At 42.1% G+C, this 115,343-nt stretch carries 111 protein-coding genes, 3 tRNA genes and 2 pseudogenes (1 of these 116 only partly in view); 51 read left to right on the forward strand and 65 right to left on the reverse strand.

The features are described 5' to 3' along the window. Window positions 1-117: 117 nt before the first annotated feature. Window positions 118-1,833, forward strand: a complete 1,716-nt coding sequence (locus ACZ8ZH_RS15270; RefSeq protein WP_086209968.1) for a cation:proton antiporter — start codon at window positions 118-120, stop codon at window positions 1,831-1,833. 58 nt (window positions 1,834-1,891) lie between these two features. Here the strand turns inward: ACZ8ZH_RS15270 and ACZ8ZH_RS15275 are convergent, their stop codons facing one another. The 13 genes from ACZ8ZH_RS15275 to ACZ8ZH_RS15335 form a co-directional block, all read right to left on the reverse strand. Continuing rightward, complete coding sequence (locus ACZ8ZH_RS15275; protein WP_086209969.1) at window positions 1,892-2,170, reverse strand: hypothetical protein; 279 nt, start codon at window positions 2,168-2,170, stop codon at window positions 1,892-1,894. Between the two features lie 105 nt (window positions 2,171-2,275). Further along, window positions 2,276-2,779 (reverse strand): DUF6586 family protein, encoded by a 504-nt coding sequence (locus tag ACZ8ZH_RS15280; protein WP_086209970.1) that lies wholly within the window; start codon window positions 2,777-2,779, stop codon window positions 2,276-2,278. 75 nt (window positions 2,780-2,854) lie between these two features. After that, window positions 2,855-3,217, reverse strand: coding sequence for an ASCH domain-containing protein (locus tag ACZ8ZH_RS15285; protein ID WP_086209971.1), 363 nt, complete (start codon window positions 3,215-3,217; stop codon window positions 2,855-2,857). A 42-nt stretch (window positions 3,218-3,259) separates the two neighbouring features. After that, a complete protein-coding gene (locus tag ACZ8ZH_RS15290; RefSeq protein WP_086209972.1) occupies window positions 3,260-3,520 on the reverse strand; it encodes an RNA recognition motif domain-containing protein in 261 nt (86 codons plus the stop codon). A gap of 98 nt (window positions 3,521-3,618) precedes the next feature. After that, window positions 3,619-5,607: an ATP-dependent helicase gene (locus ACZ8ZH_RS15295; RefSeq protein ID WP_119064611.1), complete on the reverse strand. Its 1,989-nt coding sequence runs from the start codon at window positions 5,605-5,607 to the stop codon at window positions 3,619-3,621. Window positions 5,608-5,761: 154 nt separating this feature from the next. Beyond that, complete coding sequence (locus ACZ8ZH_RS15300) at window positions 5,762-6,913, reverse strand: glycerate kinase (RefSeq protein ID WP_086209974.1); 1,152 nt, start codon at window positions 6,911-6,913, stop codon at window positions 5,762-5,764. A gap of 109 nt (window positions 6,914-7,022) precedes the next feature. Next, window positions 7,023-7,595, reverse strand: coding sequence for an HdeD family acid-resistance protein (locus ACZ8ZH_RS15305; RefSeq protein ID WP_086209975.1), 573 nt, complete (start codon window positions 7,593-7,595; stop codon window positions 7,023-7,025). Between the two features lie 118 nt (window positions 7,596-7,713). Beyond that, window positions 7,714-8,472 (reverse strand): hypothetical protein, encoded by a 759-nt coding sequence (locus ACZ8ZH_RS15310; protein ID WP_086209976.1) that lies wholly within the window; start codon window positions 8,470-8,472, stop codon window positions 7,714-7,716. Window positions 8,473-8,519: 47 nt separating this feature from the next. Further along, window positions 8,520-8,966 (reverse strand): NUDIX hydrolase, encoded by a 447-nt coding sequence (locus ACZ8ZH_RS15315; protein WP_086209977.1) that lies wholly within the window; start codon window positions 8,964-8,966, stop codon window positions 8,520-8,522. A gap of 95 nt (window positions 8,967-9,061) precedes the next feature. After that, a complete protein-coding gene (gene topA / locus ACZ8ZH_RS15320) occupies window positions 9,062-11,704 on the reverse strand; it encodes a type I DNA topoisomerase (protein ID WP_086209978.1) in 2,643 nt (880 codons plus the stop codon). A gap of 36 nt (window positions 11,705-11,740) precedes the next feature. Beyond that, on the reverse strand, window positions 11,741-12,190 hold the full coding sequence (locus ACZ8ZH_RS15325; protein WP_086209979.1) for an ammonium transporter: 450 nt from the start codon (window positions 12,188-12,190) through the stop codon (window positions 11,741-11,743). 70 nt (window positions 12,191-12,260) lie between these two features. Then, window positions 12,261-13,250 carry a hypothetical protein gene (locus tag ACZ8ZH_RS15330; protein WP_086209980.1) on the reverse strand — a complete coding sequence of 330 codons (990 nt, stop codon included), beginning with the start codon at window positions 13,248-13,250 and terminating at the stop codon, window positions 12,261-12,263. A 64-nt stretch (window positions 13,251-13,314) separates the two neighbouring features. After that, the gene (locus tag ACZ8ZH_RS15335) at window positions 13,315-13,572 is read right to left on the reverse strand and encodes a hypothetical protein (protein ID WP_470247776.1); all 258 of its coding nucleotides are present in this window, start codon (window positions 13,570-13,572) and stop codon (window positions 13,315-13,317) included. A 185-nt stretch (window positions 13,573-13,757) separates the two neighbouring features. On the opposite strand from ACZ8ZH_RS15335, the gene ACZ8ZH_RS15340 reads away from it, so the two are divergent. After that, window positions 13,758-14,786 (forward strand): IS701 family transposase, encoded by a 1,029-nt coding sequence (locus tag ACZ8ZH_RS15340; RefSeq protein ID WP_086197162.1) that lies wholly within the window; start codon window positions 13,758-13,760, stop codon window positions 14,784-14,786. Here ACZ8ZH_RS15340 and ACZ8ZH_RS15345 read toward each other — a convergent pair. Further along, the gene (locus tag ACZ8ZH_RS15345) at window positions 14,763-15,236 is read right to left on the reverse strand and encodes a hypothetical protein (RefSeq protein ID WP_470247777.1); all 474 of its coding nucleotides are present in this window, start codon (window positions 15,234-15,236) and stop codon (window positions 14,763-14,765) included. The genes ACZ8ZH_RS15340 and ACZ8ZH_RS15345 overlap by 24 nt on opposite strands. A gap of 12 nt (window positions 15,237-15,248) precedes the next feature. Further along, a complete protein-coding gene (locus ACZ8ZH_RS15350; RefSeq protein ID WP_004692513.1) occupies window positions 15,249-15,494 on the reverse strand; it encodes a SlyX family protein in 246 nt (81 codons plus the stop codon). A gap of 35 nt (window positions 15,495-15,529) precedes the next feature. On the opposite strand from ACZ8ZH_RS15350, the pseudogene ACZ8ZH_RS15355 reads away from it, so the two are divergent. The 4 genes and pseudogenes from ACZ8ZH_RS15355 (at window position 15,530) to ACZ8ZH_RS15370 (ending at window position 19,813) form a co-directional block, all read left to right on the forward strand. Next, window positions 15,530-17,432: pseudogene (locus tag ACZ8ZH_RS15355) on the forward strand (ATP-binding cassette domain-containing protein). A gap of 164 nt (window positions 17,433-17,596) precedes the next feature. Continuing rightward, window positions 17,597-18,109, forward strand: coding sequence for an aromatic acid exporter family protein (locus ACZ8ZH_RS15360; protein WP_086209983.1), 513 nt, complete (start codon window positions 17,597-17,599; stop codon window positions 18,107-18,109). Window positions 18,110-18,317: 208 nt separating this feature from the next. After that, on the forward strand, window positions 18,318-18,545 hold the full coding sequence (locus ACZ8ZH_RS15365; RefSeq protein WP_228147004.1) for a hypothetical protein: 228 nt from the start codon (window positions 18,318-18,320) through the stop codon (window positions 18,543-18,545). A gap of 320 nt (window positions 18,546-18,865) precedes the next feature. Further along, a complete protein-coding gene (locus ACZ8ZH_RS15370) occupies window positions 18,866-19,813 on the forward strand; it encodes an LpxL/LpxP family acyltransferase (protein ID WP_119064613.1) in 948 nt (315 codons plus the stop codon). Between the two features lie 278 nt (window positions 19,814-20,091). Here ACZ8ZH_RS15370 and ACZ8ZH_RS15375 read toward each other — a convergent pair whose 3' ends face one another. Beyond that, entirely contained in the window at window positions 20,092-21,201 is a 1,110-nt protein-coding gene (locus tag ACZ8ZH_RS15375; RefSeq protein WP_119064615.1) for an endonuclease/exonuclease/phosphatase family protein, read from the reverse strand. 185 nt (window positions 21,202-21,386) lie between these two features. Between ACZ8ZH_RS15375 and asd the strand changes: the two genes are divergently transcribed. The 5 genes from asd (at window position 21,387) to truA (ending at window position 27,265) form a co-directional block, all read left to right on the forward strand. Continuing rightward, a complete protein-coding gene (asd, locus tag ACZ8ZH_RS15380; protein ID WP_086209987.1) occupies window positions 21,387-22,505 on the forward strand; it encodes an aspartate-semialdehyde dehydrogenase in 1,119 nt (372 codons plus the stop codon). Between the two features lie 140 nt (window positions 22,506-22,645). Next, window positions 22,646-24,070 carry a type IV pilus assembly protein FimV gene (locus tag ACZ8ZH_RS15385; RefSeq protein WP_119064616.1) on the forward strand — a complete coding sequence of 475 codons (1,425 nt, stop codon included), beginning with the start codon at window positions 22,646-22,648 and terminating at the stop codon, window positions 24,068-24,070. A 65-nt stretch (window positions 24,071-24,135) separates the two neighbouring features. Beyond that, entirely contained in the window at window positions 24,136-25,437 is a 1,302-nt protein-coding gene (locus ACZ8ZH_RS15390; RefSeq protein WP_119064618.1) for a hypothetical protein, read from the forward strand. A gap of 49 nt (window positions 25,438-25,486) precedes the next feature. Beyond that, window positions 25,487-26,455: an asparaginase domain-containing protein gene (locus tag ACZ8ZH_RS15395; protein ID WP_119064620.1), complete on the forward strand. Its 969-nt coding sequence runs from the start codon at window positions 25,487-25,489 to the stop codon at window positions 26,453-26,455. 12 nt (window positions 26,456-26,467) lie between these two features. Continuing rightward, a complete protein-coding gene (truA, locus tag ACZ8ZH_RS15400; protein ID WP_005400860.1) occupies window positions 26,468-27,265 on the forward strand; it encodes a tRNA pseudouridine(38-40) synthase TruA in 798 nt (265 codons plus the stop codon). Between the two features lie 86 nt (window positions 27,266-27,351). Here the strand turns inward: truA and ACZ8ZH_RS15405 are convergent, their stop codons facing one another. After that, complete coding sequence (locus ACZ8ZH_RS15405) at window positions 27,352-28,359, reverse strand: AraC family transcriptional regulator (protein WP_086209992.1); 1,008 nt, start codon at window positions 28,357-28,359, stop codon at window positions 27,352-27,354. A gap of 230 nt (window positions 28,360-28,589) precedes the next feature. Between ACZ8ZH_RS15405 and infA the strand changes: the two genes are divergently transcribed. The 3 genes from infA (at window position 28,590) to ACZ8ZH_RS15420 (ending at window position 29,888) form a co-directional block, all read left to right on the forward strand. Further along, window positions 28,590-28,811, forward strand: coding sequence for a translation initiation factor IF-1 (gene infA / locus ACZ8ZH_RS15410; RefSeq protein WP_004692529.1), 222 nt, complete (start codon window positions 28,590-28,592; stop codon window positions 28,809-28,811). 156 nt (window positions 28,812-28,967) lie between these two features. Next, window positions 28,968-29,342 (forward strand): hypothetical protein, encoded by a 375-nt coding sequence (locus ACZ8ZH_RS15415; RefSeq protein WP_228147005.1) that lies wholly within the window; start codon window positions 28,968-28,970, stop codon window positions 29,340-29,342. 117 nt (window positions 29,343-29,459) lie between these two features. Next, entirely contained in the window at window positions 29,460-29,888 is a 429-nt protein-coding gene (locus ACZ8ZH_RS15420; RefSeq protein ID WP_119064622.1) for a hypothetical protein, read from the forward strand. A gap of 51 nt (window positions 29,889-29,939) precedes the next feature. On the opposite strand, the gene leuB is transcribed toward ACZ8ZH_RS15420, so the two are convergent. The 4 genes from leuB to leuC all read right to left on the reverse strand — a co-directional run bounded on the left by leuB (window position 29,940) and on the right by leuC (window position 33,838). Beyond that, window positions 29,940-31,019: a 3-isopropylmalate dehydrogenase gene (gene leuB, locus ACZ8ZH_RS15425; protein ID WP_119064624.1), complete on the reverse strand. Its 1,080-nt coding sequence runs from the start codon at window positions 31,017-31,019 to the stop codon at window positions 29,940-29,942. A gap of 37 nt (window positions 31,020-31,056) precedes the next feature. Further along, complete coding sequence (locus tag ACZ8ZH_RS15430) at window positions 31,057-31,617, reverse strand: hypothetical protein (RefSeq protein ID WP_086209996.1); 561 nt, start codon at window positions 31,615-31,617, stop codon at window positions 31,057-31,059. A gap of 100 nt (window positions 31,618-31,717) precedes the next feature. Continuing rightward, on the reverse strand, window positions 31,718-32,368 hold the full coding sequence (gene leuD / locus ACZ8ZH_RS15435; protein WP_119064625.1) for a 3-isopropylmalate dehydratase small subunit: 651 nt from the start codon (window positions 32,366-32,368) through the stop codon (window positions 31,718-31,720). 21 nt (window positions 32,369-32,389) lie between these two features. Next, window positions 32,390-33,838, reverse strand: coding sequence for a 3-isopropylmalate dehydratase large subunit (gene leuC / locus ACZ8ZH_RS15440; protein WP_119064627.1), 1,449 nt, complete (start codon window positions 33,836-33,838; stop codon window positions 32,390-32,392). Between the two features lie 614 nt (window positions 33,839-34,452). Here leuC and ACZ8ZH_RS15445 point away from each other — a divergent pair. Next, window positions 34,453-34,689, forward strand: a complete 237-nt coding sequence (locus ACZ8ZH_RS15445; protein WP_119064629.1) for a DUF2061 domain-containing protein — start codon at window positions 34,453-34,455, stop codon at window positions 34,687-34,689. A gap of 153 nt (window positions 34,690-34,842) precedes the next feature. Beyond that, on the forward strand, window positions 34,843-35,700 hold the full coding sequence (locus ACZ8ZH_RS15450) for a LysR family transcriptional regulator (protein ID WP_086210000.1): 858 nt from the start codon (window positions 34,843-34,845) through the stop codon (window positions 35,698-35,700). 63 nt (window positions 35,701-35,763) lie between these two features. Here the strand turns inward: ACZ8ZH_RS15450 and ACZ8ZH_RS15455 are convergent, their stop codons facing one another. Beyond that, window positions 35,764-36,270, reverse strand: coding sequence for a DUF2628 domain-containing protein (locus tag ACZ8ZH_RS15455; protein ID WP_119064631.1), 507 nt, complete (start codon window positions 36,268-36,270; stop codon window positions 35,764-35,766). Between the two features lie 122 nt (window positions 36,271-36,392). Between ACZ8ZH_RS15455 and ACZ8ZH_RS15460 the strand changes: the two genes are divergently transcribed. Beyond that, entirely contained in the window at window positions 36,393-37,340 is a 948-nt protein-coding gene (locus ACZ8ZH_RS15460) for an IS30 family transposase (protein WP_119065102.1), read from the forward strand. A gap of 54 nt (window positions 37,341-37,394) precedes the next feature. Here the strand turns inward: ACZ8ZH_RS15460 and ACZ8ZH_RS15465 are convergent, their stop codons facing one another. Continuing rightward, complete coding sequence (locus tag ACZ8ZH_RS15465) at window positions 37,395-37,640, reverse strand: DUF2789 family protein (RefSeq protein ID WP_086210002.1); 246 nt, start codon at window positions 37,638-37,640, stop codon at window positions 37,395-37,397. Between the two features lie 215 nt (window positions 37,641-37,855). Then, window positions 37,856-38,506 (reverse strand): HAD family hydrolase, encoded by a 651-nt coding sequence (locus tag ACZ8ZH_RS15470; protein ID WP_119064063.1) that lies wholly within the window; start codon window positions 38,504-38,506, stop codon window positions 37,856-37,858. A gap of 182 nt (window positions 38,507-38,688) precedes the next feature. Here ACZ8ZH_RS15470 and ACZ8ZH_RS15475 point away from each other — a divergent pair, with 182 nt between their 5' ends. Then, on the forward strand, window positions 38,689-39,171 hold the full coding sequence (locus ACZ8ZH_RS15475) for an RNA pyrophosphohydrolase (RefSeq protein WP_004692547.1): 483 nt from the start codon (window positions 38,689-38,691) through the stop codon (window positions 39,169-39,171). An 80-nt stretch (window positions 39,172-39,251) separates the two neighbouring features. Beyond that, window positions 39,252-41,549: a phosphoenolpyruvate--protein phosphotransferase gene (ptsP, locus tag ACZ8ZH_RS15480; RefSeq protein WP_086210004.1), complete on the forward strand. Its 2,298-nt coding sequence runs from the start codon at window positions 39,252-39,254 to the stop codon at window positions 41,547-41,549. Window positions 41,550-41,555: 6 nt separating this feature from the next. Here the strand turns inward: ptsP and ACZ8ZH_RS15485 are convergent, their stop codons facing one another. Together ACZ8ZH_RS15485 and ACZ8ZH_RS15490 are read right to left on the reverse strand one after the other, a co-directional pair. Continuing rightward, complete coding sequence (locus tag ACZ8ZH_RS15485) at window positions 41,556-41,744, reverse strand: DUF7230 family protein (RefSeq protein WP_086210005.1); 189 nt, start codon at window positions 41,742-41,744, stop codon at window positions 41,556-41,558. Window positions 41,745-41,920: 176 nt separating this feature from the next. Beyond that, complete coding sequence (locus ACZ8ZH_RS15490; protein ID WP_086210006.1) at window positions 41,921-42,535, reverse strand: LysE family translocator; 615 nt, start codon at window positions 42,533-42,535, stop codon at window positions 41,921-41,923. A gap of 151 nt (window positions 42,536-42,686) precedes the next feature. Between ACZ8ZH_RS15490 and ACZ8ZH_RS15495 the strand changes: the two genes are divergently transcribed. Beyond that, complete coding sequence (locus tag ACZ8ZH_RS15495) at window positions 42,687-43,139, forward strand: Lrp/AsnC family transcriptional regulator (RefSeq protein WP_086210007.1); 453 nt, start codon at window positions 42,687-42,689, stop codon at window positions 43,137-43,139. A 281-nt stretch (window positions 43,140-43,420) separates the two neighbouring features. After that, window positions 43,421-44,557: a DUF389 domain-containing protein gene (locus tag ACZ8ZH_RS15500; protein ID WP_119064065.1), complete on the forward strand. Its 1,137-nt coding sequence runs from the start codon at window positions 43,421-43,423 to the stop codon at window positions 44,555-44,557. A gap of 6 nt (window positions 44,558-44,563) precedes the next feature. On the opposite strand, the gene ACZ8ZH_RS15505 is transcribed toward ACZ8ZH_RS15500, so the two are convergent. After that, the gene (locus ACZ8ZH_RS15505; protein WP_119064067.1) at window positions 44,564-46,216 is read right to left on the reverse strand and encodes an acyl-CoA dehydrogenase family protein; all 1,653 of its coding nucleotides are present in this window, start codon (window positions 46,214-46,216) and stop codon (window positions 44,564-44,566) included. Window positions 46,217-46,294: 78 nt separating this feature from the next. On the opposite strand from ACZ8ZH_RS15505, the gene ACZ8ZH_RS15510 reads away from it, so the two are divergent. Then, complete coding sequence (locus ACZ8ZH_RS15510; protein WP_110975020.1) at window positions 46,295-46,930, forward strand: TetR/AcrR family transcriptional regulator; 636 nt, start codon at window positions 46,295-46,297, stop codon at window positions 46,928-46,930. Window positions 46,931-47,183: 253 nt separating this feature from the next. Then, on the forward strand, window positions 47,184-47,615 hold the full coding sequence (locus ACZ8ZH_RS15515; RefSeq protein WP_119064069.1) for a hypothetical protein: 432 nt from the start codon (window positions 47,184-47,186) through the stop codon (window positions 47,613-47,615). Window positions 47,616-47,766: 151 nt separating this feature from the next. On the opposite strand, the gene ACZ8ZH_RS15520 is transcribed toward ACZ8ZH_RS15515, so the two are convergent. The 10 genes from ACZ8ZH_RS15520 to hcaE all read right to left on the reverse strand — a co-directional run bounded on the left by ACZ8ZH_RS15520 (window position 47,767) and on the right by hcaE (window position 58,694). After that, window positions 47,767-48,039 (reverse strand): hypothetical protein, encoded by a 273-nt coding sequence (locus tag ACZ8ZH_RS15520; RefSeq protein ID WP_119064071.1) that lies wholly within the window; start codon window positions 48,037-48,039, stop codon window positions 47,767-47,769. A 174-nt stretch (window positions 48,040-48,213) separates the two neighbouring features. Further along, window positions 48,214-50,406 carry a catalase/peroxidase HPI gene (katG, locus tag ACZ8ZH_RS15525; RefSeq protein WP_119064073.1) on the reverse strand — a complete coding sequence of 731 codons (2,193 nt, stop codon included), beginning with the start codon at window positions 50,404-50,406 and terminating at the stop codon, window positions 48,214-48,216. Between the two features lie 435 nt (window positions 50,407-50,841). Then, window positions 50,842-51,897, reverse strand: a complete 1,056-nt coding sequence (locus ACZ8ZH_RS15530) for an MBL fold metallo-hydrolase (RefSeq protein ID WP_119064075.1) — start codon at window positions 51,895-51,897, stop codon at window positions 50,842-50,844. Window positions 51,898-51,967: 70 nt separating this feature from the next. Next, window positions 51,968-52,906 (reverse strand): cation diffusion facilitator family transporter, encoded by a 939-nt coding sequence (locus ACZ8ZH_RS15535; RefSeq protein ID WP_119064207.1) that lies wholly within the window; start codon window positions 52,904-52,906, stop codon window positions 51,968-51,970. A 156-nt stretch (window positions 52,907-53,062) separates the two neighbouring features. After that, window positions 53,063-54,289 (reverse strand): 3-phenylpropionate/cinnamic acid dioxygenase ferredoxin--NAD(+) reductase subunit, encoded by a 1,227-nt coding sequence (gene hcaD / locus ACZ8ZH_RS15540; protein ID WP_119064077.1) that lies wholly within the window; start codon window positions 54,287-54,289, stop codon window positions 53,063-53,065. 5 nt (window positions 54,290-54,294) lie between these two features. Beyond that, the gene (locus ACZ8ZH_RS15545; RefSeq protein WP_119064078.1) at window positions 54,295-55,260 is read right to left on the reverse strand and encodes a 3-carboxyethylcatechol 2,3-dioxygenase; all 966 of its coding nucleotides are present in this window, start codon (window positions 55,258-55,260) and stop codon (window positions 54,295-54,297) included. 407 nt (window positions 55,261-55,667) lie between these two features. Continuing rightward, on the reverse strand, window positions 55,668-56,483 hold the full coding sequence (gene hcaB, locus ACZ8ZH_RS15550; protein ID WP_119064080.1) for a 3-phenylpropionate-dihydrodiol/cinnamic acid-dihydrodiol dehydrogenase: 816 nt from the start codon (window positions 56,481-56,483) through the stop codon (window positions 55,668-55,670). Between the two features lie 2 nt (window positions 56,484-56,485). Further along, window positions 56,486-56,812 (reverse strand): 3-phenylpropionate/cinnamic acid dioxygenase ferredoxin subunit, encoded by a 327-nt coding sequence (gene hcaC, locus ACZ8ZH_RS15555; RefSeq protein ID WP_086209615.1) that lies wholly within the window; start codon window positions 56,810-56,812, stop codon window positions 56,486-56,488. Then, window positions 56,812-57,330, reverse strand: a complete 519-nt coding sequence (gene hcaF / locus ACZ8ZH_RS15560) for a 3-phenylpropionate/cinnamic acid dioxygenase subunit beta (RefSeq protein WP_086209616.1) — start codon at window positions 57,328-57,330, stop codon at window positions 56,812-56,814. The genes hcaC and hcaF overlap by 1 nt, the downstream gene beginning before the upstream one ends. After that, window positions 57,327-58,694 (reverse strand): 3-phenylpropionate/cinnamic acid dioxygenase subunit alpha, encoded by a 1,368-nt coding sequence (gene hcaE / locus ACZ8ZH_RS15565; RefSeq protein WP_119064082.1) that lies wholly within the window; start codon window positions 58,692-58,694, stop codon window positions 57,327-57,329. Before hcaE ends, hcaF begins: the two co-directional genes overlap by 4 nt. Before the next feature lie 282 nt (window positions 58,695-58,976). Here hcaE and hcaR point away from each other — a divergent pair, with 282 nt between their 5' ends. After that, the gene (hcaR, locus tag ACZ8ZH_RS15570; RefSeq protein WP_086209618.1) at window positions 58,977-59,876 is read left to right on the forward strand and encodes a DNA-binding transcriptional regulator HcaR; all 900 of its coding nucleotides are present in this window, start codon (window positions 58,977-58,979) and stop codon (window positions 59,874-59,876) included. A gap of 303 nt (window positions 59,877-60,179) precedes the next feature. Further along, window positions 60,180-60,857 carry a DUF1345 domain-containing protein gene (locus ACZ8ZH_RS15575; protein ID WP_110975901.1) on the forward strand — a complete coding sequence of 226 codons (678 nt, stop codon included), beginning with the start codon at window positions 60,180-60,182 and terminating at the stop codon, window positions 60,855-60,857. Between the two features lie 73 nt (window positions 60,858-60,930). Here the strand turns inward: ACZ8ZH_RS15575 and ACZ8ZH_RS15580 are convergent, their stop codons facing one another. The 9 genes from ACZ8ZH_RS15580 to ACZ8ZH_RS15620 all read right to left on the reverse strand — a co-directional run bounded on the left by ACZ8ZH_RS15580 (window position 60,931) and on the right by ACZ8ZH_RS15620 (window position 70,388). Further along, window positions 60,931-61,791: an alpha/beta fold hydrolase gene (locus tag ACZ8ZH_RS15580; RefSeq protein WP_119064084.1), complete on the reverse strand. Its 861-nt coding sequence runs from the start codon at window positions 61,789-61,791 to the stop codon at window positions 60,931-60,933. A 267-nt stretch (window positions 61,792-62,058) separates the two neighbouring features. Beyond that, window positions 62,059-63,297, reverse strand: a complete 1,239-nt coding sequence (locus ACZ8ZH_RS15585; RefSeq protein ID WP_119064086.1) for an OprD family outer membrane porin — start codon at window positions 63,295-63,297, stop codon at window positions 62,059-62,061. A gap of 599 nt (window positions 63,298-63,896) precedes the next feature. Then, on the reverse strand, window positions 63,897-64,916 hold the full coding sequence (gene dmpG, locus ACZ8ZH_RS15590; RefSeq protein WP_068909697.1) for a 4-hydroxy-2-oxovalerate aldolase: 1,020 nt from the start codon (window positions 64,914-64,916) through the stop codon (window positions 63,897-63,899). 10 nt (window positions 64,917-64,926) lie between these two features. Then, window positions 64,927-65,823: an acetaldehyde dehydrogenase (acetylating) gene (locus ACZ8ZH_RS15595; RefSeq protein ID WP_086209622.1), complete on the reverse strand. Its 897-nt coding sequence runs from the start codon at window positions 65,821-65,823 to the stop codon at window positions 64,927-64,929. Between the two features lie 25 nt (window positions 65,824-65,848). After that, entirely contained in the window at window positions 65,849-66,646 is a 798-nt protein-coding gene (locus ACZ8ZH_RS15600; RefSeq protein ID WP_086209623.1) for a 2-keto-4-pentenoate hydratase, read from the reverse strand. Window positions 66,647-67,068: 422 nt separating this feature from the next. Then, a complete protein-coding gene (locus ACZ8ZH_RS15605; RefSeq protein ID WP_119064088.1) occupies window positions 67,069-67,674 on the reverse strand; it encodes a glutathione S-transferase family protein in 606 nt (201 codons plus the stop codon). A 48-nt stretch (window positions 67,675-67,722) separates the two neighbouring features. Further along, window positions 67,723-68,436, reverse strand: coding sequence for a helix-turn-helix transcriptional regulator (locus tag ACZ8ZH_RS15610; RefSeq protein WP_086209625.1), 714 nt, complete (start codon window positions 68,434-68,436; stop codon window positions 67,723-67,725). Between the two features lie 73 nt (window positions 68,437-68,509). Continuing rightward, window positions 68,510-69,178 (reverse strand): HAD-IA family hydrolase, encoded by a 669-nt coding sequence (locus ACZ8ZH_RS15615; RefSeq protein ID WP_086209626.1) that lies wholly within the window; start codon window positions 69,176-69,178, stop codon window positions 68,510-68,512. Window positions 69,179-69,449: 271 nt separating this feature from the next. Then, entirely contained in the window at window positions 69,450-70,388 is a 939-nt protein-coding gene (locus ACZ8ZH_RS15620) for an RluA family pseudouridine synthase (protein WP_086209627.1), read from the reverse strand. A 757-nt stretch (window positions 70,389-71,145) separates the two neighbouring features. Between ACZ8ZH_RS15620 and ACZ8ZH_RS15625 the strand changes: the two are divergent. From ACZ8ZH_RS15625 to ACZ8ZH_RS15645, 5 genes and pseudogenes are all read left to right on the forward strand, one after another. After that, window positions 71,146-74,597 (forward strand): annotated as a pseudogene (locus ACZ8ZH_RS15625) (Rne/Rng family ribonuclease). Window positions 74,598-74,767: 170 nt separating this feature from the next. Beyond that, window positions 74,768-76,609, forward strand: a complete 1,842-nt coding sequence (locus ACZ8ZH_RS15630) for a long-chain-acyl-CoA synthetase (RefSeq protein ID WP_119064092.1) — start codon at window positions 74,768-74,770, stop codon at window positions 76,607-76,609. Between the two features lie 130 nt (window positions 76,610-76,739). After that, a tRNA-Lys gene (locus ACZ8ZH_RS15635) sits at window positions 76,740-76,815 on the forward strand. Between the two features lie 19 nt (window positions 76,816-76,834). Next, window positions 76,835-76,910 (forward strand) — tRNA-Lys (locus tag ACZ8ZH_RS15640). 99 nt (window positions 76,911-77,009) lie between these two features. Further along, window positions 77,010-77,085 (forward strand) — tRNA-Lys (locus tag ACZ8ZH_RS15645). 145 nt (window positions 77,086-77,230) lie between these two features. On the opposite strand, the gene ACZ8ZH_RS15650 is transcribed toward ACZ8ZH_RS15645, so the two are convergent. Further along, complete coding sequence (locus tag ACZ8ZH_RS15650; RefSeq protein WP_086209630.1) at window positions 77,231-77,881, reverse strand: hypothetical protein; 651 nt, start codon at window positions 77,879-77,881, stop codon at window positions 77,231-77,233. 273 nt (window positions 77,882-78,154) lie between these two features. Here ACZ8ZH_RS15650 and ACZ8ZH_RS15655 point away from each other — a divergent pair, with 273 nt between their 5' ends. Next, entirely contained in the window at window positions 78,155-78,430 is a 276-nt protein-coding gene (locus ACZ8ZH_RS15655; RefSeq protein ID WP_086209631.1) for a PspC domain-containing protein, read from the forward strand. Window positions 78,431-78,524: 94 nt separating this feature from the next. Here ACZ8ZH_RS15655 and ACZ8ZH_RS15660 read toward each other — a convergent pair whose 3' ends face one another. Then, window positions 78,525-79,625 carry an HPP family protein gene (locus ACZ8ZH_RS15660; RefSeq protein ID WP_086209808.1) on the reverse strand — a complete coding sequence of 367 codons (1,101 nt, stop codon included), beginning with the start codon at window positions 79,623-79,625 and terminating at the stop codon, window positions 78,525-78,527. A 375-nt stretch (window positions 79,626-80,000) separates the two neighbouring features. Between ACZ8ZH_RS15660 and ACZ8ZH_RS15665 the strand changes: the two genes are divergently transcribed. The 8 genes from ACZ8ZH_RS15665 to ACZ8ZH_RS15700 all read left to right on the forward strand — a co-directional run bounded on the left by ACZ8ZH_RS15665 (window position 80,001) and on the right by ACZ8ZH_RS15700 (window position 88,423). After that, on the forward strand, window positions 80,001-80,486 hold the full coding sequence (locus ACZ8ZH_RS15665; protein ID WP_086209632.1) for a hypothetical protein: 486 nt from the start codon (window positions 80,001-80,003) through the stop codon (window positions 80,484-80,486). A 97-nt stretch (window positions 80,487-80,583) separates the two neighbouring features. After that, a complete protein-coding gene (glyQ, locus tag ACZ8ZH_RS15670) occupies window positions 80,584-81,573 on the forward strand; it encodes a glycine--tRNA ligase subunit alpha (protein WP_086209633.1) in 990 nt (329 codons plus the stop codon). Continuing rightward, window positions 81,573-83,642, forward strand: a complete 2,070-nt coding sequence (gene glyS, locus ACZ8ZH_RS15675; RefSeq protein WP_119064094.1) for a glycine--tRNA ligase subunit beta — start codon at window positions 81,573-81,575, stop codon at window positions 83,640-83,642. The genes glyQ and glyS overlap by 1 nt, the downstream gene beginning before the upstream one ends. 105 nt (window positions 83,643-83,747) lie before the next feature. Further along, on the forward strand, window positions 83,748-84,902 hold the full coding sequence (locus ACZ8ZH_RS15680; protein ID WP_470247778.1) for a DUF4062 domain-containing protein: 1,155 nt from the start codon (window positions 83,748-83,750) through the stop codon (window positions 84,900-84,902). A gap of 12 nt (window positions 84,903-84,914) precedes the next feature. Next, window positions 84,915-85,940: an IS30-like element ISAba125 family transposase gene (locus ACZ8ZH_RS15685; RefSeq protein WP_001988464.1), complete on the forward strand. Its 1,026-nt coding sequence runs from the start codon at window positions 84,915-84,917 to the stop codon at window positions 85,938-85,940. Between the two features lie 541 nt (window positions 85,941-86,481). After that, window positions 86,482-86,871, forward strand: coding sequence for a hypothetical protein (locus ACZ8ZH_RS15690; RefSeq protein WP_004978867.1), 390 nt, complete (start codon window positions 86,482-86,484; stop codon window positions 86,869-86,871). 299 nt (window positions 86,872-87,170) lie between these two features. Beyond that, window positions 87,171-87,692: a hypothetical protein gene (locus ACZ8ZH_RS15695; RefSeq protein WP_119064098.1), complete on the forward strand. Its 522-nt coding sequence runs from the start codon at window positions 87,171-87,173 to the stop codon at window positions 87,690-87,692. Between the two features lie 167 nt (window positions 87,693-87,859). Beyond that, window positions 87,860-88,423, forward strand: coding sequence for a hypothetical protein (locus ACZ8ZH_RS15700; protein ID WP_119064100.1), 564 nt, complete (start codon window positions 87,860-87,862; stop codon window positions 88,421-88,423). Between the two features lie 51 nt (window positions 88,424-88,474). Here the strand turns inward: ACZ8ZH_RS15700 and ACZ8ZH_RS15705 are convergent, their stop codons facing one another. The 3 genes from ACZ8ZH_RS15705 to ACZ8ZH_RS15715 form a co-directional block, all read right to left on the reverse strand. After that, the gene (locus ACZ8ZH_RS15705) at window positions 88,475-89,431 is read right to left on the reverse strand and encodes a 2-hydroxyacid dehydrogenase (protein WP_119064102.1); all 957 of its coding nucleotides are present in this window, start codon (window positions 89,429-89,431) and stop codon (window positions 88,475-88,477) included. A 123-nt stretch (window positions 89,432-89,554) separates the two neighbouring features. Then, complete coding sequence (locus ACZ8ZH_RS15710) at window positions 89,555-89,749, reverse strand: hypothetical protein (RefSeq protein ID WP_004692607.1); 195 nt, start codon at window positions 89,747-89,749, stop codon at window positions 89,555-89,557. Between the two features lie 133 nt (window positions 89,750-89,882). Then, window positions 89,883-91,169: a hypothetical protein gene (locus tag ACZ8ZH_RS15715; protein WP_162900290.1), complete on the reverse strand. Its 1,287-nt coding sequence runs from the start codon at window positions 91,167-91,169 to the stop codon at window positions 89,883-89,885. Window positions 91,170-91,291: 122 nt separating this feature from the next. Between ACZ8ZH_RS15715 and ACZ8ZH_RS15720 the strand changes: the two genes are divergently transcribed. Together ACZ8ZH_RS15720 and ACZ8ZH_RS15725 are read left to right on the forward strand one after the other, a co-directional pair. Continuing rightward, on the forward strand, window positions 91,292-92,071 hold the full coding sequence (locus tag ACZ8ZH_RS15720) for a class I SAM-dependent methyltransferase (RefSeq protein WP_119064105.1): 780 nt from the start codon (window positions 91,292-91,294) through the stop codon (window positions 92,069-92,071). Between the two features lie 12 nt (window positions 92,072-92,083). Next, the gene (locus tag ACZ8ZH_RS15725; RefSeq protein WP_119064107.1) at window positions 92,084-92,644 is read left to right on the forward strand and encodes a hypothetical protein; all 561 of its coding nucleotides are present in this window, start codon (window positions 92,084-92,086) and stop codon (window positions 92,642-92,644) included. A 46-nt stretch (window positions 92,645-92,690) separates the two neighbouring features. Here the strand turns inward: ACZ8ZH_RS15725 and ACZ8ZH_RS15730 are convergent, their stop codons facing one another. The 3 genes from ACZ8ZH_RS15730 to ACZ8ZH_RS15740 are packed head-to-tail and all read right to left on the reverse strand — an operon-like array spanning window position 92,691 to window position 95,034. Next, window positions 92,691-93,101, reverse strand: coding sequence for a GFA family protein (locus tag ACZ8ZH_RS15730; protein ID WP_086209645.1), 411 nt, complete (start codon window positions 93,099-93,101; stop codon window positions 92,691-92,693). 58 nt (window positions 93,102-93,159) lie between these two features. Then, window positions 93,160-94,371 carry a TIGR03862 family flavoprotein gene (locus ACZ8ZH_RS15735; RefSeq protein WP_119064109.1) on the reverse strand — a complete coding sequence of 404 codons (1,212 nt, stop codon included), beginning with the start codon at window positions 94,369-94,371 and terminating at the stop codon, window positions 93,160-93,162. A 3-nt stretch (window positions 94,372-94,374) separates the two neighbouring features. Further along, window positions 94,375-95,034 (reverse strand): class I SAM-dependent methyltransferase, encoded by a 660-nt coding sequence (locus ACZ8ZH_RS15740; protein WP_171405804.1) that lies wholly within the window; start codon window positions 95,032-95,034, stop codon window positions 94,375-94,377. Between the two features lie 85 nt (window positions 95,035-95,119). Between ACZ8ZH_RS15740 and ACZ8ZH_RS15745 the strand changes: the two genes are divergently transcribed. Continuing rightward, window positions 95,120-95,293 (forward strand): DNA gyrase inhibitor YacG, encoded by a 174-nt coding sequence (locus tag ACZ8ZH_RS15745; RefSeq protein WP_086209648.1) that lies wholly within the window; start codon window positions 95,120-95,122, stop codon window positions 95,291-95,293. A 167-nt stretch (window positions 95,294-95,460) separates the two neighbouring features. Continuing rightward, window positions 95,461-95,640, forward strand: a complete 180-nt coding sequence (locus tag ACZ8ZH_RS15750) for a hypothetical protein (protein ID WP_110974278.1) — start codon at window positions 95,461-95,463, stop codon at window positions 95,638-95,640. Window positions 95,641-95,690: 50 nt separating this feature from the next. Here ACZ8ZH_RS15750 and ACZ8ZH_RS15755 read toward each other — a convergent pair whose 3' ends face one another. The 5 genes from ACZ8ZH_RS15755 to ACZ8ZH_RS15775 form a co-directional block, all read right to left on the reverse strand. Further along, window positions 95,691-96,335 (reverse strand): MBL fold metallo-hydrolase, encoded by a 645-nt coding sequence (locus ACZ8ZH_RS15755; protein ID WP_086209650.1) that lies wholly within the window; start codon window positions 96,333-96,335, stop codon window positions 95,691-95,693. 12 nt (window positions 96,336-96,347) lie between these two features. Next, on the reverse strand, window positions 96,348-97,370 hold the full coding sequence (gene hemH / locus ACZ8ZH_RS15760; RefSeq protein WP_119064113.1) for a ferrochelatase: 1,023 nt from the start codon (window positions 97,368-97,370) through the stop codon (window positions 96,348-96,350). 69 nt (window positions 97,371-97,439) lie between these two features. Then, window positions 97,440-98,465 carry a DUF4062 domain-containing protein gene (locus ACZ8ZH_RS15765; protein WP_086209652.1) on the reverse strand — a complete coding sequence of 342 codons (1,026 nt, stop codon included), beginning with the start codon at window positions 98,463-98,465 and terminating at the stop codon, window positions 97,440-97,442. Window positions 98,466-98,597: 132 nt separating this feature from the next. Further along, window positions 98,598-99,467 (reverse strand): glutamate racemase, encoded by an 870-nt coding sequence (gene murI / locus ACZ8ZH_RS15770; RefSeq protein ID WP_086209653.1) that lies wholly within the window; start codon window positions 99,465-99,467, stop codon window positions 98,598-98,600. A 47-nt stretch (window positions 99,468-99,514) separates the two neighbouring features. Next, on the reverse strand, window positions 99,515-100,126 hold the full coding sequence (locus ACZ8ZH_RS15775; protein ID WP_119064115.1) for a DUF1285 domain-containing protein: 612 nt from the start codon (window positions 100,124-100,126) through the stop codon (window positions 99,515-99,517). A gap of 190 nt (window positions 100,127-100,316) precedes the next feature. On the opposite strand from ACZ8ZH_RS15775, the gene ACZ8ZH_RS15780 reads away from it, so the two are divergent. Then, window positions 100,317-102,029, forward strand: a complete 1,713-nt coding sequence (locus ACZ8ZH_RS15780; RefSeq protein WP_119064117.1) for an electron transfer flavoprotein-ubiquinone oxidoreductase — start codon at window positions 100,317-100,319, stop codon at window positions 102,027-102,029. 152 nt (window positions 102,030-102,181) lie between these two features. Here ACZ8ZH_RS15780 and ACZ8ZH_RS15785 read toward each other — a convergent pair whose 3' ends face one another. Next, a complete protein-coding gene (locus ACZ8ZH_RS15785; protein WP_119064119.1) occupies window positions 102,182-102,709 on the reverse strand; it encodes a hypothetical protein in 528 nt (175 codons plus the stop codon). A gap of 72 nt (window positions 102,710-102,781) precedes the next feature. Further along, the gene (tusA, locus tag ACZ8ZH_RS15790; RefSeq protein WP_086209657.1) at window positions 102,782-103,039 is read right to left on the reverse strand and encodes a sulfurtransferase TusA; all 258 of its coding nucleotides are present in this window, start codon (window positions 103,037-103,039) and stop codon (window positions 102,782-102,784) included. A gap of 213 nt (window positions 103,040-103,252) precedes the next feature. On the opposite strand from tusA, the gene ACZ8ZH_RS15795 reads away from it, so the two are divergent. Together ACZ8ZH_RS15795 and lnt are read left to right on the forward strand one after the other, a co-directional pair. Further along, window positions 103,253-104,092 (forward strand): HlyC/CorC family transporter, encoded by an 840-nt coding sequence (locus ACZ8ZH_RS15795; RefSeq protein ID WP_086209658.1) that lies wholly within the window; start codon window positions 103,253-103,255, stop codon window positions 104,090-104,092. Further along, window positions 104,089-105,648: an apolipoprotein N-acyltransferase gene (gene lnt, locus ACZ8ZH_RS15800; protein ID WP_110974271.1), complete on the forward strand. Its 1,560-nt coding sequence runs from the start codon at window positions 104,089-104,091 to the stop codon at window positions 105,646-105,648. Before ACZ8ZH_RS15795 ends, lnt begins: the two co-directional genes overlap by 4 nt. A 65-nt stretch (window positions 105,649-105,713) precedes the next feature. Here lnt and ACZ8ZH_RS15805 read toward each other — a convergent pair whose 3' ends face one another. The 4 genes from ACZ8ZH_RS15805 to gspF all read right to left on the reverse strand — a co-directional run bounded on the left by ACZ8ZH_RS15805 (window position 105,714) and on the right by gspF (window position 108,508). Then, entirely contained in the window at window positions 105,714-106,052 is a 339-nt protein-coding gene (locus tag ACZ8ZH_RS15805) for a tRNA-binding protein (RefSeq protein WP_119064121.1), read from the reverse strand. Between the two features lie 161 nt (window positions 106,053-106,213). After that, complete coding sequence (locus tag ACZ8ZH_RS15810; protein WP_086209661.1) at window positions 106,214-106,549, reverse strand: hypothetical protein; 336 nt, start codon at window positions 106,547-106,549, stop codon at window positions 106,214-106,216. Between the two features lie 282 nt (window positions 106,550-106,831). Then, complete coding sequence (gspG, locus tag ACZ8ZH_RS15815; protein WP_086209809.1) at window positions 106,832-107,269, reverse strand: type II secretion system major pseudopilin GspG; 438 nt, start codon at window positions 107,267-107,269, stop codon at window positions 106,832-106,834. Window positions 107,270-107,302: 33 nt separating this feature from the next. Further along, a complete protein-coding gene (gspF, locus tag ACZ8ZH_RS15820; protein ID WP_004692652.1) occupies window positions 107,303-108,508 on the reverse strand; it encodes a type II secretion system inner membrane protein GspF in 1,206 nt (401 codons plus the stop codon). A 152-nt stretch (window positions 108,509-108,660) separates the two neighbouring features. Between gspF and ACZ8ZH_RS15825 the strand changes: the two genes are divergently transcribed. The 5 genes from ACZ8ZH_RS15825 to ACZ8ZH_RS15845 all read left to right on the forward strand — a co-directional run. Then, complete coding sequence (locus ACZ8ZH_RS15825; RefSeq protein ID WP_119064123.1) at window positions 108,661-110,883, forward strand: primosomal protein N'; 2,223 nt, start codon at window positions 108,661-108,663, stop codon at window positions 110,881-110,883. Window positions 110,884-110,965: 82 nt separating this feature from the next. Then, on the forward strand, window positions 110,966-112,807 hold the full coding sequence (locus ACZ8ZH_RS15830; protein WP_086209663.1) for a monovalent cation:proton antiporter-2 (CPA2) family protein: 1,842 nt from the start codon (window positions 110,966-110,968) through the stop codon (window positions 112,805-112,807). Between the two features lie 50 nt (window positions 112,808-112,857). Next, window positions 112,858-113,733 carry an Hsp33 family molecular chaperone HslO gene (gene hslO, locus ACZ8ZH_RS15835; protein ID WP_086209664.1) on the forward strand — a complete coding sequence of 292 codons (876 nt, stop codon included), beginning with the start codon at window positions 112,858-112,860 and terminating at the stop codon, window positions 113,731-113,733. A 136-nt stretch (window positions 113,734-113,869) separates the two neighbouring features. Further along, entirely contained in the window at window positions 113,870-115,021 is a 1,152-nt protein-coding gene (locus tag ACZ8ZH_RS15840) for an IS4-like element ISAbe18 family transposase (protein WP_058971770.1), read from the forward strand. Between the two features lie 194 nt (window positions 115,022-115,215). Continuing rightward, window positions 115,216-115,343, forward strand: the start of a protein-coding gene (locus tag ACZ8ZH_RS15845; RefSeq protein WP_086209665.1) for a DUF2147 domain-containing protein. 325 nt of this gene lie beyond the right edge of the window; only the first 128 of its 453 coding nucleotides appear in the window; its start codon is at window positions 115,216-115,218; its stop codon lies off the right edge, out of view.

A 115,343-nucleotide genomic window follows, 5' to 3' on the forward strand; every position in this document is an offset into this window, starting at 1 on the left:
ATCAGGTCGTTTTTTTTTGCTTTTTTTCATTCGACTTGTTAAACTTTTAATCTCTTTTGGCACCGTTTGTGCTTTGCTTATTTTTCACCCTTAACTTTTTTGCTTAAGGAGTTTTTAGTGCCTCATGACGTAGATCTCATTATATTACTTGCTGTTGGCTTTGGGCTTGCGCTCATTTTCGGCTATCTTGCCGTACGCTTACGCCTCCCTCCACTCATTGGCTATCTGATTGCCGGTATTATCATCAGCCCCAACACCCCTGGTATTGTCGCAGACATGCATCTAGCAAACCAGTTGGCTGAACTTGGAGTCATGTTCCTCATGTTCGGTGTGGGCATGCACTTCTCTCTGAATGACCTATTACAAGTTCGACGCATTGCCTTACCTGGTGCAATTTTACAAATTGCTGTGGCAACTCTACTTGGTATAGGTGTCAGCATGCTCTGGGGGTGGAGCTTTGGTTCTGCACTGGTTTTTGGTCTCAGTTTATCCTGCGCAAGCACAGTGGTATTACTCAAAGCCCTAGGAGATCGCGGTCTACTCAATTCAGTTAACGGTAAAATCGCTGTTGGCTGGCTTTTGGTTGAAGATCTAGTCATGGTCTTGGTGCTGGTTTTATTACCTGCAACAGCGGTCTTACTCGGTGGCGAAGCTTTTGCAGGCAGTGAAAATACCAACATTTGGCTTACCCTCGGCACCACCCTACTTAAAGTGGCTGGTTTTATCGCTTTTATGCTGATCATCGGGAAACGTCTGGTTCCAATGATCATGCAGTTCGTCGCTCGCCTTGGTTCACGTGAGCTCTTTACTTTAACCGTAGTGGCTGCCGCGGTATCCATTGCTTTCGGTGCTTATAAAATTTTTGGTGTTTCCATGGCGCTGGGCGCTTTCTTTGCAGGGATGGTCGTCAAAGAATCTGACTTTAGCCATCGTGCAGAAGAGGAAACTCTCCCTCTACGTGAAATTTTTGCCATTTTGTTCTTTGTTGCAGTGGGCATGTTATTTGACCCACGCATCTTAGTAGAACAACCTGTGCATGTGCTTGCTGTCGTTGCCATTATCATGATTGGCAAAACCATTGCAGCTATGGCACTGGTGCTCTTCTTCCGCTATCCCATCAATACAGCTCTCACTGTAGGGGCTTCACTGGCACAGATCGGAGAATTTTCCTTCATCTTGGCAACGCTTGGGGTTTCACTCAAACTTCTGTCTTTAGAAGGACAAAACCTGATATTGGCAGGCGCTTTGATCTCCATCACTTTAAACAGTTTTGTGTTCTCTGCCATTGAACCTGTACAACGTTGGATTCGTGAACGCTCTCATTTAGCCCGCTTACTGGAACGTAGTGGGGATCCACTAGCAATGTTGCCTGATGAAGTCTCACAGGACTACTTACGTGACCAAGTGGTGATTGTTGGGCATGGTGAAGTGGGACGTCGTATTACCAAACAGTTAATGGCCGAAGACATTAAAGTGGTGATTGCGGAAGAAAACCGTGAAATTGTAGAGAACCTCCGTGAGAAAGGCATTGCGGCTGTTTCTGGTATAGCAACCGATCCTGGAGTACTGATTCAAGCCCATATTCAACATGCGCGCCTGTTGGTACTTTCTCCAATGGATATTTTAGATATTCATAAGATCGTAGATATTGCCAAAACTCTCAATCCTGAGATTCAGGTCTTGGTGTGTGCAGAAAGTAAAGAAGAAGCCGAAGTAATTCGTCGTGACAACATTGGTGAAGTGTATTTTGCCAAAGAAGAAATGGCAAAAAATATGAGCAATCATATTTTAAATCAAATTCAGATTGCGCATCATCAGGCACCCACCCACTAAAGAACAAACACGAGATACAAAAAAAACGCACTGTTCAGTGCGTTTTTTCTTATTCAGTTTAGCTCAAGAACTGTGGTTTTTCGTCTACAACTTCAGCTTGCCACTCACCCACTTGCTTTTCAAGTAAGGCGTATAAAGCCGCTTGCACCATATGCTGTGCAACCACAGTTGCTTGATCACCCAATAGGGCTTTAACTTCATCATTAAATTGTATCGTGACTAAAGGCGCACTTTCAGAACCTGCGTTACGTAGTGCCAATTCGCCACCTTCAAGTTGAACCAATTCCAAAATGGCCTCTTGATTTCCAAATAATTCTTTCAACTGTTCTATAGACATATTTCCTCCATGTTCAACATGGTGGCAAAGGCAGTTGCACTTTGCTTCGCTTAGACTTATTGATATAAGGACAAATTTTCAAACTTCAAGCGCTGGTCATCGCTTTTAGAACTCGACCATCTCATTCCGGAAGCCATCAATCAAAGCCGTCAAGTCGCGGTGCCACTCTCTTAGAATTTTGGTATCAGGTAACCATGCTTGCGGTGTTTGCGTCACTTTAATGATCAAGTTCGATGATGTTTCAGACTCTGGTTCAGGACTCGTTGGTTCTGGCGCATACTGGCATAAACGATAAGCACGCTTTAACTCTGCGATAAACCCTTCTTTTGATAACTGCTGCAACACCGTTACCTCAGGTGAAACTTGTCCTTTAACTGCCATTTGTTCCTCAATAGATTTCAAGGTCGGGTTAAAGTCATTTAAGCGGTAGTATCTTACCAATTCCTGTAAAAAGGCCAGTACAGCACCGTGTAAATGAAAGACGGCTGCTTCACGGTGCGCCTGCGCTTGCTGCACATGATCGTTCTGCTCAGCTTGTTGACAGGCAAGGCGAGCAAAATAGAGTTTTTGATTGGTACGATCTGCATGATAGCGGGCAACACGGGTCATGAATGGTGTTCCTAATGTTTGGCGTTTTTTACAAAGCCAAGATTAAACTTTATGCACAGCAGTGCATAATGAAAATTATGCATGATCTATTTCAATAAAATAAATCTTTCTTTTGGCCATAGCGGGAGTCTGGACAAGCATTGGACGTACATTACTTAATACCCAAGCCCAATATCCTTCGTCCCAATATGATGCCTTAGCCACTTCAAGCTCATCCTCTTTCCACGGATGAATCGCCTCAACATCGACCATAGCCACAGCATATCCTAACTCTTCATCACCCTCTTGTGTCAAATAATGCTGATTTTCAACAATCAATAAATCTTTCAACGGCAAATGTGTAGGGCGCCAAGAACGTATTTCTAAAGTCTTTTTTCCTTGTGCAATGTATTGCCCCATCGGAGCAACAATAGATAATGCTGGGTAGATTTTTTTCATGCTTGACTCAATAAAAAAGGAGCATCAATTGCTCCTTCATACTTATGCTTCTGGCTTCTCAGGCTTATCTTCCGCCTGTTTCACACGAATACCGCTACCATGCAAACGCAATGTGTTTAAGCCTTTAATAGCTTTAATCGCCTCACGTGCATGTGGCATGTCCACAAAAGCGAAACCTTTCGATTTACCTGTAGCCGCATCCAGCACTAAAGTACATGATGCAACTGTGCCGTATTGTTTAAACAACTCAAGTAATTCTGCTTCTGTTACTGTACGTTCTAAACTACGAACTAAAATTTTCATTCAACAACCTTCAAAAATAGGCAAAATCATCAAAAAGCAATCGCCTACGCTACTTTCTGAACATTGCACAACAAATACCACAATGTAATCAGTTTAGTTTAATCGAGATTAATCCCAAAATCTAAATTAATCGACTGTCGTTCAATCAGTGCACTTTTAACGGTTTGCTGACGGGGCTTATGATGGGTTTCCATCGTACATAAATTCCGAGTCAAATCGTTCAAAAAATAACTTTCGACTTTCCGTCCTTGCTCATCAATCATATCTCGCGCCCACAGACTTAAATTTTGCTTGGTCAAAATCAGCTCATTCTGGGCACGGGTCAGTGCCACATACAAGACCCGACGCTCTTCTTCAACATCATTAAAATCACCTTGGGCACGAGCATGCGGATATTGCCCTGGCGTGACATTAACGACATAACATACTTTTTGCTCTGTACCTTTGGCCGAGTGAATGGTAATTAATGTGACGACATCCGTATCCGACTGTCGTTCGATTTCAGAAATAGACACTGGATCAAGTACATATTCCTCAAGAAATTCACTCAACTGGGTATGTTTAGATGCCAATTGCTTCACTAACTCAAAGTCACCTTGGCGACGGTTCCAGTCTTTTTTATAATTTTCTGCCAATTGCGCTTCAATCGCCTGAATACCCAAACTGACGCAAGCCTGCACTTCCTGTTTTAGTACCGTCATTTGCTTCATGATCAACACGCTTTCAGCTGGAATTCGCCCAAATTTCTCTAATTTATCAAAGATCAAATCAAACTCAGGCTCCAGTAAAAGTTGCTGAGCGAGACGACTTGCCCCCACATCCCCCACCCCATTCCACAGGGTGAGAAAACGCATCCACGCAATATCATCTAGAGGATTAGCAATCACACGCAACAAGCTCAGTAGATCTTTCACATGCGCGGTTTCAAGCAGTTTCATGCCCCCAATAAAACGATAGGGAACATTGGCCGCAAGACACGCTGCCTCAATATGCCGTGCTGCAAAGCTGGAACGCACCAAGACCATGTGATCCGACCAGCGCTGTCCTTGTAAATAATGGCGCTCTTTAATGTCAATTGCAATCCATTTTGCTTCATCAAACTCATTTGGGAAAATATGCATGCGGGGCTTTACGCCCTCACCCCGATGAGCATCTAAGCGTTTATTATATTGAATTTCGGATTGATCGAGCAGCCAATTAGAAAGGTCTAAAATTTCTTGGGTAGAGCGATAGTTTTGCTCCAATTTAAACACCTGAGCATTCGGCACCCGCTCTTTAAAATGGTGAATATTTTCAAAATCTGCCCCACGGAAACCATAGATTGACTGCGCATCATCCCCCACACAAAACAGGCTCACTTTGTCTTTAAGCGGTTCAAGCAAGGCCCACTGCAAAGGATTGGTGTCCTGCATTTCATCGACCAACATGTGTTTGCAGAGCGATGCTACATAGTCGGCTAAACCTTCGGACTGGGCGAGCGCTGAAGCCACGATCGCAAGAATATCGTCATAATCTAAAAAGCTACGGGCACGCTTGCGTGTCTCGTACTCTTTCATGATTTCCGCAATTTGATCTTTAAAAGCCAAATGCTCAGGATGCTGTTTTTCTAAGGCATCGCTCAATTTTTGACGTGTATTTCGGGCAAAAGAATACAGATCACACAGTTCTTGCGGTTTAGGCAACTGATTGGGATTTTTCTTATCATCTTTCCCACGAATCAGGCGGAACATCATCAGCTGATCATCACGATCAATAATTGAAAACTGCTCCAAACCAAAGGCTTTTGGTACGCGGCGTAGCAGATACATACAAAAAGTATGAAAAGTAGATGCGCGCAGCCCTTTTGCCTGCTCACCTAAAGCTAACTCCACTCGCGCCACAATCTCGCTGGCTGAACGACGGGTAAAGGTTAGAATTTGAATTTGGTTAGCAGGGATCCCTTGATCAACCAGGTATGCAGCACGTGCCACAATGGTTTTCGTCTTGCCACAGCCAGCCCCTGCGAGCACCAGACTGTGTTGCGACTCAGTCGTGGCAGCTTGTTTTTGTTGCGGGTTTAATTCATCAATTAGGCTGGCTAAACTCATAATCACTCATCAATTCGTGGATGCTACTAGTTTAACAAATCTATGATGTCAATATGAGCCTACAACAACGATTATCCATTTCTGTCTGGAATACATCTTCAAATTTAGGCCAAGGCCTTATGCTCGAATCAATTACCGACTCAAATATTTTAAATCAAGCTTGCTCAACATGATTTAAAAGCAAAAGTCGAGTGATGTCCTCACAGCTGTTTTGCAAATGCTGTTCTGCATTTTTCAATGCTGTGGCTAAATCACAGTCGGATTCATTGATCGAAACAATTTGACTAAACCCTTCATCAAATAATGACTCAATATCCTCTCCAACACGTCCAGCAAAGGCAATCACTGGTTTATTCAACTGTTTGGCTAACTGAGCCACCGCCCACGGCGTTTTGCCAAACTTGGTTTGGAAGTCGATACTGCCCTCACCAGTGAAGACATAATCAGCTTGCTTTATTTTCTCAGCCAGTTGGGTTTGCTCAATCACCCACGTCGCACCTGACTGAAGCTTAGCACCTGTGAATGCCATTAAGCCAAAGCCTAGTCCACCTGCGGCCCCTGCCCCTGCAACATTACGTATCTGCATATTCAGCTGTGTTTCCACCACATCTGCAAAGTGACTCAAGTTTTGATCTAACTGCTCAACCATCTCTGCACTCGCCCCTTTTTGCGGGCCAAACACATACGACGCACCCTGTGCTCCACACAGCGGATTAGTGACATCGGAGGCAATCAAAACTTGAACCTTTTGCAAGCGAGGGTCTAAAGCCTGCATATCCATCCGTTCAATCTCTTGTAAATGACCACCACCAACGGCCAGTTCAGCCCCTTGTACATCTAAAAACCTGATTCCAAGCGCTTGAGCCATGCCACTGCCTGCATCATTGGTGACACTGCCTCCGAGTGCCAAAATAATTTTTGACACACCTGCGTCCAAGGCATGCCGAATCATTTGCCCCGTTCCCAAAGTTGTGGTTAGGAGTGGATTCCGCTGCGCAGATTCAAGCAGATGAATCCCATTGGCTTTGGCCATTTCAATAACAGCCGTTTGCCCACCATCAAATAAACCCCAATACGTTTTAATTCGTTGTGATGGCAATGGCCCTGTTACCTCACATTCGACTTTTTGACCCGCTAATGATGTGAGTAAGGCATCAACCGTACCTTCACCACCATCTGCCATGGGTACATGTATACATACAGCATCAGGAATTATTTTTTGAATCCCACGTTGCATAGCTGTACAGGCCTGCTCCGCAGTCATGCTTTCTTTAAATGAATCGGGCGCAAGTACAAAAGTTTTCATCGTGTGAAATATTCCATAAATTATATTTGCCAGCTCTCAAACTTAAATAAAAAGAGTGTTGAAATATAAAAAGAGTGCTAAAGCACTCTTTTTTGTTCAGATTGATCATTTAGGCATCTGCTGAACTTTTCGGGACTTCTCTTTTGATATAAGAAGCTAAAGAAAGATAGTTAATCCCTTGGAATAAAATATCGAATGCTAAAAATAATCCCAACACCCAAAATGGAGCATCTGGGGTAGTTAAAATCATAATCCCAGCGATTAGGGTTAAAATACCTGAAAAAAGTGTCCACCCCCAACCTTGGAATGTACGAAATAGTATCGCATTAAAAATACGAATCACGCCTGCAATGACCAGGAATACGGCCAAAATACTGGTCAATACAACGGCTGTTTTGACTGGTGTTGTGAAAGCATAATAACCCGCAACCCAGTACAGCACACCAAACAGCGCCCATAACCAGCGAAAACCGCCCTCAAAAATCTTAAAAGCCGCAATCAAATGCAAAACACCGCCTAACATCATCAATACACCAAAGATAAAGACTGCAGATAAAGTCGCGAGAGGTAGCGATGCAAAAAGGATTAAACCAAACAAGACCAATAAAATCCCTAAGCCCAGATACCACTTACGGTTTTCATGCAGTTGATGGCGAACTAAATCATTACCTACTGTTTTCATATTCTTCTCAAGTCTGATTTCGTTCATTTAGTTTTAACATGTTTTTCAACAGACTTGTAGGCATGAATTTATCCACATAAGCACACTGGATTGTGGATAAATTCGACATTATCCACAGTTACTTTTTCCAGCCAATTTCTATCGCGGTGATCTCATTCACCAAGGTATCATCAATCGTTTCTGGCATTTTACTTTGTGTTTGCGAAGTTGGTATGTGTCCAGCCATAAGCTCAGCTTTGGCTTGTGGGAACAAGGGCTGCTGATTTGGATATGCATAACCTACGGGATACATCGGTTGCCCAGTAGCTAAGTCATATTTATCACTGGCACCAAAGGCATGTAAAAGCTCATGTGCAAGCACCACTTTGTTTTGCTCTGTTTGCTTGGTCGATGCAAATAAATTCACTGAACCAATACGCCCTTTTTGCAAAGCTGTTGAGTGTTTCAGTTCTTTGGTCAGTGCAGGGTCATAATAGTTCAAATACAAAGTAACAGCTGGTGCGCCATCTGAACCTTGATGATTTTTCCACGCATAATAACGGAACTTTAAACTCCACATTACAGTATCCAACAAGCTCGCCTGCTCGGGTACTTTAGGTGGTAACTGCTTGAGCTCGCGTCCAAGTTGGAAATAAATTGAAATCGGCTGGCCACGATATTGTGCTGACATCTGCTCTAAATAGCCTTGTACCCCTTGTAAGTTTCCAAGGTTCAGTTGCTGAATATATTGCTGAGTTGTAGCCTGTCCATCTGCATTAACTGGATGGAGTAATACAATAATGGGCTTGCTCCAATCTTGATTCTGATCCCGATAAGCATTCACAGCAACCACCAATAGAATCAGCAGTAAGATTAAAATACGAAGTTTTTTCCACATCTTTGATCCCCAATTTTTAATAATTTTTTATCACAATGATCAGCACATTACGTAATTTCTAAATGTATTACAGGTTGTTGTAATACAAAGTTTTCCCAAATAAAGTCGTATAATTTTCTTTGATTTGAAAATACAGCCAAAGTTCTAGCTTCAGATAAGCTGCACCATCGATATTCAGTATGCTCATGATTCAATAGAACAGGTTGGTTTTCAGCACAAAAACCAACAAATGCGGGAATCATTTCAATCACATTCAAGCTTGGCTCATAAAACTGCTCGATGTAATCTGCACTAAATAAACGTTGAGGCTGAATGGCGGTTTCTTCTTTGATTTCGCGAAGTATCGCTTGGCTGGCGGTCTCATTTTCTTCAACCTTTCCCGCGACATGACACCAATAATCACCTTTAACACGCTTCATCAATAACAGTTTAATTTCACCCTCAATTTTTGACAATAAAACAGCGGATACAACAATAGAGCGAATAGGAATCATACATTAACCAGAATTTTTTTATTTATCGCTATGCATCATATAAAAAATGCCCACCAAAGTGAGCATTTTATTGAATATTTCTAAGCAATTAAAACTTAGGCTTCAACCCATTTTCCATCATTGAACACCAATGACCACTTGGTTTGCTTACCTTCAGGCGTTTCAGAGCCAATATATTGCGCTTGATTCTTACGACTAAACTTCACAAGTGTTGGATTGCCTTCTGGATCAACATCAGGTGCTTGCAAAATAAACTGATACTTTGGATCAAGCTGATCAGCCACCGTACGCAATTCAGCAACCTTCGGAGCACGTGTTTCACGTACTTTCGGGAACTTACTTGCAGCTAAGAACAGACCCGCCGCACCATCACGCAGGACAAAAAAGTCATCATGCTTGGTTGAACGTAGATGTTCCATTTTAATCGGGTCGACACGCGGAGGTGCAGGTTGACCACTTTTCAGTACTTTACGCGTGTTGTCACAGCTGTTACAAGCAAAGTAAGGGCCAAAACGCCCTGTCTTTAACTGCATTTCGCCATCACACTTATCACATGGAATGGTTGGGCCATCATAGCCTTTGATTTTGAACTCACCTTCTTCAAGCTCAAAACCAGCACAATCAGGGTTATTACCACAGATATGTAATTTACGACCACCATCAATCACATAGCTGTCCATTGCGGTTTCACAAATCGGACAACGCTTTTTCGACATCAAGTCTGCTGTTTCTGCTGCATCATCGTCCGAGAGTGCTGCAAGTGATTCAACTGGTGTTAAGTTCAACGTGCCTTTACAACGCTCTTTCGGTGGCAAGTTATAACCTGAACACCCTAAGAACACACCTGTAGTTCCTGTACGAATCTGCATAGGACGGTCACATTCTTTACAGTGAACGGCTTCGACTTCAACAGGTTGGTTACGGCGCATACCGCCCTCACCTTGAGCATTGGTCAGTCGGTTTTTGAAATCACCATAAAAACTGTCAAGCAACTCTTTCCAATTACGCTCACCATCTGCCACTTTATCCAACTGACCTTCTAGATCCGCGGTAAAGTCATAATTCATGAGGTTATTGAAACTTTCATCCAAACGATCTGTAACAATCTCACCCATTTTTTCTGCATATAGACGGCGGTTTTCTAGTTTGACATAACCACGATCTTGAATGGTTGAGATAATCGCCGCATACGTTGATGGACGGCCAATCCCTTTCTTCTCAAGCTCTTTCACCAGTGACGCTTCGGTAAAGCGTGCAGGTGGCTTGGTAAAGTGTTGCGATGGATCGAGTTTTTCAAGTTTGAGGATTTCACCCACTTTGACCGCTGGCAATAACACATCGTCATCTGACTTGTTTTGACCGCGGACTTTGGTGAAACCATCAAATACCAGTGTGCGACCTTTAGCTTTGAGCTCAACACCGTTTGCATCGACTAAAATAGTTGATGACAGGTATTCTGCTGGGGTCATTTGACACGCGACGAATTGACGCCAGATCAGGTCATACAACCGCTGAGCATCACGCTCCACACCCACTAAACTGTCACCTTTTAAAGCCACATTTGATGGACGAATCGCTTCATGGGCTTCTTGTGCACCCGCTTTGTTACCATAGCGGTTCGGCTTAGCAGGCAGATACTTTGCCCCAAACTCTGTCTCAATATGATGACGCACCATATTCACCGCATCGTCGCTCAAAAAGGTCGAGTCGGTACGCATGTAGGTAATAAAACCCGCCTCATACAAACGCTGCGCCAACATCATGGTTTTCTTCACTGAGAAACCCAGACGTGTACTCGCGGCTTGTTGTAAAGTCGAGGTGATATACGGCGCACTCGGATTCACCTTGGTCGGTTTATCCTCACGTGCTGACACTTTGTAATCTGCGTCTTGAATGAGCTTCAGTAAAGCATCGGTATCGGCTTTATTGCGTAATTTTAGGGTTTTACCCGCTTGCTTGACCGCCTCTAAACGAATGTCATCCGTCTGTGATTTGGTATCTGCAAAAACTTGCCAATATTCTTCTGGGACGAACGCACGAATTTCACGTTCACGTTCAACCACCAGTTTCACGGCAACAGACTGAACACGACCAGCAGACAAACCGCGGGCAATTTTTTCCCAAAGTAAAGGGGAAATCATAAAGCCAACAACGCGGTCTAAGAAACGACGGGCCTGTTGCGCATTGACTTTATCAATATCAAGACGTGCTGGATGTTTAAAAGCTTCTTGAATGGCGTTTTTGGTAATTTCATTAAAAACGACACGTTGATAACGAGAGTCCGCACCACCAATGACCTCTTTAAGATGCCATGCAATGGCCTCTCCCTCACGGTCCAAGTCCGTTGCGAGATAAACCTCGTCAACCTGCGAAGCAAGCTTTTTCAGTTCAGCAACCACATGCTCTTTGCCTGGAAGCACTTCATAATGAGCTTTCCAGTCATGTTCAGGGTCAACCCCCATACGATTGACCAAGGCATTCTGTGCTTTTTCAGCTTTCTGAGCATCGGTCAGTTTGGTTCGTGTCGCTGGCTTTTTTTCTGCAGTCTTACTTGAGCCACCCGTCGGTAAATCACGAACGTGACCAACGGAAGACTTCACAATGTAATTCGAGCCTAAATATTTATTGATTGTTTTCGCTTTTGCAGGCGACTCCACAATTACTAAAGCACGTTTTTTCCCAGCCTCAGGAGAATCTGCTGTAGTACTTTTGGATGTGGAGCGAGGAGCTTTCGCCATATTAACCGTTAATCCTGTTTCAATGGGTCTGTAAAATTAAAGTTCAGCCAAAGACTGTAAATATGCTTTCATGGCATCTAACTGGGTTGCTCTTAAGTCAGAATGTTCATCCCAATAGATTCCCACGCAGTTTGCTTGCATATCAATAGCATAAATACCCTTTAATTCAATGGGTAAATGTTTAAACTTGTCATCACCTGTAATGAGCTCAAGCTGCTGATCAACAACACGAGCACGCATTAAAGGTAGGCGTGCATCTGGAATCAGGACACTGTAGTACGCCACCATACTGGCACGGTTCTCCGATGCCATCGGTATTTTCGTCCATTCAGGTGCCGCAACTAAACGTGGGTGCAAGCCCATCTTGCGGGCTTTTTCTCGCATCTCCCCCAAAGCTTTTTCTCTTGGACTCACACGAAGTCCAAAAATCGAGCCGAGAACGAACAAGATAATAAATCCAGCAACCCAAATTCCAATATTTTCCATAGCACAACCTTTTTATTCCTTTATTAGAGTTGCATAAGCACAATATAAAACGCAAGTTTGAACGATAAAATTAATTTAAGAACATTTCATGACTATATAAAACTTCATGTCCATTCCAATAAATATAGCCTTTATCAAGCAACTCTTTCAGTAACATACGTACATCTGACTTCGGAAACATTTGCTCAAGCAAATCACGGAGTGCATAAATATCTTTAGGTTTATTGGTTTTGAGCTCACGCAATTTGCGTGCGACCTCAAGCTGTACGGGGTCAATTTGAGCAAAATTTTTAAACAACGCTTGTTGTGCTGACAAAGTTTCCACAACAGGTTCAACAGTATCGCTCTCATCATCTTTTTTTAATTGCTGCAATACCTGTTGTAACGTTTTCGGTTCAGTAGCCGAGTCTTGTTTTTCGATATTCAATGCCAACCATTGTTTCAATACTTTTTTACGGAAACTGATTTGCTCATCATAACGCTTCACAATTTTTAGGTTGATCAGCATACCGACCACTCGTTGGGTCTTTTCAGGTACGAGTTGCAAAATATTACTGATTGAGTTTTTTAAACCATCCAGTGTGGTTGGTTTACCTGACATTTTGCCCAAAGCATCACAATATTTTTTGACCATTTTCAAGTAGGGCTGGTTTTGAATAGTCTCTAAACTTGGAATCAGTCCTTTTACCGTTTGCAAGTCTGTCTGAATTTGGATCAAATGACAACTGATCTGAGAAGAATGCATCAATGCCAACAATAGCTCGGCTGTACTGACAGCAGAAATAAGTTCAACATGCGTCTCAGGTTCAAGTAAAGCCATTAACTGCCCCACAACAACCGCATATTCATATTCTTTTTGTTCGGCTTTTGGCGTTTCTAATACCACCACTTGACCGCTACTGATCCAACTTGCCAATTCAGTTAAATCGGACAATGCATATTCAAATTGACCTTGGCAATTAAACAAATACACAGTTGGATAGTGCTCCATTATTTCGCGCAAAAGCTTTGCCGTAGGAACATTATTTTCAAGATCAAGAAGTACAACTTTTGAAGTCATAGGGCCATTTTTATGGGATACACCAGAAAGCACGTATTAGAGTCGGAACTGCATCAAAGGTCAATTATTTTGGCTCAATTTTTATAACAATGTTATTGCTGTAAATTACAGCCTTATTAAAATTGTCTGTTTCTTTAGAGATAACTAGATAACCTTCTCTTGTTTTAAAAAGTAAAATACTTGGAACAGGCTTGATCTTTTCATCTCCCATTTTTAGATAAACCCAATGTCTAGCATCTGCTTTTTTGAGATTTTCAATATATTTTTCAGCAGTTGTGCCAAATAAAACAATCCACTTTAACCAAACAATTAGCAAACCCAAAGCGACCACTATCCAAAAACTACCCTTTTCATAATGTTTATACCCTTCTTCTATTTGGTATGTATTTTTAATCTGATTTTGCTCCGTTTTCGAGTGTCGATCCAAATATTTGAAAAGTTTAGTAACTATTAGGACTTACGCATTGACGGATTCAAAAAAGTATTAAAATACTTTATAAAGTATCTGTGATCAGACGAATTAAACATGCTTCTACAGCAACTTGTACATTACCCATTTATATGGGCTTTCTCATGACAGAACCGAACTCTATTAGCTGCACACAACTTGCCGAGACTTATAATATCTCGCATGATAGTGTAAATCGCTTTCTAGAGCGTGAAGACTACACACCTCACGACCTATATCAAGAATCAATTCAACATATTGATAATAATAAACTTATAGTCAGTATTGATGATACTGTTTTAGATAAACCATATAGTCAACATATGGACTTGGTTAGCTATTTTTGGTCAGGCAAACACCACCGATCCGTCAAGGGTATTAATCTCATTACCTTGTATGCGACAGATCGAAATGGTCAAAATATTCCAATTAATTTCCGAATTTATGACAAATCTGAAAGTAAAACCAAGAATGATTACTTTATGGATATGTTAAGTGAAGTACTCAGTTGGGGTGCAAAGATTCAATTTATTACAGGTGATAGTTGGTATTCATCGACTGGAAATCTAAAAACCATAAGAAAATATGGTATTCGATTTATGTTTGGTATCGACTGTAACCGTAAGGTTTCCCCAGAAAAAGGACAATGGTTTCAACTGCGCTTATTGCCAGATTTCCATCAGGGTCAAGTGATCTGGCTCAAAGATTTTGGCTTTGTACAATTATTTAAGACTCAGTTAAAAGAACAGCAGAGGTTTTATATTGTGCATCAAGATGAAGATGATTTATTGTCCTTTGAAGGTTTTCATGAATTACATTCAAGTCATTGGAAAATAGAGCAATATCACCGGGTGATTAAACAGGTTTGTCATATTGAAAAGTTTCAAGTAAGACGATCTAAACTGATTTTGAATCATATTTTTTCAGCCTTGATGGCCTACGTTGAGATACAAAAGAATCAGTTTGAGCGGATCTTTGAAAATATATATCGTTGGCAGAAGAAATTATTTAGACCAATTATCAAAAACTTCATTGATGACTTTATTCTCGATAAAAATCATCTGCTACCACAGAGAATCTATAAGTAATAGTGCGTAAGTCCTAACTATATCTAAAAACCAAATACATGATTTATAAAGCCAATCATTTAACATCCAATTTACAACAACTAAAATTGCTACAATTGGCATTAATAATGATTGCAAAAGCAACAATACCAAACCTTTAAAAAACTTTAGTAAAATTAAATATAAAAAATGAAAAATGCCCAAAATAAAATTAAATGCTTTTGGAAAAAACTCAAAAAAAATAAAGAGTATTATAAAAACACTTACACTATACCCTATGAGACCAGAGTGATTTACAATTAAAAATTGTACTAATAAGCTATAAAAATCAATATCTAAAATAGATATATTGTATTTTAGGCCTTTAGTGAAAGAATCAAAAAATATTAGGCCACTCAACGTTATAGAAACGATAAGAAATGTTGCAAAACAAGTAATGTGACCAATTGCTTCACTAAACTTTTTCAGCATATCTCATCCTTTCTAGTAATGTGGCGGACGATCGGCCATCGGGTCAAATGTCGCAATTCCATCAGACAAATCTGAAGATTCAACACGTTGATACAAAATTTGCATTTGTTTTTTTAAATCAGCAATTTCCAGCCCTTGAATCACCAATTGTTCATTGAGTTGTTCAACTAAATCATCTAAAAATGCAATTCGGACTTGCAAATCTTCAATGGGTGCGGACAATGGCGCTTGATTATCAATATTTTGTTGTTTAGACACTTCAAGTCCTCATTTGAGATTTTTCAGGAAACATTATGGCCTATATTACTTTAAGGGATGTCCAACTTGCGTTTGGTGGACCTGCCTTGCTCGACGGCGCGAACTTTTCATTGGAACGCGGTGAACGAGTGTGTTTAATTGGTCGTAATGGTGAGGGTAAGTCTACTTTACTTAAACTGATCGAGGGAAGTTTATTAGCCGACTCTGGCGAAGTTTCTCTACAAAACGGCATCACCATTTCCATGTTGGCGCAAGACGTACCGATGGATTCGGGCAAAGTGGCGGATATCGTGGCAGACGGCGCAGGTGAAGCCGCGGATGTACTCAGAGCATATCATGAAGCCAGTGATGCTTGTGTGCTCGGAGACATGGAAGCGTGTGATCGCATGGGTAACCTACAACACAAACTAGATCAGTTGGATGGCTGGGCTTTAGAAACCAAAGTCAATTCTATTTTAAGTAAAATGGGCCTAGACCCAGATGCTGATTTGGCCGATTTATCGGGTGGTCGTAAGCGTCGTGTGCTGCTTGCTCGTGCACTCCTTACCCAACCCGATGTGCTATTACTAGACGAACCAACCAACCATTTGGACGTTGAAAGTATTGAATGGCTCGAAAAGTTTTTACTCGATCAAAATAATTTAACTTTACTGTTCATCTCGCATGACCGTTCATTTGTGGACAGCATTGCCACTCGAATTGTTGAACTCGACCGCGGCACTCTGCGCAGCTATGAAGGTAACTACTCACGTTACCTCGAACTGAAAGCACAGCAAATGGAAGCAGAAGAAAAGCAGAATGCACTGTTTGATAAACGCTTAGCTGAAGAAGAAGTTTGGATTCGCCAAGGCATTAAAGCCCGTCGATGCGCGTAACGAAGGCCGTGTTCGTGCCTTAAAAGCACTGCGTGAAGAGTCGAAAGCCCGTCGCTTCCAGCAAGGCAAAGTCAGCATGGCGACCCAAGAAGCCAATCGCTCAGGCAAAGTCGTCTTTGAAATTGAGAATTTAAGCGTTCGCTTTGGCAATGATGCACCTATCATCAACGACTTCTCAGCATTGGTGTTACGTGGTGATCGGATTGGTCTGGTAGGTGACAATGGTGTCGGTAAAACCACCCTCATTAAAGCCATTTTAGGTGAGCAACAACACACGGGTACTGTGAAAACCGGTACGCAATTGGAAGTGGCTTACTTCGACCAATTACGTAATGCTCTCGACCTTGAAAAATCAGTCAAAGATAACGTATCAGAAGGCTCTGACCATGTCGATGTGAATGGAAACCGTCGTCATATCTACAGCTATTTACAAGATTTCTTGTTCTCTCCAGAGCGTGCACGTACACCGGTGAAGGCCCTTTCAGGTGGTGAGCGTAACCGTATTCTTTTAGCAAAATTACTACTTAAACCCTCTAACTTAATTGTGATGGACGAACCAACCAATGACTTGGATATGGTGACACTTGAGCTGTTAGAGGAAATGTTGTCCGACTACAAAGGCACCTTACTGCTTATTTCACATGACCGCGCATTTATGGACAATGTCGTGACATCAACGTGGGTGTTTGATGGTAAAGGCAATATTGACGAATACATTGGCGGTTACCAAGACTATTTACAGCAACGCCCAGACCAAACTGTAGTAGATCAGAAAAGTGCGGTGAAAAAGGCTGTGGCAAAAGCCGAAGCTGAGGCAGAGCCTGCAGCACCAAAGAAAGTAAAACTTAGCTATAAAGATCAACGCGCACTCGAACAACTGCCTGCTGAAATGGAAGCATTGGAAAAAGAACAAGTGGAAATTAATGCTGTATTGGCAGATGGTTCGCTCTTTATCTCCGATGCAGACAAAGCACTTAAACTGTCTAATCGTTTGAGCGAAATTGATGACTTATTGCTTGAAAAACTTGAACGTTGGGAAGAGCTAGACAACCTAACGAAGTAATTTATTTTTTTCTTCAAAAACGCTGCTGAACGCAGCGTTTTTTTATCGAAAAATATATCTACAAATAAAGATCAGATACGAAAATTTAAGTTAGACCCAAGAATTCGCCTTATAATTCAGCACAGTTCTTCAACTTTATTTATCTATCTGGTTTTTGCATGATAATGAACCGAAACCACCTGAGCAATGCACTCTATCTTTTTAAAATACTTGGATGTGCAGTCGTCATTGTCATTTTAGCGCTCTGTTTTGATAGTAATAAAGATACCAATTTCTTTCTATGGGCATCATTGACAGCCTTTTTAACCATTCAAATGGACTCAGGTAAAAAGATTAATTTTAACCAATTGATAGGGAATTTTATTGGCTCTGCTGTCGGCATCCTGATCTGGCTCGCCATGGATCACTCTGCATTTATTCATAATTTTAGTATTAATTTAGAATATCTTTTTTTAATTACAGGTATTTTTATGACCAGTTTAGTTTGCGTCCTTTTTAGAGAAGGAGCCTATACAGGCATTGCATTATCGAGTTTCTTAATTGTGACGATTTATGATGTCGGGCATCGCACCATAGACGGTGCGCTACTCCGGATTGTTTATTGTTTCATTGGTTGTAGCATTGCATATCTAATTGAGAAATTTTCTGTTTTTCTATTTAAAACCAGCTACAAATAAAGCTGAATGTTCAAAACACCCAAACAACATTAAAATTAATGATTTCTTAAAAAAACGAGATACTTACCATAATACTGAAAGCTTACAATTATTCATTTCAATCGCACTATTTTTCTCTACATTGGCTCCATGATCTTTCCATACAAATCCTTGAATATATACCTATCGAATCTAATCAGATATCGAAACACTCAAAGAGAGAATGATCATGAAAAAAGTAGCATCAATTGTATTAGCAGCATTTACTACCGCAATTTTTGCAGGTTCTGCAATGGCCGCAACTTCTGCACCAAATGAAACTCACAAAGCCACAGAACAAAAAGTAGCCACCCATCAAATCCACAAGAAACAGCAAACAGATCATGCAAAAAAACAGCACGTGGCTAAAACGACAACCAAAAAAGTAGAGGGCCAAACTTCCGCTGCTAAATCATAATCTTCATGAATTCTTTATTCCCTCATTAGTCATTAAAGGCTACTCACGATGTAGCCTTTAATATTGATTCCTTTCCCGCCCCATTTCTTCGTTGTTTTAATTTCTATTTTGAAATCTTATAAATTTCTTTTATAATCAAAATTTTAGTTAATAAAAATAAATTCTATCAGTACACCTGTCTTTTCAAAACCCACCTATCAAAGTCTCTAAACAATGATTATCCGCAATTTTGAATGGCGGTGGCATCGAGCACAGCTTGTCCCTTCATACATGCTTCATGCTAAACTCAGAACATTCTTTTTCAGCACTTATCGCAATTTATGAGTTCTCAGCCAGACTATCAACCCGGTGAATTTCAATGGTCTTTCCTGCAACCTAAATATTGGGGTATATGGATTGGTATTGTATTCCTTATGATACTGGCAATTCTGCCTTGGGCAATTCAACACCGACTGGCCACCCTCTTAGGCAACCTCAGTTTTAAGTTTCTCAAATCGCGCCAAGACACCACCATTCGTAATCTCGAAGTCTGCTTTCCTGAATGGTCTACCCAAGAAGTGCGTGAAAATGCACGTTTAGTTTTTGTCGACCAAATGCTGGGCGTATTTGAAACGCTGAATGCATGGTATAGCCCAAAATGGTTTACTGGTCGTGTCAGTATTGAAGGTTTAGAGCACATTGAAAAAGCACAAGCAGAAGGTAAAGGTGCGCTGCTTTTAGGGACCCATTCGACTTTGCTTGATGCAGGCGGTTACCTTTGTGCACAGTATTTTGAGCCAGATGTGGTCTATCGCCCACAAAATAATCTACTGTTGGATATGCTGATTTACCGCTGCCGTTCCACCATTTACGCAAACCAAATCGACCATGATGACATGCGCGGTTTGGTTCGCAACTTAAAAAATGGGCATGCCATTTGGTACAGTCCAGACCAAGACTTTGGTTTAAAACAAGGCGTGATGGCACCCTTCTTTGGTGTTCCTGCAGCAACGGTTACGGCACATCGTCGCTTATTGAAAATGACCAAGGCTGCGGCTATTCCATTGTATTTTTATCGTGATGGGGACATTCGAAACCCACACTATAAAGTGCTGATTGAACCTGCGGTCGAAAACCTACCTAGCGAAGACGAGCTGGATGACGCAACGCGAGTGAATCAAATTATTGAAAATCAACTCCGCATTGCTCCGACTCAATATATGTGGTTTCACCGCCGCTTTAAAACGCGTCCAAAAGGTTATGAGAAGATTTATTCTAAGAAACGCTAAATATAAAAAGTCATCACCCGAGTTCTGCGTCCTGCAAAACTCGGGTACATGAGGTTGTGCTTTCAATGTTATTCTTGTTTTATTCGGTGGCGTTCCATACCTACATCATATCCATGATGATTTCCATCAGCGTCAACTTCCATACTGGGATGATCCATTCCCGCTCCATGTGCTGATGAGCTTAGAATAAAGCCATACCGAGTGACTCACCATTCGTCAGGTTCCCAAATCCCTGTAAGCCATATCTTACACTGATGAAATCCAAGCACCTGATGTGTTTATTGGTAATCTTTGGCAATTTCATCTGTAACCTGCTTACCTTCTCGTTCTGCTTTCTCAATTCCCTCTTCGATCGCCTCCTGCGCCTCTTGCTCATCGGCTTCGGTCTGTTCCAGCTCTTCTTGTACTTGCTCAAACACCCAACCTGTTTGCAGTACTACATATACGGGGAAATGATCTGAACCAATATGGGGTAAACGCTGCATCTGTACTAAAGCAAAATCCGTACTGTGGAAAACATGATCCAGTGACCAACGCAGTAAAGGATAGTCAGCATGAAACGTATTGACAAAGTGACGTCCAACTCGGGGGTCTAGCAGCCCACTAATCCGTTGAAAAAGGCGTGTGGTACGAGACCATGCCACGTCATTCAAATCCCCCATTACAATGCAACTCTCATCCAAATCTTTAATCTGATCACCAACAATCAACAATTCAGCATCACGTAAAGTGGAGTCTTTGGCTTCGGTCGGACTCGGTGGTTTCGGATGTAAGCAATATAGCTGTACTGGCTGACCTGACCTTAGAATGGCTGTGGCATGAATTGAAGGAATTTCATCGCTCAAAATAAACTTAACGTCAATATTTTCAAGCACTAAACGACTATATAAGTGCATGCCATACAAGTTATCCAAAGGCACTGCAACCCGATAAGGATAGTCATTTTCCAGTTCACCCAAAGCTTGTTCCCAATGTCCATCTGACTCTAAAGTCAAAATCAAGTCAGGTTGATGCTGATGAATCTGTTGCAGTAATAAATGGTATTGGGTATTGGGCGTCAGTACATTCGATACGATTAAAGAAATCTGGCGTTCTGGCTGTAACTCTGTTTTGGCAACCGTTTTAACCTGCTTTTTCCATACAAAGGTATAAGGCAACACCATTTTGAGTTGGTACGCCACTGCCGCAATTAATCCCAGCAAAATGACTTCACGTACCCAATTCCAAGGTGCATCCCAAAGCAACATCAAAATAAATGCAATCAGTCCCAATACCAAAATCTGGAGCCGTGGAAAATCTGCACCACGAAACCACCATTCATCACGTGGAATCAGTGACCAGAAGCTTAACCAAATCACAATACATGCCAGCAACTCAACCCAGATCATAAGCAACAACTCTTATATTCTTAATTTTTTGTAGATTCATAAATTAATATCAATTTTGCATGTAACATAAACAAGATATATTGCACAATATAATTGCTGTTTTCATTGTGTAGTGCTTGCAGTTAAGCGCTCTTTTGATACACTCGAATCCCCTTTTAATTTTTAACGCACCGAGGCAAAGTGACATGAAAGTAGGTCTGGTCGGTTGGCGCGGGATGGTTGGTTCCGTCCTTATGCAACGTATGGTTGAAGAGAATGATTTTGCTCATTTTGAGCCATTTTACTTCTCTACCAGTAATGCTGGCGGTGAAGCGCCTGCGTTTGGCGGTAAAACTGCCCCAGCACTTATGGATGCATCAGACATTAACAGTCTGAAGCAAATGGATGTCATTATTACCTGCCAAGGTGGCGACTATACCTCAGAAGTTTTCCCGAAGCTTAAAGCGGAAAACTGGACAGGCTATTGGATTGATGCGGCATCTACACTGCGTATGGAAGATGAAGCCATCATCGTACTTGACCCTGTCAACATGAACGTAATTAAAGATGGTTTAGTGAACGGCACCAAAACATTCGTGGGCGGTAACTGTACTGTTTCACTGATGTTGATGGGCTTAGGTGGTTTATTCCAAAACAATTTAGTGGAATGGGCAACCTCGATGACTTATCAAGCAGCGTCAGGTGCTGGTGCGCAAAACATGCGTGAACTGATCTCTGGTATGGGCTATTTGTACAACAACACCAAAGATTTGTTAGATGACCCACGCTCTCCAATTCTAGACATCGACTCTAAAATTGCGGAATTACAACGTGGCGAAGGTTTCCCTTCTGCTAACTTTGGCGTGCCATTAGCAGGCTCACTCATTCCTTATATCGACAAACAATTAGACAGCGGTCAGTCGAAAGAAGAATGGAAAGGTCAAGTTGAAACCAACAAGATCTTGGGCAACCAGCAAATCGTTCCGATTGACGGTCATTGTGTACGTATTGGCGCGATGCGTTGTCACTCTCAAGCTTTAACCTTAAAGCTGAAGAAAGACGTGCCACTCGATGAAATCGAAGATATGTTACGTCGCGCGAACCAATGGGCAAAAGTGGTTCCAAATACCCGTGAAGCATCTATGACTGACTTAACACCTGTAGCGGTAACAGGCACATTAACAGTTCCTGTTGGCCGTCTACGTAAATTGAATATGGGCAAAGAGTACTTAGGTGCTTTCACTGTCGGCGATCAATTGCTTTGGGGAGCTGCAGAGCCCTTACGTCGTATGCTCCGCATCCTGATTGACTACAAAAATACTTAAGCATTTACCGCTAAAGTATTAAGCCGATCACACTTGATCGGCTTTTTTTTGTAACCCCGATGTTAACGTTTTACAAATAACACACAACTCGCTAATCTATAATTTTCGCTTTGCGATCTGTGACCGAGCTAAAGATTAAGATGACCGTAAATAACAAATTAAAGATAGCCATTTTAGCCATTATTGCTTCGCAAAATGTGAATGCGATCACTGTCGATCCTATTCAAATTCAGTCTGCACCTGGGGAACTGTTATATGCAGAATTGAACTTTCACGATGCCGATCCAAATACTCCCATTCAAGCCAGTCTAGCCAGCGCAGAAGATTTAATGTCTCTGGGTGTCATGCATCAGCCGCCCAGTAATCTGAACTTTTTTACCCGTCGTACCAGTGCCAGTACAGGTGTGATTACAATTACCTCATCTCGCCCATTGACTGATGCAGAACTCAACATTGTGGTCAAAATCAAAGAAGGTAATGCGGCACGACTGCAACATATTAAAACAGTCAATAAACGCTCGGCATCACTTCAAGCACGCGCAAATAATAATGAAAAAGCGTTAAAACCTATGGTGATCGTCAATGAAAAAGATATTGCGTTGAACTTACCAGTTAGCACACAGTTTAATAATTTAAAAACAGCAACAGCAGCAACGACAAGCAATACACCGTTGAAGCTCAATGGTCATACACCACCGAGCATGAGTACCACGACCACTACAACACCAACACCAACACCAACACCAACACCAACACCAACACAGGTCATCTCAACAGCTACGACACAAATCGCGACAATTGCACAAGCGCCAACCCAACACATTGAAACCACTACACAAAACAAGAAATCGTCAGATCCCTTGGTGCAAAAGTATGCCAACTCCCTTAAAAAAGCGGAAGCACCGATAGCAACACAAGCTAGCCCTCAACCTGTACCCAATTCAACTCAGGCATCAAGATCTGTACCCTCTACAGCTCAAACATCGAAAACGGTCACACCCAAAGCGGCTGTGACATCAAGCACGCCTGCCCACATTGTTCAATCCAATGAATCCTTATGGGGAATTGCATCACGTATTGCCACAGAACAAAACCGTCCTGTTGGTGAAGTCATGCAACAAATTAAATCCAAGAATGAACATGCATTTATTCAGGGGGATGTAAACCGTTTACGTCGTGGTGCAAATCTTAATTTAACGGGTCTACAAACAGCAAAAACAGAGCAAAAAGTCTCCGTTTCTTCACTGCCAAAACATAGCTCACAGCAATCAGGCAAAGCCAAGTATCGCCTCAATCAAGCGGAAATGAGTTTGGTTGCAGAGAAAGAGCAAGATTCAAACAATGGTTCTGCCAAGAAGTCGACAGAAAAAAATCAAACATCGAACGAGTTGTCATTAAAAGTTATGACATCCCGTGAAAAAACCGTTAAATTACAGAGAAACGTAACGCAATTAGAACTGGCACTTAATCAGAAAGATCAGAGAATTCAATTACTAAACGCTCGTCTTGCACAATTGCAACAACAATTGAAAGCACAACAAACTGATAAAAAGCCAACACACTAAAGTGTTATTTTGATTATTTGATTTTGGATGAACTTGCACAACGACAAGTTCGAAAGGGGTAAAACATGCTGATTTATGTGATTCCATTTATCTTACTATTGGTTGTTGCCATAGTCTTAAAAAAGCGTGAGGCGAGTAAAGAAGCAGAGCCAAAAACTCAAAAAGCAGTGGCTGCAAAAAATAAAGCCAAAAAAACTAGCCCGTCTAAAAAAACACCTCAACAAACTCAAGTCGTTGAAGATGTGGTCACTAAAAAAGCCACAACACCTCTTGCAACCGATCTCCGCAATAAAATTGAAGGGCAAATTCGTGATCGCAATTTCTTTTCAGCTGAAGCGCAGATTAACCAAGCATTAAATAAAGACAATTCACAACACGAATTATATTTACTGCTATTGGATATTCACTTACTACAAAAAGATGAATTTGCAATTAGCCAATTGCTGAATCATTTACGTTCTTTAGAGCTCGATGATATTTTAGCGCAAGCAGAATCCAAAAAATCGGATTACGACCAATTACATCAAAATAGCCGTGACACGATCGAGTTTAAACCAACTGAAATTGCACCACCTGCACCAAAACCTGTAGAAACACCAAATACTGCTGATTTCGATGCGCTAATGTCATCAGACAGCACAACAGTACCTCCGGTACAAAGTATTACTGTTGAACCAGTTCAAGACATTAAACCACTAGATTTTGATACCTCAGCATTCACAACCACAACAACTCAACCCGAACCAGAAACACGTATTGAAGTACCTACTTTAGAATTTGATACTTCCAGCCTAAGCACCATAGCAACTGAACCATCTCAACCAATTGGGGAAATTAAGCCCCTTGATTTTGGTTCGTTGTCATTGGACCCCACCCCTGCTCAAACGGAACTTCCTACAGAAGATATCAAACCTTTAGATTTTTCGTTCAATCTCGATGCGCCTTCTACAACAACTGAAGCTGAAACTTCGTTGATTGTGACACCAGATGAGCGTCCTGAATTTACATTTGATTTTTCAAACCAACCCACAACTGAAGCGACAACAGATATTTCTCCTGTTTCTTTCGACACTGTTAGCCCAAATGCAGCAATAGTAGACGAAACACCTGCAGTTATTACGCCAAGCCTCAGTTTTAGTCTTGAGTCTACGATACCTACCCATAAGACTGAAAGTGATCCTCTGGTACAATCTTTCCCTCAACTAAGCGAAGTTAACGAAATCCTCTTAAACTTTGAGTTAGCTGAGCAATATATTCAATTGGGTGCTTTTGAAGCTGCACGTGAAATTCTGGCTGAACAAGAAGCAAACTACAGCGTTGAACAACGAGATCAAGCTGAACAATTGCTAGGTCGCATAGCATCCTAAGTCATTTCGTTTTAAACTAAAGCAGTCATCACCGACTGCTTTTTTTATAATGAAAAAAATTGCGCTTATTTATATGGGTGGAACCTTTGGCTGTATTGGTGAACCTTTACAACCCATGCCTGCCGAAGACTTTATTCCCAAACTTACCCATGTCTTGCCGATTCATCTCGACATAGAATGTTTTGTTGCACCTGTCATTAAGGACAGTAGTGCATGCACAGCCGCTGATTGGTTATTGTTGATTCAACAGATCCAGCACTTACAGTTGCAGCAGTTCCAACATTTTGTCGTGATTCACGGCACAGACACCTTGAGCTATGCCAGTGCCGTGGCAGCACACTTTATCGCTGACTCAGCTCGTGTGATTTTCACAGGTAGTCAGTACCCATTACTCAATGTACAAGGAACTGACACCCGTGAATTTAGTGATGCCATCAACAATTTGAATTTTGCCTTAGATGCCGTAGTGAAATACCCTATCGGTGTTTATTTAGCATTTCATCAACATTTGTTTCATGCCCAAACCGCTATAAAACGACACACCACTGAACTAGATGCCTTTAGTGGTCTGCCTGCTGAACAATCTATTTCGTACAATTTAAAAGCACATATTGTACAAACACGTGATGTAGAACAATCACAACAGTTCAACTGTCTTAATCTAATGATGCAACCTGTTGGCTTAGAACAGCAAATGCAGAACTTAAGAAACCTCTTAGCGGCCCCACCCCACTTTCTCATTCTACAAGGTTTTGGGACGGGTAATTTAGCCGTGAATGCCGAGTTGACTGCGCTTTTCGATGACCTTTACGCACAAGGCTGTGTTGTTATCTTAAGCACCCAAGTTCCTTTCGGCCGCACTGATCAGCGCTATGCCGTTGCCGCGTGGACAACCCAAGCCAAAATAATTGTCAGTGATTGCCTCGGGCATGCAGATCTGTATGCCAAAGCCCTCAAAATGTATTTACAATACCCCACCGCTGAAGAACGTTTCAGCCATTGGCATGATTTGGGTTAATTTGAGGTACATATGCAACGTTTTGCAATCGGCATTGAATTTTGTGGGACACATTATCGTGGCTGGCAAACTCAGCAAACTGGCGTGATCAGCGTACAAGAGACGATTGAAAAGGTACTTTCGAAAATTGCCAATGAACCAATTAGCCTACATGGTGCAGGCCGTACCGATGCTGGCGTTCATGCAACCAATATGGTGGCGCATTTTGATAGCTCCGCGCTTCGCTCCGAACGTGGTTGGCTAATGGGCAGCAATAGCCAACTCCCCAAAGATATCTCGATCCAATGGATCAAAGCGATGGATCAAGACTTTCATGCGCGCTTTAAAGCACAAGCACGTCGTTATCGTTATGTGGTCTATAACCATCCGCAGCGACCTGCCCTGATGCATAAACAAGTCACGCATGCTTATTATGCACTAGATGTGGCGAAGATGATGCAAGCTGCGCAAAAGTTTGAAGGCACGCATAACTTTGAAAGCTTTCGTGCTGCAGCATGCCAGTCTAATCAACCTGTACGCCATGTGAGCCATTGTCGCTTAATTCAACATGGTCCATATCTAGTGCTCGACATTCAGGCTGATGGCTTCTTACACCATATGGTCCGCAATATCATGGGCTGCTTACTAGAAATCGGGCAAGGTATGTATGAAGTCGAACATATTGAGGCTATTTTCGCAGCAGAAGACCGTAAAGCTGCTGGCATTACTGCGCCTCCTGATGGACTATATTTTATTCATGCCGACTATCCAGCACAGTTTGAATTACCTAAACAGCCCCTTGGACCGCATTGGCTGAATATGCCAGAATAATTTATTTTTCAATCTCTCCCTAGTCGCTCCTTTTTCAAAGGACATGAGACTCCTCCCTTGATAAAAGGGAGCTTAGGAAGAATTGTTTAACGCTGCTTCCGCTTGCGATATTCCACTGGGGTTTCATTGGTCCAGCGTTTAAACGCACGATAAAAGGTACTTGGCTCTGAAAAACCAGTCAAATATACAATACGTTCTACACTTTCAGCCGTATTGGCCAAGAGCTTTTTCGCCAAACGACAACGGTAATCGGACAAAATCTGTTGAAAGCTAGTATTGGCTTCAGAAAGCTGAGTCCGTAAACGCCTTGGGGTAATACTGAGCTGAGAAGCCACCGTTTCCAATGTGGTCTCCCCGCTCTCAAGAGTTGAACCAATGGCTCGACGCACTTCACCAACCAAGTCATAACGTGCTAATTCTTGAAGTTTTTCAATCGCTAACTGCTCATGCAGTTGCAACAGTTCGGGCTCTGCCTGCCACAAGGGATAAGCCAAAATACTTGGATCAAAATATAAACGCGTTTCTTTTTGCCCCAAACTTACTGGGCATTCATACACCCGAAAATACTCATCATCGGATGCGCCTTTCGTGAAATTAAAATCAATATAGATCGGCTCAAAACGCCCTTCCGTAATGAATTTAAAGAAACGCAAGATACCTGACATTGCACATTCAGAAAAATGTCGATTGACTAAATTTTCAGCCCAAGGCTGTTCACCGTTAGTCAAATAACACCGGTCATCCTCAATCACCAATTTGGCATGAAACGCATCACTAATCAGACGTTGATAAGCCAATGCACGCTTTAAACCTTCACCAAAATTTTCAGATGAAATAAATAAATGTTCAATTACTTGACCACGGTATAAAGGTAGATTTTCTCCCAAATGTAGACCGATATCAGGATCGCGGCTCACCTCTTCAGCCGCCACCCAAAAAGCATATTGAGCGTTCAAAGGCGTACGGTCATTGGTTTCAACTTGGTTTAAAGCCACACCCGCCTTTGTTAAAATTTCTTCTGTTGGCAACCCTGAACGACGAATCGCTTGGTAGCCTAATCGCAATACAACCGATGCATCCGTTAGCTGACCCACGCTAGAACCTTCCTTGTATGTTCTTCATTTATACATAAAACATTAAAATTAGATTAACTTCGATTGACCAAACTGACAACAACTTATGCAGTTTTTTTGTTGAAAATCTTTATTACTCTTGTTCGCTTATTTTACTGACAGATGATCATGCAACCGCCCATTCCGCCTTGTTTTATGCAAAAAAATTGACTATAATTTGCGCCTTTCCAATTTATTCATTCAGGTAGGCTATGGCCAATAAAGAGGAACTCATCGAGTTCGAAGGCGTTGTCACCGAGACGCTTCCTAATACTATGTTTCGTGTACGTTTAGAAAACGGTCATGAAGTGATTGCTCACATCTCTGGTAAAATGCGTAAACACTATATTCGTATTTTGACTGGCGACAGTGTTAAAGTAGAAATGACACCTTATGATTTGTCTAAGGGTCGTATCACTTATCGTGCGCGCTAAGTTTTAGCGAAGCAAAAAAGCCACTTTTCAAGTGGCTTTTTTAATGTCTGCGCTTAGACTAAACGTTATACATCGACTATATTTAAACCAATAATCAAACTATAATTAAATGCGATAACAACTAAATACACCAAAACAATAATGAAGACGACTTTAATGAAGCTCGCAATTTTACTGTTCCCCATGCTATGTGTTGCCTGTGCCACAACCAACCAAACTCAGCTCAACCAAACCTTACAACACTATATCGGACAATCTTCAGATCAAGTTCAAAACCAACTCAACCTCAATAGCATGGGTTATAAAGTTCTCGGTGCTCCTGTACATACACCCGAGAAACTGACCTACACCCTATTACGCAATATGCCTATTCCGATGGGAACACCCAACCTTGGAACCAGTGTCACTATGGGTGCGCCCATTCCAACACCTTCTAGCGGTAGCCTGAATATTGAAATGAAATGTAAAATTGAGTTCAGACTGCATGATGATCTTGTGGAATCTATTCACTACATCGGTAAAGCGTGTTAACGGCTGTGTTATGTTGAGCCACCTACATACCGTTTATCTCAAATTACTCGAACCATACTCAAACGAATATCCAGATATAGAATACTAAAAGGATGTCTCTCTGCTTAGGGGATAATCATGAAGCCCTTTATTGTCAGTTCCTTGAGTTCCATCTGCTTTCTACTACTTCAAGCTTGTAGCAGCGCTCCAGCGCAAAATCACACCGTCATTTCACCCACTAAAATTGCGCTCCCCGACTATTTAGATCAATATATCGGCCAAGATGTATCGAGCATACGGCGTCAGCTCAACTTACACAGACTCGGTTATGAAACCTTAGGATCACCAATTCAAACATCAAACCAACTGAGTTACACCATCGTCAGACGGATTCAAATTCCAACCCCTATGCCCACTATGCGAAGCGACAGCAGTGTCGGCGCGATTCCTATTCCAACAGCAACCCCATATTATGATGTACAGTTAGAATGCCAAGTTCATTTCTTATTAAAAGACAATATTGCCCAATCTGTTCAATACCAAGGCAAAGCCTGTAAAGGTTATTAAATCTTGGGAAAAAAAACGCAGCGAATGGCTGCGTTTTCCAGTGTATCTAACTTAGTTCAGTGCAGCCACAACCGCCTGCCCCATTTCCGCAGTACCCACTTTGCTCATGCCTTCAGACATAATGTCAGCAGTACGTAAACCTTGATCCAACACACTTCCTACCGCATCCTCAATCGCTTTTGCAGCAGCTTCTTCACGGAAAGTATAGCGTAGCATCATTGCAACAGACAGAATGGTCGCCAATGGGTTAGCAACGTTTTGACCTGCGATATCTGGTGCAGAACCATGGCATGGTTCATACATACCTTTGCCACTTTCATCCAAAGATGCCGACGGAAGCATGCCAATCGAACCCGTTAACATTGCTGCTTCGTCAGACAAAATGTCACCAAATAAGTTACCTGTCACAATCACATCAAACTGTTTTGGTGCACGAACCAGTTGCATTGCTGCATTATCTACATACATATGCGACAAGTTAATGTTTGGATAATCTGCTTCTTTCATGGCTGTTACGGTTTGCTTCCAAAGCTCTGTCACTTCAAGTACATTGGCTTTGTCTACAGAGCACACTTTACCGCCACGTAAGCCTGCAAGTTCAAATGCGACTTTGGCAATACGCTTAATTTCAGACTCAGCATAAACGTCAGTGTTAAAACCTTGTTTTTCGCCATTTTCCAGTTCACGAATACCACGTGGTTGACCAAAGTAGATGCCACCAGTCAATTCACGAACGATTAAAATGTCCAAGCCTGCAACAATTTCAGGCTTTAAACTTGATGCATCTGCCAATTGCGGATACAAAATCGCTGGGCGCAAGTTTGCGAATAAATTGAGCTCACTACGAATTTTTAATAAACCACGTTCTGGACGAATTGAGCGTTCAATGTTGTCCCATTTTGGTCCGCCAACTGCACCAAGTAAAATCGCATCTGCATTTTTGGCTTGTGCTGCAGTTACCTCTGGATAAGGTGAACCATGTGCGTCAATCGCAGCGCCACCCAGTAAACCTTGTTCCCACGTTAAACCTAAATTGAATTGATCGTTTACTCGTGTAAGCACTTGTTCTGCGGCTTTTACAATTTCAGGACCAATGCCATCACCCGCCAAAATCAAAATATGTTTAGACATGAAAAATTCCATTGTTGGTGAGTTTTAACTCACACGATTAAAGTTTTTGTTCTACAAACTCACCCAAGCCATTTAGGACATTGTACGGTTTGCAAAAACGACGAATTGTTCTTTGGTTTTGCTTTAAATCGACACATAAAGGGTCAGGTGCAGACATATTCAATAAACTTCCCTGATGTCGACTGCGCGCACGAAACATTCTAAAAGTATAACGTTCAGCAGGCTTAAAGCGATGAATCACATGTAAGGTTTCTGCTCGGTCTGCTGAGACTGGATAGAAGCGAATGACCAGTTCATGCTGCCCAGCAGGCACCGACAAAAACAGTGAATTTGCATCATTCAAATCATCTCGCTTCAAACGAACAATTTGTTCTCGAATTGCATCACGGCTCACACGGTGATTGTCTGCATTGACGATTTTGATTTTATTCAATCGCTCAAACTCACAGTTCACTGTACCTGTACAATAAATTTGTGCATTGTTTTTACTTGCTGGGGTTTCATGAATACGCTTTATACTTGCCGTATTCATGCTTTGACAGGCAGTTAATGTGCCTATCAAAGCAAGTAGAGCGATACGACCATAACTCGTCACCATTGTTCAAGTCCAACCTTTACCAGTAGCAAAACGATTAAAATTCTTTTGCTCTGATATTAACAAGAGATAAACCGCAGCACTAGTTATATCGTTTCTTCAATTAAGCATGAATTTCAGCAAACACCCACGGACGTGATGCTTTGGTCTTTTCTTCATAAGCACGAATCTCATCTGCTGCTTGTAAGGTCAAACCAATATCATCCAAGCCATTTAACAAACAATGCTTACGGAAAGGATCTACCTCAAATTTGAAAGCTTCACCCGATGGTGTACGCACTTCTTGCGCATCCAAATCAATCGTCAGTTGATAGCCTTCATTTGCTGCACATTCTTTGAAGAGTTGGTCAACAATCTCTTCAGACAAAATCACAGGCAACATGCCATTTTTGAAGCTGTTGTTAAAGAAAATGTCTGCATAACTCGGTGCAATCACGGTACGGAAACCATATTCTTCCAATGCCCACGGCGCATGTTCACGGCTAGAACCGCAACCAAAGTTCGCGCGAGAAATCAAAATCGAAGCACCTTGGTAACGTGGCTGATTCAATGCAAAATCGGGGTTTTTAGGACGTTTTGAATTATCTTGTCCTAAAAAACCTTCATCTAAATAACGCAATTCATCAAATAAGTTTTCACCAAAACCCGTGCGCTTAATGGATTTCAAAAACTGTTTTGGAATGATCAAATCTGTATCGACATTGGCACGGTCTAAAGGTGCAACGATACCCTGTTCAACGGTATATTTTTTCATGTCTATGCTCCCAAGCCCGAATTAAAATGAACGCACATCGACAAAGTGACCTGCAATCGCTGCTGCCGCTGCCATCGCTGGACTCACCAAATGCGTACGACCACCATTGCCCTGACGACCTTCGAAGTTACGGTTGGAGGTCGATGCGCAGTGCTCACCAGGTTGTAATTTGTCTGCATTCATGGCTAAGCACATTGAACAACCTGGCTCACGCCATTCAAAACCCGCTTCAATCAAAACTTTATCTAAGCCTTCCGCTTCAGCTTGAGCTTTCACTAAACCAGAACCCGGGACCACCATCGCCTGTTTAATGGTACTTGCCACTTTTTTGCCTTTGGCAACTTCCGCCGCTGCACGAATGTCTTCGATACGCGAGTTGGTACATGAACCAATAAAAACACGGTCTAACTGAATGTCTGCCAATGCCTGACCTGCGGTTAAACCCATGTACTGATAAGCACGCGTCCAGTCATTACGCTGTACATCATCTTTGGCTTGTTCCAAAGTCGGCACCGCTTGAGAAACTGGAATCACCATTTCAGGCGAGGTCCCCCAAGACACTTGTGGTTCAATCTCTTCACCTTGTAATACCACCACAGTATCAAAATGTGCGTCTGCGTCCGAATGTAAAGTATTCCAGTAAGCCACTGCTGCATCCCACTGTTCACCTTGTGGTGCGTAAGGACGACCTTTCACATAGTCAATGGTTTTATCATCAACAGCCACCATACCGACACGCGCGCCACCTTCAATCGCCATATTACAAACCGTCATACGACCTTCAATCGACATATCGCGGAAGACTTGACCACCGAACTCGATCGCGTGACCTGTCCCGCCTGCCGTACCAATTTTACCGATGATGGCTAAAACGACATCTTTCGAAGTGACACCTTGACCTAATTTTCCATCAACACGCACCAACATGTTTTTCATCTTCTTTTGAACCAAGCACTGGGTTGCCAATACATGCTCTACTTCAGATGTCCCAATCCCGTGTGCCAAGCAACCAAAAGCGCCATGCGTTGCTGTATGAGAGTCGCCACACACCACCGTCATGCCTGGTAAAGTTAATCCTTGCTCAGGTCCCACCACGTGTGCAATACCTTGACGCACATCATTAATGTCAAACTGCACTACATTAAAAGTTTTGCAGTTGTCGTCTAAGGTTTGGACTTGAATGCGTGAAGTATCATCTTCAATGCCTGCAATACCTTCTGATCGCTCTTTGCTTGAGGTTGGAACATTATGGTCAGGTGTTGCCACGTTCGCACTTAAACGCCATGGCTTACGGCCTGCAAGTTGCAAACCTTCAAAGGCTTGTGGCGACGTCACTTCATGTAATAAATGACGGTCGATATAGAGTAAAGCTGAGCCATCATCACGCTGTTTTACTAAGTGGTCATCCCACAATTTGTCATACAATGTTTTTGGAATTTGGGGGGTTGCTTGTTGGTTTTCGCCTGCCATGTCGATTGACTCCACTGGACTGGGTAATTCTTTCATTAAAAACGATTATAACGGTGATTTCACATAAATCTAATTTATCATTTTTATTAATTTAAAAACTTTTTGGAATTATTTTTAAATCACTCAAGTTCATGCTCTGCTACCGAGTTTAGACGCTTTCAGCAGATTTTACCTAAGCTCATAACACATTGTATACCGTGCTTTTTCTCAACTGAACCACCCTAAACCAACGTTTATTTTCTCCCAGTTAATGCTTAAAATTATTTATGCTTGAATTAGACATAAAAGTAGCGCTGAGAATCCAATAGAGTCAAACAACAAAACAAACTCAGCTCGACATTGCCGACATAAATTCACTAGTAACATCCATTTTATGCTGAATGAACGCTCTTAATTCTTTGCATAACTTGAAGCTACTTGTATTTTTACAAAAGGATTGATGGTTCAAGCAAAAGCCTTAATCTCTGTTTTTTATAATGTTAAACATAAAACGAAGCACATTATTTCACTTGATTCAAAAATTCAATCGAGACCAATCAAAATTTCATTTTGACTTCACCAATGATAATAATTATTATTTACAAATGTAAAGTGTTATTGAGAGGACTTTTATCATGTCAAACATTCAAAAATTTGTAGCAAAAAATCAACGCATCTTCAAAAAAACTTTAAGCTACTACATCATGCATATTACGGTCGCTATGTTAGTTGCGTATATGGTCACAGGTAACTTATGGATGGCGGTTACCTTAAGTTTGCTAGAACCGACTGTTCAAGCTTTTGCCTTCTTCTTCCATGAGCGAATTTGGGAAAGAAAAAGCCGTAGCACAGAAGAAAATATTCCTGCCTAAGCCCCATTTCCTCTCATTAACTTAAAAAGATCACTTTTAGTGATCTTTTTTTATCTCAATGCAGATGAAATAACACCCGCTTTATTTTAAAGATCGCAATTCATATAAAATGATTTTATAATTCAATTATACTTTCATAACCAGATTATCCTTATGAATCTTGCAGCCTTCGAAGCTTTTGTAAAAGTCATGGAAACCGGCTCTATTTCTTTAGCCGCAGATCAACTCTTCATTACGCAACCTGCTGTGACCAAACGTATTCATAGTTTAGAAGAATATTTTGGTGTGAAACTGTTTGAGTCGGCAGGTCGTGGTGTACAAGCCACGCATGCCGCACATTCACTGCTGCCTAAAGTCAAAAATTGGCTCAATGAACTGGGTGACATTCACCATACCTTGAGTCATGAACAAGGCATGGTTCAAGGCAAACTTAAAATTGGCACCAGTCACCATATTGGTTTACATCACCTACCCAATCATTTACGTGAATATGTACAAACCTTTCCCAATGTCACTTTAGATGTACACTTTGTCGACTCAGAGCAAGCGCATGAAAAAGTACTGGCGGGTGACTTAGAATTGGCTTTTTTGACGCTTCCACCGAAGTTAGATGAGCGTTTGCAATATGTCACCATTTGGGAAGACCCCTTAGTTTTTGTAGCAGCGCCCTTTCATCCGCTGGCACAAATGCAAAACTTAAAACTCGAAGATCTGATTCAGTACCCAAGCTTATTGCCTGCGTCTCAAACCTATACCAGCCAAATCACACTGGCAGAATTTGAGAAACAAGGGCTAAAACCTAAAATTAGCATGAGTAATAATCCACTCGAATCAATTCGCATGTTGGCATCTATTGGATTGGGCTGGTCAGTGCTTCCCAAGACTTTGATCAATCAAGACCTACAACAGTTAAATATTAAATTTGAAATGAACCGCCAATTGGGTATGGTTTGGCATCCTGGGCGAACGCAGTCGCGTGCAGTGCAAGAACTGATTACGATGATGAAATAAGCGCTGCACCAAATAAAAAAACCATCCTGTAGGATGGTTTTTTTATTTGGTGCGAGGAGTGACTTAAGAACCGCCTATAGCCAATGCAATCAGTCCAAGCCAAATCGCTAACAAAATCGCACCGGCTAAGAGATTTGTACCACCACGATTTTCTAATTCTGTTTCGACATTGCCATTTCCGAACTGGCGGATTTTAGTAATCTGCTTATCGACGTGATGCTTATACAAAGTGTTACCCAGCATGCCAAATGCAACAGCCAAGCCGATATTTGCCCCCGAACTGTCAATCCCCAAAAGTGCTTCAACAATCCCGATGAACACAATCAGAGCTATGGACATAAAGCCATAACTGTACATTTTCCGATAAAACAACCAAATTACGCCCAAGAAAAAAGCCGCAACATTAAATCCTGCATATTGTTTCTTGGGTGTGATTTTTTCAAATTGAGCCTGATAGTACGACGCATATTTCTCCCCGATAAATACAGCACGATCTAGTTCGAGCTGATCGACTGAAACGCAACTCTCTAAAACACGAGGCGACGAAAAAGATTGTTGATCTAAAGACATAAATTGCTTCTTATTTTTTATTTCTTAGATTCTCAAATGAAGTGCAAAAGAGATTAAATTATTGGAAAGAAGCAAGATGAGCTAGCATTTTGCTTCCGACCGACCAAAGTCAAAGTTGCATCATGAACTATACTCATCTTACCCAAGAAGAACGATATCAGATTTATACATTGTTACGTGAAGGTTTTTCTAAACGTTATATCGCTTGGAGACTGAATCGTTCACCTTCAACCATTTCTAGAGAAATCAAACGTAATCGAGCTAGAAATGGCTATTTCGCTAAACATGCCAATAAAGTAGCTCGAAGACGTCACTGCTCCAATCCTAAAAGAATCCCTTGTGAAATGTGGGCACATGTCATCTCTTATCTTGATCTTCAATGGAGTCCTGAACAGATTGCTTCTCATGTTCCAGTCAGTTTGCATTCAATTTATCGCTTTATACGACAGGATAAAAACAATGGCGGTACACTCTTTCATCACCTACGTTTCAGAAATCAAAGAAAGAGGAAATACGGCTCTCCTGAAACCCGTGGTCAGCTGAGTAATCGTAAAAGCATTCATGATAGACCTATCGAGATTGAGCGGCGGAATCGCTTTGGTGATCTGGAAATAGATACGATTGTTGGTAAGAACCATCAGCAATCATTGGTCTCTATTGTGGATCGGAAGACAGGTTATTTATGGCTGAAAAAGTGTAGCTCACGCAAGGCAGAGGAAATTTGCCAAACAACCATCAGCCTTCTTAAGCCAATCAAAGATCAGCTAAAGACTATTACCGCAGATAATGGTAAGGAGTTTAGTCTGCATAAGTATGTTGCTCAAGAATTAGAACTAGACTGGTATTTTGCTGATCCTTATAGCGCTTGGCAACGAGGTACGAATGAAAATACAAATGGTTTAATCAGACAATACATTAAAAAAGGCAGTAATTTAAATGCCTATACGGATGAATATATCTCAGAAATCACTCAACGTTTGAATCATCGCCCAAGAAAAAGACTCAGCTTTAAAAGTCCGAGTCAGGTATTATGGCAACAACATGGTGTTGCACTTCAAATGCTAATCTAAGTTTTATTGAAGAAATGGGGGCAAAGCTTTTCAGCATCGCCCCAAAAATATCACTTATTTTTTAATCAATGAATCTTCATGTAAAGATTCATTGAGTTGATCCACAATAATTGCCCACTCACCATCCGATTTAATTTTTTCTGCCAAAAACTGACGTTGCGCTTCAGTCCAATATTCCGCATCAACAATCATGGTTTGCGCATTAAGCTGATGCGTTACAATAAATAAGGCAATCGCATCTTCATTTGCATCTAAACCGAGTTGCTCAAACAGATGGGTCATTCTTGGTCGTACACTCATGTTATTCTCCACGATACTGTTCTAATTTTTACATAGTCAAAATAGCTTTAGCCAAGTTTTAACATAGCATATTTAGTTAGTTTTCCAAGATTTGTCGTCCCATCACCACAATATTTTATCAATAGATTTGCTTTCAATGAAATTGACTGACTCAATGTCTTTGCAATAAAAAAGACGACCCGAAAGTAGCCTTTTCAATATCGAAAGATAAATAATTAAATGGACCAGTCTTGGATTTCCCATGCCTGATCTTTAGCCAATGCTTCCAAACGATCATCTGGATTAACGGCTATCGCATGGTCGGCGTATTCAAGTAAAAAACGATCATTAATAGAGTCCGAATACGCCCAAGACTCGGTAACATCACGCCCTGCTAGCCACTGATCTAAACGCGTCAATTTGCCTTTTTGGTAGCACGGCGTATTGATCACTTTGCCCGTATATTTGCCATCAACCACTTCAGCATTGGTTGCAATGATTTCGCTAATCCCAAACTCGCGAAAAATTGGAGCGGTAATAAAGTCTGAAGTGGCCGTGATCCCAACCAAAGCATGCCCTGCCTCTTTGTGACGTTGAATGGCTTGAAAACCATCAGGACGCATTTGCGGGCGAATCACTTTTTGCATGAATAACTCATGCAGTTCAGTGAGGTAGGTATTGTCATGTTGAGTTAAAAATTCAAACACAAATTCATTATAAGCAATCGGGTCGAGTTGCCCTGCTTTGTAATCTTCATAAAATTTATCGTTCATGGCACGATGGCGAACTGGATCAACCAAGCCCTCATTCACCAAAAACTCTCCCCAAGAATGATCCGAATCGGTGTTTAACAAAGTGTGATCGAGATCAAATAGCGCCAATTTCATGAAAATACTCGTAAAAACTGAAATTTAAGAAAAAATTTGTAAATCTATCTCCGCTAGTCGATAGAAATTCGTTAAGATCATAGCAATTTTAACATTTTTAAACTTTGCTTTTTTCGAGTTGGATGCAGAAATAAAAATCCCCGATCGCAAAGTCATAAATTACACAATATTTAGGTAGCCAAATGATCGATTCGGAAGGTTTCCGACCCAATGTCGGGATCATTTTGGCAAACGAGTTTGGACAAGTTTTATGGGCAAAACGCATTGGACACAATGCTTGGCAATTTCCACAAGGAGGTATCCAATATGGAGAAACCCCTGAACAGGCACTTTATCGTGAGCTGAGAGAAGAAGTTGGCTTACTGCCCGAACACGTCCAAATAGTAGCGCAAACTAAAGGTTGGCTGCGTTATCGTTTGCCGCACCGATACATTCGTACAGATTCCGATCCCGTATGTATTGGACAAAAACAAAAGTGGTTTTTACTCAAACTCACTGCCCCCGCTCAGAATATTCGTTTGAATTTGTCTGATCCGCCCGAGTTTGACCAATGGCAGTGGGTCAGCTATTGGTACCCACTGGGGCAAGTGGTGAATTTTAAACGCGATGTATACCGCAAAGCGATGGTGGAGTTGTGCAATCAGCTCCCTCAAAAAAAGCCTTAAAAAATCTAGACGTCCTACAGATTTTTTAAGGTTCTCTTGTTATAAATAAGTTGGACGCACTTTTTTTTGGAGTAGATGCGATGTCGAATATGCAACTGGATACCCTTAGACGTATTGTGCAAGAAATCAATGCGTCCACCAGTTTGCATGAATCACTCGACATTATGGTCAACCATGTGGCAGAAGCCATGCACGTTGACGTTTGCTCCATTTATTTATTGGACGAGCGTAATCAACGTTATTTGTTGATGGCATCGAAAGGTTTGAACCCCGATTCAGTCGGCCATGTTTCACTACATACCAGTGAAGGCTTAGTCGGCCTAGTCGGACAACGCGAAGAAATCGTCAACCTTGACAATGCCCCGAAACATGAACGTTTTATGTACTTACCTGAAACAGGTGAGGAAATTTATAACTCGTTCCTTGGCGTACCCGTCATGTACCGCCGTAAAGTCATGGGCGTGCTTGTTGTGCAAAATAAAGAGCCTCAAGACTTTAGTGAAGCGGCTGAATCCTTCCTTGTCACCCTCTGTGCACAACTTTCAGGGGTCATTGCTCACGCACATGCCGTGGGCAATATCGACGTTTTTCGTAAGCCCAGCAATTTACCCGCTTACAAAACTTTCCAAGGCGTCCCTGGTTCAGGTGGAATTGCCTTAGGCCGTGCTGTCATTCTCTACCCACCTGCAGATTTGGCGGCTGTTCCTGACCGTGAAGCCGATGATATCAGTGAAGAATTAGCCCTACTGGATCGTGCCCTAACCTCAGTGCGTGATGAAATCAAATCGCTTGATGACAAGATGCAAGACGCCCTTATGGCTGAAGAACGTGCCCTGTTTAGCGTGTTCTTACGCATGTTGGATGAAAATGCGCTACCTGCTGAAATTAAAGAGCAAATTCGCGAAGGTAACTGGGCACAAGGTGCAGTACGTATCGTCATTGATAACCATATTGATCTGTTTGAACAAATGGAAGATGACTACTTACGTGAACGTGCGGCAGATTTAAAAGATTTAGGTCGACGTATTTTGGCCTATTTGCAAGAAGCGGATTCGAGTCACCGTGAACTTACCGATGAAAGTATTCTGATTGGAGAGGAAATTTCAACCGCAGCTTTGGTTGAACTTCCTGTCGATAAAATTGCTGCGATTGTCACCACAGAAGGTGCCATGAACTCGCATATGGTAATTGTGGCACGTGCTCTCGGCATTCCAACCGTTGTGGGGGTGACTGAACTACCGATTAATACACTCGATGACGTTGAAATGATTGTCGATGCGCATCAAGGTCGGGTCTTTATTAATCCACCTCGTCGTCTACGTACCCGTTATAAAGAGATTCAAAAAGAAGAAGAGCAAATTGCCAAAGACTTAAAACAGTATGAAACCAAAGATGCCATCACCCCTGATGGTGTCGCAGTCAAACTGTTTGTCAATACTGGTCTAATGATTGATGTGGTGCGCGGTGTACAACGCGGAGCCAAAGGTGTTGGTCTATATCGCTCCGAAATTCCATTTATGCTCCGTGACCGCTTCCCTGGCGAAGAAGAACAACGTGCGATTTATCGTCAGCAGTTGAGCCACTTCGCCAACAAACCCGTGGTGATGCGTACACTCGATATTGGCGCCGATAAAGACTTACCTTATTTCTCCATTGAGGAAGAAAACTCCGCACTCGGTTGGCGCGGCATTCGCTTTACGCTCGACCACCCTGAAATTTTCTCTTCACAAATTCGTGCCATGCTTAAAGCCAGTATTGGTTTAAATAACCTGCATATTTTACTGCCGATGGTCACCAGTGTCAGTGAAGTAGAAGAAGCACTGTACCTTCTTGAGCGTGACTGGGTCGCAGTGCAAGAAGAGGAACAAGTAAAAATCACCAAACCGAAAATTGGTATTATGGTTGAAGTTCCAAGCGTGCTGCTGCAAATAGATGAGTTTGCCGAATTGGTTGACTTTTTCTCGGTCGGCTCAAACGATTTAACCCAATATTTACTGGCAGTCGATCGAAATAATCCACGGGTTGCTAACGTTTATTCACATTTCCACCCTTCAATTTTGCGTGCACTGACTCGCTTAGTCAAAGAGTGTCATAAGTACAACAAACCAGTCAGCATTTGTGGAGAAATGGCAGGAGACCCTTTATCTGCGATCTTACTGATGGCAATGGGCTTTAATACGCTGTCGATGAGCTCAAGTAACATTCTGCGTGTACGCAAAGCTATTTGTCATGTGCCGATGCCTGACGCGATTGAACTCTTAGAACACGCATTGAAAATGAGTAATCCACTCATTGTAAAAAGCCAAATGGAATATTATTTTAAAACACACGGTTTAGGCGATATGGTCAAATCAGCAACACGTATTGTGACGGCTTAGAAGCCTTTAAACACAAAAAAGAGGCATTAAAAAAGGGAGATAATCATCTGAATATCTCCCTTTTTTGTGCTTGTCATAGCCTCGTTTTGCATTTTTCTTTCGGTCTACAAAGACTTGGCTTTGGTTGACTTCATGCATGTGTTTTGCCACGAAGTTGTGAATCACAACTTTTGGCTCAGCTTTCTTCTTTGCCATTTTCCCACCTAACTGAACGGATGATATCGCATAGGATATGGCTGGAATTTTACGCTTTTTTGTATACTTTACAAGCGACTTTCATGTCATTTCTGTCTCTTAGCGTAGCCTATTTTTAAAGAGATAGCTCATACAACTATTTAAGCGCCATAACTTGCGTCTGCTGAAACATACACTTAAAAATAAAATTGATCTAACAATAAAATGATTGCAATCAAAATCATCAATGCACCAGAGACTCGACTCACGATCATAGCTGCATGAGGACGTGTTGCTAAAACTCTTTGCGCACTAAACCCGACCAAAAAGTAAACCGCCGCACAACTAACCAAATGGATTCCTGCCAATAAAATAATCTGAGAAGTTGCCGATACAGCAGATTTTGGATCAATAAAAGGTGGCAACAACGCTAGAAATAAAAGCAGGACTTTCGGATTTAAACCACTCAAATACACCCCACGAATGTACCAAGATTTAGAGGAAGTCAATGCCACCTGATCACGACTAATACTTGCAGGACGCATCGACAAGTTCAAACCCATCCAAAGCAGATACAGTGCCCCAATAGCTGTAAGCACTTGAAGTAACATTGGCTGACTCGCAACCAAAGTTCCAACACCAGCCGCAACAGTCAAAGCCGCCATCAAGTGTCCAGTTAATAGCCCCGTCACCGCAGGTAAGACTCTTTTACCTTGGATTCCTGAAGAAATCACATAAGCCCAATCTATACCTGGTGTGATCACGAAAAGTATAGAAACGCTCCAAAACGCAATCAAAATGCTGAGTGACATCCCTTTCCCCTTTTATCGGTTATCGTTGTTAAAATTTGGGGAGTTGATCATTCAAACAGCCTCAAATAATTTTGAAAGGATATCCTTTAGGCTCTAAAATGTGCTTTCAAATCTTTGTGCAATAACGGCTAAAAAAGGGAGATTCTTCCACATGGATAAAATTGATAAGAAGATTCTTGCTGAACTACAAGCAGATGGACGTTTATCGGTTACCGAGTTGGCAAATAAAGTTGGATTGAGTCTTTCACCCTGTCATCGACGAGTCAAAGCCTTAGAAGATGCGGGTATTATCAAAGGCTATCGTGCACAGCTCGATTTTTCTCAGTTGGGTTTAAATTTTTCGACCATTGTTTTTGTCACCCTCAAAAATGGCGATAAAAATTCAGTACTCAGCCTTGAAGAGGCTATTTTGCAGATTCCTCAAATTGTAAAAGCACAACGGCTTTTTGGTGACCCCGACTACTTACTGCATGTTGTCACCTATGACTTGGAAAGTTATCAGAAACTCTATGATGAACAACTGTCAGCACTCCCCAATGTGCAACGCCTGATTTCCACTATGGTCATGAAAAATATTATTTCGAATCGGAGTGTTTTATTCTAAAAAGAACACTATACAGTGGTATCCACCCTACCATTTAGTGAGAAACGTCATACAACGCAATACTTACCCTAGTTCGATGGATGAGCTGAACGACAAAAGACCAATCCAACCTAAAGGTAAATGAGCCAAGCCATACTACGCGTATAAAGAGAAAAAGTTCTATTTACGAATGCTGAAAATTTATACGCAACTTATCTTATTTTTCACTATTGTTTATATTTGTTTCCTTCTTTAAAAGCGCTAAATTAATACTTAACTCGATATAAAATAAGAGCATCATCATGCCATTAGAAAAAGACAAAGATGCAACTATTGTGGTCAACGACACCCCTGACCAAGAAAAGTATGAATTCTTAAAAGAGAAGATTCGTTATAAACAAGCTTTACGCGAAAATTCAAAAAAAATTGACCATCAAAAAGTTCGGCTGAATATTCAAGCGGATGCTCTTCCCAGTAAAACCTTTTTTATTATGAATGCCTTGGCGGCCATCATTGCAGGTTATGGCCTGCTTTCAAACTCGGCTGCGGTAGTGATTGGCGCGATGCTAGTGGCGATGATGTTAGGGCCTATTTCAGGTATTGCCTTGGCTTTAATTGACAACCGCCTTTTACTGTTTAAAACCGCGCTGTCCACTTTACTCCTTGGCATTGCCATGATTTATAGCATTGGAATCGTGATTGGTTTAGTAAACTATGACCTGCCTATGACCAATGAGATTCTATCGCGCACGCAACCGACCATTTTAGATTTGATGATTGCTTTAGCAGGTGGTGCAGCAGGAGCTTTTGCTTCGGTTTCACCTCGGTTGTCTGTAGCAGTCGTCGGTGTCGCTGTTGCCACTGCTTTGGTTCCGCCCTTGGTGGCCAGTGGGATTTTATTTGCACATATGGAATGGAAAAATTCAGCCAATGCTTTTTTACTGGCGGTGACCAATATCTTTGCCATTCAGATTAGCTCATCTTTAGTCCTTTGGATTGCAGGCTTTAGACGTGGTTCCAGCGAAGAAGTGCAGAGTAATGTCAAAGAGTTTCTCAAACGTAATGCTATTAGCTTAATGTTCTTGGCGCTCTTAGGGATTTATCTCTCCTTTAATTTTTATACTCTGCTCAATGCTCGACTATATGAAAGCAGTACTGAAGCAACCATCAGTACTGCGCTGAATCATGATAATAATATTATTGATACCATCCAATTCGATAAAAGAGATGATTTCACTTTAGTCCGTGTCTCTATCCGTGGCGATATCCCGCCTAGCCCTGCACAAATTGCAACACTCAATCAGAAACTTTCGTCAGACTCAAACAATAAACCCAGTATCGTCCAAGTCCGTTTTATTCCGATTGATATTATTCAGGCTGAGGACAGCCCCAACGTCAAACTCGAACAACATGAGGCGCAAAAACTTTCAGTACAATAATGTGCCTTAAACCGCAAATGCTCTATGCAGCAGTCGTTCTACGTCGGGTTGTTTCATCTCAAGCATCCCGACAACCCGACCATGAAATGGACTATAACGGCTTTGAATAAAACCATCAGCCACATAGTCTGGTGCATGCCGTTTTAGCAGGACTGCTTGAGTCAAAATCACCAGCCTACTGACCAAACTGCGCCCCATAAATTGCAGCTCTTCAGGTGCCTGCTGGAATAATTTAAATAGACTTTGTAGCTCTTGCTTCAACTGGTCATCTTGCATCGCGGTGGATGCTAAATCTTGAAACAAGATCTCAATCGACTCTACATCACGGCTGATGGCACGCAATACATCCAAACACATGACATTACCCGAACCTTCCCAAATAGTATTGACTGGGGCTTCTTTAAAAATGCGCGCCATGATGCCGTTGTCGACATAGCCATTGCCCCCAAAGACTTCCATCATCTCGCCAGTCAACTCAACTGCACGCTTACATACCCAGAACTTCGAAGCTGGGGTCATAATGCGTTTCCATGCTACGGACAATGCGTCATCCGCTTCATAGCAATGTGCAAGATGGAAACTAAGTTGCATCGCCGCTTCCGTTTCTAAGGCTAAATCTGCCAATACCGCTTGCATCAAAGGCTGCTGTGCTAAGTGTTTGCCAAAAGCTTTGCGCTGACGGGTATAAACAATACATTGCACCAAGGCTTGCCTAAGCATGGCAGTACTGCCTACGGAACAGGTCAGACGGGTGTAATTCGCCATTTCAATAATGGTGGGAATACCGCGTCCAGCCTCCCCAATCATAATGCCCCACGCGTCTTTAAATTCGACTTCGGAACTGGAGTTGCTACGGTTGCCCACTTTGTCTTTTAAGCGTTGCACATGAATTGGGTTCTTGCTGCCATCCTCTAGCCAACGTGGCACAAAGAAACAGGCCAAACCATCTTGTTCCGTCTTTGCCACCACCAAATGTGCATCACACATCGGTGCAGAGAAAAACCATTTATGCCCTGTGAGCAAATAGGCTTGTCCACGCCCCGACTCTGCGACAGGTACTGCAATGGTTTCATTGGCACGTACATCCGAACCGCCTTGTTTCTCAGTCATGCCCATCCCTAGCCAAATTGATTTTTTCTGGCTGATGGGCACATCACGTTCATCGTATTCGGTCGAAAGTAACTTATCGCCGATTTTGGCCCACAGTTCAGGCTCACGTTGAATCAGTGGAATACTGCCCAAAGTCATCGAATTTGGGCACAAGTTTCCACACTCGACCTGCCCTGCCAAATAAAAACGTGCTACCCACTCGACCCATTTTGAGGATGAATTCGGATGATTAAACGGATGTGCATGGGTATCGAACTGACGGTTCAGTCCCATCCATTTATGCCATGCAGGGTGAAACTCGATAAAGTCTTTACGGCGTCCGCGAGCATCGAAGGCATGTAAAATAGGTGTATGCCTATTGGCCAGATCGGCATAGTCATAATATTCCACCGAACCAATTACTTTCCCCATCTCTGTGAGTCTTGCCTGATCCTGACTGCCATAACGGGCCAATATTTTTTGTAAAACGATATCAGTTTCAAACAGATTGTAATTTTCCAGTTCATCAAACTGATTGCTGATTTGATGGGTCATCCCTGTCGTATTCATATCACTTTGCTCTTGTTATGCTGTGCTTTTCATTTCAGTATAGAGAAAAATTGAGTCTGCCATGTTCAGCTTTGTGCTATGAAGAATCCTGAGATCCAAGTCCGCCGTAGACCGCGCCAGTCGCGAGCTAAACTCACCCAAGAAGCTTTGCAAGAAAGTTTTGTTCGGCTTTTGCATGAGCGTCATGCACATGAAATTACCATTCGGGAAATTACCGATGTGGCAGGTGTCGGTTTAGGGACTTTTTATGAGTACTTTTCAAAGAAGGAAGATTTGGTTGCATTAACCATTCATCAGCACGTAAAAACCAATGCGGAGCAACTAAAAAGTTATGCACAAAGCCTGATAGAGTTATCCACAAAATCAAATTTTGAAGACTATTTACAACAAATTATTCACTTTCAGCTCGAACAGATTCAGATTCGACAGTTTCTCTGGGCGCAGACTTTTTTGCTGGAACGGCAGGTTTCAAACATTGAAAGCTATCGAAAGAGTTATGAAATGATGGTGCAAATGTGGCGCAGTATCCTTGAGCCTTATGTTGATGATGCAGAGCAACTCCTGCAATTGAGTTTAAATCTGCAACGTGTGTGTTATGGCTTTGTGTCGCAGACATTATTGATTGAGCCAGAGTTTGCAGAATGGGTAATATTGGAGAAAGATATTCTTCAAAATTTAGTTAAACCTAATTTTGAATACAAACAGCTTTATTAAAAGTTAAAGATCCTTTTAGGTTGACAGAACATAATTAAGTTACTTACAAAAGCGATAAATTTCGTAAAAATATAGACTTACTTCATTATTTACTTATATTTTCGTTTTAAAAAATATTCATATCAGCTCTATTATATAAATGAAGGGAATACAACTCAATTAATGACTTAATTTTTAAAAATTAGTTTACAAGATAGACAACTTCTATAAGAACTCTTATTTTAATCATTCAATATTAAAGAATAAGAAAATTATGAGCTTATTAAAAACACATATAGAGTTTCGATCTGATAACTTCCCTCAAACTTCTGAAGAACAAAAAAATTGGGATGGGCAAATTTGGGGCTACACATTAGCCAAATACTTATCAGAAGAACTTCCTAAACATGGTGTAACTGTATCAGAGTTCTTAAATGAGGATTGGGGATATTTAATACCTTTAGCAGATGAAAGCTTTAAAGATATTTGGATTGGTTGCAATCATTATCAAGAGTATAAGAATGGTTTCTTAGTTTTTATAAACCCATCTAAGCCAATAATTAAGAAAGGATTTTTTAAGAAAATTGATATATCAGAGCAACTTACATTCCTAGCTACTATTTTGAATGAAATACTTACAACTAATCCTACGATTTATGCCCAACACTGGTGGGATGAAAGAGAGATGAAACTAATTGGAGAATAACATCTTGTAAATCAAATAATTTTAGCATCTTATAATCCATAAAAAAACCGCCCTTACAGGCAGTTTTTATTCCAGTGAAAATTACTTCGCATCAAAACGGCATATATCCATTCCATAATTTAAGAAGCAATAAACATTGAGGCTTCAATCATTACGAACGATTTTTTTCATTCAAATCTTTGGGTGGCATAGGGCAACCATTTGCGTCTTTAGGAGGCTGCGGATGGTCTTTCCCCTGTGCGTCTTTAGGAGGTCGTGGTCTATCTTTATTATCCATATCTTTTGGTGGTGGAGGACAATCTTGCGTTTGATTTGAAGCAGGTTGTTTTTGTATTTGCGTATTTTGTGAGCTTGCGGCTAAGGCTGTGCCAGCAAGAGCAAGTGTCCCCAAACCTAGAATTAGACCCGTTAATACTTTTTTCATTGTGATGTACCTCTATGCTATAAATTATTATTCCAATGCTATAAATCAATTATGGATATTTAATGGATTTATATATTTGGGCAAACATTTCTATTCTCATTTTTGGTTAATTTATTATAAAAATTCAAATATAAAAAAACCGCTCTTTTGAGCGGTCTTTTGTTCTTGTGAAACCTACTTCACATCAAAACGGTCTGCATTCATTACTTTCACCCAAGCGGCAACAAAGTCTTTTACAAACTTCTCTTTGTTATCATCTTGCGCATAAACTTCCGCATATGAACGTAAAATCGAGTTCGAACCAAAGACTAAGTCTACACGTGTTGCCGTCCATTTGGTTGCCCCTGTCGCACGCTCCACGATTTCATAACGGTTTTTACCCACAGGTTTCCAGTTGTATTTCATGTCGGTTAAGTTCACAAAGAAATCATTACTCAGTACCCCTACGCGATCTGTCAACACACCTTCTGGTGTACCTGCATAGTTCGTACCAAGTACACGCATACCACCAACCAATACCGCCATTTCAGGTGCAGTCAAACCGAGTAATTGTGCACGGTCTAACAGCATTTCTTCAGGTTGTACGCTGTAATCTTCTTTGACCCAGTTACGGAAACCATCATGCTTAGGCAATAAGTCTTCAAAAGAATACACATCAGTTTGCTCTTGAGTCGCATCGCCCCGTCCGGCAAGGAACGGAACTTTGATATTCACACCCGCAGCATGCGCCGCTTTTTCAACAGCTGCTGTGCCACCCAGTACAATTAAATCCGCAATACTGACTTTTTTCGCAAGACCTGCCTGAATTTCTTTAAGTTTCGCCAAAACTTTGGCTAAACGCTCAGGCTCATTGCCCACCCAGTCTTTTTGTGGCGCAAGACGGATACGCGCCCCATTGGCGCCACCACGGTAGTCTGAACCACGGAAAGTACGCGCACTGTCCCAAGCAGTATTGATCAATTCAACCGAAGTTAAACCACTATTCAGCAGTTTCGCTTTTAACTCTTCTATTTCAGCTTCAGACAAAACATAATCGACCGATGGAATTGGGTCTTGCCAAATCAGGTCTTCACTCGGAACATCTGCACCTAAGTAGCGGGATTTTGGTCCCATATCACGGTGCGTCAGCTTATACCAAGCACGCGCAAACACTTCTGCCAAATAAGCTGGGTCTTTATAGAACCGCTCTGAGATTTTGCGGTATTCAGGGTCTATTTTTAATGCCATATCAGCATCAGTCATCATTGGGTTACGGCGTACATTTGGGTTATGCGCATCAACAGGTTTGTCTTCCTCTTTGATGTTAATCGGCTCCCATTGTTTCGCACCCGCAGGACTGGTGGTTTTTTCCCATTCATAAGTGAACAACAGATAGAAAAATTCGTTATCCCATTTGGTCGGGTGTGTGGTCCAAGCCCCTTCTAAACCACTGACCATGGTGTTCGCACCATTGCCTGTGCCTTCAGAGTTATGCCAACCAAGACCTTGAAACTCAACGTCTGCGCTTTCGACATCTGCCCCTAAGTTTTCAGCTTTACCATTCCCGTGGGCTTTCCCTACGGTATGACCACCCGCAGTCAATGCCACGGTTTCTTCATCATCCATTCCCATACGGTCAAAAGTGACACGCATGTCTTGTGCAGTACGGAGGGGATCTTGAACGCCATCAACCCCTTCTGGATTGACGTAGATCAAACCCATTTGTACCGCAGCCAATGGATTTTCAAGCGATTTACGGTCTTGGTCATTGGCATAACGGTTTGCTGTTGGTGCCAGCCATTGGCGCTCTTCGCCCCAGTAAATATCTTTTTCAGGTGCCCAAATATCTAGACGACCACCACCGAAACCAAAGGTTTTCAGACCTGCTTCTTCATAAGCTACGGTCCCTGCGAGAACGATTAAATCGCCCCATGAAATTTTATTGCCATATTTACGTTTGACTGGCCAAAGCAGGCGACGGCCTTTATCGGTGTTGACGTTATCAGGCCAACTGTTGAGGGGCGCAAAACGTTGGTTTCCTGTGTTTGCACCGCCACGTCCATCTTGTTTACGGTAAGAACCCGCCAAGTGCCATGCGGTACGTACAAACATCCCAATGTAGCTACCATAGTCAGATGGCCACCATTCTTGGCTGCTGTTGATGAGTTCACGTAGGTCTTGTTTCACCGCGTCTAGATCTAATGATTTGAATGCGGCTGCATAGTCAAAATCAGGATCCATCGGGTTGGTTTTTTTATCGTGTTGTGACAGGATGTCTAAATTGAGCGCATTGGGCCACCAATCAGAATTATTGGTGCTGGCTAAACTCGTTTGTCCACCATCTTTCTGGTGAAATGGACAACCTGATGCTTGCATATTCTGTGTCATGTCGAGCTCCAAATTTGATCATCAAATTATGATTATCATGAACCGTTTAAAGTATTTATTACTTTTCTAACATAGCCCTTTTTTATGACAATCTAAAGCGAGTTTTACGAATAAAAACAATCGGATTACTCCATGTAAATATTTAAGAAAGAAAGATTTTTAACTTTTCAACAAGATAGAAGTCGACGAAAAAGCAACAGCAAGAAAAGCCTTTAATGCAGAGTTAATAGGCATTTTCAATTGAGTTTATCGTTTAAAACTTAGACGATTCCTACCAGCAATCAGTGCGGCTCAGGTTGAGTAAAAATCAAACAATAAAAAAGGCATACTTTCGGTTTTTAGATTTTTTTTGAAAGATATTTTAGTGATGTCGTTATGGTCTTGGTGATGACTGTATTTTGCCAGCCATCACCTAATCTTTACATAAAGTGCCCATTACACGCTTAAGCGTCGACCTTCTCTTAAGCAAACAAACGGATTCATCAGCTTCGAACTATTTTTCATCGCCACTTTCAAATCCATCTCAGGTTGCTCACGACTTTCATCAGTCAGTTGAAAGGTGCGATAGTGAATGGCCATCGAGCATTTAGCATGCAGGTCTTTATGTGCTTGAAAGGCATCTTGTGGATTCATATGCATATAGCGCATGAGCTCACGCGGTTCATACGCCCCGATAGGCAGTAGTGCAATTCGCGGTGCGCCAAAACGCTGATGCAGCTCTTTAAAGTGCGGCGAATAACCTGTATCCCCCGCAAAATAAGCATAGTCAGCGCCACAGTGAATACTAAACCCGCCCCATAACGCACGGTTTTGATCACGTAGTCCACGTCCAGAACCATGCTGTGCTGGGGTATAGACCAATTTCAAATCATGCAAGCGTGCTGACTGCCACCAATCCATTTCCAACACTTGTAAATGCTTGGGTAAATACCATCCATTGCCCAAACCCGTATAAATGGGCATGGCGAAACGCTCATACAACCAGTTCAGACTGGCTATATCCATATGATCATAGTGATTGTGGCTCAAAAGCACCGCATGGATGGTCGGCAAATTTTCTAGGGCAATCCCCGCAGGCATGACACGGCGTGGCCCTCGCCCTTGCTTCGGACTGACATGTTCCGCCCACACAGGATCGGTCAATAAATTATAAGGGCCAATCTGGAGCAATACCGTGGCATGCCCCACAAACCAAACTTGCCAATCATTTAAATCGGCATGAGGACGGTCTTGCGGTAGACTTTTTTTATCGGCATGAAAATGCGCATATTCTTGTGCTAAATCGACATTCCATGTCGAAGACTTACGTTTCATCAACCATTTCAGTAAATCGCCACGACTACGCCCTTCGGGTCGACGAACCGAATTGAAAAAGCGTGTCCCGTTATAATGGTCGGAGTGTAGAAACTGAAATTCAGGTTGTCGCCACGTATGGGACATCGTATTTTCAGTCAGAATTTGATAATGGAGTTCAGTTGATTTTGGCTTCATTTAACGTCGTTATCTTTATTGCAATACACCAGTAACAGGACCAGTTTTGAAAACTGACCTCTACCTTAACCTATTCCAAGCGTCCTTGCATTCGCTCTAACCACACTTTTTTTGATTGTGGCTTAACAAAGAGTGCCACAATTTCAGGATGATTTTGTTTAATTTTTGCTTCAATTCGATTGACACAGGCTTCTATCTCATCGGTAGTCAGGTGATCTTCAAACTCCACGCTCAATGAGGCCAAAACCTGTTTGGCACCCATTTGTTCGGTCAATAAGCCATTGGCCGACAGTACGCCTTCATCGTCTTGGGCAATTTTTAAGATGTTTTGCCGTACATGCACGTCTGCGGTTTCCCCGAGGAGCAAGCCTTTGGTTTCTCGTGCCAAAAGAAAAGCTGACACCGCCAGAACCAGCCCAATCAGGAGGGACGCTACTCCATCCAGTTCAGGCAGATCTAAACGATGTGCCAAATAAATAGCCAAAAAGGCAATCAACAGTCCAATCAATGCAGCAGAGTCTTCAAACAAAACGGTAAACGTGGTGGGATCTTTACTGCGTCGAAAAGCCTCAAAATAACCTTGCTGACCTTTCGCTTTACGAAACACTTTCAGGGCAACACACCATGACGCCCCCTCACTTACAAATGCAAAACCAAGTACAACATAATTGATGATCGGATTTAAAATCGGTTCAGGGTGTAAAATGTGCATGATCCCATTATACATAGAGACCAATGCCCCTAAGGCAAACACCATAAGAGATACAATGAAGGCCCAAAAATACAGCTCTCGCCCATAGCCAAAAGGATGATTAAAATTGGCAGGTTTATTCGACTTTTTTAGCCCATATAACAATAAAATTTCGTTTAAGGTATCTACAACAGAGTGAATCGCTTCACTCAACATGGCAGAACTATTGGTCAGATAAGCTGCTATAAACTTCACCAAGGCAATCGCTAAATTACCTATGAGTGCGGCATAAACCACCAGTTTATTTGAATCTGCCATATCGACTTTTAGCCCAAGCTGTATTCTATTTATGTTTTTATCATATCGAAATTTAGTGGCGCATAGCGCAGGTTTTTGTAGTTCATAAATAATAAACAGACCTAAGCAAACCTTGGTCTGTTTAAATACACCCATTTAAGTGCAAAGCTTTAAATCTCAGGCAATTTTACGTAAATCCTGCAACACGTCTAAATGTTTTTCTGCATCAAAGATGACTTGTTTGCCAATCATTTTTTTCAAATGTCGCATGTCTTTGGCTGCGTTCACGGTGATTCCCCCCACGATAACGCCATCGGTCACTCCAAACAGAACAAACGAAGAGGCTGCACGGAGTTCAGGTCGAATTTCGCCACGAACAATCCACTCTGCTGCGGCCATATCACCAACAAACTGATAGTTAATATCGAGCTGATCCGTCCAAAACCATGCAGGATTTGCTTTTGGATGCTCTACACTCATCACGTGACGGGCAAAAATTCCAGCCTGTAAATTGGCATTTTCCCATGTTTCCACACGACGGTACTGACCATCAGCACGAAGTTGGGTCGCGACATCACCCGCAGCAAAAATATCTGGATGTGAAGTTTGGCAGTGTTCATTCACTTGAATGGCACTATCAACCGCTAAACCAGCATCGACTGCCAGTTGCGCATTCGGGACAATCCCAATACCATAAATCACGGCATCTGCACGTAACTGTTCCCCTGTTGCAAGAGTGATTACCACGGTTTCACCATCTAAATGACAGTGATTAATGGTGCTATTCAAGCGCACATCGACACCAGCAAGACGTTGTTGCGCCAATAAAAACTCACTCAAAATCTGCGGGGATGAACGCCCCATCACCATTGACCCCATTTCAATCACCGTCACTTGACAGTCTTTAAAGCGCGCAGAGGAAGCTAATTCAAGACCAATCACACCACCACCAATCAGCACAATGCGCTTTCCTGCTTGTAGGACTGGAATCAATGCTTGTGAATCTTCCAAATTACGTAAGGTATAAACATGTTGACTGAGTGCATCAAAATTCGGCAAGCGACGTGCTGCACCGCCAGTCGCAAGCAACAGTTTGTCATAAGCAATCACATCACCCTTTTGCAATTCAACAGTTTTTTCCTCAGGGTTGATTTTCACCACGCCATTACCACGGATATGCGTGACACCTAAAGTCGCCAATTTCTCTTCTGATAAAATCTCAACCTTGGTTTCTTCGGGCTTTAAAATCACATCTTTGGATAAAGGTGGACGTTCATAAGGCAAATGAACTTCATCCCCAATTAAAATGATTTTGCCTGCAAACTGATTGCCACGGAGTTCTAAAATCGCGCTCGCACCTGCTTGGCCTGCACCAACAATGACGATGGTTTCAATATTGCTCATTTGATTCACCCTTTTAACTCTGCCGATACAATACCAAAGCCCGCAATCCACTCGCTGATGTCTTCATAGCAATGTGTGGTCATGTCATATTCGCCAAGTTCATGTAATGCAGCAAATGCCGCCATCCAAGAACGGACTTCCTGACCACCACGCCCACCATCACGGCGAATATCGGCTTCAGTCATCGCTTCAATTGTGGCGAAGTCTGCTTTGGCCAATATTTCAAGCAATGCACGATCCCATTCTGGATTGAGTGGCACGGCAACAGATTGATCACCTGCTGCCAGTTTCTGCCCCACGGCAATAATTTTGGCTTGACGATGATTCCGTGATTCTTCACTCGGATTACGTCCACAAATCAAAAACTCTTCCACTTCTGGCGGTACAGCACCCATTTGTGGTGTCGGAGGATCATGTGAAAGTCCACCTGTTCCTAAAATTAAAACCCTTTCATTTTCAAGATTTAAAGACTGAATAAATTGTCCAACAGCACGCCCCAAAGCAATGGTTCGCTTGGTGGTTGGCATCGGCGCCGCTGCACCATTGATAAAAATAGGAATGGTTGGATAACGGTCTAGCTGTCCACCACACAGAAAATGTAACGGCTGCGTCACGCCGTGATCGGCTTGCATTCGGTAGGAATAGGCAACATCCACACCTTCATCGAGTACACGACGCACCAAAGCAATCGCAGTATCTTCAGGCACATTGATTTTGTCGTTATCTTTACCGTAGTCCCAATCACCTGCCGCAGTTGCACGAATACCCACACAAAAACTTGGCATCAAATCATAGAAAAAGCCATTAAAATGGTCTGGGCCAAAAGTAATGATGAGAGTTGGATCATACCCTTTGACTTCTGCCGCAAGCTGGGCAAAAGTCTCACGTACAATCTGTTCTTTACGCTGTTCTTGCGGTGAAGCGAATTCCATTAAGGGACTGTGCGATGCACAAATGAGTTTAACGGCCATGTGTGACTCCAAAATAGAAACCGTCGCTTAATGACTGTGTTTCCTTAATATATGCAAAGATCTCAATATAAAGACTGGGTCAAAATTAAGCGTTGAAATGAAGAAGCGGAGTCTTTCCAATAAAGCATCAACTTCCGGACTAACCTTCGGTTCGACCTACTTTTCTTTTGGGAAAAGTAGGCAAAACCATTGTCATTCGCAAAACTCGGCAACAACCATCACGACATTGACAGGTCGCAGAAACATTTCGTTTTAGCTTTAGTCCTGCCTCAAACAATTGCGAATGACTTTTCCGCGTACCCAAAATTTTTGAAATACTCATCAAACCTAATTGAGTTTAGATTTGAGATTTCTTTACGTTTAAAAGCGCTGAAGATCCCTAGATGATGAGCAGTTCAGTGAATCAATCACTCATCAAAGAACCCTGCACGAGGTTGGCGTAAACCACGGATGCCTAAACCGCATTCAGCATTGATCAAAACACCCGTCAGTGGACGGTTGTTCTGACGCGATGCCAATAGAACGTATGAACCTGTCATCTCTTCAGGTTCAGGCAAGAAATTTAATGGCATACCACGAGCAATCTTTTCAGGGTCACGTGCATCGAGTAGCCCCAAATTTTCTTGACCCAAAGATGCTGCTCCTTTGATATTGACATTCATACCTGACGGCGCCACCGCATTCACTCGTACTTTAGGCGCAAGTTCATAGGCCAATTCTTTCATCACACCCACGCCTGCATGCTTAGAAGCTGTATATACAGGGCCTCCGCCTGCCGAGTACAAGGCTGAATTAGACAAAGTAAATATGATCGACCCTTCAGAAGCTATCAATGCCTCCAGTGCGGCTTTTGCCCCCAAGATGAGCGATTTGGTATTAATGCCCATAATTTCATCAAAGGCTTTGTCTAACTGTTCACCCGAAGTATTGACGATATCGGCATAATGATCCCAAATCCCAGCATTACCGACAAAACAATCCAATTTGCCAAAACGCTCAAGCGTGGCATTCACGGCACGGACATTGTCTTCATAGCAAGCCACATCACCCGCAATCGCAAGAATGCGATCACCGAAATGTGCCTGTAATGCCTCCACTTTGGCTTGTGAACGCTGTAACACAGCCACCTGTGCGCCTTCTGCTAAAAAGCGCTCGACCAATGCCCAGCCCAGACCAGAACCTCCCCCCGTAATCAGGGCAACTTCACCTTGTAACCAGCCCATGATTATGCTCCCGCCATCTCGACAAACAATTGTCCATCTTCCACAATCACAGGAAAGGTTTGAATAGGATCAGTTGCAGGCAGGCATAAAGCCTGACCTGTTTTTAGGCAGAAACGAGCAGAATGTAATGGACATTCCACTGTGCCGTCCTCTTCCAAATAACCTTCGGACATGGAAGCATTGCCATGTGAACAGCGGTCATTCATAGCAAAGAATTCACCGCCATTGTTGAAAACAGCCAGTGCCTCAATCCCATTCACACCGCAGTCCACTTTCAATGCCTCGCCTTCGTCTAACTCATCGACTTGGCACACAAAAATCTTATTCATTAGAAGAACACACTCAGGTTATGGGAGTTGTAAGTCACTTGGTCTAGGGTGATTTTACGATTGAAAATCTGGAAACCTTGCTTGGTATCCACTTTACGAAGTTTGTCATGACGCTTCCCGCAGTAGAGGGTGACATCTTTTTCTTTCTGAGTACGGTAGAGTAAATACGTCACGTAAACATCATACTCACCGTCGACTTCAGTCGCTTCAACGATCACATTGGACACCATGTGTGTGGTACGAGACGGTGGCTCTTCAGCCCATGCCATCCCTGTTTCCAAACGCGCGACACGACGTTCTAACAAATCTTTAGAGTCGTTAAACACCCACGTGGTTGGCGGCTCAACCGAACGACGACGGTCACGGGTTTGCGCATTCGGTGTCGTGCGTAAGGTATAGGCAATATCATCTGCCAAGACATCCAACCACTCACGGAATTTCCAGTCGTCGAGCAATTTTGCTTCACGGTAAAGGAACTGACTGATCTGATGTTGAAGTTCTAAATTGATCTGACTCATTTCATCAACTCCTTCTCATAGTCTTCCGCGGCTTTTTCGACTTCTTCCCATGTTTCATGAATCAGTAAATCTGCCCAACGGCGGTATAAGCCACGTGCTGCGGTTTCGGAGAAAATATAGTTGGTAATGCCTGGAATGCCATCTTCACGAACTTTCTCATTGCCCAAGCCCATTTCCATAATCAACGGGTTGTTACGTGCTTTATAGCCACGAAGTACTTTTTGGATTTCAATCCAGTTTTCCGAGTCATCTTGCTCAAGGAAACCTGCAGGTCCAAAAGCACGCGTTGCAGAACGTTCAAAGGCTTCTTTCACTTCTTGAGAGGCTTCGGCATCGGCAATGCAGAATGCCCAGACTTCAGTTTTGTTTGGACCGCGCGGATGCCAGACTCGAAGCGTTGCCGTTCCATTTAACCACGACATGGTCGGGAACATGGTGTTATGCCCCGCAAGACGTAATGCACGTACTTCACCCAAACGCTCTTTAACTTCCTCAAAGGTTTCACGGAAGTAGTTGGCTACTTCACCATCCACCCAGACGTTGGCATCGGGTTTTTCGGTAAAGAAGAAGCCTGAGCCATGACCACGTGAACCATACTGAATGGCATCTTTGGCAGTTTCCCAAACTGGACGAGCGGTTTGTGCTGCACCGAGTTTTTTAGATGAGTCGTCATCGGGTTTTGCACCCAACACTTGAATCGCAGAGGCATGGGAGAACAAGGCATGGTACTGATCTGAGGCAAACTGTTCTGCCGCAAATTTCCAGTTACACTCGATTTCCCACTTGTGTACCCCACCAATAATTTCAGTCCCACCTGAACAACGATCGACCACGCCATCTAAATACCAAGCGATATCCCCCATATATTCAATCAGGTCTGGAGTCGATTCATCCCAGCAGCCAAAAATAAGCCCCTTATAAGACTCTACGCGGTTGACTTGAACCAAGCCCCACTGTTCTTTGCAGGCACCTTGTGGGAAAGCACGATCTTCAAGTGGAATATCTTTCAGTGAGCCATCTACCCCATAAGACCAGCCATGATATGGACAGGTAAAAGCGCGAGTATTACCACAGTCTGCAAAGCTGACCCGCATAGAACGATGTCGACACTGGTTTAGAAATGCTTTAATTGAGCCATCTTTTTGACGTGCCACAATAATTGGGTCTTCACCCATGTAAGTATTGAAAAAATCACCTGATTTTGGAATTTGGCTTTCATGACAGAGAAATAGCCATGTACGCCCAAACACGCGTTCCAGTTCTAATTCGTATAAATCTGGGTCTGTATAGATGGATGGCGAGATACGTCCATTTTGTGCATCGACCAAAGCGTCGATTTCACGCACATCAATTTTTCCACTCATGAAAAGCTCTCCTGCGACCAATACACGGCACAACGTAAATAGACTCAACTTTTGAGGCATCATGATTTTTTAGACAGCTTTAGTGAAATATTTTTTTTGTTTTAATTAATACGTTTTAGCAATTATTAGAAAAGTTATTTCTTATATTAAAATCTCCGCATTCATCTCAAGACCATTTATTTTATAAATACTTGAATCATCTTCACGGCATAGTTGTTTATAGATTATACTTTGTTGTAGTCGTGGTAAGACATTTTTTGGATTACTCAGTGGGTTATTTATATGGAACTTAGACACCTTCGCTATTTCATCACCGTTGCTGAAGAACTGAACTTCAGTAAGGCTGCATTGAAACTTTATACCGCCCAACCTTCACTCAGTCAGCAAATTAAAGACCTCGAAGAAGATGTCGGCGTACAGTTGCTGTATCGAACCAAGCGAAAAGTTGAACTCACGGAAGAAGGTGCTGTTTTTCTAGAACAGGCACGCCTGACTCTAGCTCAAGCGGACAAAGCGGTCGCTATGGCACGTCAAGTGTCACAAGCCAAACAGCAAATGCTGCGCATAGGTTTCGTGCCAGTTGCGGAAATGAAAATATTCCCTTATGTGTTGCCAAATCTGCGTGTACAAAACCCCGACTTAAAAATTGAGTTACTCAGTATGAACAATACTGAGCAGATGCGTTTGTTGAAAAAAGGTGAGCTGGACATTACCTTTACCCGACATAACTTTCATAATGATGAACTTGAGAGCCAATTTGTTCTACGTGAGCCACTCATCTTCCTGCTTCCTAAAGATCACCCTTTAGCAAAATATGAGCGCATTCCTGTTAAGGCTTTAAATGGTATTGATTTTATCATTCCCGCAGCCGAACAGTCACAGACCCTGCACCAGACTATTTTAGAGTTTGCCAAAAATAATAGTATTGAATTCAATATTGTTCAAAAGGCCGATAATATTCTATTTAATATCAACTCAATTGGGATGGGGCTCGGTTGCACTATTTTACCTGGCTATGTTGCACCCTTAACCATGAGCAATACCGTGATTCGTCCGCTTGAGGTTGAACTCCCTTACTTAGATTTATATGTAAGCTATCGTAAAAACACCACATCACTGGCCGTAAATAAATTTCTAGAATTGCTGACTCGGGTGTTTTATTTGAACATTAACCGTGAATAAATCCCCAATGAGTTCAAATTAATCCTCAAATACGAGACACCACTATTTTCTGAATAAATGGCGGTGTACCTTTTTCATAAAAAAGTACCCTGAACTACAAGCGTATCTAGAGTATTTCAGTTTTAAACCAGACTTATCAGCTCTCGACTTTTGTTGCCTCTACTTTTTAAAGGAAGATTAACGAATAAAAATCAGAATTTTTGTCAGGTTTTACCTACAACTTAAGTCTAAACATAAGCATATACTGAGCTAGCTATTACGATTTTAGCTGCACTAAAAAATAAAATAGAAAAGGAGAAAATCATGCCGATGCCCACTTTACAGCGTTTAAAAACGGCCATGCAGTTTCGCCCCTTCTTTTTTATTAGTTTTTTGGTTACGGCTATTTTTTATGCTCTGCTCAATACCCTGACTGACTGGTCTTGGTCTACCAATTTATTGATCAGTTGGAATATTGCCGTCTCAAGTTATTTGCTCAAAACCATGACAACGCTTTGGTCTGTTGACCATAGACACATTCTTCAACATGCACAGCAACAAGATGCCAGTAAATGGATTATTCTACTGTTGGTGATCATGACATTAGTTATGTGTTTGATTGCAATTGTGTTGGAGTTAACTCATCTTCCTAATGACCCAGCTATCAAATATGGTCACTTGGCTCTGTCCTTACTGACCATTATAAGTGCATGGCTCTTTATACATACTGTGTTTGCCATTCATTATGCGCATGACTATTATCTCGCTCTTGCGGACCAACAAGATGCTGGCTTGGACTTTCCAAAAACGGCACAGCCGACTTATCCTGACTTCTTATACTTTAGTTATGTGATTGGCACTTCAGCGCAAACTGCGGACGTTTCGATTACTTCCCGCTCCATGCGTATTCTCAATATTCTGCACATTATTTTGGCCTATGGTTTTAACACCTCGATTTTGGCCATTAGCATCAATGTAGCGGCAGGCTTTATTACACTCTAAGTTTAATGCTTCTTCTTTGAAATTTCGGACATAAAAAAAGGATGGTTCAACCATCCTTTTTCAATTCAATCGCTTATTTCACACCACGTGCACTTAAATAATCTTTAATCACCGTATTAAATTCTTCAGCTTTTTCCACCTGTGACCAATGTCCACACTGACTGAAAATGTGGGCATCCGCAAATGGAACCGTATTTAAAATATCCCATGTACGAGATACAGGAATCACCACATCCTGGACACCATGAATCAGCAATACAGGCACTTGGATGTCCTTCATTTTTTCAAAATCGAGTGGGAACTCAAAACGATCACGGTCACGTGCGCCTACCACATCCATTAAACGGTCTGAGGCATAGTCATTCTTGGCTGCTTCATAACGAACTTTGACCAACTCATCGGTAATTAAGCTCTTATCCACCACAAACATCGACAAAGTATTTTTGATGCCTTCTTCGGTCAAAACAGGATTAGCATGGGCTTTCAGTGCAGCAGTTTGTTTGGCTCCGCCTGTCCCCATCGACACAATACCCAAGACACGTTCTGGATAATCGAGCACCATTTGAAAAGCTAACCACCCACCCAGTGAATTGCCCACCAACCAAGTTTTTTCAATGCCTAAAGCATCCAGTGTACGCACCGCATGATCGACCCATGCGCGAATGCCATAAGCCGTACCATCAGCCACCACTGTTTGACCATAGCCAATTGAGTCAATAGCAATACAACGGGCTTGCTCCGCAATCTGTGGTAAATTTAACCACCAGTTCGCTGCTGCCGAAACACCTGTTCCAGAGCCGTGTAAAAATAAAATTGGTGTACCCTCACCCACTTCATGATAATGGGTTAACTCACCTTCCGCTGTTTCAATCCATTTATCTTCCAAGCCAAAGAATGGGTCGGTGGTGTAATTGGGGATTTGGACCGTGCTCATACTTACTCCTCGTACAGCCTAAGACCCGTCTGATGTTCTGTATTCAGGACAGGTCAATTCATTCATTTCGACAGTTTTACTGTTCCATCTTACCTGTTCAAAACGACTCCACTGATACTTGTTTTCGATCAGACACTACAAAAAAACGATTATTTAAATAAATGTTTTACAACAATATTTTTATTAAATCAGAAAATCTGTTTATTATTTGAAGGTGATTCAACAAAGAGCGACTTGTGCCCAAATCGCCCGCTTTCAGTTCAATACTTAAAATTTATAGCTATAGGTCGTAGCAACACGATATTCTTTTAAATCGCTTTTCCAATCATAGTCTGTGTCAATATACATGGCTTGAATCCCTAGACCTTTGAATTTGCCTTCAGGTACGGTGTAATTCACAATCAGATTCAATTCTTGTTCGTCCTGATCGGTTTTACCGCCTGCTGTCGCATCAAAACCAGCAAAATAAATTACATTGGCATTCAAACCTTTTAACCCCAATTCAGCAAAGTCATAGCCATAAGAGATATTCCATGATTTCTCTTTGGCATTGGTAAAGGTTGCCACGGACCAATTCACCAGATATGGCTGTGGTACCCATCCTGCCAAGGTTGGGAAGCTGTTATCGCCAAACATTTGTTGATAGCCCAAACCTACACTGTGTGACCCATGACTGAATTTAGCGCCCATCGACAAGGCTTGGTTGTCAATTTCGCCATACAACTTATCGCCTGACTCAGAATTATCAAAATAACGAACATGGCTGGTCAGCTTCGTATTTGTCCCCAGCGTGGTGTTATAACTGATTCCTGCATAATGCTGTTGATAAATGTCTTTGACATCGGCATACCAATAGCTTGCTCCAAACTCTGGATTAAACTGATGATCAATCCCCGCGATGTACATACCATCCGCTGTTTTGGCGGTATTTGGATTATTGTTCGGAAATAAACTTAAGTCCTGAAACTGATTGTCATAACGTGCATTAATCCCATCAATATACGCCAAACTCAGTTTGGTATCTTTCAGCTCTTTAGACTCCAACCATGCCCCGCGATAGGTGGTCAGCAGCTGACGTGATGGATCAAATACTAAAACTGGGGAAACAGGTAGCAGCTCACCGACTTTTAGTTCCGTTTGCGATACTTTGGCTTTTAAAGTGGCACCGACTTTGCCAAAATCACGGGCTTGTTCCTGTCCATTCTGTGGAAGTACCCAATCGGCATTTTTATCACGCCCATTTAAACGAAAAGCATGTTGTACCAAAACATCCGCACCGACTTGCAATGCACCAATTTGAGCATAACCAGATTTGGCATCTAAGCTGATGGCCTGCGACCAACTGCCCCAATTATTTTGTGGCAGGGTTTCATACTGGCGGTCTAAATAAAAATTTCTGAATTTTAACTGGACTTGACTATCGTCGATAAAGTCTGCATTCGTTGCAGTTGTAGCTAATGCCGCAGCTGCGACACAGATGGCTGTCCATAAAGTTTGACGACGCATGAGATATATTCCAATAATCACATTAAGCTATAACGTCATCATGCGGAACTCATTGAACAGAAAAAATCCGACCACAGTCTTAAGAAAATGCCACATCACCGACTATAAATACCAAGCTGGACACCGCTCTTTTTTCATTTAGATAAAATTACAATAACTCACTTTTAACCTAATTTCGCAAGTTATGATGAAAGATGGAGCCTCTCCAACCTTTCTCGTTTTAAACCACTTTCTTTTCTAAATAGTTTGAATAATTTAAGTGTTTTTTTGTTTAAGTTTTTCGAGTCAGTTTTTTTATTTCAGCGTAACGTTATAAGAAAAAGCGCTCATATCACAGAAATTTTCTATATGTGCATGATGAAGTTGAATAACGTTAAAATTTTATGCATGTGTATTCAAGATTGATCATCCGCAAAACCTGTTCACTTTCTACATTTAAATAATTTTGTTGCAAAAACAGTCTACTTCAAAGGCCAGATAGGTTGCGGATGATGCTTCCAAGTATCCAATAATATCCCAAGTTTTAAAAAGAAAATGCCCGTCAATTTCTTAATTGACGGGCATTCCAATTTAGATGTTTTTACTCATTCAAGATCAGATTAAACCAAAGCAGCCTTCGCTTTCGACATGGTCAAAGCCAAATCTTCAATCATGTCTTCCTGACCACCGACCGTACCACGACGGCCTAATTCCAATAAAATCTCACGCGCTGACACACCATATTTGGCTTCTGCACGCTTTGCAAAGAGTAAGAACGATGAATACACCCCTGCATAACCCAAAGTCGCCGCATCACGGTCCGCTCGAATTGGGTTCAACATCATTGGAATCACCAAATCCTCTGCCACATCCTGTACTTTAAACAGATCCACGCCTGTTTCTAGTCCCATACGGTTTGCCACCGCAATGAACAATTCTAATGGAGTATTACCTGCACCAGCACCTAAACCCGCAGACGCCAAGTCGACACGAATAGCCCCAGCATCAACTGCAGCAACCGTATTTGCCACCCCCATACCTAAGTTATGATGCCCGTGGAAACCCAGTTCAATACTGCTGTCCAATTCTTGACGCAGTAAACCGACACGGTCTGTGACATCTTGTGGCAGCATATAACCTGCTGAATCAGTCACATAAATACAGTTCGCGCCATAAGACACCATCTTTTTCGCTTCTTCAAGCAATTGAGCAGGCGATGCCATGTGTGCCAACATCAAGAAACCCACAGTATCCATACCCAACTGACGTGCCGCAGTAATATGCTGCTCTGAACAATCGGCTTCGGTACAGTGGGTTGCTACACGAATGGTAGAAACACCAATTTCATGCGCCATTTTTAAATGATCGACTGTACCAATGCCGGGTAACAGCAAGGCTGACACTTTGGCATTTTTCATACGCGGAACAACAGCAGATAAGTATTCTTCATCCGTTGCCGCAGCGAAACCGTAGTTCACGGATGAACCGCCTAAGCCATCGCCATGCGTCACTTCAATCAGCGGTACACCGGCATCATCCAATGCAGTGGAAATTGCAATCATTTGCTCAACAGTGGTTTGATGGCGCTGTGGATGCATACCATCACGCAAAGTCATATCATGCACAATAATCTTAGACATGGGTTGCTCCTTATACTTCAGCCATAGCCAATAAACGTTCCGCAAACATTTCCGCAGTGCGCGCAGCTGCCGCAGTCATAATGTCCAAATTTCCTGCGTACTTTGGCAAGAAATCACCCAAGCCTTCTACTTCAAGGAATATCGAAACGCGGTTGCCATCAAATACTGGACCATTCACCAGTTTATAACCGGGTACATATTTCTGAACTTCAGTAATCATGGCCTGAACCGATGCCGTAATGGCCACTTGATCAGGTTCACCTTCAACTAAACAATGCACCGTATCGCGCATCATGAGTGGTGGCTCGGCTGGGTTGATAATGATGATGGCTTTACCTTGTTTTGCACCGCCGACTTTCTCAATCGCGCCAGCCGTGGTACGGGTAAATTCATCAATGTTTTTACGTGTACCCGGGCCAACCGACTTGGTCGAAACGGTCGCAATAATTTCCCCATAACTCACCGCTTGTACGCGAGAAATGGCAGCCACCATAGGAATGGTCGCTTGTCCACCACAGGTCACCATGTTCACATTCGGCAACTCACCTGCATCCAAGAGTTCTTGAAGGTTGACAGGTGGCACACAAAACGGGCCAATCGCAGCAGGTGTTAGGTCAATCATCTGCACACCTAATTCGTTCAACTTACGGCTATTTTCCGCATGCACATAAGCCGAGGTCGCATCAAAGGCAATTTGAATTTCATCCGCAACTACATGTGGCAGTAATCCGTCTACACCTTCTGCTGTGGTTTTTAGACCCATATTCGCTGCGCGGGTTAAACCTTCTGAACTTGGGTCAATCCCGACCATCCATACTGGCTCAAGGAATTCGCTACGCTGCAACTTATACAATAAATCTGTTCCGATATTTCCCGGACCGATTAATGCACATTTAATCTTTTTCATGCATCTACTCTCTCAAAAATCCAATTTATTCCGCAGCAAACGCAGCGACTACTGAACCAAAGCCTTCAATTTCAACTTTAAATTCATCCCCTGCTTGGGCAATCACCATTGGCCCCAAAGCACCCGTTAAAATAATGTCACCAGCCAGCAATGGACGACCACGACGTACCATCTCATCGGCAAGCCAAACCGCAGCATTTAAAGGATTGGCTAAACAGGCTTTACCAATGCCTTGCGAAACCACCTCATCGCCACGAGTCATGGTCATTTTGCAGTTGACTAAGTCAAGCTGATCCAATTTCACGGGGCGTGAACCCAAAACAAATGCCGCAGAAGACGCATTGTCTGCCACGGTATCAATCAATGAAATTTTCCAGTTCTCAATGCGACTATCCACCACTTCAATTGCAGGCAAGGCATAGGCTGTGGCACTAATAATGTCTGCATAGCTATGTTTTTCTTGAGTTAAGTCTTTGTTAATCACTAACGCGATTTCTGCTTCTACTTTAGGCTGAATCAATAAACCTGCAGGAATGGCTTCACCATCGCCATAAGCCATATCGGCAAACAGCATGCCGAAATCGGGCTGATCAACCCCTAGTTGCGCCTGCACGACTTTAGAGGTCAAACCAATTTTACGTCCTACCAAGCGGCGCCCTTCTTGTAAGGCACGTTGGGTATTCACTTCCTGAACCGCATACGCAATATCGACATCTGCCTGTTCCGCACCTAATTGCGGACGTATAGGTGCAATCGCAGTTTTTGATAATTCGGCATTGCGTAAAGCCTGCGCAACAGATTCAACAACAGCAGAATTCGACATCTAACTTTCCTTAAACTGCAAAATAGAGACAAAATACTGTTTTATCGAGCAAGGGAAAGACAGAGATGTTCAAAATGAAGCGAGCATATACTTGAAGAAGAACCTGATGGCTTATCCCTAAGACCACTCAAAACGAGTATGTTTTAGACCACTCAAGCATCGGAAAATTGCGGGTTTTACGCCAATACTTATTTTATTTTTTACAATAGTTAGAACCTATAAATCTTTTCTATTTTAGCCATCAAAATAAACAGCATAGAAAAATCAAAACGAAAAACGACAAAATCACCCATAATTTCGCTATGTATATTTCAATCAAATTTTTTCATCTACGACTAAAAAACGATACGTGAGAAACCTATTTGAAGAAATCTATAACTAGAAAAACCTCTTATCAAAGAGGTTTTTCTAGTTAAATGATTTTATGCTGCAAATAAAGCAGGATTGTTCTTGAAACTTTCACGTTGTTGAATAGCCAATACATAGCGCTCAATTGCTGGATGTGGCTTTAATAAATTCATTTTTAATTGCCACATGATCATTGCTCCTAAACTGATATCGGCTGCCGTAAACTGCGAACCGCATAGATACGGGCTGGCTTGCTCCAAGCCTTGAATCAACGCTTGATACGTATCCTGATAATCGCCATACCCCATAAACATCTTCTGTTCTGGCGAAACTAGTACTTTTAAATGTTGATTGTCGGAGGCTGCTGCAAACGGGCCTGCACCAAAAAACAACCAACGATAATATAAACCTCTTTTCGGATCATCCAGTGCGGGAGCCAAACCTTTTTCAGAAAATTGATCTGCTAGATATGCACAAATGGCATCCAACTCGTAAATCACCACATCACCATCCACCAAAACAGGCACTTTACCAAAAGGGTTGAGTTTTAAAAATTCGGCTGATTTCATTTCTGCGCCATAGGCAACTTCTATACGCTCGACCTCAATCCCCAAATCAAGAATAAGCCAGTCCACCACAACGCCACGAGATTGCGTATTGGTATATAAAGTTAAAGCCATTGTTCTATCCTCTGTGTTTATTGTTTTTTAGAATAGAACTGAGTTGTGTCAGTTTTTGTCAGCAGTGTTTGCCGATTGTCCTGAATTTGAAAATTCTTTTTGACACCATTGTTCAAATAAATGGCGTTTAAATTGGGGATAAATTTGCTCTGTGAATATGAGTGTTTGAATTCGATCTAAACGAAAGTTTCTAAAGTCTTCTCGCAATTCACACCATGCAGCCAACAACATTTTGTCGTTAAAATACCCCAATGCAAAAGGCCATAATTGCCTATGCGAAATCTGTTTATGCTCATCAACATAATCAATCTGAATTTTAGTCTGTAAGCGAATTGCAACACGAACTTGTTCCACAATGGTTTGATCAACCTCAATCCATGAATGAATTGATTTTAGATAAGTATCATTTAAAAATTCTTGTTTTCTTTGTGGCAATACTGCTTTTAATTTACTTAATACTGAATGTGAAGCCTGCTGTAATGCATGATCAGGGATGGATTTAGCCCATTGTAATGCCAGATACATCGCTTCAATTTCTGACTCATCTAAACTCATTGGCGGCAGGAGAAAGTTTTCTTTCAATTGAAATCCTAAACCTGCACTTCCCTCAATATTGACCCCTTGATCACGTAAACTTTCGATATCCCGATACACACTTCGCACACTGATTTGCAAGTGCTCAGCCAAACATTGGGCTGTAACAGGATAACGCTGTTCCCGCAGATGCTGTAACAAATGAAGTAATCGAATAGAACGACTCATAGCGTATTTCTTGTTCTTCAAAATTAAGTTTAGGCATATATCCTTATACGCCTTGAAAAATGGTCAACTTTGCTTACGCCACATCGAAAGCCTTCAACTGCTGTCTTAAAAAATGATCCAAACTGGCTACATCATCTACAATCGTCAAAGGCTGATACTGTCTTAAGGTTTCAGGTGTATGCACACCATAGCTCACCCCAATTCTCGGCATAGCAATATTACGTGCCATCTCCAAGTCATAACTGGTATCACCGACCATAATCGCGCGTTCAGCGGACACACCCGTTTCAGTTAAGATTTCTTCTAACATCAAAGGATGTGGTTTGGACTTGGTTTCACTGGCAGCACGGGTTGCCACAAATAACGATTGACTCTGAGTCTGTGCCAACACTCGGTCTAAGCCTTTACGGCTTTTACCCGTTGCCACCGCCAACAATAACCCCGCTTCACGTAAGCCATTCAGCATGTCTGCAACACCATCAAACCAGACATCAGTTTTTGAGTTCGCTACATAATGTTCTGCATAGCATTGCAAAATTTCAGTATGTAACTCAGGCACTTGAGGGAATAGACGCTGTGCAACCTCTGGCAAGCCTAAACCGATAATGCTTTTGGCATCTTCACGGGTGAGCGGTTGTGAAAATTGCTGTGCTGCAAATTGTAAACTCGCCACAATCTGCCCCACTGAATCAAATAATGTGCCATCCCAATCAAAGATAATCAGTTCTACAGGTTTATTCATGCTGGGGTTCCAATATTTACTTTTATGAAAACAATTTACACGATGCATTTGCTAACGATGGCAACAGAAGTGTCGCCGTTGAGCTGATTTGCACTTCGCTTTAAAGCAGTGCTTAAAGCGCATTTAGGACGTTCAATCAGCTCAACAAAAGACTGTTGCTACTTTTCATCTTTTGAAAATTAAAGATGACCAATACAACATCATTTTAAATTAATCACAACCAACAAAAGTCATGTCTTTACCAACGCTCCTACAATGAAGTGGAAAAGGCTTAATCCTTCTTCTGTGCTCTTAACTGCGCCACAATACTCTGCATATCTTCAGGCAACGGCGCTTCAATCGTCTCATAACCAGGGATGTCTAAACGCATCGCATGTAAACATAAACGACGTGGTTTCGGTCCCTTGTATTCTGTTTCATGACCATATTTATCATCCCCAACCAATGGATGACCGATACTTAAACCATGCACACGAATTTGATGGGTACGCCCTGAAAGTGGCGAGGCATAGACTAAGGTTGCATGCATAAAGCGCTCAGCCACATTCCACTGCGTCTTAGACTCTTTACCTTCACTCGATACACGTACACGACGCTCGCCATTGGACAACTCATAGCGGTGCAAAGGCGCATCAATTAACTGCTTGTCTAAACTCACCACACCTTTGACGACAGCGGCGTAAGTTTTCTTAATTTTGTGTTCACGTAGCATGTCCTGTAAGCTTTTTAATACACTACGCTTTTTAGAAATCATCACCAAACCTGAGGTATCACGGTCAATACGATGAATCAGTTCTAAATATTTTTTACCTGTTGCCGCACGTAAGCCTTCAATCAGACCATAGGCCACACCACTGCCGCCATGTACAGCAATTCCGGATGGCTTATTGACGACCATCAAGCCTTCATCTTCATACACCACACGGCTCAGCAAACTCTGTGCGACTTTGTCAGAAACAGGCGCCGCATTTTCATCTTTTTGTTCATAGCGAATCGGGGCCACACGAATTTGGTCCCCAATCGACAGTTTAGTTTCTGCTTTTATACGCTTTTTATTGACCCGAACCTGACCTTCACGAATCAGACGATAAATACGACTTTTAGGCACACCTTTTAAACGGCTAAATAAAAAATTATCAATCCGTTGCCCTGCTTGATGCTCGTCCACTTCAAACCACGTCACGTTTTGCCATTGTTGGGTAGAATTCATACAGTTACTGCGACCTAAAAAATACGGAATTTGGATAAAAAATGACCATTTAGGCTATGCTTTACACAAGAAAGACTAGCTTAGCCCATAGGCAGATGGTACAAGGTTTGATATAGTCAGCGCACGGATACCACCATAAGTGAGTTAAAAGCTTAATCATTTCAATTTTAAATTGGATAATTAAGAAAAACTCAACTCAGCTTGGAACGGTCCCAAAAGAATTATGCCGACGCCGAAGGCTTATTATATCGGCAAAACTGCAAACTGTTAGGTTTAATTGTGCATCTGCACATAAATCAGTTTGCCCCAAAAAAATATGTGACCAACCTCAAGTTGGTTTTTAAACGTAAACTGATACACATCAGATTAGTCGCTCCCTGATCTCGTATTCAGGCCACAGCGTTGATGCATATGGATCTGTACAGTTGTAAAGATACGATGATAATTCCGTATCAAGACACCCTATCCAAAAAGAAGGGTTGCTCTTCGAGCAAATGTGACAGTGAAAGTTACTTACATCCAATGCACCGCTTGTCCGCCAGTGAAACGCGCAGGAGACTTTAATCGTTTAAAGATTGAAGCCGTATTGCCATCATCAATATGTGAATCAAAACCGAAGCCGATCAAAAAGGCAGGTAATAAAACTCAGACCACAATCGGTTTATTTGAGATCTGAGCAAAATTGGTCCGTGATGTTTGATGTTCGCTACGTGTTTTAGCGATAATTTGTTGTGTATCACTATTAGGTGTTACACCCATGAAACGTATGTTGATTAATGCAACACATGCCGAAGAAATTCGCGTTGCACTTGTCACTGGGCAGCGTCTTTACGATTTTGACTTAGAGAATCGTACCCGTGAACAAAAAAATCTAATATCTATAAAGGTCACGTGACTCGCGTTGAACCTTCTTTAGAAGCTGTCTTTGTCGAATATGGTGCAGGACGTCAAGGCTTCTTGTCTATGCGCGAAATCGCAAACTCATATTATCAAGCAGACCCACGCCAAACTTCAAACATTCGCGAATTGATTACTGAAGGCACAGAGCTTTTGGTTCAAGTTGAGAAAGAAGAACGTGGCAACAAAGGGGCTGCCCTTTCTACCTTCATCTCTTTAGCGGGTCGCTATTTGGTACTCATGCCAAACAATCCAAAAGGTGGTGGTATTAGTCGTCAAATTTCAGGTTCTGTGCGTGACGAACTGAAAGAAATGTTGGCTTCACTCAATGTTCCACGTGGTATGAGCGTAATTGTTCGTACCGCAGGGATTGGGCGTTCTCAAGAAGAACTACAGCTTGACCTACAACACTTACTCGATCTTTGGGCACAAATCCAAAACACAGCAAGTTCTGGTCCATCACCAATGTTGGTTCATCAGGAAGCGGGCGTGGTGACACGTGCGATTCGTGATTATTTACGTGATGATGTTGCTGAAATCTTAATTGACTCAGAACAAGCCTATAACGAAGCGTATAACTTCGTGAAAGCAGTGATGCCTCGTCAAATCGACAAGTTAAAAACCTATACCTTGAATGAACCGTTATTTGCTCATTTTGGTATCGAAAGCCAAATTCAAACAGCTTATGAACGTGAAGTGAAGTTGCCTTCTGGTGGTTCAATCGTGATTGACCAAACAGAAGCTTTGGTTTCTATTGATATTAACTCTGCAAAATCAACCCGTGGTAGTGACGTTGAAGATACAGCGCTCAATACCAATCTTGAAGCAACAGAAGAAATTGCGCGTCAACTTCGTTTACGCGACATTGGTGGTTTAGTTGTCATCGACTTTATCGACATGACCAAAGACCGCAACCAACGTATGGTTGAAGCGAAACTTCGTGAAGCAACACAAAGTGACCGTGCCCGTATCCAATTCGGTCAATTGTCTCGTTTTGGCTTGATGGAAATGAGCCGTCAACGTCTACGCCCTTCGCTTGAAGAAGCAACAGGTTATGTCTGCCCGCGCTGTCATGGCACAGGTATGGTTCGTGATCTACGTTCACTTTCACTTTCGATCATGCGTAAAGTCGAAGAAATTGCACTACGTGAACGTCATGGCGAAGTTCAAGTTGAAGTACCTGTTGAAATTGCAGCCTTCTTATTGAATGAAAAACGTCACACTCTAGTTTACCTAGAGCAAACCTCTGGTGTTCGTGTGACTGTGCTTCCACACCCACACTTAGAAACACCACATTACGAAATTTCGTATAACCCTGAAGGCTTTGCACCAACCAGTTATGAACGTACAGAAGCAACGCGTTCAAGCGAAAAAGAGTTGGGCTACGAGTCATCAGAATGGCATTTGGATGGTGCAGATCACGCACATCAACACGCCGCTCCGGCAGTGCCTGCACAACAAGAAAAAGGCAATAAAAAGCAACGCAATAATAATCCGCAACAAACAGCTCAACCTGCTCCAGCACCGTCTGTAGCATCCAGCAGCCCATGTGCTTGGTTAGAAAACTTGTTTGTACAAAAACAAGCTGCAACTGTTGATCAATCACGCTCTGCAAACAATGCTGCTGCGGCCATTGAACAAATGGTCAATGGTGGTGCGGTCAGTCGCGGCCAATTTGGTCAAGTTGCCGTCCCAACAGTAACAACACCAAGCAATAACGCGTACATGACTTCTGCTCCTGTACATGCAAAATCTGAACACCGTGAAGAGAAGCATGTCGAGAAAGAGGAACGCGGTACACGCCACAATAAAAAGCGTTCTAAACATAAAGAGCCTCGCGAGCAAAATGCACAACATGAAAACCAAGTTCATGAAGAAATTGTGCAAGTACCACGTCAAGAGCAACAACGTCAAGATCGCTATGAACAACGTTCTGAGCGTAACGAGCAACAACGCCAAGACCGTGACCGTCCTGAGCGTAGTGAACAGCAACGCCAAGAACCGCGTGAAAACAAGCGTTCATCACGTCGCCAACACGGTGAACAACAGCAAAGTAATGATGTTCAAAATGAACAACAAAATACAATGCCACGTCGTGACCGTCGCAACCAACCACGTCCAGAGCGTCCAAATCGCCACCGCGACCCAAGTGTCCTGAACGAGCAAGCGGTTGAAACAGCGCCAGTGGTCGCTCAAGGACCTCAACTCAAAGTTGAGCTGATTGAAGCACCTCGTCAAGAGATGATCACAACAGCCCATGTGGTCAATGTCGATCAAGCGCAAAGTGAAATCGTGGCGTTAACACCAGCTCAAACGACAACTGAAACCAAGCCTCAGCAAACTGCTGTTGTGAAAGCAGAGGTTGATCTAAAAGCTGAGACGGTTGAACCAGCAAAAGCACCTGAGGTTGTAGAAGCTCCAGCTGAACACCACGCAGAGCAGAAAACACGTGAAAGCGCAAAACGTGCCAGCAATGATCCACGTCAACGCCGTCGCCAACAACGCGCTGCCCAGGCACAGCAAGCTGAAGCACCGAAACTCACACCTTCACAGGTACCAACGTTAGGACAGTACACCATCAGCAGCTTGATTCGTCATGTCTATGGTGAAGACTGTTCAGTGTTGATTGAGCAATTTGGCTTAATTCCAACCTTCAACCGTGCCCTTCAGAAATTTACTGAAGAGTATGCTGCAACGTTAAGCAAAACAGCTTCAACGCCTGCTGTAGAAGCTGAGAAAAAACCTGTCACACGTGATGTTGAAGTTGCCAAAGCACAACCTGAAGCAGAACCTGTTGCAGTCTTGGACTTAACACCACCAAAGCCTGAGTCAGAAAAGCGTGTTGCAAATGACCCTCGCGAGCGTCGTCGTTTAGCAAAACTTGCTGCTGAACAAGCCTTGGATCAAGTGAAACAAGCACGTGAAACTGCACCTGTTGCTGATGTGACCACTCCTGAAGAAACTGTTGCAGCTGCGCAAGTGGAGGCACCTGAAGCTCAAGTCGAAGAAACTCCCGTAGTTGAAACGACTCAGGAAAGCCCTGTTGAAGCTGAGGTTCAATCTGAAAACACAGTTGTGGCTGCAGTCGCTGAAACAGCTGAGGCCGAACCTAAAGCGCCAGTAGTTGAAGAAGCACCAGTTGTAGCACCAACTAAAGCGCCAAAAGCTGCGAAAATAACTGAAGATGCAGCAGAGAAAGCTGAAACTTCAGCAGAAGCTGACGAATCAGATAAGTCTGATAAAGACAAGCCAGTTCGTCCGCGTCGTCCACGTGGGCGTCCACCGAAAAAGGCCAGTCCAACTGAGTCGTAATTCGCCTTAGAGCTGTAAATTTTAAAAACCTAGTCATGCCAGTGGCTAGGTTTTTTTGTTATTTTTGTCGGATTAGGTTGATTGCACTAGACCGAAAAGATTAAAAGAACAAGTGTATAAACTGAGCACTACTCAAACGCATTGGATTGCATAAAATAATTAGGATTCATATGAGCCAACACCCATCTCATGACCTCATTGGTATTACCGACGTTGCAGCAAAACTTCCCCAATTCATCAGTAAAGTCCCCAACTTACTCAGTGGATTAAAGCAAGCATATTTACGTACGCCGAACACCCCGACAGGACTGGGCATTGCTTTTGAAAAAGCAGTGAAACGTAATCCATTAGGTCTAGCTTTAGTTTTTGAAGATCAAAAATTTAGTTACCAAGCGCTGAATGAATGGGCAAATCAGATTGGACACTACTATTTATCTATTGGGGCAAAAAAAGGCGATGTCATCACTGTGATGATTGAAAACCGCCCTGAACTAGTGGCAACCGTAATTGCCCTAGCAAAAATTGGAGTGACCACTGCTCTTGTAAATACCTCGCAAGTCGGCAAAGTTTTGGCCCATAGCATTAATCTGGTGAACCCAATTGCCGTCATCGTAGGTGAAGAATGCCGTGCGGTGGTTGATGAAATCCGCCAAGATTTAAATATTCCGACCGATCGCTTCTACTGGTTTGCCGACCAAGAAACACGAAAAGAAGCAGCTCATGCCCCAAAAGGTTTTAGTAACCTTGCTGAAAAAATTGATACCTTCGCCAAATTTAATACACCAACCACGAACAGTGTCATAGGTAAAGACGGCTTATTTTATATTTATACTTCGGGCACAACTGGCCTACCTAAAGCGGTTATTTTCACACATAGTCGCTGGACATTGGCTTATGGTACTTATGGTCACGTGCTTAACCTTGGCCCAGATGATGTCATGTATGTCACCTTGCCGCTGTATCATGCGACAGGCATTGTGGTGTGTTGGTGCGGTGTAATTGCAGGGGCTGGAACCTTGGCTTTGCGTCGTAAATACTCCACCTCTGCATTTTGGAAAGACGTACAAAAGTTTGATGCTTCAGCAATTGGCTATGTCGGTGAGCTGTGTCGCTACCTCATGGATGCACCGCCATCTGAGCTAGAAAAAGGCCATCGTGTTACTAAAATGATCGGTAATGGTATGCGCCCCAATATTTGGGATAAATTCAAGCAACGCTTTGGTATTGAAGAAATTTTAGAACTTTATGCCTCAAGCGAAGGTAATGTCGGCTTTAGCAATGTTTTTAACTTTGACAATACTGTCGGTTTCTCACCAACCCCTTATGCCATTATTCAGTTTGATAAAGAGAAAAATGCACCGATACATGATGATGAAGGCCACTGCATCAAAGTCAAAAAAGGGGAAGTAGGCTTACTGATTGGAAAAATTACCCGTCGCTCCCCTTTCGATGGCTATACTGACCCTGAAAAAAATAAATCGGTAATTTTAAAAGGCGTTTTCAAGTCTGGAGATGCCTATTTCAACACTGGTGACTTGGTCCGTGATATTGGCTTCCGCCATGCTCAATTTGTAGATCGCTTAGGTGATACTTTCCGCTGGAAAGGTGAAAATGTGTCTACAACTGAAGTAGAAAACATGGTTTGCGAATATGACAAAATTACAGAAGCAGTCGTCTACGGTGTTGAAATACCGAACACCAACGGTCGTGCGGGGATGGCTGCAATTACGCTAACAGACGGGGCTGAACTCAATACGCAAGACTTAGCGCAAATGTTTGCCACATTTAAAAAATGTCTTCCAGCTTATGCTGTACCCGTCTTTTTACGCATACAAAAACAGGTCGAAACGACAGGTACATTTAAATACCAAAAAAGTAAACTCAAAGAGCAGGCTTTTGACCCAGCCAAAACCAGCGAACGCTTATTGGTTTTACTTCCAAACAGCAGTGCATATACAGATATCACACAGGAAGTCTTTGATAATATTCAAGCCTACCAGTATCGGTTCTAAGTTCAAATTGTTTGTTTTTTAACTTGATAATCGCAAATTTGTTGTATTTATAATCAAACATCAACAAGTTTGCGATTTTTTACTTGCGCTAGATGCATATCTTGCTACAATACGCTCCATCAAATGATATGGGTCGTTAGCTCAGCTGGTAGAGCAGCGGACTTTTAATCCGTTGGTCCCGCGTTCGAATCGCGGACGACCCACCACTTCTTTGATACCCTTGATGGGTCGTTAGCTCAGCTGGTAGAGCAGCGGACTTTTAATCCGTTGGTCCCGCGTTCGAATCGCGGACGACCCACCATCTTTTTGTAAAATCTGGTTTTACAAACCTGCTCAGGTTCGAATGCTTTAAAATCCTTTTTTAAACTTTCAGCGAATATTTCTTCGTACACCTTGCTCAGGGTCGTTAGCTCAGCTGGTAGAGCAGCGGACTTTTAATCCGTTGGTCCCGCGTTCGAATCGCGGACGACCCACCATTTATCTAAATCCTTTCTTATAATTCTTCAATAGTGCTTCATATATTCAGCATTATCTTCAAAGAACAATCTCTCCTTTTACGATATATCTCAGTATCAACAAAGACTCTGCTTTAGCAAATAAATGACCATAGAATACAATATCTTAGTTATTTGGCTCACGTTTTAAAGTATATGCCCGCTCTAACTTTGGAAAACCACGTGCATACAACTTTTGGTTATTTTCATCTAAATTATTACTTTTATTCAAATCCATCTGTAGAGTCTGTGCATCAATCACTCGATAATAGAAATTCAGGCCTTCCTTACGATGCACAATCAGCTCGGTCCGTTCTTTGTCCATGGTCCACGTATCACGGCGATAATTTAAGTGTGTAAAACCTGGCCGTTGTTTTTCAGAAAAAACCTTCCCTAAACGAACAATACTGCGGTGTACAGTACCATCGGGCAAAAAATTCAGAATAAAATCAGCTTTCCCTGTTTCACATGGGAAAAAATAGCCATCACATTGAATTTGTGTACGATAACGGCCGATAAACTGCTGCTCACGAATGTCAAGCTTACGCGGTGCATAATCTGAGTCATCCTGCATGGTGGCGCGTCCAGCGACTTCCGTCAGCTTTTTACCGGAATGTTCATTCTTAGCAGGTGTATCTTTCATGCTGGTAGGCTCATGTTGCTGTGATGCCTCGGAATGCCCATTATCACAACCAAATAGCGATACACCAATAAGCCCCACCACGATTCCTCGTCGTAATATAGCCATTACCCCTTGATGTTCTGGTTTTAAGTTCATTCCACACTCACCACATCAACGTGATTTATTTCCATACAAATCATGAGTTTCTATTCCAACCATTCACTATACTTAACACTTAATTCGTTTTCATGGCTAAAGCTGAATACATAAGCGCGGGACATTTTAATCCGTATAAAACCCAAGCTTTTCGTAAGTTACATAACTTTACTTTTTAATTGCCTCCAGCACCTTTAAAAACGTATTTGTGTCACCATTTTTAAAGTATGAGTTCATCAAGTAACTCACATTTTATATTTTAAGGAGACCTAGATGGCCAATGTTGGTTTATATCGCTCTAACCGCTCAAACATGATTGCTGGTGTGATGGGTGGTATTGCTGAACGTTTTGGTTGGAACGCAAATTTACTTCGTATTGTTTTCATCACCATTTCACTATTGAGTGCCGCATTCCCTGGAATTTTGGTTTATCTCATCCTTTGGTTAGTGATGCCGAAACAAAAAGACTATATTGAGCACTCTCCACAGGCTCAAGCTGGTTATCACAATACAATGCGTACCGTTAACCCAGATCATCGCAACCCATAAACGCTGTCTTTCGTCTCAAAAAAGTTTCTTTTTATGCTACGACATCTTCCCCCAAAGTGTCGTAGCTTTTTTTTGCCTACAACATTCACACGACTTAGCGATGCTGCAATTGGCGGTATAAGGCTGCAATCATATCTGCTCGGCTAATAATACCAACCAAGACTTTGTTTTCAACCACAGGGATATAGTTAAAAGAACGCTCAACAAAGTAAGGAATTAAATCTTGCAGTGCTTGATCTGGCTGTACGGTCACCACTTGACGACTCATAATATGCTTCACCTGATCTTGCCAAGATGTACGTAAGTCTGTCGCCTTCTGGAACCACTCCACGACCTCATATAAAGCCAAGGTACCGCATAAATGTCCTGCACGATTCAACACTGGCAAACTCATTAAATTAATCTGTTTAAATTTATCTAGAGCAACCTGAATATCTTCATCATCGTATAAGCACAGTACATCCTTACTCATAATGTCCTGACAACGTAAGTCTATCTGAAAACGCGTATCCGCTTGAGCTTGGGCCTTTAAAATCAATTTTTGTAAATCATATTCACTAATGTCGAGTAACTGTGTTTCTTTCGCTAAAACGCGATGAATATCCTCGGGTTGGATCGTCACTTTCTGAGTTGGTGTTGGATCTTTGGAGCGCCGATTAAGCTGGGTCGCAACTTGCGGATATTGACGCCCAATTAAACGATTAAAGACAACTGCAATGCACAGCAATACCCCAGAATTAAGCAATACAGGATAAGCAATAAAATAATATCCTAACTGATGTACTACATCTCCCCCCAAAACAGCAGTGATTGCTACAGCACCACTTGGCGGATGTAATGAGTCTGTCGTCATCATTAAAAAAATAGATAATGCAACAGCAATACTAAATGCTTCCGTTAAATTGGGAATATAGAGTGCGCAACTGACCCCAATAATACCCGCAATAATATTGCCAACAACCATATTCCAAGGCTGAGCCAAAGGACTGGCAGGCACAGCAAAAAGCAGTACAGAAGATGCTCCCATCGGTGCGATATACCATGCATTAATTCCCCCCAACACCCACCAACTGATAAGCGAAGACAAGGCTAAACCCAATAATGCACCCAGACCACAGAGCATTCTTTCCTTTAGCGGTAACACTTTAAAATTCGGTTTTAAGGTATTTAACCATTCAAGTTGCATATGAAACACAGCCACCCTTCTATTTTTTCGCACTCAACTGGTGCAAAATTATACGTGGTCTCACCAATAAGATGCATCTATTTTACATCTTATTTTTATGAGTAATTCTGCTGAATTCTTTAGTGAACGTATTGCTGTAACTGCACAACCCGGTCAGCATCACTTCATTATAACAACACCGATAAATACCATTAGATTGAAATAATGAAAGTCAGCTTTGTCCTCAATATCATGTGTATTCTCATTGTTTCTCTTTTTGTATATTGATGCCTTATTTAGACTACTTTCAAGCATTGCAATAACACACCCTCATGTGCTATTTCATAACGTAATAGTTTGCTACTTTAAGTGCCAATCTAACTATAAAATCATAATCAGGCCAACATGAAATCCATTACTAAAAAGCTCTTTCAACCACTACAACAAACGAAAAAGGGAATAACAGCAAATTTATTCCTCGCCCCCATTGGTGGACTACCAGCTACTTGTATGGCTACATTGATTATTGCAATCATGAGTGGTCAGGTGACCAACGCCAAAATTTTGCTGTATCTATTTATGATGATTCTTCCTGCTTTTTTATTCTATTTATGTTTTTTCTATACCCCCTATCTTCTGCTCTTTTTAGTATTACAGCATTTTCATAAATTCAATCTCTTCAATATAGGGTTGGCAACGCTATTCGGCTTCCTCAGCTTTTATTACATTTCTTATCCCCATCGTTTTTTAGATGTATTTACCCTAACAGTGTTAGTCTTATTTTTCATTTTACCCACAGCTGTTTTTTTTGTTTTCCTCAGCTTAAAAAGCCATAAACAAATCATGGAGGAAAAAAGTAACCTTCGCCAAAAACCTAAAGATAATCACTAAAATTACTATTCTGTATTTTGCACAGAAACTTTGCCACTCCCACCTAAAATCCTTATACTTAGAACCAATTTTTTCTTATATTTATAATGGATGCTGCATGAGTCGCGCCATATCGCATATTGATACATTCCAAGGCTTAATTCTTGCCTTACAAAACTACTGGGCTGAACAAGGTTGTGTGATTTTACAACCTTACGATATGGAAATGGGTGCAGGGACATTCCACACTGCAACATTCTTACGCGCACTTGGGCCTGAAACTTGGAACGCAGCATACGTTCAACCCTCACGTCGCCCTAAAGATGGTCGTTATGGCGAAAACCCAAACCGTTTACAACACTATTACCAGTTCCAAGTAGTACTGAAACCCAACCCAGACAATATCCAGCAACTGTATCTAGACTCATTAAAAGCCATTGGTATTGATACCCTGACCCACGACATCCGTTTTGTCGAAGACAACTGGGAATCTCCAACGCTCGGTGCATGGGGCTTAGGTTGGGAAGTTTGGCTCAACGGTATGGAAGTGACTCAGTTTACCTACTTCCAACAAGTCGGTGGTGTTGAATGCTACCCAGTGACGGGTGAAATCACTTACGGTCTTGAACGTTTAGCAATGTACCTACAAGGTGTCGATTCCGTTTACGATCTGGTTTGGACCAAAGGTCAATTCGGTACTGTGACTTATGGCGATGTATTCCATCAAAATGAAGTTGAGCAATCGACCTATAACTTTGAATATGCCAACGTTGAAAAAATGTTTGAATTATTCGATTTCTATGAAGCAGAGGCAACTCGCTTAATGGAAGCTGAACTTCCACTTCCTGCCTATGAACAAGTGATTAAAGCGTCACACAGCTTTAACTTACTCGATGCACGCGGTGCGATTTCTGTAACTGAGCGTCAACGTTATATTTTACGTGTACGTACTTTGGCGCGCTCTATTGCGCAAAGTTATGTGGCGGCTCGTGCCAAACTTGGTTTCCCAATGGCAGAACCACATTTACGTGATGAAGTTTTAGCTCAATTGAAAGCTCAGGTTGAAGCGGAAGCGGCTCAAGCAGAAAAATCAGCGGAGAACAAATAATGTCTAAACATACCGTTTTATTTGAACTTGGCTGTGAAGAACTTCCCCCAAAAAGCTTAAAAACTTTACGTGATGCATTGCAAGCTGAAACCATCAAAGGCTTAAAAGATGCAGGCTTGGCTTTTGATTCTATCGAAGCCTATGCAGCACCGCGCCGTTTGGCATTGAAAATTATCAATGTCGATGCTGCGCAAGCAGATACGCAAAAACGCTTTGATGGTCCTGCTGTACAAGCAGCTTATGATGCCGAAGGTAAGCCAACCAAAGCACTTGAAGGCTTTATGCGTGGTCAAGGCATTACTGCGGATCAAGTTTCAACTTTCCAAGCAGGTAAAGTTGAAAAAGTTTGCTACTTAAAAGATGTCAAAGGCCAAAGTCTTGACGTTTTACTGCCACAAATTTTACAAACTGCACTGGATAATCTTCCAATTGCAAAACGTATGCGTTCTGCGGCAAGCCGTACTGAATTCGTTCGTCCTGTAAAATGGGTGGTATTACTAAAAGATAACGATGTGGTTGATGCAACAATTCAAGATCACAAAGCAGCGAATGTGACTTATGGTCATCGTTTCCATGCGCCTGAAGCGATTACTTTAGCCAATGCTGATGCTTACTTAGATGCACTTCGTGCGGCAAAAGTTGTGGCGAATTTTGAAGAGCGTCAAGCGATCATAGATCAACAAGTTAAAGCGCTTGCGGATGAAGTCAATGCGATTGCGATTGTGCCTGCGGACCTTCGTGACGAAGTAACGGCATTGGTTGAATGGCCTGTTGCGCTTCGTGCAAGCTTTGAAGAGCGTTTCCTTGCTGTGCCTCAAGAAGCGCTGATTACCACCATGCAAGACAATCAGAAGTATTTCTGTTTGGTGAATAGCGATAACAAATTACAGCCTTATTTCATCACCGTTTCAAATATTGAGTCTAAAGATCCGACTCAAATTATTGAAGGAAATGAGAAAGTTGTACGCCCTCGTTTGTCTGATGCTGAATTCTTCTTCTTACAAGACCAAAAGCAACCGCTTGCATCTCGTAAAGAAAAACTCGCCAATATGGTTTTCCAAGCACAGTTAGGTACGTTATGGAATAAATCTGAACGTATTGCTAAATTGGCTGTGGCTTTATCTGCAATCACAGGTGCAAATCCTGCCGATGCTGAAAAAGCAGCACTTCTTGCAAAGTGTGATTTAACTTCTGAATTGGTCGGTGAATTCCCTGAACTTCAAGGGATTGCGGGCACTTACTATGCACGTATTGAAGGTGAAAATGATGAAGTTGCTGAAGCTTTAGGTGAACAATATTTACCTAAGTTTGCAGGTGACGTTTTACCGCAAACCCAAACAGGTACTACGATTGCCCTTGCGGACCGTTTAGATACTTTGACTGGTATTTTCGGCATTGGTCAAGCACCGACAGGTTCGAAAGATCCGTTTGCACTACGTCGTTCTGCGATTGGTATTTTGCGTTTAGTGACTGAAAACAATCTTGATGTTTCGATTGAAGAATTGATCAAGCTTGCTTTGGCTGCTTATGGCGATGTATTGAAAGACCACGATAAAACTTTAGCGGATGCGGTTGCATTCCTTGAAGGTCGTTACCGTGCGAAATACGAAGATCAAGGCGTTGCTGTTGATGTGATCCAAGCCGTTCAAGCACTTTCTCCCAAATCACCTCTTGATTTTGATAAGCGTGTGACTGCGGTGAATTATTTCCGTAGTTTGCCTGAAGCTGCTGCTTTAGCTGCTGCGAATAAACGTGTTGCCAATATTTTAGCGAAAGAAGCTGCACCTACGGGTGAAATTATTGAATCTAAACTGGTTGAAGATGCTGAAAAAGCACTTTATGCAGAGATTCAAGCAATTCTGCCTGTGGTTCAACCGCTTTTGGCTGCAAAAGACTACACTGCTGTACTTTCTAAGTTAGCTGCGTTACGTGCGCCAATTGATGCTTTCTTTGATGGCGTTATGGTGATGGCAGATGATAGCGACTTGAAAGCAAACCGTTTACGTTTGCTGGCTCAGTTACGTGACTTGTTTACAAGTGTTGCGGATATTTCAGTGTTGCAGCACTAAGCTAAATATTTGAAATAAGAAAACCCGCTAAATGCGGGTTCTTTTATTGAAAAATTAATGTTTTGCGACTATAACTATTCTTTGAGTATCAAATTAAAAAACTCTATGGCAAAACAAATAACAACTTTAAGCATATTCCTAGCATCACCTTCTGATGTATCTAATGAAAGAAGTATTGTCAAAGAAGTAATTAATGATCTGAATCAATCCTATTTAAAGGTACTTAACTTAAATTTTGAACTTTTAAGCTGGGAAAACTCTACTTTTCCTAGTTTTGGAGAATATCCCCAAGATGTAATCAATAAACAAATTGGTGATGATTACGATATTTTCCTTGGTATTCTTTGGTCAAGATTCGGAACACCAACAAATAAGGCTGAGTCAGGAACTATAGAAGAATTTGAACGTGCAAATGCCAGAAGATTAAAGAACGAACAACTTGAGATTTGCTTTTATTTCAAAACAGATCCTATTGATCCTTATAAAATCAATTTTGAACAATTTCAAAAAATTAAAAACTTTAAAGATAGTTTACCTCAATTAGGTGGGTATTATTGGGAGTTTAATAGTCAAAATTTTATAAAAACACTAAGAGATCATCTAATAAAAATTAGTCAAAAATGGTTATTAAAACCGAACATCGTTCAATCACAAATATCTTTAAAAGAAACAGCCACTAAACAATCCAAAATAATAGAAGTCGAAGATGAAGGAATTTATGACATATTTGAAAATATGAATGAACTCTTTCAAAATGCTACAAATGCACTAAATAATTTTAGTGATTTAACCAATTCTCACAGTGCTCTAGTTAATAATTATACTAAACAACTAGATAATATCCCTGACGATTTTAAAGCACGAAAGCGAATTATTAATAATTTTAGTGAAAACTTAACAGAATATTGTGTTAAATCAAAAGAAAAGTTTAGCGACATAAAGCTAAATTTAGACCTCACAATTGGTAAATTTGAAAAATTTTATAAAATATACCCTGAAATTCATAATAATGACAATGCAATAGGTTTCCAAACAATGATCCTAGGTTTCGATCATATTATTGAATCTATACCTACAATGGGTAATGGTATTTCAGGCTTTTTAAATGCTGTTAAACAAATGCCACGGATGACTACGGAGCTTAATCGTTCAAAAAAATTAATGATTGATACTTTAGAGCCATTTTTAAATTACCTTTATAGTATCGAACAGAGCTTCGGCAGAGTAAAACTTGAAGTGCGACATAAACCACCTAATTAATTTAAAGGGTTTATGGAGTATATAAAATTGTCATACCATCATCTTAACTTTGAAGATCGTACTGCATTAATGCTTGAGTCAAGAAAAGAAGGCTTTTCAGCCAGAAAATTTGCTGAACTTATTAAAAGACATCCTAGTACGATCTATCGTGAGCTTAAAAGAAATAGCATCAATGACGTTTATCAAGCTCAATATGCTTCTGATAACACTTTTGCTAGACGTAGACGTGGTCACAGAAAACTCAAAATCGATTCAATCCTCTGGAAATTTATTGTTGAAGCGATCCGTTGTTTATGGTCTCCTCAGCAAATAGCAAAGCGTTTAAAGACATTTCCTGATTTGGATCAAACAATGAATGTAAGCCATACAACGATTTATTCAACGATACGAGCATTACCCAAGGGTGAGTTGAAAAAAGACTTATTATCCTGTCTACGTCATGAAAATAAAAAGCGAAAAGCTAACGGTGAACCTAAAAAAGATTCTATATTACAGGATATTAAAACTATTCATGAGCGCCCAGCCGAAGTTCAAGAAAGAAAAATACCGGGTCATTGGGAAGCTGATTTAATTAAAGGTAAAGACAATAAAAGTTCGATAGCAACACTTATTGAACGAAATACACGGCTCTGTATCTTGGCAACATTACCTGATGCAAAGGCAGAATCAGTGCGCAAGGCTTTAACTGAAGCTCTGAAATATTTACCTGCAGAACTGCGTAAAACGTTGACCTATGACCGTGGACGTGAGATGTCAGAACATAAAATACTCGAAGAAGATTTAGGCATAGATGTATATTTCTGTGACCCACATTCACCCTGGCAAAAAGGCACATGCGAAAATATGAATGGTTTAATTAGGCAATATTTACCTAAAGGGATTGATTTAAATCAGGCAGATCAGCATTATTTAAATCAAGTTGCCATGTCACTGAATACTCGTCCTAGAAAGGCGTTAGATTGGCTTACACCATTAGAGAAATTTGCTCAGCTTGTTGATTATCATATGGCTTTTGAAACTGTCGCACCTCATGTTTGAATTCGCCTTCATATTGTTAAAAAGAAACGGGAGTAATCTCCTAAATAATTTACCGAAATGAAATTCATCCATCATGTTAAAATATTTTAAAGAAGTACAAATGACTAAATTATATAGACTATTACTAACCATCACAGTAATCCCCCCACCGCTTGCTCAACGACACCGACCAATCCCAATGCACCTGTGGTTTAGAACAGCATAAAAATATCTCTACTGAGCCAAACACAACTTGGCATTTCTGATTAAATGAAAAGACAACTGCCTTATTGAATTTACAAATAGCGTTGAAAGAGTTAAATAATTTGTATCTAGATATATTGTTTTCATTCTTAATTCACACAATCATGTAGTTTTGTTAACCACCCAATCACGACACTACCCTAAGACACTTTTCACCAAAATTAAAATTTCCTAAATTCTATGCCTAAATCACTCTTCCTTAACCTGTATTAATTTACTCATACTTCGAGATGAATATTTGCAATAAGGCCTCAATTCCCTATACTCAACCTAACAACTCGCAACAAGAACGAACCTTATGAAATTAAAAACTGTACTTTTCGCTACTTTTGCTGCCCTTTCTATTACAGCATGTACATCTCAACCAACGATTCCACAGTTGACAGCGGGTGTATTACAAGAAGTCCAAGACATTGAAGTCTATCCAGACACAACCAATAACAAAGCAAAACTGACCAAATTTGAAGACAAATGTGTCATCGAATTTACGGGCAACCTCAAAGCAGGCAAAGTCGTAGAACAGTGGGCGTTCCGTGACTACACCCTCATCACAGGTGGTTCAGCAACCTTTGCACTCGATGGTACAAGCACAGCAACCAAATTTGAATTACACGATGCAGAAGTACAGAAAAACTTCCTCGCACTACGTAATCACTTTGCAAAAGAAGCCCTAGCGCAATGTAACTAAGCAAATCGTCATCACTGGTACAACATCAGTGATGACTACTCTCAAAAATCTATTGCATCGTGTCTTTTTACTTCAATATCAGTCTCTATATTCTTTACATTTAAAACAACGACTACGCATAAATTTACATAATTTTAATCAATTAACCGAACAACACAATTTTCAGCCCAGTGTTCATGCGCTGTTGCCGCATTGTGCGACTTTCATATCAAACGCTATTTTTGAGCTCATTTCTGTCTATGATGACTGCTGTTCTGAACTCCTCATCGGGTTCTGTCATAAGAGGTAGAAAATCAAAGATGAAAGTTTTAACAAAAACACTCACCGCTTCGGCTTTAACCACTGCACTTTTAGCCTCCACTTCCCTATTTGCAAATACCACAGCCAATACATCGGCCAATGTTCAAGTTCAAACCTCGCAGCCAAGCGTATTGCAAAACTTAAAACATGATGTCAAACATGCCGCACATGCTACAGGTGAAACGGTTGAACAAGGTGCCAACAAAACCAAAGCATTCAGCAAAGAAAAATGGCAAGACACCAAAGAATTTTCAGCTGAAAAATCTGCTGTCGTAAAAGATAAGGCTGGTGACGTTAAAGACTCTGTTGAGCATAACACCAAAAAAAGTGGTCACTATATAGCGGATAAAGCGAAACAAGGCCAACAAGCGACCAAACAAAAATGGCAGGAAACTAAGCAAGCTGTCAGTGGTCAACCCAAACGTGCTGACTTAAATGGGCAAGCTCAAGTAGAACTAGATACACCTGTTGCTAAAGCCAAAGTCGGTTCATCTGCGGATGCCGCCGTTGGCGCGAAGTAGAAGTTAAACTCCTCCAGAGTTGAGAGAGCCCACATGCTGGGCTCTTTTTTTAGCTATAGACGTTTGCACACAACGCTTATTTACAACCAAGCACATGAAATTCACACAAAGAGGCTTTATGCTAAAACGCTGATTTATGCACGATAGCCCAAGAGGTACACTGCTCTATGAACATGATGAAAACAACACTCTTCTGCACTCTTTTAATGACAACAGCAGGTGTATGGGCACAAACAGAAACCACTACTCAGCAAGCACAAAAGCCTATTACGCCTTATGGTAAAAATCCCAATATCTTTCACGTTTGGGCTTATAAAACTCAAGAAGGTGTGATTAACACGGCGGAAAAAGTCGGTACTGCAACAGAAAAAGGCATCCAAAAAATTCGCCCTTCTGCACACAAAGCCTTGGACAGCGCAAAAACTATTACCAACAACACCGCAGAACAGGCCAAAGAAACAGGACAGCAAGTCACTCAAAATGTGAATAAAAAGCTGCATGAAACCAAGCAAGTGATTACTGGTCAAACGGATCAACCCGCTCCCATTTACCAAGGCAGCTTGAGTCAACCTTCATCTGCACCCGTAGATGCTCCTGCGGTTCAAGCGCCTTCATTCTCATCTCCACAGCCTGTCGCACCACAAATAGTAAATGAACCTACGATTACCCAAGCACCGTCATCATTTACACCTGCTCAAACAGAAGAAGAAATTAAAGTGACTAAGCTTTAATGAAAAAAAAAGCCCATCAGTTGATGGGCTTTTTCATTGTCATCATTTGCTTTAATTCACCCGACGGATTGGCTGTCCAGCTTGAAAAGCTTGAGCATTTTCCACCAATTGCTGCACCATGCGCTGACGTGCATCGACACTGCCCCACGCGCTGTGTGGTGTAATGATTAAATTCGGCAGACCAGCCTCCAATAAAACATTACCCTGTTTAGGTGGCTCAACGGTTAGTACATCAGTAGCTGCACCCGCAATTTCCCCCTGTTTTAACGCATCGACTAAAGCTGCTTCATTGACAATTCCACCCCGTGCACAATTAATTAAAAAGGCACTTTTTTTCATTTTTTTGAAAGCTTGAGCATCAATCAGGTTAAGCGTGTCATCGGTTAATGGACAATGCAGACTGACAAAATCCGATTGCGCTAACAAGTCATCAAAGCCCACTCGTGTTGAGTCAGCATGTGGACGGTTCGGCAAATTGCCCACCAGAACCCGCATGCCGAAGGCTTCAGCGAGTTTAGCCACTGCCTGCCCCAATTCCCCATACCCTAAAATACCCAAGGTCTTACCGGAAAGTTCAATAATTGGATAATCCAGTAGGCAAAACTGCGAAGCTTTATTCCATTCGCCCTGTTGCACTGCACGGTCGTATTGCAAGCATGAGGTTGCAAGGTTGAGCATCAACATTAAAGTGTGCTGTGCCACTGCTGCCGTACCATAACCCTGACAATTACACACCACAACACCTTGTGCTTTGGCTTGCTGCAAATCAATGTTATTGCTGCCTGTAGCAGAGATTAAAATCAACTTTAACTGAGGGCATTGTTTTAAGGTGTCGGCATTCACCATCACTTTGTTGCTAATAATCACATCTGCGTCTTGCACACGCGCAACAAGCATCTCAGCATCGGTACTTGGGTAGAGGATCAGTTCATCAAAAACAGCATGCAGTGCTTGAAAGTCCAAATCATTTTTATCTAAGGATGCATAATCTAAAAATACGGCTTTCATTGCTCACGTCCTGTTGTTCTGCATAATGATAGAGCGCTTATTTAAACCAACTCAACCCCATTTTTCAATGTAAACACGGTCTTGACCACCTGAAAACAGCCACCACACACAGAAAAAAGCCCGCTATTTAACGGGCTTATTACGATGAATACGAATAGAAATACTGATCTGTTTAATCACATAAAACGTCAGGATCAACAAGAGAATCAGACCACCACCGAATGTCAGATAGGCGGGGTCTAAACTTTGTGCCAGTACGCTTTGGGATGTTGAAATAAACAATAATGTTATAAATACAGCCGACCAATGTCTTTGCATTGCTTCCACCCTATTTGATCTTTATCCGTATTCTTTAAAATATAAACAATACTTTCATATTAAACCAAATAGGACGGAAAACAAGCGCTTGGCTTTAGACCAAAGCCCTATATGAATAAATCACATGAGCACATTATAGAAACACATCTGATTCAGTATCGCTTGAGACTAAAAACTGCGCTGTTTCTGGAATATCCTCGACCAAATCAAAGCCACCATATTCATCACAGCTAAAGTTAAACTGCTTATAGCTAATCAGATAATAATCACTGTATTTTTTCATTAACAATGGATGCATTCCAGCGCTCAACTCGGCTTGTTCATGTACCAATTTCATGATCTGTCTGTCATTCATGACGATGGTATAGCGCATATCGTTATAGTAAATATGTACTAACCCATTGCCCTTGGCAAAAATCGGCAGCAGAAACTTATGATTCAGTGCAATGGCATCTGGTGCATAGCTTTCAATCTTCTGACTGATCATATTGAACACTAAACCATGTCCAAAATTATCCATCAACTGACAGCTACTTTCTTGTGGCAAATTGACCTGAATGCCCAGTTTCAGTAGATCGGTCTGGCTCACTTGTCGATTGCTGAGTAACTCACGGATAATACTTTGTTTGAGTTTGCTATCAAAAAACTGACCATCTAACTCAAGGTCATTATTTTTCAGAATGCGTCCCAAAGAAAAGCGGTGACGTGGCAACAAGTTTTCGATCACTTTCCGGTAATAAAACTTGCTGTTCTTTTTCACTTCACGAATTTTTTTATAAAAATACGGCGCATCAAACTCATGACGTAGAAAGTCATGTAGCAAATCTGAACTGGCTAAAACGGCAATCGCATCATGCCCTGTAAAAGGTAAGTTCAGGGTTTTCAGATTCGGCACGACCGTTTGTAATTTTTCATAGTGCGCACGGTCTTCAGGGCAGTAAGGGTCATAAATAACGATGTATTCACACTCTGCCGAGACATCCTTCGGCTGTACCTGCATGTCATGGTTCAGCTCAGGCTGATAGAACATGTTATAGCGGTTATCCGTCACCTGTTCAGGGTCGATCGAATACTGCGGCACCAAGGCCACCACACGCTTAAATCCAAGCAGCTTTGAGTATTTAATCGCGGCATAGCCCCCCATTGACCCTGCATAGGCAATACGGGTTTGAAAGGGCGCAATCCAAGCGCGAATCGCGTCCAACATGGCCAACATCGAAGACTCTGGAAACCATGACTTTTGTTTGGGCATAATGCCAACCACATTGAAGCCAAACTTCGCCAGCGACTTTTCTGCATTGATCGACGTTCCCTTGGCACGGGTAATCAGGTCGCCAAAAGAGAAAATAAGTTCGTCCGATGAACCCTGTAAAAAAATGACACGAATCTGTTCATCTTCAAAAATAATTTGTTTCGCCATGTCCATGCTGAGAGATTTCATTCCTATAAAGTGAGGTCATGTTCGTTCCATACAGCATAAGCGATTTCATCGAACCAAATGTGTTATTTTATAGATGCAGAGCAGATAAAAAAGCGCAAAATATGACACAATTACTCCATCCTTCGGCGCAACACGGGTTTAGCGCGGCTGCTGAACTTTATCAACAAGTGCGTCCAAGTTATCCACAAGAGATCCATGCATGGCTCACCGAGCAACTGCATTTAAACACAGATTCACATGTGATTGATCTTGCCTCGGGTACAGGTAAGTTTCTGCCTTATCTTATTCCACATAGTGGACAACTCACTGCCATCGAACCTGTCACCGAAATGTTGGCTCAGCTCAAACTGGCTTATCCACAGGTGGAAACTTTACAAGCCTTTAGTGACCATATTCCCTTGCCTTCGCAAAGCATTGATGCAGTTTTATCTGCGCAGGCCTTCCACTGGTTTGCCAACATGGACAGTTTAAACGAAATCCATCGTGTCCTAAAACTGCAAGGGCATTTGGGCTTGGTCTGGAATCAACGTGATACTCAAGTCAACTGGGTCAATGCTCTGGCAGAACGACTTGCTCCTTTAGAAGGAGATACCCCACGTTATCATAGCGGGCTATGGCAAAAAGTTTTTGAACATCAACCCTTATTTCAGCTTAAAAGCTTGCATCAGTTTGCACAGCAGCAAACAGGTACAGTGGAGCAAGTCGTGTCAAAACGTCTCCTTTCGACCAGTTTTATTGCCGCAATGCCTACGGAGCAACAACAGGATTTAAAACATCAGTTTGAACAAATTGTGCTGCAGTACACGGGCAAACAGCCACAGGACGAAATCAGTTTTCCTTACATCACCTATGCCTATCACTTTCAAAAAATAGCAGAATAATAGGACACCGACATGAACCCAAATACCCTTTCATTGAAACAGGCTCTACTGCCGCTTGTTTTAGGTGGCAGTTTAATCCTGACAGGTTGTAACAAGGCCGATGAACGTGCTGAGCAAGACACGCTTTCGAGCGATGATAAAGTTCTGCAAGAACTCAGCTCCGAACCCGTTAAAAACTTTGCTCAAACAGCTGATGATCCACACGATATTACGCTCTTGGTCGACTATGACCAACGCTTTAGCAGCATGAGTGACGAAATGGAAGATGAGCTCATCAAAATGCGCGAAGCAGGTACACTGACAGATGAGTTTGCAAAAACACGTAAACAAGACAACATTCAGTCAGCGCTGAATATGCTGAAAGAGCTGGATTTGAAAACAGAGCAAGGACGCTACATTCAAACGTTGATGTACCAATATTGGGACAACCAAGCCAAAATTATCCAGAATAAAAATGCTACGCCAGAGCAGAACGTGAAAGGTCTTGGTGAACTTATTCATGCTCAAGAACAGCTTGAGCACTGGCAGTCGCAATACTCTAAGCAAAAAGATACAACAGCTACAGGCTACTAAGTGACAAAAAAAGGGATCATACGATCCCCTGAATTCAAGTAATGAACTACGGGCGCTCTGCATATTGTGGTAATGCATCACAAATGTTGTCCCACTCAGCTTGAGATGCCACAAAAATATGTTGCGTCGGCTTTTGCGCTAAAGGGGTATCTAAAGTGCCAATACGCAAACGGTAAAAGTCAGGAGTGTCGGCCTTAATACTGATAATCGGTGAACCACAGTTGCCACAGAAACAGCGCTCTGTGCCTGCACTCGATGCATATTTTTTCACAACATCCTGACCAGACGTCAGTTTGAAATCCGCCTTAGCAATCGGTGCATTGGTTGCATAGGCGGTTCCATTGGCCTTGCGACATTTTTGACAATGGCATTGGACAATATCGCCAATCGGCCCATCAATTTGATAAGTTACTGCACCGCATAGGCAACTGCCCACATACTGCTGAAGATCTGACATCATGATGCTCCTTGAATTTTTTATTCAAATTAGCACAGCTGATTTTCAGTTGCATTGCTTATGGCGATTTTTTTGCCACATTCAAATACTGCAAAACCCCATTACCCGCGGCACGTCCAGTTGCAAAACATGCAGTGAGTAAGTAGCCCCCTGTGGGTGCATCCCAGTCCAACATTTCCCCACATAAAAAAACGGCGGGATTAGATTTTAATTGCAACTGCGAACTCAGCACTTCACGGCGCACACCACCTGCACAACTAATCGCTTCTTCAATCGGACGAAAACCTGTTAAAGGAATCTGGAGTTGCTTGATCTGCTGAGCCAGTTGCTCAGGGTGATTCCAGTGTTCTTTTGCAACCAACTCTCGTACTAAATTTGCCTTGGCTGCATCTAAACCAGCTTTACGCCAAACATTACTTAACGACTGTTTTTTCGTGGGTTTCAACCGTACAGCCAATTCGTGAACCGTGACATCAGGCAGCAAATCGAGCTTCAAAATTAAAGACTGTTGTTGCTTCTGCTGTGCGCGAAGCGCTCGTCCTTGCTTATAGACCAAACCACTTTCTAGACCGTAATGGGTGATCACGATATCGCCCATACTTTTTTCTGTATCACCCACCCATGCTGCGATACGTTTCAGGGGTTGACCGAAAACGGGTTGCATGTAGCTTGACCATTCATGTTCTACCCCAGCATTACTGGCTTGAAAAGGTTCAATTTCATCGCCATCCAACCAATCTTGCCATGCACCATCACTACCGAGCTGAGACCATGACACTGCTCCACAGGCCAAGACAATGGCATCATAGCTCTGGCTATGTACTTGATCACTGACCAAAGACTTGATTTCAAGCGTATGCTCTTTGAGGCTGAGGCATTGATGACGATAATGAAACTTGATGCCTAATCCAACCAAGCGTTTCAACCATGCACGTAATAAAGGCGCGGCTTTCATTTCAATCGGGAAAATACGCCCAGACGTTCCAACATAGGACTCAATGCCTAAACCTTTCATCCATGCTTGAATCCATGCGGCATCCCACTCACGAATCCAAGGCGCCAACCATTCGGCTTGATCATAACGACCGATAAACTGCTCCACAGGTTCTGCATGAGAGATATTCAGTCCTGTTTTACCCGCCATCAGGAACTTACGTGCAGCTGATGGTTTTTGTTCAAATACATCGACCTGAACATCATATTGGCTCAACACCTCTGCCGCCATCAAACCTGCTGGGCCCGCCCCAATAATTGCAATACGCTTTGGCATGGTTTATTCAGCTTGATCTGAAGATTGCGCCTGTGGGTTCAGACCTTGCAAAGCCTGAAACACGTCAAAACGTGTGCAATACCCTTCAGGTTTGGTGATGATCAACTGTTGGCAGAGCTCGCCTCGTTCTAAATATTTAATTTCAAAATGCGTACGTGCAGAATGATCCGCAATGCGCTCTTTCACAAACGGTAATTTCCATACCTCAATCAACTGTTGCTGTGCTTCTTCGATATATTCTGGAATATTGCTGGCTAGAGTGATTTGTCCACCCACTTGTAAACGTGAAATCAGAAATTCAAAAAATGGCATATTCAACCAGCGCTGCGCAGGATTATGCGGTTCAGGATTCGGATAAAGAATAAAGAACTGCTCAACTTGCTGTGGCTGCAAAGCATGCACCACCCACGGCAGAGCATCGGCATGTACCAGTTGTAAATTCTGCTGACCTTCCAAGCCATGTTGTTTCTGCATCGCTACAAACTTTTCACGGGTTCGCTCAACCGCAATCAGCTTTTTCTCAGGGTGATTGGCCGTAAACAATAAGGCATGTTTACCCTTGCCCGCCCCAATTTCCACACAAATAGGATCACGGCTGATCATTTTGAAATCACGAGGGGCTTGCATACGCTGGGCTTGAAATTGACGAATTGGCATAATCAGATCAAACTAAGAAAAAACCGCATCAGTCTAACAACTGCCAACGTTTTTGCCTATTTCAATCCGAAAATTTTATCTGGAGCACATCATGCCACATACGTTTCCATGCCCGCGCTGTGGTGAAATGAGCCAATGGGAAGACAACGCCTTTCGTCCTTTTTGTTCAGAGCGTTGTAAGCTAATTGACTTAGGCGCATGGGCAAACGATGAATATCGTCTCCCAACACAAGATGCTCCACAGGCCGATAATTCTGAAGAATAATCTGCCTTATTTCATGATATTTTTCATATTTTGATGAGAATTGTTCACCATTTAATTGATCAACATTTATTCAAAAACAATATTCTTCATCTATAATCCTCCTTAGGTTTTTTACTCACTCACATTTGAATAAATCATAAAAATAAACCTTATAGGAGGAGGAAAAGATGAATCTACTCAGTAAAATTATTGTGATTATTGCGTCTTTACTTTCGGTCAGTAGCTTGATGTTTGGCATCTATATACAAGATCTGCTGATCCTTTCGGTTGGACTCTTATTCGCCTTATTCTCCATCGTGTTTGCTCTCGAAACTCAACACATTTTGAATAATCCATTTCGAAAATAAAAAAGTCAGCACCAGCTGACTTTTTTATTTTCAACTAAACAGCGAAACACTTAGCCTGCTTTTCCTGCCACAAAAGGGTTATGTTGTTTTTCAAAGCCGATGGTACTGATTGGGCCATGTCCTGAAATAAACTGTGTCTCATCAGGTAAGCTAAAGCATTCGCGCTGAATAGAGTCAATCAACTGCTGATGATTACCACGCGGAAAGTCGGTACGACCTATTGAGCCTTTAAACAACACATCGCCTGTCCACAGTAATCCATAGTTTTTGTTATAAAACATCACATGACCAGGAGTATGCCCAGGGGCAAAACGCACTTCAAACTCTTCATTTCCCAGTTTAAGAACTTCCCCGCCTTCAAGCCATGTCGTGACATCTACCTTTTCTGGAATAGGAAAACCATAACGCTGCGAAACTTCTTGGATCATATCCAACCAAAAAGCATCTTCTTTATGCGGGCCAATCACAGGGACATCCCACAGTTTTTTTAATGCCCCGACTGCTCCAGCATGATCTAAATGTCCATGCGTCAACCACAGCGCTTTTACTGTCAGACCCAACGCTTCGATTTCAGCTTTAAGTTTCTCAGGCTCTCCACCTGCATCAATTAAAATTGCTTCTTTACTGTCACTGTCCCAAACAATCGAACAGTTCTGCTGAAATGCCGTTACAGGCACAATTTTAACTTGCAACATAGCGTGTCAACCTCAATTCGTTTTGCTGGCTAATGTCTGTTTTAAGGCATCAAGATTAGCTTGAACCAAAGTATTGAGCAATTGCAAATGATCTCCGCGGCTGTTCAAGGCTGGAATATATTGATACCGTTCTCCACCGTGAGACAAAAACAATTCAGCATTCTGAATCGCCAATTCCTCTAAAGTTTCTAAGCAATCCGCTGAAAACGCAGGGCTCATAATTTGTACCGACTTCACTCCTTGCTCTGCCCATTCGGTCAGTAAGGCATCGGTATATGGTTTTACCCATTCTTGCTTGCCAAAGCGGGATTGGAAACTGATGGCCCATTCATTCTCTGCCAGTCCCAACTCTTCTGCCACCAACCGCCCTGTGATGCGGCAACGGTCGGCGTAGGGATCGCCTTTATCGGCATAAGGCTGTGGAATACCATGAAAAGACATTAACAGCTTTTCAGCCCCCCCATGTTCAGTACGGAAATCGCGCACACTTTGCGCCAAAGCCTGAATGTATAAAGGGTGCTGATAATAATCGCGAATAATACTCAACCCCGGCAAATTGCGTTGTTTGGGAATCCACTTCGCGAAAGCATCATATAAAGGCGCGCTAGATGTTGCAGAATACTGCGGAAACAAAGGAAAAAGCACAATATGATCTTGAGGCTTTTGACTCAACTCAGCAAGCAAAGGCTGAATACCAGGATTGCCATAGGTCATTGCAGGGATGATATTCAATTCAAATTCGGGATTATCCACAAGAAGTTGCTGTTCTAATGCAGTAACTTGGGTTAGCAAAATCTCTCGCATTGGCGAGTCATTACCCCACACCATTTCATAAGCATGGGCAACACGCTTCGGACGAAACGGCAAAATAAATAAACGAAGAATAATCTGCCAAAGCGGTTTGGGAATTTCAATCACACGCGAATCAGATAAGAACTGATCTAAAAAGCGACGCACTGCGGAAGCCGTCGGTGCATCTGGCGTCCCCAAATTTGCCAAAATAACAGTCACTTTTGCTTTTGCTGCAGTAGACATTCAGCCCTCGTTGCTCGTTTTTGAATGTCCCTACTGTAACAGTTTTCCTTTCATTTTCTAAATGGATAACTACGAAGACTGAAATTGGAAAGCCCGATCATTTTCCAATAAATTACTCTCCAAAAGCTTACTGGCTTTTGGGGTCAACTGCCAAAGCATACGTTGGCGATCGTCGCGACCCGACTGAATGATCCAATCATTTTGACGCATTTGCATTTTAATACTATGTAAGGCACGAATATTAATTTGTGAACGAGCAACCGCATGCGCACGTGGCATTTCTTGCCGTGCATCATTTAAACCCGTTTCATTTAAATATTCATTCATGCGTTTTGAAAAATACTCTTCAGGCGTTGGATGAATAAATGTCGAACCCAGAACCGAGAGTAACTGTGCCCAGGTCATCTGCTTTTGAATTTTCAGTTCCTTAAAGTTTCCATCCTGATAAGCATGCATCCGATAATCAAATACAAAAAACTCATGCATAGCTACTTTCGGCAATGTCAGGAATGGATCGACTTCGCGTTTACCTGCTTCGGTTTCTAACTGCATCACCTTCGCTTTGAGCTTATCTATCTCGTCATGCAATACTTGGGTATTCTGCGGACGAACCCAGCCCGATACAGGATAACGCTCCAACATCTGGGTCATATTCAAACGAACAGCCATCTCCAAATCACGCATCGTTCTATACGTAAAAACCTGATCAACTTCCTGTTGCAGTAGTTTTCTAAAATCTTTGAATTTTTCACGTAACTCAGGCTTGTCATCATGCAAATTAGGATCACGTGCATCTGGATCATCATGCATAAAGACAATAATCGGCTTTTGTTTGGTCACTGCATAAATGTATTCGAGATGCATATAGCCCACACCCGATACAGACTGCTCACCGTACTTGCTTCCAAGCAACAAAATGACATAGTCACAGTCATCAATCTGACGGCGTGCAAAAGCCGTTGAAAGTGGTGTCCGTTGTTCTAATCCCCAAGAAAAAAAACCCATGCCTACTAAAGTCTGGGCCAAAATCATCCGTTCTGGTTGCATTTCACTTCCAGAGGTCGTAATAAAAACTTGATAACGCTTATCGAGCATCGGTTATCCTCATTATTTTTCGCAGTATCCCATCCCCCAATTTTAACTAGATGGATACAGCGACTAACTCAAGCATGTTAGGTTTCAATTTTTTGACTATATATCAAAATACTAGACTCATTTTTATAAAAATCAATCCGATATATTCGAAATTGTCCAATTTAATTCTGGTTCAAGCAGAAGTTCTAAGATGGGTCTTAAACTTTCTGCGTTATTTCCACTGACAAAACATTCGATTCGAACATCATCACCATGATTTTGTTCAAATAATAACTCATTTTTGATTAAAATACGGGCTGTTTGTCGTGCAACTGCCTGCCCAGAGTCAATTAATGTCAGTTTCTGACCAAAAATAGATTGTATCGCTATTTTCAAAAAAGGGTAATGGGTACAGCCTAAAACTAAGTAATCTGCGCCTTGATCGACAACAGGTTGTAAAATATCTTTTAAAATGGCTAAACATGCCACACTCATCTGTGCGCCACTCTCAACAAAAGGCACTAAATCTAAACAAGTCACAGGAATTACGCTAACGCCCGAAGGTTGCGCAAATTTTTCGACGACGTCTTTGATGAGCTGTCCACGAAAAGTCGCAGGAGTGGCCAGTACAGCCACGGTTTTAGATTTACTTTGTAGTACCGCAGGCTTCAAGGCAGGAACAAGGCCAATAATCGGAAAGCTATCGCCATAATGTTCACGTAAATAATCCAAACTAAAGGCTGAAGCGGTATTACATGCTACAACGGCAACTTTACAGCCTTGGCGGTACAACCATTCAATAGCATGTGCAGACAGCTCTCGAATATTTTGGTCATCACGTGGACCATAAGGCACGTGTGCAGTATCGGCAAAATAAATAAAGCGTTCATTCGGCAAATGCTTGGCAATTTCTTGAGCGATGGATAAGCCACCTATTCCCGAATCAAATATCCCGATTGGCGCATCGGCTGTCGCTTTTGGCATGGGGTTGATCAGGGGAAATAAGGGCTGAATGGCACTCATGAGGACTCGTTGCAGTATAAAGTTAAAAGATCAATCAAGCTTAAACCTCAGGTGCCTAATTGCAATAGCAAATCACCACTTTGTAAGCACAGTTTAGCCTGTCCATCTGCATCGTCGCTTAGCTCACCCATTTCCACCAAATGAAAAAAAGCAGCACGCTGAATCAATGCATTAATCCCAAAGCGAACATGCACATAAGGACGTAGCTCCCCTTGGAAGGCACGCATAAAAATGGGATGGGCTTCATCAACAATCACTACATCATGTGTGGTCGTGGTCAGTTGTAGGTAGATTTTTCCTGCAATTTCGACTTGATCGACCTGATTGACAAATAAAGGCTCATCTTCAACCTCGATTTCAATCTGCTCGACAGGGGTTTTAAGATAAAACTTATCTTCTTCTTTCCAAAGTACCGTTGCAAATAGCTCAATCATGGCTGGGCGTTTGATCAATTGACCTTCGTGCCACCATTCTCCATTGGCCAAAACCTTCAAATCCATTGCGCCACAATGCTTTGGGTGCCATTGATCTAAAGGGGGGATTGACCTTTTGTGACCGGACTGTCCATCTTTTATGTATTGTGCAATATCAGTTAAGTTTTTATTATCAGCAATAGCTACTTTTTTCGTCGGATTTGCTGAGTTGTGCTGCTTATCCATAAAATTCATGCCTGTCTGACGGAAAAATAATATGATTCAGCCAATTGGCTAGAACTCGGTTTAAACCTATACTAGCTCACAATAAAAAGACACGATGATAAATTTTGTGTCTGGGAACTAAGAACACTCATGGCAGCACCGTTCTTTGAGTCAAAACGGTTGCCACCTTTAACCATATGAGGAGTCCTACATGGAACACATCGAACGTGAATCGATGGAGTTTGACGTAGTCATCGTTGGCGCAGGCCCTGCTGGCCTTTCTGCTGCGATTAAAATTCGTCAACTTGCAATTGAAAACAACCTTAATGATCTGTCCGTTTGTGTCGTAGAAAAAGGCTCTGAAGTTGGTGCGCATATCCTTTCAGGTGCTGTGCTCGAACCGCGTGCGATCAATGAGTTGTTCCCAAACTGGAAAGAAGAAGGCGCGCCTTTAAATGTTCCAGTAACTGAAGATAAAACCTATTTCTTAATGTCTGCTGAAAAGTCACAAGAAGCGCCGCACTGGATGGTTCCTAAAACCATGCACAATGATGGCAACTATGTGATTTCACTTGGTAACGTGGTGCGTTGGTTAGGCCAAAAAGCTGAGGAATTAGAAGTTTCTATTTTCCCAGGTTTTGCTGCATCTGAAATTCTTTATCATGCTGATGGTACGGTTAAAGGCATCCAAACCGGTGATATGGGGATTGGTAAAGATGGTGAACCAACGCATAACTTTACCCCGGGCTATGAACTACATGCCAAATACACGATTTTTGCGGAAGGCTGTCGTGGTCATTTAGGTAAGCGTCTGATTGCCAAGTTTGATCTCGATAAAGATGCAGACCCTCAACACTATGGTATCGGCATCAAAGAGCTGTGGGAAATTGACCCTGCGAAACACAAGCCAGGTTTGGTGATGCACGGGGCAGGTTGGCCTCTAGCTGAAACAGGTTCTTCTGGTGGTTGGTGGTTATATCACGCTGAAAACAACCAAGTTACTTTGGGTATGATCGTGGACTTATCTTACGAAAACCCACACATGTATCCATTTGCAGAAATGCAACGCTGGAAAACGCATCCACTGATTAAGCAGTATCTTGAAGGTGGTAAGCGTATTTCTTATGGCGCACGTGCTGTAGTGAAAGGCGGTTTCAACTCACTGCCGAAGTTTAGCTTCCCTGGTGGTTCTTTAATTGGTGATGATGCAGGCTTCCTAAACTTCGCTAAAATTAAAGGCTCTCACACGGCTATGAAGTCTGGCATGTTGTGCGGCGAAGCGGTATTCGAAGCGATTCAAGCAGGCGTTGAAAAAGGTGGTGATCTTGCCATTGCACGTGTGCTTGAAGGTGAAGACTTCTTTGCAAAAGAGTTAACCGCTTATACAGACAAGTTCAACAATAGCTGGTTAAAAGAAGAGTTATATCGTTCTCGTAACTTTGGCCCAGCAATGCACAAATTTGGTACGTTCGGTGGTGGTGCATTTAACTTCATCGACCAGAACGTGTTTAAAGTCCCGTTTACATTGCATGACTTAGTGCCTGACTTCAGTACACTGAAAACTGTAGATACGGCAACATTTAAGCCGAACTATCCAAAACCAGATGGTAAGCTGACTTTTGACCGTTTATCTTCAGTATTTGTATCGAATACGGTGCATGAAGAAAATCAGCCAGCACACTTGAAACTGACTGATGCTTCTATTCCTGTAAATGTAAACTTACCAAAATGGGACGAGCCAGCTCAGCGCTACTGCCCTGCTGGTGTTTATGAAATTATGGAAGAGAATGATGGTTCGAAGCGTTTCCAAATTAACGCGGCTAACTGTGTGCACTGTAAAACGTGTGATATTAAAGATCCGTCTCAGAACATTACTTGGGTGACTCCTGAGGGTGGTGGTGGTCCGAATTACCCTAATATGTAATTCCTTGCGACACGGCAAAGCGGTTACTTTGCTAACCGTGTCTCATACCCGAACATGTAATGTTAGAAAAGACTTACGCTGAGGCATATTTCCGCACAGGTGATCTCTTTTAGATTAAAAAAATCCCTTCAGCACTGAAGGGATTTTTTTACTTAATAGGCATCTGACTTTCTGCTAAAAACCATCACCGTTGGCCCTATCGCAGTATGCCCAACTCCATGATCTTGATAAATTTCAATCCGATAATTATCACACTGATAGACATATTTATTTTCAACTTGTTTCCAGCCGTTTTGCGCCACCTGAAATCTTTTTAAGACTCGACTTTTAAAAACATCTAAATCGGTTTCATACGTCGCAAGTGGCCCATCTAAAAAATTTAAACTGTATGAAACAATCATTTTAGAATGTGGATCATAACGAATATGCTGAACCCAGCTCACACCTGCTTTTTTAATTGGTGTATCCACACCTTGTGCAAATTCAAACTGATAATTATCGCCCCCTAAAATAACCGTTTTTGCGGTGGGATGGTTCTGTTGAAATTCACGAATATGCTGTCCAATTTTTAAACCTGCAACATTCATCGTTCTTACAGGAACTTCACAAGATTTTGCCCAAGAAACTGAACAAAATAATGCAAAAAGATGAGCCCATAAGAATACAGTTACTTTTTTCATTCTGATTTGCTTGGATGAACGTTATTTCTTTTTCTCTACTCAAGCTCATTTTAAAAGACCAAGACAAATCTCCTAACCTTTTTTAACCAAATAATGAAACTCCTTATTGCCATTTTCATCTAAACGTTCTTCTTGTAATAACAATTCATGCCCAAGATGCATACAAAATTTAGGAATATCCCAAGAAGTTGAATTGTCCGTTGCAAACACCTCAACCACATCTCCCGATTTAGACTTGCGAATGGCTTGATGCAGCATCATCACAGGTTCAGGACAACGTAAACCACGGGTGTTTAATTGAATGCTTGGGCTTCGTTCCAAATCAGACATATTCAAACTCAAAAATTTAAAAACCTGCCAATTTTAACACAACTCACCTTTCTACATTTCAATTCAATCACCCTTCGACGGCTCAAGTCTGCTATTTCAAAACATTTGATCTGATCATTCACTCAATCCTTGCTTAATTACAATAGACAACTGTGTTTTCTACGGTATGATAAAATTAAGTTTTTTAGATATTAAGCGTCTTTAGGAAAGATCATGCACGAGGAATCAGGCCCGTCGTGGGGAATGCGTGGCTTACGCAAATGGTTAGGTACCGCGCCAGAAACTCGCGATGAACTGTTAAAGTTAGTTCAAGATTCACGTCGTTTTTTAGAACCCGACACTGTTGCGATGTTAGAAGGCGTATTAGACCTTCCAGCAACCAAAGTCCGCGAGGTCATGACACCGCGTACATCCATGATCAGCCTACAAGAAGATGATGAGTTACTCGACATTTTACATACTTTGGTTGAGTCAGCACATTCACGTTTCCCAGTCTTTTCATCAGATCAACCTGACAATGTCGTCGGCATTTTGTTAGCGAAAGACTTATTGCCTTTCTTGACTGAACCCAACAATAAAGTGGATATACGTGCGCTAATGCGCCAGCCTTTATTTGTGCCTGAAAGCGCACGTTCAGACCAAGTGCTTCGCATGTTGAAAAATACCCAAACGCATATTGCAGTGGTGATTGACGAATACGGTACAACCTCAGGTTTGGTAACGCTAGAAGACATTTTGGAAGAAATTGTCGGTGAAATTGAAGATGAGCACGACAAAATTGATGAAGAAGCGGAATATATTATTCCTGACAATGACCCAACCACGGCAAATACTTGGCTAGTTCAGGCACTTACACCAATCGAACACTTTAACAATCTTTTAGATGCAGACTTTTCTGATGATGAGGTTGAAACTGTGGGCGGTTTATTGCTTCAAGAAATTGGTTTAGTGAGTGATTTACAAGGTCAGGTGATTGATCTTGGAAATTGGGAATTTACCATTGTAGAAGCAGATGCACGTTCTATTCATCTGATTCGAGCCGTTCGTAAATGAGAGCTTACTTTGACAAACTGTTAACCCCTACTTCACAACAAAAACAGTTACCTTTAATTTATCCGCTTTTAATTGCCTTATTTTCTGGTGCTATTTTTAGTTTTGCACTGGCTCCGTATTACTATTGGTGGTTGGCAATTCTATCCCCAGCACTGCTCTATGCGACTTTACGCAAACGCAGTGCAAAGCAGGCCTTTGGCATTGGTTGGGCCTATGGTTTTGGCCTATGGTTCGTGGGCGCTTTTTGGCTCTATACTTCCATTCATGTCTATGGCGATACCAATAGTGCCTTAAGTGTCGGCATGATCGGGATTATGGCCTTGGTCATGGGCTTATTCACGGCTGTCCAAAGCTTTATTTACCGCCGTTTTTTCCCTGAAACGCCACTGACCTTCGCCCCGCTTTGGGTGCTTTTTGAATGGGCAAAAACGTGGGTCTTCACAGGCTTCCCATGGCTGTTTGCAGGCTATGCCTTTACCGAACGTTTACTGGATGGGTATGCGCCATTATTTGGTATCTTCGGGGTGTCGTTTGTGGTCTTGGTTTTGGCCTGTGCACTGGTCGAAGTTTTAAACCGCCGCATCTTCTGGGTCATTCCTTCTGCCTTATTGGTACTTGGTGCATGGGGTGCATCAAAAATTGAATTCGTCTCCGCAAAAAATACGCCACCACTATCGGTTTCTTTAATTCAGGGCAATATCCCGCAAGACTTAAAATGGCTCACTGAATATCAATTGAAAACACTCGGAATCTATGCCGATTTGACTAAAACAGAATGGGGACGTGACCTCATTGTTTGGCCTGAATCCTCTATTCCGATGTTCCAAAGTGATATCGAACCCTTTTTAGCTGCGATGACTGCGCAAGCCAAGAAAAGCAACACCGCGTGGGTCACGGGTATTCCGTATTGGGATATTTCAGGCTCTGAAGCGGCAGGTCGCCCCCTATACTACAACAGCATTATGGCCAATGGTGCTGAAGCTGAAGGCCTCTATAAAAAGCAACGTTTGGTGCCTTTTGGTGAATATATTCCGCTATCTGGTTTACTGAAATGGGTCTTGCCAGCTATGCAAAATGATCCGTCGATGAGTGGTTTCTCACGTGGCGAGCAACAGCAAAAACCGCTGTCTATTCATCAACAACATTTAGGTGCTGCGATTTGTTATGAAGTGGCTTATCCGAACTTGACGCGTCGCAATGCCAGCCAAAGTGATTTCTTGGTGACGGTTTCCAATGATGCATGGTTTACGGGAACCGCAGGCCCTTTACAACATTTACAGATGGTGCAGATGCGCGCCAAAGAAAATGGACGCTGGTTTATCCGTGCCACCAATACAGGTGTGACGGCATTTATTGACCATCAGGGACATATCGTAAAGCGTGCGCCGCAAGATGTGGCAACCGTGCTTCGCGGCGAACTACCTGCTATGCAAGGTCAAACCTTATATACCCGTTTAAGTGACTGGCCAATTTTAGGTTTTTCAGTCTTTTTACTGATCTTGGGTTGGATCTATCGTCCACGTAAAGTCGATGTATCGTTTAAGTCTCGTCGATAATTCCTATTATTAGATCAGACTTTTCCAAGGAAAACTCAAGCTGCGCTTGGGTTTTCCTTTTTCAGCTACAGTAACTTGGTACCTACTGGAACATCTGTATCAGGCACACACAGCACCACGCCTGCATCTGAATCATGAAAGCCTGTCACTAAGCACTCAGATTGGATAGGACCAATTTGTTTCTTCGGAAAGTTAACCACTGCCACCACCAATTTACCCAATAACAGTTCAGGTTGATAACGCTCAGTAATCTGTGCACTCGATTTCTTAATGCCAATCTCATGACCAAAGTCGACATGTAAAATATAAGCAGGCTGACGTGCTTGCTCAAAGACTTCGGCCTGAATAATACGTCCGACTCGGAGCTCGACTTTTAAAAAATCTGCCCAATCAATCTGTTCCATATTTCACTCTATCTTTATATTTTTTACAGTATAGAGAGCGAACACTAGGATCATATACGACGAAACAGACAAGCAATCCTATCTTTCTGCCATTCTTCATGACGCAATAAAAAACCGAGCGTATATGCTCGGCTTTTTTATCACAACGATGCATGTCAGTATTAAATTTGACTGACCAAATAGGACACCATACCGGCTAAAAAGAGCATCGGGGTATAACGATAAACCATAACCACTTTTTGTTCTAATGCTGTAATCTGTACTTGATCGAGTGTGAGTACGGTTGCTTTTAAAGCGGACCAAAAGCTCAAAACTGCCCATGTGCTGAACAGACTGATTGCAAAGAAGCCTACCATAATTTGACTACTGCCTTCAGTCGATTGCCAGAGACTTAAAACACCTTGAGCAACAGGAAGCATACTCAAAATCAAAAGAACAGATTTGAGCATCGACCAATGGAATTGGCTAACGTCATCCAACAAGGTTAATGCTTTCATTCTATTCTCCTCAGGCAAATCAGTTGCCATTAAGAACATTATGCAAGGATTTAAATAAATAAAAAGCCTATTTTTATCCATAATTTACATTATTTGTAATCAACAAATATGGGAATAATTCTTATTATAAATCTCAACCATTCTTATTATATTTAATATTTTAAAATCAAAATCTTAGACATTAATTTTAAATTAAGATGTATTATCATTACAGTGTCTATTGGCATAAGCTATGCACTGTAATGATATATTCAATTAAAGCCAATATATAATAATTCTCAATTAAGGTTGATACTGAATATCAGCATTGGTTTCTTCACCACCTTGTTGTCCATCCGCACCAAAAGAATATAAATCAAATGGTCGTCCATCGCTCCCAGGTGCAACATATTGAATGTCATTGTCCCAACTATCTTTGGGATATCCACCTTTCACATAACCGCCTGGCAACCAATTTTTTGCAGACTCAGGCTTATTCACCAAAGCGTCAAGTCCACCCTCTTGCATCGAAGGGTATTTACCATTGTCCAATTTATATTGATCCAATGCCGCAGCAACCCCTTTAAGCGTAATAACGGTGGTATCCACTTTGGCTTTTTCACCGCGTCCCATCACATTGGGAACAATTAAGGCTGCCAACACACCTAAAATAACAATCACCACCATAACTTCAATTAAAGTAAAACCTGAAGCTTGGCGTCTATAGATTTTTGATTGCATGTGAATTTTCTCTTCCATCTTATATTTTTAAAATTAAATCATATTGTTCATGTTGACGATCGGTAGCATCACGGCAATCACAATCACCAAGACAATGCTTGCCATCAAAACCAACATCAGTGGCTCAAGTAAAGCCAGCAAGGTCGATATCAGCGTTGTCACTTCTCGGTCTTGCATGGTCGATGCGCGCTCTAACATCCGATCCAATTCACCCGAGGTTTCACCACTTTTAATCATTTGTACCATCATCGGTGGGAAATAACCACTACGCTCCAACTGGGTCGCAAGGTTTCCACCTTCGGTCACTTTTTCTGCGGCATGATTGACCGCATCGCGGATCACCCAGTTATTACTCACCGCCGCGCCAATTTTTAATGCATCCACCAAGGGTACACCTGACTGGGTCAAAATTGATAAAGTACTAGCAAAGCGTGCGGCATTTATACCACGTGAAAGTTTACCAAATAATGGCAGTTTGAGCGTTAAACGATCAAAGGCATAATGCCCTGCTGTAGTTCTTAAAAATCGCAATAATAAGCCGATGCCCAGTACACTGCCCACCAATAGAAACGGCCATGCCACGCGAATAAAATCACTGGCTTTCATCAAAGCCACAGTAATCCATGGTAAGGCATCTTTGCTTTGGTCAAAGGTTTTGACAATGTCTGGCACCACATAAGTCATGAGTCCCATCACAATGGCAAAAGACATCAGCATTAAAATAATCGGGTAAATCATCGCGCCTTGGATTTTCTTTTGCATCGCAAAGCGGTTTTCAGTGTAGTCTGCCAACTGATCTAAAATTAAGTCCAAATGTCCTGAACGCTCGCCAGCGGCAATCGTGGCAATGTACAACTCTGGAAAACGCCCCGACTGCTGTAAACCTTGTGCTAATGAATGACCTTCCAATACTTTAGAACGGACTGACATCAACAAGTTTTGTACGTGTGCTTTTTCTGACTGCTTTCCGACCGCACGAATGGCTTCTTCCAAAGGAATGGCCGCAGCGACAAGGACAGAAAGTTGACGTGTCAATAAAGCCAAATCATAAGCGGTAATTTGTTTTTGAAACCATGTTTTGCTGCTGTGCTTATCTTTTTGTTCAACAGGATCAACCGAGACTGGAATCAGCGCTTTATCACGAAGTTGTTGCCGAATTTGACGCGCTGAATCCCCTTCGAGCACGCCTTTTTGCTGCTTTCCTGCGGCATCGAGTGCGGTAAATTGATATGCTGGCATGATTACGCTTTCTAATTGTCCATTTAGTTATTTGGTGCTGTTGCATGTCAGCATCAAAATCATTCATATTCTAAGTTATAAATTATGTCATCACTCTAACACAACTCATTCATCACACAATCACAATTTCATCAGGACATTTTGAGCTTTTTATGCCAGAGAATACACTTTCCACCACACCGAGCTACCGTATTCGTGTGGCTGTTCCTGTTTATCTATATGACTGTTTTGACTATAGTTTAACGGCTGAACAATACCACCAAGCTGAAGTCGGTGCACGTGTGGCTGTCTCATTTGGTCGCCAAAATGTGGTCGGTGTCATTGTTGAGAAACTCACTGATGAGAAACCACTCGATTTAGGCTTTAAACTCAAAGCCATAACTGAGTTGCTCGATGACAGCGCTATTCTAGATGCTAAAGTTTTAAGTTTATTGACATGGGCAGCACAATATTACCAATTTCCGATTGGTGAAGTGATGCATGCCGCGTTACCTAGCTTTTTACGCCAAGGTAAGCCTTATAACTTATTGGCACGGATGTGGAAGCTGATTGATGACCATGCCGAAGACAAATTAAAGCGTTCTGAAAAACAACAAGATGCCTATAAAATTTTAAAACTACATCCCACAGGAACTTCTGAAAACATTTTAAATTTGGCTGGTGTAGAAACAGCAACCTTAAAAGCCTTAGAAAAAAAGCAAATCACCCAGTGCATCCTTGAAGCTCAAGACTTTAAACCGCAAGCCATGACACTGGCACAAATGCCTCTCACCCCCAATGAGGACCAAAAGCATGCCATTCAGCGTATTTTAAAAGTACGAAACAGCTATCAAGCGTTCTTACTCGATGGCTTAACGGGTAGTGGTAAAACTGAAGTCTATTTGCAAGTCATGCAAGAGGTTTTAAAACAAGGCAAACAAGTCTTGGTTTTAGTGCCTGAAATTGGTCTCACCCCACAAACAGTGAGTCGTTTTCAATCTCGTTTTCACTGTCATATTGCGCTACTACATTCAGGTTTGAATGATTCTAAGCGCCTGCAAGCTTGGCAAAGCGCACAAACAGGTAAAGCCTCAATTGTGATTGGCACACGTTCTGCTATCTATACGCCCCTTCCACATCTGGGTTTGATTGTCTTAGATGAAGAGCACGACTTATCATTCAAGCAACAAGAGGGCTTCCGCTACCACGCTCGTGATGTGGCCTTATACCGTGCACACTTAGAAAACTGTCCAATTATCCTTGGTTCTGCAACGCCAAGTATCGACAGTTATGCACTGGTCGAACAAAGTAAAATGATCCGCTTGGAACTGAACCAGCGGGCTGGTGCAGCAGTCATGCCAAAAATGCATGTGATTGATCTGAAAGTGGCACAAAAGCAAAATGGTATCAGCCAACAACTGATTCATGAAATACAGAAGCGTTTAGACAAAAAAGAACAGGTCTTGGTTTTTTTAAACCGTCGAGGCTATGCGCCCGTGTTAATCTGCGAGAGTTGTGGCTGGCAATCAAAATGCCCACATTGTGATGCCAATTTCACCGTACATCGACAGCCTTATCAGCATCTCCACTGTCACCACTGTGGCACCATCCACCGTATGCCTGAGCACTGCCCGCAGTGTCAACATAATGAACTGAAACCGGTTGGTTTAGGTACCGCAAAAGTTGAAGAAAACTTACAAGCGTTATTTCCCAATTTTGACGTGATTCGGGTTGATCGCGACTCCACCAGTCGAGTCGGTAGTTGGCAAAAAATTTATAATAAAATCCAAAAAAGCGAACCGATCATTTTACTCGGCACACAGATGTTAGCCAAAGGACATCACTTTCCTTATGTGACTTTGGTGGCGATTTTAGACATCGACTCAGGCTTACTCAGTGTTGACTTTCGTGCCACAGAACGTACCGCACAGCTCATCATCCAAGTTGCGGGACGCGCTGGACGTGGTGAGAAAAAAGGTGAGGTCTATTTACAAACTCTACGTCCAGATCATCCTTTGCTGAATACCCTTTTGGAATCGGGCTATCGTAGCTTTGCCAAGCAAACACTGAAAGAGCGTAAAGCTGCATGGATGCCACCTTATCGCTATGCAGCTTTATTGCGCTGTGAGTCTAAACAACAAGAACTGAACCAAAGTTTTTTACAAGAGCATGCACAAGCCCTGCGTCAAGCCTCAGAAAACACTATTGATATTTGGGGACCTATTCCTGCACCAATGGAACGTAAAGCTGGGCGCTATCAGGCGCATATGGTACTGCTCTCAAAAGACCGTGCACGTATGCACTTCTATATTCGTCAGTGGTGGCAAAATGTCTGGCACAACAAGCCGCATGGCATGAAATTAAGTCTCGATATTGACCCACAAGAGTTAAGTTAAGACCGTAGGCGAATAAGGCTTAGACCTGAGTCGCATTCTCCCTTAAACTTTAAACATAAAGAAAAAAATTTAGGACAGGGCAATGTCTCTACTGCTTCAAATCACCCTCTTTTTGGCTGCGGCACTGATGATCGTTCCGCTGGCCAAACGGCTCGGGATTGCCACCGTACTCGGCTATTTATTTACAGGTATTTTACTTGGCCCCAGTGTTTTAAATGTCGTCCATGACCCTGAGGATATTCATAAACTCGCTGAATACGGTGTGATTTTCTTGATGTTCATTATTGGACTGGAACTCCGACCACAACGTTTATGGGAAATGCGTAAATCCATATTCGTGATGGGGAGCTTACAAGTCGCTGTCTGCGGAATTCTACTCGCTTGCATCGTCTTTTTTGCCTTGCAACAACAGATTGCAGCCAGTGTTGTGATTGGTTTTGCCCTCGCTCTTTCCTCGACAGCCTTCGTTCTGCAACTTCTGAGCGAAAAACAACAACTCAACACCACGTTTGGTCAACAGTCCTTTTCCATTTTACTCTTTCAAGATATTGCTGCAATTCCGCTGATTGCAGTTATTCCCCTTCTTGCGGGAACAAGCTCAACCCATCATGGCATTGCCTACTTTGCCGCTATTGTTGCTACCTTTACAGGCTTATTCTTATTTAGTCGTTATCTCATGCGTCCATTTTTTCGCTTTGTGGCCAAAAGTGGCGCGCATGAACTGATTACCGCAGTCGGCTTATTTATTGTCTTAGGCGTGGTCGCGCTGATGGATGTCTTAGGTATCAGTACCACCTTGGGCGCATTTTTAACGGGAGTGTTACTTGCTGACTCTGAATTCCGCCATGAACTGGAAGCCAGTATTGCACCATTTAAAGGTCTACTTCTCGGTCTGTTTTTCATGACCGTCGGGATGAGTACCCAAGTTTCGCTCCTGTGGGAAACCCCAAGTCTGATTATTGGCGGTGCGTTATTGCTGATGTTGGTCAAACTGCTGGCATTAACGGCCATAGCTCGCTACTTCGAGTTTTCATGGCGCAACAGTTTGATGCTGGCAACCTGTTTGGCACAAGGCGGTGAATTTGCTTTTGTAGTGCTCAATGTGGCCATGAGTGAACATGTGATTACACAGGCCATTTTAGAGCCGATCAACCTGATCGTGACCTTGTCGATGATTCTGACGCCTATTCTATACTGGCTAATGAGTTCTTGGGTGGTACCGCTATTTGAAAAAGAAACTACTCCCGTCTATGACGACATTCCCGATCAACACAACCCAATGATTATTGCGGGTTTCGGGCGTGTTGGACAAATTGTAGCGCGACTGGTGCACTTACAACACCAGACTTTTACAGCCATTGATAGCAATATCGACAAGGTTGATTTTGTCAGAAACTACGGTGGTAAACTCTACTATGGAGATGCCACTCAACCCGATATCCTGCGTGCCGCAGGGATCGAACATGCCAAAGTTTTTGTGTTAGCCATTGATGATATTGAGGACTCAATGAATGTGGCACGCCATATTCGACTCAACTACCCTGACCTAAACTTACTGGTGCGGGCACGAGACCGACATCATGTGCACTTGCTGCGTGATCTAGGGGTCGAACATATTTGGCGTGAAACCTATTTATCATCCTTGGGGATGGCTTATTTTGCGCTGCGCAATCTCGGAATTGCTGAAGCTGATGCTTATAAGAGCATCGAATTATTCCGCGATTATGATGAAAAACTGCTCGCACAGCAGCAAAGCATTTATAACGATGAGCAGAAAGTGTATGAAACACATCGTAACGCTTTAGCCGAATTAGAACATCTGTTTGAAAGTGATACCCAATTGCGCCAAAGCCCTGTGGGGGTTGACCTACAACGTGAGTTACAACATGACCGAATAGATGTGACACGGGATGAAGTAAAATGACTTGTGTTTTACAATATCGTCACCATTAAGACAGGATATTGGAGAAATTTATGTCTGATTTGCGTCAACGCTTTTATATTGAAGATAGTCCTGTTCGTGGTGAAGTGGTTCATCTTGAAGAAACCCTACAAACCATCTTGGCACAGCGTGATTATGCCCCAGCAATCCAAATACTGTTAGGCGAAATGCTCAGTGCCACGGCATTGCTTGCCAGCACCCTAAAAATTAAAGGCCGTATTAGTTTACAAATTCAGGCGTCAGGTAGCTTTAAATGGGCTATGGCGGAATGCAATCACCTCGGTGAAGTACGTGCTTTGGCGGATTATGAAGCTGACCCACGTTTTAACAGCGCTGAAAGTAGCAGTACCGTGTTGAGCACACTCGTCAGCCCAGTGCTGTTTATTAATATTGAACCTGAGTTTGGTGAGCGCTATCAAGGAATTGTGGCTTTAGATAAGCCAAATCTTGCAGGTTGCTTAATGCAGTATTATGACCTATCTGCACAAATTCCAACACGTATCGTCTTAGCCAGCTCAGCTCAGCGTTCAGGCGGATTACTCATTCAACTGTTACCGCGAAATAGTGAAGAAGAACAAGAACGTGTTGACCAAGACCTTTGGCCACGTCTGACCATGTTGACGGAGACACTTAAAGCAGAAGAGTTGACTGAGTTAGACACCAGCGAAATTCTTTACCGTCTTTATAACGAAGAAGACGTTCGTTTACCCGAAGTTGAAGCATTGAAATTCGGTTGTACCTGCTCAAAAGAACGTTGTGCTCATGCGCTTGAGCAAATTGGTGTAGAAGCTGTACGTGAAACACTAGAACATCAGAACCCCATTACCATGGACTGTCAGTTCTGTAACACACAATACAGCTTTAGTGCAGAAGAAGCGCTCGGCTTGTTTGGTGAGCACTTAAGCTAAGTCTTTCTCCTAGACATAAAAAAAGAGTAGCATCGCTGCCACTGCTGTCCCATAGTTTGCTTTAAATAAAAAAACCTGAGTCCTAACAGTTAAAATATGAGTGTAAACAAACACTTTAACGACCAGGATTCAGGTTTTGTCACATCAGAATACCGTATTTTATGAGCTAATTAAACCTGTTGTGCGACAGGATTTTGAACAACTTGCTAAAGTACACCATGTTGGACAGAAATTTAGAGCGACTTCCCGTTGGGATCAGTTTATTGCCATATTGATGTCTCAATTCTCTTGTAGGCAAAGTCTGAGAGATATTCAATCCAATTTGGAGTGCCAACAGGAAAAGCTAAGTCATCTCGGAGCAAAATCTATTCCCCGAAGCACGCTGGCACGAATCAATGAGCAGCAGCCTGCTGCCTTGTATCAACAGCTATTTTACAAGTTGCTTAAATACTATGAACACTCAAAAGTAGCTCATAAATTTCGCTTTAAAAATCCCTTGTATTCCTTGGATGCCAGTCATATTGACCTGTCGCTTTCCTTATGTGAATGGGCCAAAGTTCATGACTCAAAAGCCAGCATGAAACTCAGCATAGGATTGAATCACAGCAATGATATTCCTGAGTTTGTTGCAGTTGAAAATGGCAAAGAAAATGACATGGTACAAGGTCGCAAATTCCAGTTTCCTGCTGGCAGCATTGTAGTTTTTGATAAAGGCTATGTCGATTACCAATGGTATGCAAATCTGACTGCTCAAAACATTGGATTTGTCACACGTTTTAGGCCTAAATCTGTGTATCAGGTGATCCAGCAACATCCAGTGCTTGAATCCAAAGGTATTCTAAAAGATGAAACCATTCAGCTGAATAGCGCACATGCCCTAAAAAGAAAAGCCCCAGTGTTAAGAAGAATTGAATATAGAGATCAGCAAAGTGGCAAGCACTTTAGCTTTCTCAGCAATAACTTTCATTTAGCCGCCTCCACCATTGCGGCGATTTATAAAGATCGTTGGAAAGTTGAGCTGTTCTTTAAGGCGATTAAGCAGAATCTCAAATTAAAAGCGTTTCTAGGCCGCAGCAGGAACGCAATTCAGACACAAATCTGGATTGCGATGATCGCCTATTTATTGGTGAGTTTCGCTCAACATTTAGGGAAAACAGGTTGGACAGTTCAACGTTTACTCAGAATAATTCAAGTGAATTTGTTTGAAAGAAGAACTTTAAAAGCTTTATTTTCACCCGATAAAATACCCATAAAACAAGAGGAAGCTCAAATGAGCTTCCTCTTGTGAAAAATTGTGGGACAGCAATGGCATCGCTGCTCTTTTTTTATGTCTTAAGTTTCATAAAAGTCATATTTTTCACATAAACCATCACTCTTATTCATAGATATTTTACTGGTCATTCCATTTAAATTTCGTTATAAATAAAACCATAATTTTTTTATGCCTTTTTTATATTTATTTTTCCTCGGGGCTTGGTTGTTATGAAACGATCTGTTTATCTTTTGGCACTCACCAGTAGCTTGGCTTTCTCCTGTTTTGCAGCGTCCGACCCATTACTTGGAAAATGGAAAACTATTGATGATAAGACGGGCTACTCGCTTGCAGATGT

The sequence above is a fragment of the Acinetobacter sp. SW-226 genome (assembly GCF_055632855.1).

Bases quoted from the DNA above. Each gene is read 5' to 3' on its own strand.
- ACZ8ZH_RS15275 (WP_086209969.1), bottom strand. From the start codon at position 2,170: ATGTCTATAGAACAGTTGAAAGAATTATTTGGAAATCAAGAGGCCATT.
- ACZ8ZH_RS15280 (WP_086209970.1), bottom strand. From the start codon at position 2,779: ATGACCCGTGTTGCCCGCTATCATGCAGATCGTACCAATCAAAAACTC.
- ACZ8ZH_RS15285 (WP_086209971.1), bottom strand. From the start codon at position 3,217: ATGAAAAAAATCTACCCAGCATTATCTATTGTTGCTCCGATGGGGCAA.
- ACZ8ZH_RS15290 (WP_086209972.1), bottom strand. From the start codon at position 3,520: ATGAAAATTTTAGTTCGTAGTTTAGAACGTACAGTAACAGAAGCAGAA.
- ACZ8ZH_RS15295 (WP_119064611.1), bottom strand. From the start codon at position 5,607: ATGAGTTTAGCCAGCCTAATTGATGAATTAAACCCGCAACAAAAACAA.
- ACZ8ZH_RS15300 (WP_086209974.1), bottom strand. From the start codon at position 6,913: ATGAAAACTTTTGTACTTGCGCCCGATTCATTTAAAGAAAGCATGACT.
- ACZ8ZH_RS15305 (WP_086209975.1), bottom strand. From the start codon at position 7,595: ATGAAAACAGTAGGTAATGATTTAGTTCGCCATCAACTGCATGAAAAC.
- ACZ8ZH_RS15310 (WP_086209976.1), bottom strand. From the start codon at position 8,472: ATGTGGAAAAAACTTCGTATTTTAATCTTACTGCTGATTCTATTGGTG.
- ACZ8ZH_RS15315 (WP_086209977.1), bottom strand. From the start codon at position 8,966: ATGATTCCTATTCGCTCTATTGTTGTATCCGCTGTTTTATTGTCAAAA.
- topA (WP_086209978.1), bottom strand. From the start codon at position 11,704: ATGGCGAAAGCTCCTCGCTCCACATCCAAAAGTACTACAGCAGATTCT.
- ACZ8ZH_RS15325 (WP_086209979.1), bottom strand. From the start codon at position 12,190: ATGGAAAATATTGGAATTTGGGTTGCTGGATTTATTATCTTGTTCGTT.
- ACZ8ZH_RS15330 (WP_086209980.1), bottom strand. From the start codon at position 13,250: ATGACTTCAAAAGTTGTACTTCTTGATCTTGAAAATAATGTTCCTACG.
- ACZ8ZH_RS15345 (WP_470247777.1), bottom strand. From the start codon at position 15,236: ATGCTGAAAAAGTTTAGTGAAGCAATTGGTCACATTACTTGTTTTGCA.
- ACZ8ZH_RS15360 (WP_086209983.1), top strand. From the start codon at position 17,597: ATGAACCGAAACCACCTGAGCAATGCACTCTATCTTTTTAAAATACTT.
- ACZ8ZH_RS15365 (WP_228147004.1), top strand. From the start codon at position 18,318: ATGAAAAAAGTAGCATCAATTGTATTAGCAGCATTTACTACCGCAATT.
- ACZ8ZH_RS15370 (WP_119064613.1), top strand. From the start codon at position 18,866: ATGAGTTCTCAGCCAGACTATCAACCCGGTGAATTTCAATGGTCTTTC.
- ACZ8ZH_RS15375 (WP_119064615.1), bottom strand. From the start codon at position 21,201: ATGATCTGGGTTGAGTTGCTGGCATGTATTGTGATTTGGTTAAGCTTC.
- asd (WP_086209987.1), top strand. From the start codon at position 21,387: ATGAAAGTAGGTCTGGTCGGTTGGCGCGGGATGGTTGGTTCCGTCCTT.
- ACZ8ZH_RS15385 (WP_119064616.1), top strand. From the start codon at position 22,646: ATGACCGTAAATAACAAATTAAAGATAGCCATTTTAGCCATTATTGCT.
- ACZ8ZH_RS15390 (WP_119064618.1), top strand. From the start codon at position 24,136: ATGCTGATTTATGTGATTCCATTTATCTTACTATTGGTTGTTGCCATA.
- ACZ8ZH_RS15395 (WP_119064620.1), top strand. From the start codon at position 25,487: ATGAAAAAAATTGCGCTTATTTATATGGGTGGAACCTTTGGCTGTATT.
- truA (WP_005400860.1), top strand. From the start codon at position 26,468: ATGCAACGTTTTGCAATCGGCATTGAATTTTGTGGGACACATTATCGT.
- infA (WP_004692529.1), top strand. From the start codon at position 28,590: ATGGCCAATAAAGAGGAACTCATCGAGTTCGAAGGCGTTGTCACCGAG.
- ACZ8ZH_RS15415 (WP_228147005.1), top strand. From the start codon at position 28,968: ATGAAGCTCGCAATTTTACTGTTCCCCATGCTATGTGTTGCCTGTGCC.
- ACZ8ZH_RS15420 (WP_119064622.1), top strand. From the start codon at position 29,460: ATGAAGCCCTTTATTGTCAGTTCCTTGAGTTCCATCTGCTTTCTACTA.
- leuB (WP_119064624.1), bottom strand. From the start codon at position 31,019: ATGTCTAAACATATTTTGATTTTGGCGGGTGATGGCATTGGTCCTGAA.
- ACZ8ZH_RS15430 (WP_086209996.1), bottom strand. From the start codon at position 31,617: ATGGTGACGAGTTATGGTCGTATCGCTCTACTTGCTTTGATAGGCACA.
- leuD (WP_119064625.1), bottom strand. From the start codon at position 32,368: ATGAAAAAATATACCGTTGAACAGGGTATCGTTGCACCTTTAGACCGT.
- leuC (WP_119064627.1), bottom strand. From the start codon at position 33,838: ATGGCAGGCGAAAACCAACAAGCAACCCCCCAAATTCCAAAAACATTG.
- ACZ8ZH_RS15445 (WP_119064629.1), top strand. From the start codon at position 34,453: ATGTCAAACATTCAAAAATTTGTAGCAAAAAATCAACGCATCTTCAAA.
- ACZ8ZH_RS15450 (WP_086210000.1), top strand. From the start codon at position 34,843: ATGAATCTTGCAGCCTTCGAAGCTTTTGTAAAAGTCATGGAAACCGGC.
- ACZ8ZH_RS15455 (WP_119064631.1), bottom strand. From the start codon at position 36,270: ATGTCTTTAGATCAACAATCTTTTTCGTCGCCTCGTGTTTTAGAGAGT.
- ACZ8ZH_RS15460 (WP_119065102.1), top strand. From the start codon at position 36,393: ATGAACTATACTCATCTTACCCAAGAAGAACGATATCAGATTTATACA.
- ACZ8ZH_RS15465 (WP_086210002.1), bottom strand. From the start codon at position 37,640: ATGAGTGTACGACCAAGAATGACCCATCTGTTTGAGCAACTCGGTTTA.
- ACZ8ZH_RS15470 (WP_119064063.1), bottom strand. From the start codon at position 38,506: ATGAAATTGGCGCTATTTGATCTCGATCACACTTTGTTAAACACCGAT.
- ACZ8ZH_RS15475 (WP_004692547.1), top strand. From the start codon at position 38,689: ATGATCGATTCGGAAGGTTTCCGACCCAATGTCGGGATCATTTTGGCA.
- ptsP (WP_086210004.1), top strand. From the start codon at position 39,252: ATGTCGAATATGCAACTGGATACCCTTAGACGTATTGTGCAAGAAATC.
- ACZ8ZH_RS15485 (WP_086210005.1), bottom strand. From the start codon at position 41,744: ATGGCAAAGAAGAAAGCTGAGCCAAAAGTTGTGATTCACAACTTCGTG.
- ACZ8ZH_RS15490 (WP_086210006.1), bottom strand. From the start codon at position 42,535: ATGTCACTCAGCATTTTGATTGCGTTTTGGAGCGTTTCTATACTTTTC.
- ACZ8ZH_RS15495 (WP_086210007.1), top strand. From the start codon at position 42,687: ATGGATAAAATTGATAAGAAGATTCTTGCTGAACTACAAGCAGATGGA.
- ACZ8ZH_RS15500 (WP_119064065.1), top strand. From the start codon at position 43,421: ATGCCATTAGAAAAAGACAAAGATGCAACTATTGTGGTCAACGACACC.
- ACZ8ZH_RS15505 (WP_119064067.1), bottom strand. From the start codon at position 46,216: ATGAATACGACAGGGATGACCCATCAAATCAGCAATCAGTTTGATGAA.
- ACZ8ZH_RS15510 (WP_110975020.1), top strand. From the start codon at position 46,295: ATGAAGAATCCTGAGATCCAAGTCCGCCGTAGACCGCGCCAGTCGCGA.
- ACZ8ZH_RS15515 (WP_119064069.1), top strand. From the start codon at position 47,184: ATGAGCTTATTAAAAACACATATAGAGTTTCGATCTGATAACTTCCCT.
- ACZ8ZH_RS15520 (WP_119064071.1), bottom strand. From the start codon at position 48,039: ATGAAAAAAGTATTAACGGGTCTAATTCTAGGTTTGGGGACACTTGCT.
- katG (WP_119064073.1), bottom strand. From the start codon at position 50,406: ATGACACAGAATATGCAAGCATCAGGTTGTCCATTTCACCAGAAAGAT.
- ACZ8ZH_RS15530 (WP_119064075.1), bottom strand. From the start codon at position 51,897: ATGAAGCCAAAATCAACTGAACTCCATTATCAAATTCTGACTGAAAAT.
- ACZ8ZH_RS15535 (WP_119064207.1), bottom strand. From the start codon at position 52,906: ATGGCAGATTCAAATAAACTGGTGGTTTATGCCGCACTCATAGGTAAT.
- hcaD (WP_119064077.1), bottom strand. From the start codon at position 54,289: ATGAGCAATATTGAAACCATCGTCATTGTTGGTGCAGGCCAAGCAGGT.
- ACZ8ZH_RS15545 (WP_119064078.1), bottom strand. From the start codon at position 55,260: ATGGCCGTTAAACTCATTTGTGCATCGCACAGTCCCTTAATGGAATTC.
- hcaB (WP_119064080.1), bottom strand. From the start codon at position 56,483: ATGGGCTGGTTACAAGGTGAAGTTGCCCTGATTACGGGGGGAGGTTCT.
- hcaC (WP_086209615.1), bottom strand. From the start codon at position 56,812: ATGAATAAGATTTTTGTGTGCCAAGTCGATGAGTTAGACGAAGGCGAG.
- hcaF (WP_086209616.1), bottom strand. From the start codon at position 57,330: ATGAGTCAGATCAATTTAGAACTTCAACATCAGATCAGTCAGTTCCTT.
- hcaE (WP_119064082.1), bottom strand. From the start codon at position 58,694: ATGAGTGGAAAAATTGATGTGCGTGAAATCGACGCTTTGGTCGATGCA.
- hcaR (WP_086209618.1), top strand. From the start codon at position 58,977: ATGGAACTTAGACACCTTCGCTATTTCATCACCGTTGCTGAAGAACTG.
- ACZ8ZH_RS15575 (WP_110975901.1), top strand. From the start codon at position 60,180: ATGCCGATGCCCACTTTACAGCGTTTAAAAACGGCCATGCAGTTTCGC.
- ACZ8ZH_RS15580 (WP_119064084.1), bottom strand. From the start codon at position 61,791: ATGAGCACGGTCCAAATCCCCAATTACACCACCGACCCATTCTTTGGC.
- ACZ8ZH_RS15585 (WP_119064086.1), bottom strand. From the start codon at position 63,297: ATGCGTCGTCAAACTTTATGGACAGCCATCTGTGTCGCAGCTGCGGCA.
- dmpG (WP_068909697.1), bottom strand. From the start codon at position 64,916: ATGTCTAAGATTATTGTGCATGATATGACTTTGCGTGATGGTATGCAT.
- ACZ8ZH_RS15595 (WP_086209622.1), bottom strand. From the start codon at position 65,823: ATGAAAAAGATTAAATGTGCATTAATCGGTCCGGGAAATATCGGAACA.
- ACZ8ZH_RS15600 (WP_086209623.1), bottom strand. From the start codon at position 66,646: ATGTCGAATTCTGCTGTTGTTGAATCTGTTGCGCAGGCTTTACGCAAT.
- ACZ8ZH_RS15605 (WP_119064088.1), bottom strand. From the start codon at position 67,674: ATGGCTTTAACTTTATATACCAATACGCAATCTCGTGGCGTTGTGGTG.
- ACZ8ZH_RS15610 (WP_086209625.1), bottom strand. From the start codon at position 68,436: ATGAGTCGTTCTATTCGATTACTTCATTTGTTACAGCATCTGCGGGAA.
- ACZ8ZH_RS15615 (WP_086209626.1), bottom strand. From the start codon at position 69,178: ATGAATAAACCTGTAGAACTGATTATCTTTGATTGGGATGGCACATTA.
- ACZ8ZH_RS15620 (WP_086209627.1), bottom strand. From the start codon at position 70,388: ATGAATTCTACCCAACAATGGCAAAACGTGACGTGGTTTGAAGTGGAC.
- ACZ8ZH_RS15630 (WP_119064092.1), top strand. From the start codon at position 74,768: ATGAGCCAACACCCATCTCATGACCTCATTGGTATTACCGACGTTGCA.
- ACZ8ZH_RS15650 (WP_086209630.1), bottom strand. From the start codon at position 77,881: ATGAACTTAAAACCAGAACATCAAGGGGTAATGGCTATATTACGACGA.
- ACZ8ZH_RS15655 (WP_086209631.1), top strand. From the start codon at position 78,155: ATGGCCAATGTTGGTTTATATCGCTCTAACCGCTCAAACATGATTGCT.
- ACZ8ZH_RS15665 (WP_086209632.1), top strand. From the start codon at position 80,001: ATGAAATCCATTACTAAAAAGCTCTTTCAACCACTACAACAAACGAAA.
- glyQ (WP_086209633.1), top strand. From the start codon at position 80,584: ATGAGTCGCGCCATATCGCATATTGATACATTCCAAGGCTTAATTCTT.
- glyS (WP_119064094.1), top strand. From the start codon at position 81,573: ATGTCTAAACATACCGTTTTATTTGAACTTGGCTGTGAAGAACTTCCC.
- ACZ8ZH_RS15680 (WP_470247778.1), top strand. From the start codon at position 83,748: ATGGCAAAACAAATAACAACTTTAAGCATATTCCTAGCATCACCTTCT.
- ACZ8ZH_RS15685 (WP_001988464.1), top strand. From the start codon at position 84,915: ATGGAGTATATAAAATTGTCATACCATCATCTTAACTTTGAAGATCGT.
- ACZ8ZH_RS15690 (WP_004978867.1), top strand. From the start codon at position 86,482: ATGAAATTAAAAACTGTACTTTTCGCTACTTTTGCTGCCCTTTCTATT.
- ACZ8ZH_RS15695 (WP_119064098.1), top strand. From the start codon at position 87,171: ATGAAAGTTTTAACAAAAACACTCACCGCTTCGGCTTTAACCACTGCA.
- ACZ8ZH_RS15700 (WP_119064100.1), top strand. From the start codon at position 87,860: ATGAACATGATGAAAACAACACTCTTCTGCACTCTTTTAATGACAACA.
- ACZ8ZH_RS15705 (WP_119064102.1), bottom strand. From the start codon at position 89,431: ATGAAAGCCGTATTTTTAGATTATGCATCCTTAGATAAAAATGATTTG.
- ACZ8ZH_RS15710 (WP_004692607.1), bottom strand. From the start codon at position 89,749: ATGCAAAGACATTGGTCGGCTGTATTTATAACATTATTGTTTATTTCA.
- ACZ8ZH_RS15715 (WP_162900290.1), bottom strand. From the start codon at position 91,169: ATGGCGAAACAAATTATTTTTGAAGATGAACAGATTCGTGTCATTTTT.
- ACZ8ZH_RS15720 (WP_119064105.1), top strand. From the start codon at position 91,292: ATGACACAATTACTCCATCCTTCGGCGCAACACGGGTTTAGCGCGGCT.
- ACZ8ZH_RS15725 (WP_119064107.1), top strand. From the start codon at position 92,084: ATGAACCCAAATACCCTTTCATTGAAACAGGCTCTACTGCCGCTTGTT.
- ACZ8ZH_RS15730 (WP_086209645.1), bottom strand. From the start codon at position 93,101: ATGTCAGATCTTCAGCAGTATGTGGGCAGTTGCCTATGCGGTGCAGTA.
- ACZ8ZH_RS15735 (WP_119064109.1), bottom strand. From the start codon at position 94,371: ATGCCAAAGCGTATTGCAATTATTGGGGCGGGCCCAGCAGGTTTGATG.
- ACZ8ZH_RS15745 (WP_086209648.1), top strand. From the start codon at position 95,120: ATGCCACATACGTTTCCATGCCCGCGCTGTGGTGAAATGAGCCAATGG.
- ACZ8ZH_RS15750 (WP_110974278.1), top strand. From the start codon at position 95,461: ATGAATCTACTCAGTAAAATTATTGTGATTATTGCGTCTTTACTTTCG.
- ACZ8ZH_RS15755 (WP_086209650.1), bottom strand. From the start codon at position 96,335: ATGTTGCAAGTTAAAATTGTGCCTGTAACGGCATTTCAGCAGAACTGT.
- hemH (WP_119064113.1), bottom strand. From the start codon at position 97,370: ATGTCTACTGCAGCAAAAGCAAAAGTGACTGTTATTTTGGCAAATTTG.
- ACZ8ZH_RS15765 (WP_086209652.1), bottom strand. From the start codon at position 98,465: ATGCTCGATAAGCGTTATCAAGTTTTTATTACGACCTCTGGAAGTGAA.
- murI (WP_086209653.1), bottom strand. From the start codon at position 99,467: ATGAGTGCCATTCAGCCCTTATTTCCCCTGATCAACCCCATGCCAAAA.
- ACZ8ZH_RS15775 (WP_119064115.1), bottom strand. From the start codon at position 100,126: ATGGATAAGCAGCACAACTCAGCAAATCCGACGAAAAAAGTAGCTATT.
- ACZ8ZH_RS15780 (WP_119064117.1), top strand. From the start codon at position 100,317: ATGGAACACATCGAACGTGAATCGATGGAGTTTGACGTAGTCATCGTT.
- ACZ8ZH_RS15785 (WP_119064119.1), bottom strand. From the start codon at position 102,709: ATGAAAAAAGTAACTGTATTCTTATGGGCTCATCTTTTTGCATTATTT.
- tusA (WP_086209657.1), bottom strand. From the start codon at position 103,039: ATGTCTGATTTGGAACGAAGCCCAAGCATTCAATTAAACACCCGTGGT.
- ACZ8ZH_RS15795 (WP_086209658.1), top strand. From the start codon at position 103,253: ATGCACGAGGAATCAGGCCCGTCGTGGGGAATGCGTGGCTTACGCAAA.
- lnt (WP_110974271.1), top strand. From the start codon at position 104,089: ATGAGAGCTTACTTTGACAAACTGTTAACCCCTACTTCACAACAAAAA.
- ACZ8ZH_RS15805 (WP_119064121.1), bottom strand. From the start codon at position 106,052: ATGGAACAGATTGATTGGGCAGATTTTTTAAAAGTCGAGCTCCGAGTC.
- ACZ8ZH_RS15810 (WP_086209661.1), bottom strand. From the start codon at position 106,549: ATGAAAGCATTAACCTTGTTGGATGACGTTAGCCAATTCCATTGGTCG.
- gspG (WP_086209809.1), bottom strand. From the start codon at position 107,269: ATGCAATCAAAAATCTATAGACGCCAAGCTTCAGGTTTTACTTTAATT.
- gspF (WP_004692652.1), bottom strand. From the start codon at position 108,508: ATGCCAGCATATCAATTTACCGCACTCGATGCCGCAGGAAAGCAGCAA.
- ACZ8ZH_RS15825 (WP_119064123.1), top strand. From the start codon at position 108,661: ATGCCAGAGAATACACTTTCCACCACACCGAGCTACCGTATTCGTGTG.
- ACZ8ZH_RS15830 (WP_086209663.1), top strand. From the start codon at position 110,966: ATGTCTCTACTGCTTCAAATCACCCTCTTTTTGGCTGCGGCACTGATG.
- hslO (WP_086209664.1), top strand. From the start codon at position 112,858: ATGTCTGATTTGCGTCAACGCTTTTATATTGAAGATAGTCCTGTTCGT.